This window comes from Pseudomonas sp. KBW05 (genome assembly GCF_003852405.1).
GTDB lineage: Bacteria > Pseudomonadota > Gammaproteobacteria > Pseudomonadales > Pseudomonadaceae > Aquipseudomonas.
In genome coordinates, this window is the sequence record NZ_QAJM01000019.1 from 1 (window position 1) to 114,725 (window position 114,725).

Annotated in this window: 109 protein-coding genes and 1 pseudogene (1 of these 110 running past the window's edge); 56 read left to right on the forward strand and 54 right to left on the reverse strand. The window is 61.5% G+C overall.

Annotated elements, in window-relative coordinates; all coding sequences use genetic code 11:
- Positions 1–87: 87 nt before the first annotated feature.
- From DBR46_RS18400 to DBR46_RS18425, 6 genes are all read right to left on the reverse strand, one after another.
- Complete coding sequence (locus DBR46_RS18400; protein WP_124527323.1) at positions 88–381, reverse strand: hypothetical protein; 294 nt, start codon at positions 379–381, stop codon at positions 88–90.
- A 13-nt stretch (positions 382–394) separates the two neighbouring features.
- The gene (locus DBR46_RS18405; protein ID WP_124527324.1) at positions 395–1,144 is read right to left on the reverse strand and encodes an SDR family NAD(P)-dependent oxidoreductase; all 750 of its coding nucleotides are present in this window, start codon (positions 1,142–1,144) and stop codon (positions 395–397) included.
- A gap of 136 nt (positions 1,145–1,280) precedes the next feature.
- On the reverse strand, positions 1,281–2,042 hold the full coding sequence (locus DBR46_RS18410; protein ID WP_124527325.1) for an SDR family NAD(P)-dependent oxidoreductase: 762 nt from the start codon (positions 2,040–2,042) through the stop codon (positions 1,281–1,283).
- A 10-nt stretch (positions 2,043–2,052) separates the two neighbouring features.
- Positions 2,053–3,393, reverse strand: coding sequence for an MFS transporter (locus DBR46_RS18415; protein ID WP_017735346.1), 1,341 nt, complete (start codon positions 3,391–3,393; stop codon positions 2,053–2,055).
- A gap of 37 nt (positions 3,394–3,430) precedes the next feature.
- A complete protein-coding gene (locus tag DBR46_RS18420; RefSeq protein ID WP_003234086.1) occupies positions 3,431–4,309 on the reverse strand; it encodes a polysaccharide deacetylase in 879 nt (292 codons plus the stop codon).
- 11 nt (positions 4,310–4,320) lie between these two features.
- A complete protein-coding gene (locus DBR46_RS18425; protein ID WP_124527326.1) occupies positions 4,321–5,643 on the reverse strand; it encodes an amidase in 1,323 nt (440 codons plus the stop codon).
- Positions 5,644–5,980: 337 nt separating this feature from the next.
- Between DBR46_RS18425 and DBR46_RS18430 the strand changes: the two genes are divergently transcribed.
- The 6 genes from DBR46_RS18430 (at position 5,981) to cmoB (ending at position 12,614) form a co-directional block, all read left to right on the forward strand.
- Positions 5,981–6,970 (forward strand): GntR family transcriptional regulator, encoded by a 990-nt coding sequence (locus DBR46_RS18430; RefSeq protein ID WP_124527327.1) that lies wholly within the window; start codon positions 5,981–5,983, stop codon positions 6,968–6,970.
- Between the two features lie 239 nt (positions 6,971–7,209).
- A complete protein-coding gene (gene lon, locus DBR46_RS18435; protein ID WP_017735973.1) occupies positions 7,210–9,630 on the forward strand; it encodes an endopeptidase La in 2,421 nt (806 codons plus the stop codon).
- A gap of 202 nt (positions 9,631–9,832) precedes the next feature.
- Positions 9,833–10,222 carry a protease inhibitor I42 family protein gene (locus DBR46_RS18440; RefSeq protein WP_124527328.1) on the forward strand — a complete coding sequence of 130 codons (390 nt, stop codon included), beginning with the start codon at positions 9,833–9,835 and terminating at the stop codon, positions 10,220–10,222.
- Position 10,223: 1 nt separating this feature from the next.
- A complete protein-coding gene (locus DBR46_RS18445) occupies positions 10,224–10,880 on the forward strand; it encodes a lysoplasmalogenase (RefSeq protein ID WP_124527329.1) in 657 nt (218 codons plus the stop codon).
- 1 nt (position 10,881) lies between these two features.
- Complete coding sequence (gene cmoA / locus DBR46_RS18450; protein ID WP_177414098.1) at positions 10,882–11,661, forward strand: carboxy-S-adenosyl-L-methionine synthase CmoA; 780 nt, start codon at positions 10,882–10,884, stop codon at positions 11,659–11,661.
- The gene (gene cmoB / locus DBR46_RS18455) at positions 11,658–12,614 is read left to right on the forward strand and encodes a tRNA 5-methoxyuridine(34)/uridine 5-oxyacetic acid(34) synthase CmoB (RefSeq protein WP_124527331.1); all 957 of its coding nucleotides are present in this window, start codon (positions 11,658–11,660) and stop codon (positions 12,612–12,614) included. The genes cmoA and cmoB overlap by 4 nt, the downstream gene beginning before the upstream one ends.
- 141 nt (positions 12,615–12,755) lie before the next feature.
- Here cmoB and tadA read toward each other — a convergent pair whose 3' ends face one another.
- From tadA to lptF, 10 genes are all read right to left on the reverse strand, one after another.
- Positions 12,756–13,253 (reverse strand): tRNA adenosine(34) deaminase TadA, encoded by a 498-nt coding sequence (gene tadA / locus DBR46_RS18460; RefSeq protein ID WP_124527332.1) that lies wholly within the window; start codon positions 13,251–13,253, stop codon positions 12,756–12,758.
- Positions 13,253–14,629 carry a multicopper oxidase family protein gene (locus DBR46_RS18465; protein WP_124527333.1) on the reverse strand — a complete coding sequence of 459 codons (1,377 nt, stop codon included), beginning with the start codon at positions 14,627–14,629 and terminating at the stop codon, positions 13,253–13,255. Before DBR46_RS18465 ends, tadA begins: the two co-directional genes overlap by 1 nt.
- A gap of 267 nt (positions 14,630–14,896) precedes the next feature.
- Positions 14,897–15,640, reverse strand: coding sequence for a pyridoxine 5'-phosphate synthase (gene pdxJ / locus DBR46_RS18470; protein WP_124527334.1), 744 nt, complete (start codon positions 15,638–15,640; stop codon positions 14,897–14,899).
- Positions 15,641–15,691: 51 nt separating this feature from the next.
- Positions 15,692–16,375 carry a DNA repair protein RecO gene (gene recO / locus DBR46_RS18475; RefSeq protein WP_124527335.1) on the reverse strand — a complete coding sequence of 228 codons (684 nt, stop codon included), beginning with the start codon at positions 16,373–16,375 and terminating at the stop codon, positions 15,692–15,694.
- 155 nt (positions 16,376–16,530) lie between these two features.
- Positions 16,531–17,433 (reverse strand): GTPase Era, encoded by a 903-nt coding sequence (era, locus tag DBR46_RS18480; RefSeq protein WP_017734281.1) that lies wholly within the window; start codon positions 17,431–17,433, stop codon positions 16,531–16,533.
- Entirely contained in the window at positions 17,426–18,115 is a 690-nt protein-coding gene (gene rnc / locus DBR46_RS18485; protein WP_026136456.1) for a ribonuclease III, read from the reverse strand. The genes era and rnc overlap by 8 nt, the downstream gene beginning before the upstream one ends.
- A gap of 147 nt (positions 18,116–18,262) precedes the next feature.
- A complete protein-coding gene (gene lepB, locus DBR46_RS18490; protein ID WP_017734283.1) occupies positions 18,263–19,114 on the reverse strand; it encodes a signal peptidase I in 852 nt (283 codons plus the stop codon).
- 5 nt (positions 19,115–19,119) lie between these two features.
- Complete coding sequence (gene lepA, locus DBR46_RS18495; protein ID WP_003210439.1) at positions 19,120–20,919, reverse strand: translation elongation factor 4; 1,800 nt, start codon at positions 20,917–20,919, stop codon at positions 19,120–19,122.
- A gap of 151 nt (positions 20,920–21,070) precedes the next feature.
- Positions 21,071–22,150, reverse strand: a complete 1,080-nt coding sequence (gene lptG / locus DBR46_RS18500; RefSeq protein WP_124527336.1) for an LPS export ABC transporter permease LptG — start codon at positions 22,148–22,150, stop codon at positions 21,071–21,073.
- Positions 22,143–23,261: an LPS export ABC transporter permease LptF gene (gene lptF / locus DBR46_RS18505; RefSeq protein ID WP_124527337.1), complete on the reverse strand. Its 1,119-nt coding sequence runs from the start codon at positions 23,259–23,261 to the stop codon at positions 22,143–22,145. Before lptF ends, lptG begins: the two co-directional genes overlap by 8 nt.
- Before the next feature lie 284 nt (positions 23,262–23,545).
- Between lptF and DBR46_RS18510 the strand changes: the two genes are divergently transcribed.
- The 6 genes from DBR46_RS18510 to rlmF all read left to right on the forward strand — a co-directional run bounded on the left by DBR46_RS18510 (position 23,546) and on the right by rlmF (position 30,883).
- On the forward strand, positions 23,546–25,036 hold the full coding sequence (locus DBR46_RS18510; protein ID WP_124527338.1) for a leucyl aminopeptidase: 1,491 nt from the start codon (positions 23,546–23,548) through the stop codon (positions 25,034–25,036).
- 56 nt (positions 25,037–25,092) lie between these two features.
- Positions 25,093–25,521: a DNA polymerase III subunit chi gene (locus DBR46_RS18515; protein ID WP_124527339.1), complete on the forward strand. Its 429-nt coding sequence runs from the start codon at positions 25,093–25,095 to the stop codon at positions 25,519–25,521.
- Positions 25,522–25,528: 7 nt separating this feature from the next.
- On the forward strand, positions 25,529–25,906 hold the full coding sequence (locus tag DBR46_RS18520) for a DNA polymerase III subunit chi (protein WP_124527340.1): 378 nt from the start codon (positions 25,529–25,531) through the stop codon (positions 25,904–25,906).
- Between the two features lie 94 nt (positions 25,907–26,000).
- Positions 26,001–26,642, forward strand: a complete 642-nt coding sequence (locus DBR46_RS18525; RefSeq protein WP_124527341.1) for a hypothetical protein — start codon at positions 26,001–26,003, stop codon at positions 26,640–26,642.
- Positions 26,643–26,798: 156 nt separating this feature from the next.
- Positions 26,799–29,645, forward strand: a complete 2,847-nt coding sequence (locus DBR46_RS18530; RefSeq protein WP_124527342.1) for a valine--tRNA ligase — start codon at positions 26,799–26,801, stop codon at positions 29,643–29,645.
- 218 nt (positions 29,646–29,863) lie between these two features.
- Positions 29,864–30,883 carry a 23S rRNA (adenine(1618)-N(6))-methyltransferase RlmF gene (gene rlmF, locus DBR46_RS18535; RefSeq protein WP_124527343.1) on the forward strand — a complete coding sequence of 340 codons (1,020 nt, stop codon included), beginning with the start codon at positions 29,864–29,866 and terminating at the stop codon, positions 30,881–30,883.
- Positions 30,884–30,947: 64 nt separating this feature from the next.
- On the opposite strand, the gene DBR46_RS18540 is transcribed toward rlmF, so the two are convergent.
- The gene (locus DBR46_RS18540) at positions 30,948–31,229 is read right to left on the reverse strand and encodes an HU family DNA-binding protein (protein ID WP_003188840.1); all 282 of its coding nucleotides are present in this window, start codon (positions 31,227–31,229) and stop codon (positions 30,948–30,950) included.
- Positions 31,230–31,624: 395 nt separating this feature from the next.
- Here DBR46_RS18540 and yejK point away from each other — a divergent pair, with 395 nt between their 5' ends.
- Together yejK and DBR46_RS18550 are read left to right on the forward strand one after the other, a co-directional pair.
- Positions 31,625–32,629: a nucleoid-associated protein YejK gene (gene yejK / locus DBR46_RS18545; protein ID WP_003171997.1), complete on the forward strand. Its 1,005-nt coding sequence runs from the start codon at positions 31,625–31,627 to the stop codon at positions 32,627–32,629.
- Positions 32,629–32,979 (forward strand): glutaredoxin family protein, encoded by a 351-nt coding sequence (locus tag DBR46_RS18550; protein ID WP_124527344.1) that lies wholly within the window; start codon positions 32,629–32,631, stop codon positions 32,977–32,979. The genes yejK and DBR46_RS18550 overlap by 1 nt, the downstream gene beginning before the upstream one ends.
- Here the strand turns inward: DBR46_RS18550 and DBR46_RS18555 are convergent, their stop codons facing one another.
- From DBR46_RS18555 to DBR46_RS18575, 5 genes are read right to left on the reverse strand one after another with little or no spacing between them, the layout of a single operon-like run.
- Positions 32,980–33,957, reverse strand: a complete 978-nt coding sequence (locus DBR46_RS18555; protein WP_124527345.1) for a FecR family protein — start codon at positions 33,955–33,957, stop codon at positions 32,980–32,982.
- A complete protein-coding gene (locus tag DBR46_RS18560; RefSeq protein WP_124527346.1) occupies positions 33,954–34,532 on the reverse strand; it encodes an RNA polymerase sigma factor in 579 nt (192 codons plus the stop codon). Before DBR46_RS18560 ends, DBR46_RS18555 begins: the two co-directional genes overlap by 4 nt.
- A 9-nt stretch (positions 34,533–34,541) precedes the next feature.
- Positions 34,542–34,868 (reverse strand): DUF3325 domain-containing protein, encoded by a 327-nt coding sequence (locus DBR46_RS18565; protein WP_124527347.1) that lies wholly within the window; start codon positions 34,866–34,868, stop codon positions 34,542–34,544.
- Complete coding sequence (locus tag DBR46_RS18570) at positions 34,869–36,443, reverse strand: PepSY domain-containing protein (RefSeq protein WP_124527348.1); 1,575 nt, start codon at positions 36,441–36,443, stop codon at positions 34,869–34,871.
- Complete coding sequence (locus tag DBR46_RS18575) at positions 36,440–36,742, reverse strand: DUF3649 domain-containing protein (protein WP_124527349.1); 303 nt, start codon at positions 36,740–36,742, stop codon at positions 36,440–36,442. The genes DBR46_RS18570 and DBR46_RS18575 overlap by 4 nt, the downstream gene beginning before the upstream one ends.
- Positions 36,743–36,913: 171 nt before the next feature.
- Between DBR46_RS18575 and DBR46_RS18580 the strand changes: the two genes are divergently transcribed.
- The 3 genes from DBR46_RS18580 to fecA all read left to right on the forward strand — a co-directional run bounded on the left by DBR46_RS18580 (position 36,914) and on the right by fecA (position 40,767).
- Positions 36,914–37,402 (forward strand): sigma-70 family RNA polymerase sigma factor, encoded by a 489-nt coding sequence (locus DBR46_RS18580; protein ID WP_124527350.1) that lies wholly within the window; start codon positions 36,914–36,916, stop codon positions 37,400–37,402.
- On the forward strand, positions 37,399–38,340 hold the full coding sequence (locus DBR46_RS18585; protein WP_124527351.1) for a FecR domain-containing protein: 942 nt from the start codon (positions 37,399–37,401) through the stop codon (positions 38,338–38,340). The genes DBR46_RS18580 and DBR46_RS18585 overlap by 4 nt, the downstream gene beginning before the upstream one ends.
- A gap of 90 nt (positions 38,341–38,430) precedes the next feature.
- Positions 38,431–40,767 (forward strand): TonB-dependent Fe(3+) dicitrate receptor FecA, encoded by a 2,337-nt coding sequence (gene fecA, locus DBR46_RS18590; RefSeq protein WP_124527352.1) that lies wholly within the window; start codon positions 38,431–38,433, stop codon positions 40,765–40,767.
- 136 nt (positions 40,768–40,903) lie between these two features.
- Here the strand turns inward: fecA and DBR46_RS18595 are convergent, their stop codons facing one another.
- Complete coding sequence (locus tag DBR46_RS18595) at positions 40,904–41,776, reverse strand: LysR family transcriptional regulator (protein WP_124527353.1); 873 nt, start codon at positions 41,774–41,776, stop codon at positions 40,904–40,906.
- 106 nt (positions 41,777–41,882) lie between these two features.
- Between DBR46_RS18595 and DBR46_RS18600 the strand changes: the two genes are divergently transcribed.
- Complete coding sequence (locus DBR46_RS18600) at positions 41,883–43,397, forward strand: MFS transporter (RefSeq protein WP_124527354.1); 1,515 nt, start codon at positions 41,883–41,885, stop codon at positions 43,395–43,397.
- A gap of 53 nt (positions 43,398–43,450) precedes the next feature.
- Here DBR46_RS18600 and DBR46_RS18605 read toward each other — a convergent pair whose 3' ends face one another.
- Positions 43,451–43,861, reverse strand: coding sequence for an HPF/RaiA family ribosome-associated protein (locus DBR46_RS18605; protein WP_017736189.1), 411 nt, complete (start codon positions 43,859–43,861; stop codon positions 43,451–43,453).
- A gap of 212 nt (positions 43,862–44,073) precedes the next feature.
- Positions 44,074–45,021: a LysR substrate-binding domain-containing protein gene (locus DBR46_RS18610; RefSeq protein ID WP_124527355.1), complete on the reverse strand. Its 948-nt coding sequence runs from the start codon at positions 45,019–45,021 to the stop codon at positions 44,074–44,076.
- Between the two features lie 138 nt (positions 45,022–45,159).
- Here DBR46_RS18610 and DBR46_RS18615 point away from each other — a divergent pair, with 138 nt between their 5' ends.
- From DBR46_RS18615 to DBR46_RS18625, 3 genes are all read left to right on the forward strand, one after another.
- A complete protein-coding gene (locus DBR46_RS18615) occupies positions 45,160–46,536 on the forward strand; it encodes an L-serine ammonia-lyase (protein ID WP_124527356.1) in 1,377 nt (458 codons plus the stop codon).
- A gap of 60 nt (positions 46,537–46,596) precedes the next feature.
- On the forward strand, positions 46,597–47,889 hold the full coding sequence (locus DBR46_RS18620; RefSeq protein WP_124527357.1) for a serine/threonine transporter: 1,293 nt from the start codon (positions 46,597–46,599) through the stop codon (positions 47,887–47,889).
- 250 nt (positions 47,890–48,139) lie between these two features.
- Positions 48,140–48,454 carry a DUF3509 domain-containing protein gene (locus tag DBR46_RS18625; RefSeq protein WP_124527358.1) on the forward strand — a complete coding sequence of 105 codons (315 nt, stop codon included), beginning with the start codon at positions 48,140–48,142 and terminating at the stop codon, positions 48,452–48,454.
- Here DBR46_RS18625 and DBR46_RS18630 read toward each other — a convergent pair.
- Complete coding sequence (locus DBR46_RS18630; RefSeq protein ID WP_124527359.1) at positions 48,451–48,939, reverse strand: phosphate-starvation-inducible protein PsiE; 489 nt, start codon at positions 48,937–48,939, stop codon at positions 48,451–48,453. The two genes, DBR46_RS18625 and DBR46_RS18630, sit on opposite strands and share 4 nt — an antisense overlap.
- A 250-nt stretch (positions 48,940–49,189) precedes the next feature.
- Here DBR46_RS18630 and DBR46_RS18635 point away from each other — a divergent pair, with 250 nt between their 5' ends.
- Positions 49,190–49,450 carry a YebG family protein gene (locus DBR46_RS18635; RefSeq protein WP_010564043.1) on the forward strand — a complete coding sequence of 87 codons (261 nt, stop codon included), beginning with the start codon at positions 49,190–49,192 and terminating at the stop codon, positions 49,448–49,450.
- A 55-nt stretch (positions 49,451–49,505) separates the two neighbouring features.
- Here the strand turns inward: DBR46_RS18635 and DBR46_RS18640 are convergent, their stop codons facing one another.
- Positions 49,506–50,525: a Glu/Leu/Phe/Val dehydrogenase dimerization domain-containing protein gene (locus DBR46_RS18640; protein ID WP_124527360.1), complete on the reverse strand. Its 1,020-nt coding sequence runs from the start codon at positions 50,523–50,525 to the stop codon at positions 49,506–49,508.
- A gap of 187 nt (positions 50,526–50,712) precedes the next feature.
- On the opposite strand from DBR46_RS18640, the gene DBR46_RS18645 reads away from it, so the two are divergent.
- Complete coding sequence (locus DBR46_RS18645) at positions 50,713–51,516, forward strand: SirB1 family protein (RefSeq protein ID WP_124527361.1); 804 nt, start codon at positions 50,713–50,715, stop codon at positions 51,514–51,516.
- Positions 51,517–51,631: 115 nt separating this feature from the next.
- Here DBR46_RS18645 and DBR46_RS18650 read toward each other — a convergent pair whose 3' ends face one another.
- The 4 genes from DBR46_RS18650 to hmgA form a co-directional block, all read right to left on the reverse strand.
- Positions 51,632–53,002, reverse strand: coding sequence for an aromatic acid/H+ symport family MFS transporter (locus tag DBR46_RS18650; RefSeq protein ID WP_124527362.1), 1,371 nt, complete (start codon positions 53,000–53,002; stop codon positions 51,632–51,634).
- A gap of 92 nt (positions 53,003–53,094) precedes the next feature.
- Positions 53,095–53,730 (reverse strand): maleylacetoacetate isomerase, encoded by a 636-nt coding sequence (gene maiA / locus DBR46_RS18655; protein ID WP_124527363.1) that lies wholly within the window; start codon positions 53,728–53,730, stop codon positions 53,095–53,097.
- A gap of 13 nt (positions 53,731–53,743) precedes the next feature.
- On the reverse strand, positions 53,744–55,030 hold the full coding sequence (fahA, locus tag DBR46_RS18660) for a fumarylacetoacetase (protein ID WP_124527364.1): 1,287 nt from the start codon (positions 55,028–55,030) through the stop codon (positions 53,744–53,746).
- A gap of 3 nt (positions 55,031–55,033) precedes the next feature.
- Positions 55,034–56,317, reverse strand: coding sequence for a homogentisate 1,2-dioxygenase (gene hmgA / locus DBR46_RS18665; RefSeq protein WP_124527365.1), 1,284 nt, complete (start codon positions 56,315–56,317; stop codon positions 55,034–55,036).
- Between the two features lie 120 nt (positions 56,318–56,437).
- Here hmgA and DBR46_RS18670 point away from each other — a divergent pair, with 120 nt between their 5' ends.
- Positions 56,438–57,217: an IclR family transcriptional regulator gene (locus DBR46_RS18670; RefSeq protein WP_124527366.1), complete on the forward strand. Its 780-nt coding sequence runs from the start codon at positions 56,438–56,440 to the stop codon at positions 57,215–57,217.
- Between the two features lies 1 nt (position 57,218).
- On the opposite strand, the gene dacB is transcribed toward DBR46_RS18670, so the two are convergent.
- The 8 genes from dacB to DBR46_RS18710 form a co-directional block, all read right to left on the reverse strand.
- Positions 57,219–58,649, reverse strand: coding sequence for a D-alanyl-D-alanine carboxypeptidase/D-alanyl-D-alanine-endopeptidase (gene dacB / locus DBR46_RS18675; protein ID WP_124527367.1), 1,431 nt, complete (start codon positions 58,647–58,649; stop codon positions 57,219–57,221).
- Between the two features lie 98 nt (positions 58,650–58,747).
- Positions 58,748–61,168, reverse strand: coding sequence for a TonB-dependent receptor (locus DBR46_RS18680; protein WP_124527368.1), 2,421 nt, complete (start codon positions 61,166–61,168; stop codon positions 58,748–58,750).
- Positions 61,169–61,332: 164 nt separating this feature from the next.
- Entirely contained in the window at positions 61,333–62,268 is a 936-nt protein-coding gene (locus tag DBR46_RS18685) for a glutathione S-transferase family protein (RefSeq protein ID WP_124527369.1), read from the reverse strand.
- Between the two features lie 75 nt (positions 62,269–62,343).
- Entirely contained in the window at positions 62,344–62,616 is a 273-nt protein-coding gene (locus tag DBR46_RS18690) for a GIY-YIG nuclease family protein (protein WP_124527370.1), read from the reverse strand.
- Between the two features lie 36 nt (positions 62,617–62,652).
- Complete coding sequence (locus DBR46_RS18695) at positions 62,653–63,123, reverse strand: nuclear transport factor 2 family protein (RefSeq protein ID WP_124527371.1); 471 nt, start codon at positions 63,121–63,123, stop codon at positions 62,653–62,655.
- A 100-nt stretch (positions 63,124–63,223) separates the two neighbouring features.
- Positions 63,224–63,862, reverse strand: coding sequence for a DUF1120 domain-containing protein (locus DBR46_RS18700; RefSeq protein WP_124527372.1), 639 nt, complete (start codon positions 63,860–63,862; stop codon positions 63,224–63,226).
- Between the two features lie 195 nt (positions 63,863–64,057).
- Entirely contained in the window at positions 64,058–64,696 is a 639-nt protein-coding gene (locus tag DBR46_RS18705; RefSeq protein WP_124527373.1) for a response regulator transcription factor, read from the reverse strand.
- Positions 64,697–64,894: 198 nt separating this feature from the next.
- A complete protein-coding gene (locus tag DBR46_RS18710) occupies positions 64,895–65,638 on the reverse strand; it encodes a response regulator (protein ID WP_305955600.1) in 744 nt (247 codons plus the stop codon).
- A gap of 492 nt (positions 65,639–66,130) precedes the next feature.
- On the opposite strand from DBR46_RS18710, the gene DBR46_RS18715 reads away from it, so the two are divergent.
- The 9 genes from DBR46_RS18715 to DBR46_RS18755 all read left to right on the forward strand — a co-directional run bounded on the left by DBR46_RS18715 (position 66,131) and on the right by DBR46_RS18755 (position 74,501).
- A complete protein-coding gene (locus DBR46_RS18715) occupies positions 66,131–66,772 on the forward strand; it encodes a DUF1120 domain-containing protein (protein ID WP_124527375.1) in 642 nt (213 codons plus the stop codon).
- A 37-nt stretch (positions 66,773–66,809) separates the two neighbouring features.
- Positions 66,810–67,433, forward strand: a complete 624-nt coding sequence (locus DBR46_RS18720) for a DUF1120 domain-containing protein (RefSeq protein WP_124527376.1) — start codon at positions 66,810–66,812, stop codon at positions 67,431–67,433.
- Between the two features lie 33 nt (positions 67,434–67,466).
- On the forward strand, positions 67,467–68,090 hold the full coding sequence (locus DBR46_RS18725) for a DUF1120 domain-containing protein (protein ID WP_124527377.1): 624 nt from the start codon (positions 67,467–67,469) through the stop codon (positions 68,088–68,090).
- An 80-nt stretch (positions 68,091–68,170) separates the two neighbouring features.
- Positions 68,171–68,800: a DUF1120 domain-containing protein gene (locus tag DBR46_RS18730; protein WP_124527378.1), complete on the forward strand. Its 630-nt coding sequence runs from the start codon at positions 68,171–68,173 to the stop codon at positions 68,798–68,800.
- 2 nt (positions 68,801–68,802) lie between these two features.
- Positions 68,803–69,540, forward strand: a complete 738-nt coding sequence (locus tag DBR46_RS18735; RefSeq protein ID WP_124527379.1) for a fimbria/pilus chaperone family protein — start codon at positions 68,803–68,805, stop codon at positions 69,538–69,540.
- 80 nt (positions 69,541–69,620) lie between these two features.
- On the forward strand, positions 69,621–72,083 hold the full coding sequence (locus tag DBR46_RS18740; protein WP_305955601.1) for a fimbria/pilus outer membrane usher protein: 2,463 nt from the start codon (positions 69,621–69,623) through the stop codon (positions 72,081–72,083).
- An 11-nt stretch (positions 72,084–72,094) separates the two neighbouring features.
- Positions 72,095–73,222 carry a DUF1120 domain-containing protein gene (locus DBR46_RS18745; protein ID WP_124527381.1) on the forward strand — a complete coding sequence of 376 codons (1,128 nt, stop codon included), beginning with the start codon at positions 72,095–72,097 and terminating at the stop codon, positions 73,220–73,222.
- A 9-nt stretch (positions 73,223–73,231) separates the two neighbouring features.
- The gene (locus tag DBR46_RS18750; RefSeq protein ID WP_124527382.1) at positions 73,232–73,849 is read left to right on the forward strand and encodes a DUF1120 domain-containing protein; all 618 of its coding nucleotides are present in this window, start codon (positions 73,232–73,234) and stop codon (positions 73,847–73,849) included.
- 10 nt (positions 73,850–73,859) lie between these two features.
- Positions 73,860–74,501: a DUF1120 domain-containing protein gene (locus DBR46_RS18755; RefSeq protein WP_124527383.1), complete on the forward strand. Its 642-nt coding sequence runs from the start codon at positions 73,860–73,862 to the stop codon at positions 74,499–74,501.
- Here DBR46_RS18755 and DBR46_RS18760 read toward each other — a convergent pair whose 3' ends face one another.
- On the reverse strand, positions 74,502–75,755 hold the full coding sequence (locus DBR46_RS18760) for a CynX/NimT family MFS transporter (protein ID WP_124527384.1): 1,254 nt from the start codon (positions 75,753–75,755) through the stop codon (positions 74,502–74,504).
- A gap of 176 nt (positions 75,756–75,931) precedes the next feature.
- Here DBR46_RS18760 and DBR46_RS18765 point away from each other — a divergent pair.
- Positions 75,932–76,242 (forward strand): annotated as a pseudogene (locus tag DBR46_RS18765) (type II toxin-antitoxin system MqsR family toxin).
- Complete coding sequence (locus tag DBR46_RS18770; protein WP_124527385.1) at positions 76,239–76,733, forward strand: type II toxin-antitoxin system MqsA family antitoxin; 495 nt, start codon at positions 76,239–76,241, stop codon at positions 76,731–76,733. Before DBR46_RS18765 ends, DBR46_RS18770 begins: the two are co-directional and overlap by 4 nt.
- 51 nt (positions 76,734–76,784) lie before the next feature.
- Here DBR46_RS18770 and DBR46_RS18775 read toward each other — a convergent pair whose 3' ends face one another.
- The 4 genes from DBR46_RS18775 to DBR46_RS18790 form a co-directional block, all read right to left on the reverse strand.
- The gene (locus DBR46_RS18775) at positions 76,785–77,549 is read right to left on the reverse strand and encodes an amino acid ABC transporter ATP-binding protein (RefSeq protein ID WP_003171943.1); all 765 of its coding nucleotides are present in this window, start codon (positions 77,547–77,549) and stop codon (positions 76,785–76,787) included.
- 11 nt (positions 77,550–77,560) lie between these two features.
- A complete protein-coding gene (locus DBR46_RS18780) occupies positions 77,561–78,658 on the reverse strand; it encodes an amino acid ABC transporter permease (protein ID WP_124527386.1) in 1,098 nt (365 codons plus the stop codon).
- Positions 78,659–78,668: 10 nt separating this feature from the next.
- Positions 78,669–79,850: an amino acid ABC transporter permease gene (locus DBR46_RS18785; protein ID WP_124527387.1), complete on the reverse strand. Its 1,182-nt coding sequence runs from the start codon at positions 79,848–79,850 to the stop codon at positions 78,669–78,671.
- 72 nt (positions 79,851–79,922) lie between these two features.
- Positions 79,923–80,954, reverse strand: coding sequence for an amino acid ABC transporter substrate-binding protein (locus tag DBR46_RS18790; RefSeq protein WP_053254520.1), 1,032 nt, complete (start codon positions 80,952–80,954; stop codon positions 79,923–79,925).
- A gap of 344 nt (positions 80,955–81,298) precedes the next feature.
- Here DBR46_RS18790 and DBR46_RS18795 point away from each other — a divergent pair, with 344 nt between their 5' ends.
- Entirely contained in the window at positions 81,299–81,955 is a 657-nt protein-coding gene (locus DBR46_RS18795; protein ID WP_124527388.1) for an alpha/beta hydrolase, read from the forward strand.
- A 95-nt stretch (positions 81,956–82,050) separates the two neighbouring features.
- Positions 82,051–83,508, forward strand: a complete 1,458-nt coding sequence (rhlB, locus tag DBR46_RS18800; protein ID WP_124527389.1) for an ATP-dependent RNA helicase RhlB — start codon at positions 82,051–82,053, stop codon at positions 83,506–83,508.
- 130 nt (positions 83,509–83,638) lie between these two features.
- On the opposite strand, the gene moaE is transcribed toward rhlB, so the two are convergent.
- The 5 genes from moaE to DBR46_RS18825 all read right to left on the reverse strand — a co-directional run bounded on the left by moaE (position 83,639) and on the right by DBR46_RS18825 (position 87,831).
- Positions 83,639–84,088, reverse strand: coding sequence for a molybdopterin synthase catalytic subunit MoaE (gene moaE / locus DBR46_RS18805; RefSeq protein WP_124527390.1), 450 nt, complete (start codon positions 84,086–84,088; stop codon positions 83,639–83,641).
- A gap of 2 nt (positions 84,089–84,090) precedes the next feature.
- Positions 84,091–84,333 (reverse strand): molybdopterin converting factor subunit 1, encoded by a 243-nt coding sequence (gene moaD, locus DBR46_RS18810; RefSeq protein WP_038849961.1) that lies wholly within the window; start codon positions 84,331–84,333, stop codon positions 84,091–84,093.
- Positions 84,330–84,803, reverse strand: coding sequence for a cyclic pyranopterin monophosphate synthase MoaC (gene moaC / locus DBR46_RS18815; protein WP_017736740.1), 474 nt, complete (start codon positions 84,801–84,803; stop codon positions 84,330–84,332). The genes moaD and moaC overlap by 4 nt, the downstream gene beginning before the upstream one ends.
- A gap of 169 nt (positions 84,804–84,972) precedes the next feature.
- Positions 84,973–86,367, reverse strand: coding sequence for a PhoH family protein (locus tag DBR46_RS18820; RefSeq protein ID WP_124527391.1), 1,395 nt, complete (start codon positions 86,365–86,367; stop codon positions 84,973–84,975).
- Between the two features lie 339 nt (positions 86,368–86,706).
- Positions 86,707–87,831, reverse strand: coding sequence for a polysaccharide deacetylase family protein (locus DBR46_RS18825; protein ID WP_124527392.1), 1,125 nt, complete (start codon positions 87,829–87,831; stop codon positions 86,707–86,709).
- 119 nt (positions 87,832–87,950) lie between these two features.
- On the opposite strand from DBR46_RS18825, the gene yaaA reads away from it, so the two are divergent.
- Positions 87,951–88,730, forward strand: a complete 780-nt coding sequence (gene yaaA / locus DBR46_RS18830; protein WP_124527393.1) for a peroxide stress protein YaaA — start codon at positions 87,951–87,953, stop codon at positions 88,728–88,730.
- A 168-nt stretch (positions 88,731–88,898) separates the two neighbouring features.
- Here the strand turns inward: yaaA and DBR46_RS18835 are convergent, their stop codons facing one another.
- Positions 88,899–89,081 (reverse strand): hypothetical protein, encoded by a 183-nt coding sequence (locus DBR46_RS18835; RefSeq protein WP_124527394.1) that lies wholly within the window; start codon positions 89,079–89,081, stop codon positions 88,899–88,901.
- A gap of 534 nt (positions 89,082–89,615) precedes the next feature.
- Between DBR46_RS18835 and DBR46_RS18840 the strand changes: the two genes are divergently transcribed.
- The 17 genes from DBR46_RS18840 to DBR46_RS18925 all read left to right on the forward strand — a co-directional run bounded on the left by DBR46_RS18840 (position 89,616) and on the right by DBR46_RS18925 (position 109,475).
- On the forward strand, positions 89,616–90,932 hold the full coding sequence (locus tag DBR46_RS18840) for a nucleotide sugar dehydrogenase (protein ID WP_124527395.1): 1,317 nt from the start codon (positions 89,616–89,618) through the stop codon (positions 90,930–90,932).
- A gap of 83 nt (positions 90,933–91,015) precedes the next feature.
- Positions 91,016–92,497: a mannuronan synthase gene (gene alg8, locus DBR46_RS18845; RefSeq protein ID WP_177414092.1), complete on the forward strand. Its 1,482-nt coding sequence runs from the start codon at positions 91,016–91,018 to the stop codon at positions 92,495–92,497.
- Positions 92,498–92,533: 36 nt separating this feature from the next.
- Positions 92,534–93,700: an alginate biosynthesis protein Alg44 gene (locus DBR46_RS18855; protein WP_124527397.1), complete on the forward strand. Its 1,167-nt coding sequence runs from the start codon at positions 92,534–92,536 to the stop codon at positions 93,698–93,700.
- 9 nt (positions 93,701–93,709) lie between these two features.
- Positions 93,710–95,215: an alginate biosynthesis TPR repeat lipoprotein AlgK gene (algK, locus tag DBR46_RS18860; protein ID WP_177414093.1), complete on the forward strand. Its 1,506-nt coding sequence runs from the start codon at positions 93,710–93,712 to the stop codon at positions 95,213–95,215.
- Positions 95,212–96,699: an alginate export family protein gene (locus tag DBR46_RS18865; RefSeq protein WP_124527398.1), complete on the forward strand. Its 1,488-nt coding sequence runs from the start codon at positions 95,212–95,214 to the stop codon at positions 96,697–96,699. Before algK ends, DBR46_RS18865 begins: the two co-directional genes overlap by 4 nt.
- On the forward strand, positions 96,699–98,273 hold the full coding sequence (algG, locus tag DBR46_RS18870) for a mannuronan 5-epimerase AlgG (protein ID WP_124527399.1): 1,575 nt from the start codon (positions 96,699–96,701) through the stop codon (positions 98,271–98,273). Before DBR46_RS18865 ends, algG begins: the two co-directional genes overlap by 1 nt.
- Before the next feature lie 11 nt (positions 98,274–98,284).
- On the forward strand, positions 98,285–99,733 hold the full coding sequence (locus DBR46_RS18875; RefSeq protein WP_124527400.1) for an alginate O-acetyltransferase: 1,449 nt from the start codon (positions 98,285–98,287) through the stop codon (positions 99,731–99,733).
- An 8-nt stretch (positions 99,734–99,741) separates the two neighbouring features.
- Positions 99,742–100,851: a mannuronate-specific alginate lyase gene (locus DBR46_RS18880; protein WP_124527401.1), complete on the forward strand. Its 1,110-nt coding sequence runs from the start codon at positions 99,742–99,744 to the stop codon at positions 100,849–100,851.
- Positions 100,852–101,078: 227 nt separating this feature from the next.
- A complete protein-coding gene (locus tag DBR46_RS18885) occupies positions 101,079–102,503 on the forward strand; it encodes an MBOAT family protein (RefSeq protein WP_017738662.1) in 1,425 nt (474 codons plus the stop codon).
- A 10-nt stretch (positions 102,504–102,513) separates the two neighbouring features.
- Positions 102,514–103,698 (forward strand): alginate O-acetyltransferase, encoded by a 1,185-nt coding sequence (locus DBR46_RS18890; protein ID WP_124527402.1) that lies wholly within the window; start codon positions 102,514–102,516, stop codon positions 103,696–103,698.
- A gap of 16 nt (positions 103,699–103,714) precedes the next feature.
- Positions 103,715–104,368: an alginate O-acetyltransferase AlgF gene (locus DBR46_RS18895; RefSeq protein WP_124527403.1), complete on the forward strand. Its 654-nt coding sequence runs from the start codon at positions 103,715–103,717 to the stop codon at positions 104,366–104,368.
- A gap of 72 nt (positions 104,369–104,440) precedes the next feature.
- The gene (locus tag DBR46_RS18900) at positions 104,441–105,892 is read left to right on the forward strand and encodes a mannose-1-phosphate guanylyltransferase/mannose-6-phosphate isomerase (RefSeq protein WP_124527404.1); all 1,452 of its coding nucleotides are present in this window, start codon (positions 104,441–104,443) and stop codon (positions 105,890–105,892) included.
- A gap of 277 nt (positions 105,893–106,169) precedes the next feature.
- Positions 106,170–106,634, forward strand: a complete 465-nt coding sequence (locus DBR46_RS18905; protein ID WP_124527405.1) for a multidrug transporter — start codon at positions 106,170–106,172, stop codon at positions 106,632–106,634.
- Positions 106,635–106,648: 14 nt separating this feature from the next.
- Entirely contained in the window at positions 106,649–107,461 is an 813-nt protein-coding gene (locus DBR46_RS18910) for an SDR family oxidoreductase (RefSeq protein ID WP_124527406.1), read from the forward strand.
- Positions 107,461–107,862, forward strand: coding sequence for a hypothetical protein (locus DBR46_RS18915; protein WP_017738669.1), 402 nt, complete (start codon positions 107,461–107,463; stop codon positions 107,860–107,862). The genes DBR46_RS18910 and DBR46_RS18915 overlap by 1 nt, the downstream gene beginning before the upstream one ends.
- A gap of 235 nt (positions 107,863–108,097) precedes the next feature.
- The gene (locus DBR46_RS18920) at positions 108,098–109,024 is read left to right on the forward strand and encodes an NAD synthetase (RefSeq protein ID WP_124527407.1); all 927 of its coding nucleotides are present in this window, start codon (positions 108,098–108,100) and stop codon (positions 109,022–109,024) included.
- On the forward strand, positions 109,014–109,475 hold the full coding sequence (locus DBR46_RS18925) for a hypothetical protein (RefSeq protein WP_256659338.1): 462 nt from the start codon (positions 109,014–109,016) through the stop codon (positions 109,473–109,475). The genes DBR46_RS18920 and DBR46_RS18925 overlap by 11 nt, the downstream gene beginning before the upstream one ends.
- A 130-nt stretch (positions 109,476–109,605) precedes the next feature.
- Here DBR46_RS18925 and DBR46_RS18930 read toward each other — a convergent pair whose 3' ends face one another.
- The 4 genes from DBR46_RS18930 to DBR46_RS18945 are packed head-to-tail and all read right to left on the reverse strand — an operon-like array spanning position 109,606 to position 114,366.
- Positions 109,606–110,466: an HlyD family secretion protein gene (locus DBR46_RS18930; protein ID WP_124527408.1), complete on the reverse strand. Its 861-nt coding sequence runs from the start codon at positions 110,464–110,466 to the stop codon at positions 109,606–109,608.
- 10 nt (positions 110,467–110,476) lie between these two features.
- On the reverse strand, positions 110,477–110,677 hold the full coding sequence (locus DBR46_RS18935; protein ID WP_124527409.1) for a DUF1656 domain-containing protein: 201 nt from the start codon (positions 110,675–110,677) through the stop codon (positions 110,477–110,479).
- Positions 110,667–112,844: an FUSC family protein gene (locus DBR46_RS18940; protein WP_124527410.1), complete on the reverse strand. Its 2,178-nt coding sequence runs from the start codon at positions 112,842–112,844 to the stop codon at positions 110,667–110,669. Before DBR46_RS18940 ends, DBR46_RS18935 begins: the two co-directional genes overlap by 11 nt.
- A gap of 10 nt (positions 112,845–112,854) precedes the next feature.
- On the reverse strand, positions 112,855–114,366 hold the full coding sequence (locus tag DBR46_RS18945; protein ID WP_124527411.1) for an efflux transporter outer membrane subunit: 1,512 nt from the start codon (positions 114,364–114,366) through the stop codon (positions 112,855–112,857).
- A gap of 182 nt (positions 114,367–114,548) precedes the next feature.
- Here DBR46_RS18945 and DBR46_RS18950 point away from each other — a divergent pair, with 182 nt between their 5' ends.
- Positions 114,549–114,725, forward strand: the 5' end (the start) of a protein-coding gene (locus tag DBR46_RS18950) for a LysR family transcriptional regulator (RefSeq protein ID WP_124527412.1). The gene runs 792 nt beyond the window's last position; only the first 177 of its 969 coding nucleotides appear in the window; its start codon is at positions 114,549–114,551; its stop codon lies off the right edge, out of view.

The window sequence follows — 114,725 nt, forward strand, 5'->3', positions numbered from 1 at the left end:
GGGAGCTTGCTCCCGCTGGGCTGCGAAGCGGCCCCAAAAGCTTGGGAGCGCTGCGCACTCCAGCGGGAGCAAGCTCCCTCGCCACATTCAGTGTTCAAGGTGGTCGAGCAGTGTGGGGTCGAGCGGGTCCAGCGGGCGGCCGAGCATGCTTTCGGCGGCCAGCCACAATTGGTCCAGGCCACTCGCCAGTTCCTGCTTGCCGGTGGCGCCGAGCAACAGGTACGAGGCGCCCTGGAAGTCTTCGACCTTGAGCCGGAACACCGCCAGCACCTGATTGATCGCCGCGATCCGGCGCAGGCGTTCGCGGCGCCGGGGCAACTCATCGCCCAGGGGGTCGCTCCAGTGCAGGTCTTCGCCAAGCAGCCCGCAGAGTCCGCACATGGCTACACCCCGCTCATGGCATGACGTCGCCGGAGTTCGGGCCGAGGGTCTGGCCGACGAACAAATTACCGCCCGGTTCGCTGGCCAGCAGCACGGCGGTGGGCGCCACTTCATCGGCCAGGCCGAAGCGGCCCAGGGGCAATTCCTTGGCCTTGGCGCGTTTCCAATCGTCGCTGATACCGCCCACCAGCGGCGTTTCAATCGGGCCGGGGGCGATGGCATTGACCAGCACGTTGTCCTTGGCGACCTCCAGCGCGAGGGACTTGGTAAAGCCGATCACCCCAGCCTTGGCGGCGGCGTAGTGGGTCAGCTCGGCGCCGCCTTTGATACCCAGTTGGGAGGCGACGTTGATGATCCGCCCCCAGCGCTGCGCAAGCATGTGGGGTAAGGCGCGCTGGCTGGCGACGAACACGCTGGTGAGGTCGACGCGCAGCATGTCGTTCCACATCTCGATGGACAAGTCGACACACCGCGCCTGGGTGAGCATGCCGGCGTTGTTGACCAGGATATCGATGCCGCCAAACTGCGCGACGCAGGTATCCACACTGGCCTGGGCGCCTTCGACGGTGCCGACATCGGCCAGGCATTCGACGACTTCGGCGCCGAGGTTGCGGCAGGTGATCGCGGTCTCGGCGAGGCTCGCGGCGTTGCGGTCGGCCAGCACCAGGCGTGCGCCTTCAGCGGCGTAGGCGCGAGCGATGGCAGCGCCGATGCCGCTGCCGGCGCCGGTGATGACGGCGCGGCGGTTAATCAGTTGAGGCATATAAATTCTCCTGGATCAAACACAGACCCAATGTGGGAGCGGGCTTGCTCGCCAATACGGTGTGTCAGTCACCATTGATTTATCTGAACCACCGCTTTCGCGAGCAAGCCCGCTCCCACATTTGGACCCAGTACATTCAGTCAGGCCAACGCACGGTCAGCCCGCCGTCGATGATGATGCTTTGGCCGGTGAGGTAACTCGACGCCTCACTGGTCAAGAACTGCACCAGCGACGCCACTTCATCCGCCCGCCCTACCCGTCCCAGCGGGATCGCCCGCGCGGCCTTGGCCAAGCCTTCCGGCCCCAGCGAGTTCTTCGCATCCAGCGACTGCGGCGTCTCGATCAACCCCGGGATCACCGCATTGCAACGAATGCCCAGGGCCGCCAATTCCACCGCCAGCGACCGGCACAACCCCGGCACGCCGGCTTTGGCCGCTGCGTAATGGCTATGTTCCTGCCAGCCATACACGCCGCCGGCAATCGATGAAATCGCCACCAGCGCGCCGCCTTCGCTCATGTGTCGAGTGGCCGCACGGAAGGTGCGCATCACCCCCGTCAGGTCGACATTGAGCATCTCGTCCCACAGCGCGTCGGTCATCTCCAGCAGCGGCGCACGACGCAGCAAACCGGCGTTGGCCACGGCGTAGTCGAGGCGGCCGAAGTGCTGCACGGCTTGCTCGGCCAAGGCGTCCACCGAGGCCGTGCTGCCGACGTCCAACGGCAACATCAGGCATTCGCCGCCGGCTTCTTCCACCAAGGCCACGGTGGTGTGCGGGTCGTGGGGATCGGCCGGGTAATACCCGCCGACCACCGCCACACCGACTCGCGCATAGGCCACGGCGAGGGCTTGGCCGATGCCGCTGGCGGCGCCGGTAATCAAGGCAACTTTACGGCTCATCACACACTCCTTACTGAACGGTTTCCGGGCGCACATGGCGCGCGGCGAACATCAACATGCCGGACAGGAAGCACGGCACGGCACCGAACCACAGCGCGGCGGTCTGCCAGTCGCTGCCGGCGGACAACACCTGGGTCGCGCCAAAACCTGCGACCACCGCACCAATCGGGCCCATGGCGTGGATGATCGCGCCACCGGTGGCACGGATGCTGGTGGGGAAGCTTTCGCTGATAAAGAACAGCGCCGCCGAGTACGGCCCGATCAGGAAGAACAGGCCCAGGCTGTACAGCCCGACCACCATCGCCATATTGCTCGGGCCAAACAGCATGCCGGCGAATGCCAGGCCGCCGAGCATCCAGCCCAGGCCGATCACATTGCGACGGCCGATCTTGTCGCCCATCCAGCCGTGGCTGAGGTAACCGCAGTAGCCCACCAGGTTCGACAGCACGAGGATGATCAGCGAGTTCTCGAACGAGATGTGGTGCACGCTGACGATCACCGACGTACCGAGCACGCTGAACACCTGGATCGCCGCCCAGTTGAGCAACAGCGCGGCGCCGATCACCAGGGTGGCGCGGCGGGCCGGGCCACGGAACGCGGCCTTGAGGCCGGCCTTGCTGTGTTCGTCGTAGTCCACGCCGTAGGTCACGGCGACGTTCTGCGCTTCAGTCACCGCGCCGCTTTTGCGCAGTTGGCTGATGCGTTCGTGGATCTGGAACTGCGGGCTTTCCTTGAGCTTGCGCGCCATGATCGCGATCACAATCGCCGGGATCGCCGCGAAGATGAAGCAGCCCTGCCAGCCGATGATCGGCAGCAACAGCGCGGTCAAACCGGCGGCGATCAACGCACCGACCGGCCAGCCGCCCTGCACCAGGCTGTAGATAAAGCCACGGCGTTTGGTCAGGCGCGGGTCTTCGGAGGCGCCATACAGCTCGGTCAGATAGGTGGCGTTGACGGTTTCTTCGGCGTAACCCAGACCGCCCAGCGAACGGATCAGGATCAGCGGCGACTTGCCCCACGCGCCACCAATGGCGGTCAGCGCCGAGCACAGTGCAGAGCCGGCCACGGTGAAAATAATGCCTTTGCGGCGCCCCAGCTTATCGACGATAGGGCCGATAGCCAGAGCGACCACGGCGGTACCCACCGCCACCCATGTCGCGATCTCGGCTTGCTCCACTTCACCCCAGCCAAAGTGGCGGCCGATTTCCGGCAGCAAGGTGCCGAAGAGGATGAAGTCGTACACCGCAAACACCCAGGCGAAAAACGCGATCCAGGTGGCGAAGCGCACTTCCTTGGAGGTCAGTTGCCGGGGTTTCCAGCCAGTCAGGTCAAGCTTGTTGTAGATGGACATGGGTCGCGCCTCAGGGATGGGGGCTGTTTTTTAAGGGTCAGGTACGCGGTTGACGGCGGATAAAGTCATCGGCGATTTCGTCGAAGGTGACGAAGCGCACGCCGGCATGGCTCTGGATGTGTTCGATCAGGCGCTCCAGCATCAGCAGCACTTGCGGGCGGCCGGACACGTCGGGGTGGATGGTCATGGTGAACACCGCGTGTTCGTGCTCGCGGTAGACCCAGTCGAACTGGTCGCGCCACATTTCTTCGAGGTGACGCGGGTTGACGAAGCCGTGGCTGTTGGGGGCTTTCTTGATGAACATCATCGGCGGCAGGTCGTCGAGGTACCAGTTGGCCGGGATCTCCACCAGGTCGGTTTCTTCGCCGCGCACCAGGGGTTTCATCCAGGTGTCGGGGTGCTGGCTGTAGTCGATCTTGGTCCAGCTGTCGCCCTTGCGTACGTAGTAGGGGTGGAAGTCGTTGTGCATCAGGCTGTGGTCGTACTTGATGCCTTTTTTCAGCAGCAGCTCGTTGGTGACCTTGCTGAATTCCCACCACGGCGCGACGTAGCCGGTCGGGCGTTTGCCGGTGACCTGGGTGATCAGCTCGATGGATTTATCGAGGACGATTTCCTCTTGCTCGGCGGTCATGGCGATGGGGTTTTCGTGGCTGTAGCCATGCACGCCGATTTCGTGGCCGGCGTCGGCCACGGCCTTCATCTGCTCGGGGAAGGTTTCCATCGAGTGGCCGGGGATAAACCAGGTGGTGCGCAGGCCGTAGCGTTCGAACAATTTGAGCAGGCGTGGCGCGCCGATTTCACCGGCGAACAGGCCGCGGGAGATGTCATCGGGCGAGTCTTCGCCGCCGTAGGAACCGAGCCAGCCGGCGACGGCATCAACGTCGACGCCAAATGCACAGAGGATGTCTTTAGCCATGGTGTGTCTCCTTAAATAGTCATTGCAGATTCGACGGACAACGCAGCGCGCAACAGGCGCGCGTCTTCCCCCGTCGGGGCGCTGAGCAGCAGCCCGGTGGGCAGGCCCAGGGCGTCGCGGCCGCTGGGCAGGTTCACGCCGGGCATGTCCAGGAAACTGCCGGGCATGGTCAGGCGCAGGGTGGCGAGGTTGGTGTGGGTGAACAGGTCATCGTCGGCCTCCAGCGGCGCCAGGGGCGGCGCGACGTGGGCGACGGTGGGGGTGATCAGCAGCGCGCCGTCGAGGTCGTCGAGCAGTTGTTGTTGCAGGCGGCGGCGAGCTTCGATGAGGAGCAGCAATTGGCTGGCGGGCAGCGCGCGGGCGGCTTCGAGGCGGCGGCGTACGCGGGGGTCGAGGTGGTCGGCGTCGGGGCTGTCGAGCAGAGCTTCGTGCAGGGCGAAAGCTTCGAAGGAACCGAGCCAGCCGTGGTCGCGGATCAACGTCAGGGAGGCCTGGAATGTTGGGCATTCACGTTCTTCGACGAGCGCGCCGGCGGCTCGGAGTTGCTCCGCAGCGCGCAGCAGGTTGTCGTGCACCGCCGGCTCGACGTCTTGCTGCGCCAATACAAAGCGCTGGCCCTTGAGGCTGCGGGGCGTGTGGACTTGGCGGCGGCCATGGAGCAGATCATCGATGGCCAGCGCGTCGCGCACGCTGCGGGTCAGCGGACCGAGGCTGTCGAGGGTGCGGGACAACGGGAACACACCGTCGCGGCTGTAACGCCGACTGCTGCTGCGGTAACCCACCACGCCATTCAACGCGGCGGGGATGCGGATCGAGCCGGCGGTGTCGGTGCCCATGGCAATCGGGACGATCCCGGCGGCAACGGCGACGGCCGAACCCGATGACGAACCACCGGGGATGCGCGCCTGGTCACTGCTGTGGGGGTTGAACGGCGTGCCGAAATGCGGGTTGAGGCCCAGGCCGGAATAGGCCAGCTCGCTGAGGTTGGCCTTGCCCAGGCTGACCATCCCCGCGCGGCACAACAGGCCCACGCTGGGCGCATCGAGCAAGGCCGCAGGCGCGTTGCGGCGGTAGGCGGCGCCCGCCGTGGTGATGCTGCCGGCCACGTCGAACAGGTCTTTCCAGGCCAGCGGCACGCCATCAAACACGCTCAGCGGCTGGCCAGCCCGCCAGCGCGCGGCCGAGGCTTCGGCCTCGCGACGGGCACGCTCGGCGGTCAGGGAAATAAATACGCTGGGGGCCATACTCGCGTGGAGGAGTGCCTGTTCAAGCACCTGCACCGGGTCGCTGCGACCGCTGGCGAAATCCTCGGCCATTGAAGTGGCGTCTGACATCAAGATGACCCTCACAAAACGTACATATTAATAGAATGTACATTTTACAAAGGCAGCTTTCATGCCAATCTCTGTGTCGCGGGTTTTACCCAACGCAGGTTTTTCGCCTAGATCTACGGGATAGATAGCTTGGATATCGGGAAAAATAGTTTGACGGAAGCCGGCGCAACGCCTTGAATGAAATAATGTATCTTTTATTAATAAGTACATTTTGGTGCAGAAAAGTAACATTCCTACATTCCCAGCCCCAAAAAAGTGCCACCGACGTGGCGCAGGGTGACAGGCACAACTTATGAGAGAATCCCCGGCCACCGTCCTACAAGCCCCTGAGAAAGCGATGAAAGCAGTGTCTGCCCCGGCCTCCCGCTACGCGATGATTCACCAGGTGTTGCGTGACGCGATCGTCAACGGCACGGCCCGCCATGGCCTGGTGTTGCTGGAAGCGCCGCTGGCCGAATTGTTCGGCACCAGCCGCGTGCCGGTGCGCAAGGCCCTGGACCTGCTGCACGACGAAGGCTTGATCTGCCGCTTCAATGGCCGGGGTTACCTGATCAACCCCGAAGGCCTGGCGATGGAGCCGCTGCGCCTGCCCTTGAGTCATGCGCACCTGGGGCTCAATGGTGAAGCCGAGCTGGTGGACACGCGGCCATTGGGCGAGCGCATCGTCGAGGAAATCGGCGCGGCGCTGTCCACCTGCATTGCCTTCGGCCATTACCGCCTGGATGAGCAAGCAGCCGCCGACCACTACGGCGTCAGCCGCGCCGTGGTGCGTGAAGCGCTGATGCGCTTGCGCGACCGTGGCCTGGTGGAAAAGGAGCCCTACTCCCAATGGCTGGCCGGGCCGCTGACCGCGCGGGAAGTCACCGAAGACTACGAACTGCGCGCCTGCCTGGAACCCGAAGCCCTGCGCCTCAGCGCGCCGGGCCTGGATCGCGAGGTGCTGGAAGCGATGTTGCAGCGGGTGCTGGACGCGCAGGACAGCCCGCAGTGCAGCCTGGAAGCCATCGAGCAGATCGAAGAGGATTTGCACCAGCGCTGCCTCGCCGGGTTGCAGAATCGCAAGATCGCCGCGCTGATCCGCCAGGGGCAGAGCCCGATGATTATCAGTCGGATTTTTTACCGGTTGCTGGGGATCGGCGCTGATCCAGCCATGTTGGCCGAGCATCGGTTGATTTTGGAGCTGTTATTGCATGGGGCGGTGGATGCGGCGGCGTTGAATCTGCGCGAGCATTTGCAGCGGGCGCGGCAAAGAATGTTACAGCGCCTGAAAGTGTTGTCGGTGCTACCGGAGCAGCCACTCCCCAGCTACCTGCACAAAATCAGCTGACTGCACTCAATTCAAAATGTGGGAGCGGGCTTGCTCGCGAATGCGGTGGGTCAGTTAATACTTCTTTGACTGATCCACCGCATTCGCGAGCAAGCCCGCTCCCACACAAGCCCGCTCCCACAGTTGGACCTGCGGTGTACTGAAAAAAATTATGCAATATGTTGCTATCTCGCCCCCACCATTGAAACCACCGCTACCCCGCCCCATCTAACCTGCATACTTCCTGATGCAGGTGCCCCATGAGCGACCAGCAAGAATTCCCCGAATACGATCTAAACGACTACGCCGACCCCGAAAACGCTGAATCCCCTTCGTCCAACACTGGCCTGGCGCTGCCTGGGCAAAACCTGCCGGACAAGGTCTATATCATCCCGATCCACAATCGGCCGTTCTTCCCGGCGCAAGTGCTGCCGGTGATCGTCAATGAAGAACCGTGGGCCGAGACCCTGGAGTTGGTGAGCAAATCCGATCACCACAACCTGGCCTTGTTCTTCATGGACACGCCGCCAGAAGACCCACGCCATTTCGACACCTCCAGCCTGCCGCTGTACGGCACGCTGGTGAAGGTGCACCACGCCAGCCGCGAGAACGGCAAGCTGCAATTTGTCGCCCAGGGCCTGACCCGCGTGCGCATCAAGACCTGGCTCAAGCACCACCGCCCACCGTACCTGGTGGAGGTCGAATATCCGCACCAGCCGTCCGAGCCGACCGATGAGGTAAAGGCCTACGGCATGGCGCTGATCAATGCGATCAAGGAGCTGCTGCCGCTCAACCCGCTGTACAGCGAAGAGTTGAAGAACTACCTCAACCGCTTCAGCCCCAACGACCCGTCGCCGCTCACTGACTTCGCCGCCGCGCTGACGTCGGCCACCGGTAACGAGTTGCAGGAAGTGCTGGACTGCGTGCCCATGCTCAAGCGCATGGAAAAAGTGCTGCCGATGCTGCGCAAAGAAGTGGAAGTCGCGCGCCTGCAAAAGGAAATCTCCGCCGAGGTGAACCGCAAGATCGGCGAGCACCAGCGCGAGTTTTTCCTCAAGGAACAACTCAAGGTCATCCAGCAGGAGCTGGGCCTGACCAAGGACGATCGCAGCGCCGACGTCGAGCAGTTCGAACAACGCCTGCAAGGCAAAGTGCTGCCGGCCCAGGCGCAAAAGCGCATCGATGAAGAACTGAACAAACTGTCGATCCTGGAAACCGGCTCGCCGGAATACGCGGTCACACGCAATTACCTGGACTGGGCGACGGCGGTGCCGTGGGGCGTGTATGGCGAAGACAAACTCGACCTGAAACACGCGCGCAAGGTGTTGGATAAACACCATGCGGGCCTGGACGACATCAAGAGCCGCATCCTCGAATTCCTCGCGGTGGGCGCTTATAAAGGCGAAGTCGCCGGTTCCATCGTGCTGCTGGTGGGCCCGCCGGGCGTGGGCAAGACCAGCGTCGGCAAATCCATCGCCGAGTCCCTGGGGCGGCCGTTCTATCGCTTCAGCGTCGGCGGCATGCGCGACGAGGCCGAGATCAAGGGCCATCGCCGCACCTACATCGGCGCCCTGCCGGGCAAGCTGGTGCAGGCACTCAAAGATGTAGAAGTGATGAACCCGGTGATCATGCTCGACGAGATCGACAAAATGGGCCAGAGCTTCCAGGGCGACCCGGCGTCGGCGCTGCTGGAAACCCTCGACCCTGAGCAGAACGTCGAATTCCTCGACCATTACCTGGACCTGCGCCTGGACCTGTCCAAAGTGCTGTTCGTGTGCACCGCCAACACCCTGGATTCGATCCCCGGCCCGTTACTGGACCGGATGGAAGTGATTCGCCTGTCGGGCTATATCACCGAAGAAAAAGTCGCCATCGCCAAGCGCCACCTGTGGCCAAAACAGCTGGAAAAAGCCGGCGTGGCAAAAACCAGCCTGACCATCAGCGACGGCGCCCTGCGTGCATTGATCGACGGTTATGCCCGCGAAGCCGGGGTGCGCCAGTTGGAGAAACAGCTGGGCAAACTGGTGCGCAAGGCGGTGGTCAAGTTGCTGGATGAGCCGGACTCGGTGATCAAGATCGGCAACAAGGACCTGGAAAGCTCCTTGGGCATGCCGGTGTTCCGCAACGAACAGGTGTTGTCCGGTACCGGCGTGATTACCGGCCTGGCCTGGACGAGCATGGGCGGCGCGACCCTGCCGATCGAAGCGACGCGTATCCATACACTCAATCGCGGCTTCAAGCTCACCGGGCAGTTGGGTGAAGTGATGAAGGAGTCCGCTGAAATAGCCTACAGCTACATCAGCTCGAACCTGAAGTCATTTGGCGGTGATCCGAAGTTCTTCGACGAAGCCTTCGTACACCTGCACGTACCGGAAGGCGCCACGCCGAAAGACGGCCCGAGCGCCGGTGTAACCATGGCCAGCGCGTTGCTGTCGCTGGCCCGTAACCAGCCGCCGAAAAAAGGCGTGGCCATGACCGGCGAGCTGACGCTGACCGGGCATGTGCTGCCGATTGGCGGGGTGCGTGAGAAGGTGATCGCGGCGCGGCGCCAGAAGATTCACGAGTTGATCTTGCCGGAACCGAACCGTGGCAGCTTTGAAGAGTTGCCGGAGTACCTCAAGGAAGGCATGACGGTGCACTTTGCCAAGCGGTTTGCGGATGTGGCCAAGGTGCTCTTCTGATGGTTATGTAGTGCCTGGACTGGCCCTTTCGCGAGCAAGCCCGCTCCCACATTTGACTGAGTACATCCTTTGGAATGCGGTCAAGTGTGGGAGCGGGCTTGCTCGCGAAGGGGCCAGCACAATCAACACAAAACCCAGCTCTGTCACACCTTGTCTCATCTTCGGTTATGCTCGCCCTTCGTCGTGAATCAACGGAGCCCCCATGACCGCTGCCCGCCTGCTTATCCCCCTAAGCCTTGCCCTGCTGGCCGGGTGCGCCAGTGCCCCCAAGCAAAATATCAGCGTGGACAAGCAAAGCGCTTGCCCGCTCCAGCTCAAAACCGGGCAAAACCTGATCCTCACCCTGCCCAGCAACCCCACCACCGGCTACCGCTGGGCCATCCAGGATTCCGCCGGCGGCGTGCTCCGCGCGCTGAGCCCCGAGGTCTACAGCAGCAGTGAATCCGGGGTAATCGGCGGCGGCGGGCAATCCACCTGGCGCTTCCAGGCCTTCGCCGCAGGCCAGGGACGTTTGCGCCTGACCTCCCAGCAACCCTGGGAACCCGAAGCCGAACCTGCCGAAACGTTCGATTGCGCCATTACGGTGAACTGATATGCCATGGATGATTCTTGCGTTGATGGGCGCCGGCACCTTTATCTACGGCCTGGCCACCCACGCCACCTTACTGTGCCTGCTGGTCAAACCGCTGCCGGTACTGGCGCTGCTGGGCTGGCTGCATGATGCGCCGCCCACCGACTATCGACGCTGGATCAGCCTGGGGCTGATTTTTTCCCTGGTGGGCGATGTGTTGCTCGCATGGCCGGGCGACTTGTTCATCTTTGGCCTCGGCGCGTTTCTGTTTGCGCACCTGGCCTACCTCAAAGCCTATTTCAGTGACTGCCGGCGGTTGGCGCTGCTGCCATTGCTATTGGCCCTGGGTGTAGGCGCAGTGCTGCTGAGCATCCTGATTTCCCACGGTCTTGGCGACTTGCTGATCCCCGTGGTGGTTTACGCCCTGGTCATCAGCGCCATGCTCTGGCGCGCGCTGGCACGCCTGGGCAGCGAAGTGCCGAAGCGTTCGGCGCAGCTGGCGGCAGCGGGTGCCGCGTCGTTTGTGTTTTCCGACACGCTGATCGGTATCAATCGGTTTGTGCTGGCGTTCGATGCGGCGCCGTATCTGTTGATCGCCACTTACTGGCTGGGGCAGTGGGGTATCACCGCGTCGGCTTTCCATCAGACAACCCGCGCACACGAGGGCCAACTTGGCTAAAATGCCGGCCTTTCCCCTTTTCGTCGCCGGAACAACCGTGAGCAAAGAACCCGATCGCCTATTCGCCCAGCCCCTGCCCCAGGTGCCGGACTTCGCCTTTAACGAGGACGTGGTGCGGGTGTTCCCGGACATGATCAAGCGCTCGGTGCCCGGCTACCCGACCATCGTCGAAAACCTCGGCGTGCTCGCGGCGCAGTTTGCCCAGCCCAACAGCGTGCTGTACGACCTGGGTTCGTCCCTGGGCGCCGTGACCCAGGCCCTGCGTCGCCATGTGCGCACCGATGGCTGCCGGGTGATCGCGGTGGATAACTCGGCAGCGATGGTCGAGCGCTGCCGCGAATACCTCAATGGCCAGGACTCGATGTTCCAGGAGTTGCTGCCGGTGGACGTGATCGAGGGCGATATCCTCGCGTTGCAATTCCAACCGGCCTCGGTGGTGGCGCTGAACTTCACCCTGCAATTTATCGCCCCCGATGAGCGCCTGGCCTTGCTCACACGCATCCGCCAAGCGCTGTTGCCGGGGGGCGCGCTGATCCTTTCGGAAAAGCTGCGCTTCAATGATCCCGAAGAACATGCGTTGCTCACCGACCTGCATATCGCGTTCAAACGCGCCAACGGCTACAGCGAACTGGAAATCGCCCAGAAGCGCAGCGCCATCGAAAACGTCATGAAGCCCGACAGCCTCGAAGAACACCGCGAACGCCTGCTGGCGGCCGGGTTCTCGAAAGTCGTGCCGTGGTTCCAGTGTCTTAACTTTGCCTCGTTGATTGCCTTGCCATGATTGATCTGTCTCCCCTCGCCCGCCACTTGGTCGGTACTCCCTTGGCCGTGTGGGCCCAAGGCCTGCAAGCGCAACTCGATAGCAAGATGGAAAAAGGCCATGGCGACCTGGAGCGCTGGCAGAGCGCGCTGGATGCGCTGCCGAAGATCCAGCCCAGCGACGTGGACTTGCTCAACGGCCTGACCCTCGACACCGATTGCGATGACGAAACCCGCGCGCAAATGCACACCGCGCTGATGGGGCTGAGCCCATGGCGCAAAGGCCCGTTCCACCTGTTCGGCGTGCATGTGGACACCGAATGGCGTTCGGACTGGAAGTGGTCACGGGTGGCACCGCATTTGAACCTGAAGGGCAAACGCATCCTCGATGTGGGCTGCGGCAACGGTTACTACATGTGGCGCATGCTCGGCGCCGGGGCCGACAGCGTGATTGGCGTCGACCCGAACTGGCTGTTTTTCTGCCAGTTCCAGGCGGTGCAGCGTTACCTGTCAGAGCCCAAGGCGTGGCACCTGCCGTTCCCGTTTGAAGACCTGCCGGCGAATCTGGAAGGCTTTGATACGGTGTTTTCCATGGGCGTGTTCTACCACCGCCGCTCGCCCATCGAGCATTTGCTCGCGCTGAAAGACACCCTGGTCAAGGGCGGCGAACTGGTGTTGGAAACCCTGGTGGTGGAAGGCGATCAGCAACAAGTGCTGGTGCCGGAAGACCGCTATGCACAGATGCGTAACGTGTGGTTCCTGCCGTCGGTGCCGGCGTTGATGCTGTGGCTAAGGCGTGCCGGGTTCAGTGATGTGCGCTGTGTGGATGTGAGCGTGACCACGGTGGAAGAACAGCGTGGGACGGAGTGGATGAAGTATCAGTCGTTGAGTGATTTCCTTGATCCTGAAGATCACAGCAAGACCATTGAAGGGCTGCCGGCGCCGATGCGGGCGGTGATCATCGCCAAGAAGTAGCGGTGAGGTCTCCCTGAAGAAACAGAGATCAAAATGTGGGAGCGGGCTTGCTCGCGAATGCGGTGTATCAGAAACACATTCAGTGGCTGACACACCGCATTCGCGAGCAAGCCCGCTCCCACATTTGATCTCCAGTGTTCTTTAGAGGGGTGGCTTGGCCCGGCGGGCTTTGAAGAATTCGCTCAGGACTGTCCCGCATTCTTCTGCCAACACCCCCCCCTCAAACAACACCTTGTGATTAAGAAACCCCTGGGTAAAAAACTGCCCCTGGCTTTGCACAATCCCCGCCTTGGGCTCCAACGCGCCATACACCACCCGCGCCACCCGCGAGTGCACGATCAAACCGGCGCACATGCTGCACGGCTCCAGCGTCACATACAGCGTGCTGCCCACCAGCCGATAGTTGCTGATGGCCTGCGCCGCGTCACGGATGGCGACCATTTCGGCATGAGCGCTGGGGTCGTTGCCGCTGATGGGGCAGTTGAAGCCGCGGCCGATGATTTCACCGTCCTGCACCAACACCGCCCCCACCGGCACTTCACCCAGTGCAGCGCCTTGGGCGGCGAGGGCCAGGGCTTCGCGCATGAAGTCCTGGTCGCGGCTGCGGTCGATGATCGCCACGGGACGAAACTGGCGCATCACGCCACCTCGATGGCGGCCATCAGGCCGGTTTCCATGTGGTCGATGACGTGGCAGTGGAACATCCACACCCCCGGGTTATCCGCCACCAACGCCACGCGGGCGCGCTCGTTCTTGCCCAACAGGTAGGTGTCGGTGAAGTACGGGATCACCTTGTGGCGGTTCGAGGCGATCACCTTGAAGCTCATGCCGTGCAGGTGGATCGGGTGTTGGTACTGGGTCATGTTCTTCAATTCGAAAATGTAGCTCTTGCCCTTCTCCAGCTTGGCGATCGGGCGGTCGGCGCAGGTCTTGTCGGTGATATCCCAGGCCTGCCCGTTGATCTGCCACAGGCTGGGCGGCCGGCCATCGTCGACCGAAACGGTGCCGACCCATTCGAAATTGAAGTTGAGTTTCTCGGCGTTGGCCAGGTCCGGCTCGGCAATCGGGTTGGCGGGCAATGCCGGTGGCCACTCGGTGGGCGCGTCGGCATTGGCCACAGAGCGAAACGTGCCCAGGCGTACCGGGCCATTGCGGATCGACAGCTCTTCGCCCGCCGGCGGTGCCTTGATCGCCAGGCAGATACGCATACCCGGGCCCAGCCAGTATTCCTTGCCCAGCGGACGCGGCTCGATGGGGTTACCGTCCAGCGCGTAGATTTGCGCTTCGACGTCGGGGATGTTGATGCGATAGGTTAGGGTGTTGTCGAGGTTGAGCAAGCGCACACGGGTGATCTGCCCGGCCGGCAAGTCGATCACCGCCTGGGACACGCCGTTGATCGTAGACAAACGTCCGGCCGTGCCGCCGCGCGCGGCTTCACGGGGGATGCTGAACGGTACAAAAGCGCCCTCTTCGTCCACATGCCAGCTCTTCAGGCTGAGGGTGCGTTCGTGTTTGAAACCGGTTGGCTCGCGCTCTTCGATGATCAGCGGGCCGACCAGGCCACGGCCAAGTTCTTCACTGCTATTGACGTGGGGGTGATACCAGTAGCTGCCGGCGTCGGGCACACGGAATTTATAGTCGAAGTACTCGCCGGGCAGCACCGGCAACTGGGAGACGTAGGGCACGCCGTCCATCTCTAACGGCAAGCGGATGCCATGCCAGTGGATGGTGGTGGCGACCGGCAGGTGGTTGATAAAACGCACCCGCAGCCATTCGCCCTGGCGCACACGCAACTCGGTGCCCGGCGCCGACGGGCCAAACGCCCAGGCCTCGGTCGTGTGGCCCGGCACCAGCTCCACGTCCAGCGGTGCGGCGATCAGTTCGTAATCGTGGCCCGCTTCGGCCTCGGCGACTTTCCCCAGCCAGTAGCGATAGGCGCCACCGGCACCGACGCCCACTACGGCCAGGCCGGCAAGGCCACCCAGGATTTGTCGACGGGAAAAGGATCGGGACACAACAACCTCACGTATCTGCCGCAAGCCCAGGGCCTGCAAAGGGCAGATACGATACACCTGCATCGCCTAAACAGTAAGGCTTCGCATTGCCGCATGGCTGAATTCCGGACACATCAAAGATCAAATGTGGGAGCGGGCTTGTGTGGGAGCGGGCTTGCTCGCGAAAGCGGTGGGTCAGTCACAGATGTATCAACTGACAGACCGCTTTCGCGAGCAAGCCCGCTCCCACATTTTTTTGATCTTCAGTGGTTTTTAGACTGTGTTTTCTTAATGCTTGGCCGCAGCCAGGATCAGGGCCTTCATCTCAGCCACAGCACCTTTGAAGCCGACGAACAGCGCATGCGCCACCAGCGCATGGCCAATGTTCAGCTCATTGATGCCCTTGATCGCCGCCACCGCTTCAACGTTGTGGTAGTGCAGGCCATGACCAGCATTGACGATCAAGCCCTCGCGCAGGCCAACCGCGACACCGTCGATGATGCGTTGCAGCTCATCGGCCACTTCGGTCGGGGTGGTGGCATCGGCATAACGCCCGGTGTGCAACTCGATGGCCGGTGCACCGACGCGGCGCGAGGCTTCGATCTGGCGCTCGTCGGCGTCGATGAACAGCGAGACTTCGCTGCCGATCTGCGACAGGCGATCCACCGCGGCCTTGATCCGCGCTTCCTGGCCAGCCACGTCGAGGCCGCCTTCGGTGGTGAGTTCCTGGCGGGTTTCCGGGACCAGGCAGATGTGCGCCGGGCGGATGCGTTCAGCGAACAGCATCATCTCTTCGGTCACGCCCATCTCGAAGTTCATGCGGGTTTGCAGCACATCCTTGAGCACCAGCACATCGCGCTCCTGGATGTGGCGGCGGTCTTCGCGCAGGTGCACGGTGATGCCGTCGGCGCCTGCTTCTTCGGCGTCCAGCGCGGCCTTGACCGGATCAGGGTAACGGGTGCCCCGGGCCTGGCGCAGGGTAGCGACGTGGTCGATATTGACGCCAAGAAGAATGCGATTGCTGCTGGTCACGGAAGCGCTCCTGAATAGGGAAAGAAACGCTGCACAGCATACACGGGGTTGTCAGGGCTTTCGAAACAACTCGCGACTGACCAGCGGCCGTCCGCCCAAGTGCACGGCCAGGGCTTGGCGCATCAGGCGTTTGGCGGCAGATAAAGCACCCGGCGCGCTCCAGTCGGCTTCGCTCATGGCCAGCAGCTCGGTGCCCTGGAACAGGCCCGGTTGCAGCAGGTAGACACGCTCCAGGCCGGCGTCCACTTGCAGGCGGTACATGCCATCGGCGGCGATGGGGTCGCCGTGCAGGTCGTTGACCAGTTCGAAGCCGTAGCCCAGATCGTCGAGCAGGCGCCACTCGAAGGCGCGCAGCAAGGGTTCCAATGGACGGCCTTCGGCGAGGGCAAGCAAGGTGGCGGCGTAGTGATCGAAGACAGCGGGATGGGGATCTTCGGCGGGAAGCAGGCGAATCAGCAATTCGTTGAGGTAGAGGCCGCTGAACAGCGCTTCGCCATTGAGCCAGGCGGAGGTGCCGACGCTCTCCAGGCGGCCGACGTTTTTCAGCTCGCCCTTGCCGCGAAACTCCACGTCCAGCGCCACGAACGGCCTAGCCTGCGTGCCCGCCTTGCCCCGCGCGCTGCGCAACACTGCACGCAGGCGGCCTTGGGGCGTGAGGAAGTCCACCAGGGCGCTGGTCTCGCGGTAGGCGCGGCTGTGCAGGACGTAGGCGGGTTGGCTGGTGGGTTGGGACATGGGCTCTCACTGCTGGAATGCATTGTTGAAAACTACACAAACCGAATGTGGGAGCGGGCTTGCTCGCGAATGCGGTGTGCCAGTCGACTTATCAGAGACTGATCCACCGCATTCGCGAGCAAGCCCGCTCCCACATTTTTAGTCCTGCGGTGTTCTTACAGGTCGCCGTAGCCCAGGGAGCGCAGTGCACGCTCGTCATCGGACCAACCACCCTTAACCTTCACCCACAGGTTAAGCATGATCTTGGAATCGAACAGCAATTCCATGTCCTTGCGCGCCTCGGTGCCGATGCGCTTGATGCGCTCGCCCTTGTCGCCAATGATGATTTTCTTCTGGCCGTCACGTTCGACGAGGATCAGCGCATGGATATGCAAGGTCTTGCCCTGCTGCTTGAACTCTTCGATTTCGACGGTGATCTGGTACGGCAGCTCGGCGCCCATCTGGCGCATGATTTTCTCGCGCACCAGTTCGGCGGCCAGGAAACGGCTGCTGCGGTCGGTGATCTGGTCTTCCGGGAAGAAGTGCTCGTTCTCCGGCAGGTGTCCGGCAATCACGCGCTCCAAAGCTTCCAGGTTGTGACCGTGCTGGGCGGAAATCGGGATGATCTGCGCGTTCGGCAGTTGTTCCTGCAGCCAGCTCAGGTGCGGCATCAGCTCGGCTTTGTCTTCGATGCGGTCGGTCTTGTTCAACGCGACGATCAACGGGCCGGTGACGTACTGCACACGCTCAAGGACCATCTGGTCTTCGTCGGTCCACTTGGTGCGGTCGACCACGAAGATCACCACGTCGACGTCTTTCAACGCCGCCGAAGCGGTCTTGTTCATGTAGCGGTTGAGGGCTTTCTCGCCACCTTTGTGCATGCCCGGGGTATCGACGTAGACCGCTTGCACGTTGCCTTCGGTCTTGATGCCCAGCATGTTGTGGCGGGTGGTCTGCGGCTTGCGCGAGGTGATCGCGAGCTTCTGACCGAGGATGTGGTTCAGCAGCGTGGACTTGCCCACGTTCGGGCGGCCGACGATGGCAACATAGCCACAGCGTGTTGCGGTTGAATCAGTCATGGCCATTCTCCACGCCCAGGGCAATCAGTGCTGCTGCGGCCGCTACCTGTTCGGCAATACGACGGCTCACACCCTGACCTCGGCTTTTTTCGTTCAGTAAGGTGATTTCACATTCCACGAAGAATACGCGGCAATGGGGCTCACCCTGGATATCCACCACTTCGTAGCGTGGCAGTTCGCAACCACGGGACTGCAGGAATTCCTGCAGGCGGGTCTTGGGATCTTTGTTGGTATCGACCAGCGTGAGGCTTTCGATCTCGGAGGTCAGCCACGCGGTCACGCGTTCCTTGGCTGCTTCCATGCCTGCATCGAGGTAGATCGCGCCGATCAGCGCCTCAAGGGCATCGGCAAGGATCGACTCGCGGCGAAAACCACCGCTCTTCAGCTCGCCAGAGCCCAGGCGCAGGTACTCGCCCAGGCCGAAACCACGGGCCAGCACGGCCAGGGTCTCGCCCTTCACCAAGCGGGCGCGCAGGCGCGACAGCTGGCCTTCACGGGCTTGCGGGAAGCGCTCGAACAGCGCCTCACCGGCGACGAAATTGAGGATGGCATCACCGAGGAATTCCAGGCGTTCGTTGTTACGCCCTGCAAAGCTGCGGTGTGTGAGGGCAAGGACCATCAATTCCTGGTCCTTGAAGGTGTAGCCGAGCAGACGCTCGAGACGTGCTAGAGAAACGGTCACGGTTTACCCATATCTGTGTGGTGGCACCGGCGGCCATCGACGATTGACGCAGTGTTCAAATTCAAATCCTGGTTGGTGCAGCATGGGGCCGGAATTTGTCCAAGCCCCAGAAAAGCATTCGGCGCTGTGTTCACAGCGCCGCCTGTATTACTTGATCAGCCCGACTCGCGAGAAATTCGGCAAGTGGCTGAGCTTGGACTCCGGCCAACTCATCCAGACCGCGAAGGCCTTGCCGACGATATTCTCGTCGGGAACCATGCCCAGCATATCCTTGGGAATGTTGGGATCGTTCCAATAGCGGCTGTCATTGGAGTTGTCACGGTTGTCGCCCATCATGAAGTAGTGCCCGGCCGGCACTTTCCACTCGCCATCAGGCTGGCGGTAGCGCGACATTTCCTTGCGGATCTCGTGCTCCACCGCGCCGAGTTTTTCCTGATACAGCTCGGCGCTACCCAGGGAATTCGGCTCGGAACCGATCAGCTTCTCGGCCACCGATTCACCGTTGATGAACAGGCGCTTGTCACCGGTGTAGCGGATCACGTCGCCCGGCAGGCCGATCACACGCTTGATGTAGTTGACGTTCGGGTCGCTCGGAAAGCGGAACACCATCACATCGCCGCGTTGCGGGTCACCGACTTCAATGACCTTCTTGTCGATCACCGGCAGGCGAATGCCGTAGGCAAACTTGTTCACCAGGATGAAGTCGCCCACGTCCAGGGTAGGTTTCATCGACCCCGAAGGGATCTGAAACGGCTCCACCAGGAACGAGCGCAGCACCAGCACGATGAACAACACCGGGAAGAACGACTTGCCGTATTCAACCAGCAAGGGCTCTTTGTTCAGCTTCTCGACCACCACCGCATCGGGCTGGCTGACGCTGCCCTGATAGGACGCGATAGCCGCCCGCCGACGCGGGGCGAAGAACACCAGATCGAGCAACGCCAGGAGACCACAGACGGCAACGGCGATGACCAGCAACAGCGGGAAATTTAGCGACATAGGACCTAACTATCCAACCTGAGCACCGCAAGGAAGGCTTCTTGTGGAATTTCCACGTTGCCCACTTGCTTCATGCGTTTTTTACCGGCCTTTTGCTTCTCAAGCAGCTTGCGCTTACGGCTTACGTCACCGCCGTAGCATTTGGCCAGTACGTTCTTTCTGAGAGCCTTGACGGAGGTCCGTGCAATGATCTGCCCGCCAATGGCGGCCTGGATCGCGACGTCGAACATCTGGCGCGGAATCAGTTCTTTCATCTTCTCGGTCAACTGGCGACCTTTGTAGTGCGCGTTGTCCTTGTGCACGATGAGTGCCAGGGCATCGACCTTGTCGCCGTTGATCAGCACATCCAGTTTCACCAGATTAGCCGATTGGTAACGGTCGAAGTGGTAATCCAGCGAAGCATAGCCGCGACTGGTGGATTTGAGACGGTCGAAGAAGTCCAGGACCACTTCGTTCATCGGCAGATCGTAGGTCACTTGCACCTGGGTACCGAGGAACAGCATGTCGTGCTGCACGCCACGCTTTTCGATACACAGGGTGATCACGTTGCCCAAGTGCTCTTGTGGCACGAGGATGTTGGCCCGCACGATCGGCTCGCGCATGTCTTCGATGGAAGACAGGTCTGGCAGCTTGGACGGGTTGTCGACGTAAATCGTTTCACCGGTTTTCAACGCCAGCTCAAAAATAACCGTTGGCGCGGTGGTGATCAGGTCCAGGTCGTATTCGCGCTCCAGGCGCTCCTGGATGATCTCCATGTGCAGCATGCCGAGGAACCCGCAACGGAAGCCGAAGCCCAGGGCGTCGGAGCTTTCCGGGGTGTACTGCAACGACGAGTCGTTGAGGGTCAGCTTCTGCAGGGCTTCGCGGAAGTCCTCGAAGTCGTCGGAGCTGACCGGGAACAGGCCGGCGTAGACCTGCGGCTGGATGCGTTTGAAGCCTGGCAGCACGTCAACATCAGGAGTGGAGCTCAAGGTCAGGGTGTCACCTACCGGTGCACCGTGGATGTCCTTGATACCGGCAATGATGAAGCCCACTTCACCGGCTTTCAGATCGGTGGTCGCGGTGTGCTTCGGGTTGAATACACCAACGCTGTCCACCAGGTGGATCTTGCCGGTGGATTTGACCAGGATCTTGTCGCCTTTCTTCACACGGCCGTGGCGCACGCGTACCAGGGACACAACGCCCAGGTAGTTGTCGAACCAGGAGTCGATGATCAACGCTTGCAGCGGATCTTCGTAGTTGCCGGTCGGCGCAGGAATGGTCTTGACCAGGCGCTCGAGCACTTCGTCGACGCCCAGGCCGGTCTTGGCGCTGCACTCGACGGCGTCGGTGGCGTCAATGCCGATGATTTTTTCGATTTCTTCTTTGACGCGGTCTGGATCGGCCTGTGGCAGGTCGATCTTGTTCAGCACCGGCATCACTTCCAGGCCTTGCTCGATCGCGGTGTAGCAGTTGGCGACGGACTGGGCTTCAACGCCTTGGCCAGCGTCTACCACCAGCAAGGCGCCTTCACAGGCGGCCAGCGAGCGGCTGACTTCGTAGGTGAAGTCAACGTGGCCGGGGGTGTCGATGAAGTTCAGCTGGTACTTGATACCGTCTTTGGCAGTGTAGTACAGGGTAACGCTGTGGGCCTTGATGGTGATGCCGCGCTCACGCTCGAGGTCCATGGAGTCCAGGACCTGGGCTTCCATTTCACGCTCGGCAAGGCCACCGCACATTTGAATGAACCGGTCGGCCAGCGTCGACTTGCCATGGTCAATGTGGGCGATGATGGAGAAATTGCGGATATGACTCAAATCACTCACGGATCAACACTCAAAAAGGCTGCAGGCAGATTGCCCGCTGAAAAATAGCCGGGAATTGTACCTGATGCTCTGCCCGGGCGTCATCTTTGCTGACCAGAACAAAAATGCCCCGATCTCTCGAACGGGGCATTTTTTGATCATAAGCGTGCTATCAACCGGCTCGGCGCAACAGCCAGAACCCGGCCACGGCACAGATCGCGGTCGGCACCAGCACCGCAAACAGCGGCGAGAACCCGAACACCAGGCTCGACGGACCGAGCAGGTCCTGGGCGATGCGGAAGGTGAAACCTACCAATACGCCGGTAAACACGCGCTGGCCGAGGGTCACGGAGCGCAATGGGCCGAAGATGAACGAAATCGCCATCAGCACCAGAGCCGCGGTCACGACCGGCTGCAACACCTTGACCCAAAACGCCAGCCAGTAACGACCGTTGTTCAGGCCCTGCTCCTTCAAGTAGTGGATATAGCTCCACAGCCCGGAGATCGGCAGGCTTTCGGGGATCATCACCACGGTATTGAGCAGCTCCGGCTTGAGGGCGATGTCCCACGCCTCAGTCGGTGCATTGATCACTTCGGTGCTGGACTTGGTGCCTTGGCCCGCGTTGCGGAAATATGTCGTGGTGATGTCGGTCAGTTCCCACTTCTCGGCGCTGTACTGCGCACGTTTGGCGAAACTGGACGACAGCAGGTGGCGCTCCTTGTCGAACGTGTAGCGCGTCACACCAATCAACAGGCCACCGGGTTGCACGGCGTTGATGTGGATGAACTCGTCACCCTGGCGGTGCCACAGGCCATGCTTGGAGCTTTGCGCATCCCCCGAACCCTGGGCCAGGGCGCGGTTGGCCTGGGCAGTGGTTTCAGCCGGTGGCGCGACGTACTCGCCGATCAGCACGCTGCACAGCATCAGCAGCAGCATCGGTTTCATCACGGCCCAGACGATGCGGCCGATGGAAACCCCGGCGGCACGCATGATGGTCAGTTCGCTGTTGCTGGCCAGGCTGCCCAGGCCAATCAGGCAACCGATCAGCGCGGCCATTGGCATCATGTCGTAGAGGCGGCGCGGCGCGGTGAGCGCCACGTAGCTCAGTACGTCCCACACGGTGTAGGTGTCGCTGACGTTGCCGACTTCATCGATGAAGGCGAACAACGAGGCCAGGCCCAGGATGATGCCCAATACCGCCAGGATGGCGATCAGTACGCTGCTACCAATGTAGCGATCGAGCTTAGCCACGAGCCAACTCCTTCTGGCCACGACGGCTCAACATTTTCAGACGGATAGGTTCCCAGTAGAGCAGCCCGAGGCCGATCACCAGGAAGATCCCGTGAACCCACCACAGGCCCAGGGTTGGCGACAGCTTGCCCTTCTCCAGGGAGCCACGGGCGGAAATCAGGATGGTCAGGTACGCCATGTACAGCAGGATCGCCGGCAACAGCTTGAGGAAACGGCCCTGGCGCGGGTTGACGCGCGACAGCGGCACGGCCATCAGGGTCACGATAAACACCAGCAGCGGCAGGGAAATCCGCCATTGCAGCTCGGCAATGGAACGCAGCTCCTTGCTGCCAAGCAGCTCGCTGGTCGGGATGGCATCACGGTCGGTGACCTCGTCGCTGACGTCCGGGCGAGCCAGCAGCACACCATAGGTGTCGTACTTGATCGCACGGTAATCGGCCATGCCGGGGCTGCCGTCATAGCGGTAGCCGTTTTCCAGGATCAGGTAGCGGCTGCCATCCGGGCGTATTTCCTGGCGACCGGAGTCGGCCACCAGCACGGAGATGCCACGGTCTTTCTTGTCCTGGCCCAGGCGCTTCTCGGAGATGAACACCCCGCCAAGGTTGGCGCGGTCTTCGGTCATGGTTTCGGTGTAGGTGACCCGCGTGCCGTCATTGAGCGCCTGGAAGCGGCCCGGTTCGAGGGTGTCGAACTCGGTCATGGCGTCCTGCTTGTTCAGCACCAACTGGAACTGCATGGCACCTTGCGGCGCCAGGCTCAGGCTCAGCCAGGCGACGATCAGCGCCACACCGGCGGCCGGGATCATGGTCATGCCCAGCAGGCGTTGCTGGCTCATGCCGGTGGCCGAGAGCACGGTCATTTCGCTTTCGAGGTACAGGCGGCCATAAGCCAGCAAGATCCCGAGGAACAGGCCCAGGGGCAGGATCAGCTGCAGGAACCCCGGCAGGCGAAAGCCCATGATCAGGAACAAGGAGCCCGGGTCCAGGGCGCCGGAAGCGGCCTGGGCCAGGTATTTGACGAAACGACCACTCATGATGATGACCAGCAATACCGCACTCACGGCACTCAGGGTCAACAGGACTTCGCGGGACAGATAACGGAAGACGATCAAACCAGACACTCCAGGGTTGTCAGGCTAAGGCGGCCAAACAAGCAAGCATACCGAGTCGACCTGTTTGCACAGGCCGGCTAAAAAGATGGCGCATTATCCTGTGATTGGCCGCGCCTGTCACGGAGCATGCTCATTGAGGGGGGACAAAGCGTACGCCAAGGGTTGTCAGGCTCCGCCGCCGAGGTTCAAACTGCGGCCTTTGTCGCTGGCGGCTTACACAGCTGCCAAGCATTAAAGCCTGCGTACAGACGCAAGGCTCTCAGACCTTAATAAGGGACCCGAAAATGGAATTGGTTGTAAAAAGCGTTAGCCCCGAAACGTTGAAAACCGCCACCCTCGTGGTCGCCATCGGCGAAGGCCGCAAACTCGGCGTTGCCGCCAAGCAACTCGACGAACTGAGCGGCGGCGCCATCAGCGCGATCCTCAAGCGCGGCGACCTGGCCGGCAAAGTCGGCCAGAGCCTGCTGCTGCAAAGCCTGCCAAACCTCAAGGCCGACCGCGTATTGCTGGTGGGCGTGGGCAAGGACGCCGAACTGGGCGACCGCCCGTTCCGCAAGATCATCAGCGGCATCCTCACCACCCTCAAGGGCCTGGGCGGCAGCGATGCCACGCTGGCGCTGGATGAAGTCGTGGTCAAGGGCCGTGACAGCTACGGCAAGACCCGCCTGCTGGCCGAGAGCCTGGTCGACGGCGGCTATATCTTCGACGAGTTCAAGAGCACCAAGGCCGAACCGCGCGCCCTGAAGAAAATCACCCTGCTGACCATCAAGGCCGCCCAGGCTGAAGTGCAGCGCGCCGTGACCCACGCCACTGCCATCGCCAACGGCATGTCGTTTACCCGCGACCTGGGCAACCTGCCACCGAACATCTGCCACCCGACCTTCCTCGGCGAACAGGCCAAGGCGCTGGGTAAAGAGTTCAAGGGCCTGAAAGTCGAAGTCCTCGACGAGAAGAAGATCAAGGAACTGGGCATGGGCTCGTTCTATGCCGTGGGCCAGGGCAGCGACCAGCCGCCACGCCTGATCGTGATGCAATACAACGGCGGCAAGAAAGCCGACAAGCCGTACGCCCTGGTGGGTAAAGGCATCACCTTCGACACCGGCGGCATCAGCCTCAAGCCGGGCGCCGGCATGGATGAAATGAAGTACGACATGGGCGGCGCCGCCAGCGTATTCGGCACCCTGCGTGCCGTGCTGGAGCTCAAGCTGCCGATCAACCTGGTGTGCATCCTGGCCTGTGCCGAGAACATGCCAAGCGGCGGCGCGGCGCGTCCGGGCGACATCGTCACCACCATGAGCGGCCAGACCGTCGAGATCCTCAACACCGACGCCGAAGGCCGCCTGGTGCTGTGCGATGCCCTGACCTACGCCGAGCGCTTCAAGCCGCAAGCCGTGATCGACATCGCCACCCTGACCGGCGCGTGCATCGTCGCCCTGGGTTCCCACACGTCGGGCCTGCTGGGCAACAACGACGAGCTGATCGAGCAACTGCTCAGCGCCGGCAAGGCCGCCGACGACCGCGCCTGGCAACTGCCGCTGTTCGATGAGTACCAGGAACAGCTGGACAGCCCATTCGCCGACATCGCCAACATCGGCGGCCCGAAAGCCGGCACCATCACCGCGGCCTGCTTCCTGTCGCGCTTTGCCAAGAACTTCAACTGGGCGCACCTGGACATCGCCGGCACGGCCTGGACCAGCGGCGGCAAGGACAAGGGCGCCACTGGCCGTCCGGTTCCTCTGCTGACCCAGTACCTGCTGGATCGCGCCAAGGCCTGAAAATGAGAACCCCAGGGCGGCTTTTATAAAGCCGCCCCAGGGTTCCAGGAACCGCAATGACCCAAGTCGACTTCTATATATTGCCCAGCGCCGACCCGCTCGCGCGCCTGGACTTTGCCTGCAAGCTCACCGAAAAAGCCTGGCGCATGGGCCTCCGCATCTACCTGCATTGCAGCGATGCCGCCCAACGCGACGAGCTCGACGCCCGCCTGTGGCGCTTCAAGGGCGAAAGCTTCGTGCCCCACGGCCCCGCCGAATCCGAACCCGAAGGCCTTGTTGTACTGGGTTTGGGCGACAGTTGCGGCGAGCACCATGACCTGCTGGTCAACCTGGACCTGAAAGTGCCGCCGTTCGCCAAGGCGTTTGCCCGCGTGGCAGAGGTGGTGGTGGAAGATCCGGCTATTCGTCAGGCCGCGCGGGAGAGTTTCCGTTTCTATCGCGAACAGGGCTATCCTTTGCAGGATCACCGGCTACAACGACTTTGAGTAAATGATGGACACTCCCAACCCTATAAAAAAAGACGACCACCTGCTGGACGACCTGGAGTCGATCCGCCAGTTGCTCGGTGATGATGACTTGCAACCGCCGCTATTGACCGACTCGGTCGATGCCGAGGTACAGATTCCGCTGTTGTTCGATATGGTGGGCGGCAAGCCTGCTGCGCCAGAGCCGGTTGCCGAGGTGGTTGAACCCGCTCCCGCCGACAAAGGCCCCGACGCCCTGCTGCTGCACCTGGACAACGAGCTGCGCGCCGCCGCGCAACTGATCATGCAAGACGTGATCGACGACTTTGCCCCGCATATCGAGACCGAGATCAAGCGCCGGCTGGATGCGCGGATGGAGCGGTTGTTGAGTCAATACCAGAGCTGATACCGATCATCTAAACTGTCAACTTTGACAGTAGAGGGCGGGAGAAGAACCCAAGAAAGTGACATGGCGTATTAATCTCTTTGGAGCATCCGCCATGTCGACCTACCCCATGCAACCTGGTACTCCCCCGATCTTCGGCAACGCCTTTAACGCAGGTAACGGTTCAATCATTGTCAAAGGCTTCGCTGCGCCTAACGCTATGATCTACATCTATCACGCAGGTGGTAGCCCGTTCTACGGCCAAGGGTTGACCGACTCGTACGGCAATTTCACGGTGACCATAACGACGCCACTTGTGAAAGACGCCTACGGCAATACCCCGATTGCCCTGGCCGAATTCAATCAGGCCGGTCAACAAGCTTCCGGCTGGACAGGGGCCACATTGAACATGGGCACAACCGGTCCCATCACCACCCCGCCTCCCGTTACCCCACCTGCAGGAGGCCCCAATTCTGCGCCCTCAAGCCCCCCAACCGTCACCAGCGCCATGAGTAACGGGGGCGGCCAAGTGCAAATCAGTGGCTCGGCGACGCCCAACTCAATCGTGCTCATTACCGGCCCTTATGGCAGCCCGATTTACGCGAATGTGCCTACCGACCTCTACGGTAACTACTCCGCATTAGTGACAACACCCTTCGCCAGAGAACCTGACGGGACGGTCAAAATTGCCCTGACCCAGCGCAATCTGGCGGGACAGCAGACCTCCCCAATGAGTGTCGTTCCAATATCTATCTGAAACCTTGCTGGCCATTTGCACTGCGTGGACAGTGCAAATAGCCAGAGTGACGCCAAGTTTTTGCATCGCTCTGTCACCTCGCTTTACGCGCAATGGCTTATCCCCGTTATACTTGCCGGCTTTCCTGAATTAATGCCAACTAGGGTCCCGCCGCGCATGGATAAGACCTACCAGCCGCACGCTATCGAAACTTCCTGGTACAACACCTGGGAATCCGAGAATTATTTCGCCCCGCAAGGCGCGGGCGATTCCTACACCATCATGATTCCGCCACCGAACGTCACTGGCAGCCTGCACATGGGCCATGGCTTCAACAATGCGATCATGGATGCGTTGATCCGTTTCCGCCGCATGCAGGGCCGCAACACCCTGTGGCAGCCAGGCACCGACCACGCCGGTATCGCCACACAGATGCTGGTGGAACGCCAACTCGAAGCCACCGGCCAGAGCCGTCACGACCTGGGCCGCGAGAAATTCCTGGAAAAGATCTGGGAATGGAAAGACCAGTCCGGCGGCAATATCAGCCGTCAGATCCGTCGCCTGGGTTCGTCCGTAGACTGGAGCCGCGAGCGTTTCACCATGGACGACGGCCTGTCGGAAGCGGTGAAGGAAGCCTTCGTGCGCCTGCATGAAGACGGCCTGATCTACCGCGGCAAGCGCCTGGTCAACTGGGACACCAAGCTGCACACGGCCATTTCCGACCTCGAAGTGGAAAACCACGACGAGAAAGGTTTCCTGTGGAACCTCAAGTATCCGCTGGCTGACGGCGCCAAGACCGCCGAGGGCAACGACTACCTGATCGTCGCCACCACCCGTCCGGAAACCATGCTCGGCGACGCCGCCGTGGCCGTGAACCCGAACGATGAGCGCTACCAGGCGCTGATCGGCAAGTTCGTCGAGCTGCCGTTGGTTGGCCGTCGCATCCCGATCATCGCGGACGACTACTGCGACCCTGAATTCGGCACCGGCTGCGTGAAAATCACCCCGGCCCACGATTTCAACGACTACGAAGTCGGCAAGCGCCACAACCTGCCGCTGCTGAACATCTTCGACAAAAATGCTGCCGTGCTGCCGGCCTGCCAGGTGTTCAACCTGGACGGCACGCTGAACGAGAGCATCGACGGCAAGATCCCGGCTGAATACGCCGGCCTCGACCGTTTCGAAGCGCGCAAGCAGATCGTTGCGGCCTTCGACGCCGCCGGCTTGCTGGTCAGCGTTGACGACCACGGCCTGAAAGTGCCGAAGGGCGACCGCTCGGGCACCATCATCGAGCCGTGGTTGACCGACCAGTGGTACGTGTCCACCAAGCCGCTGGCCGAGCCTGCGATTGCTGCCGTGGAAGACGGCCGCATCCAGTTCGTGCCAAAACAGTACGAAAACATGTACTTCTCGTGGATGCGCGACATCCAGGATTGGTGCATCAGCCGTCAGCTGTGGTGGGGCCACCGCATTCCGGCCTGGTACGACGAGTCGGGCAAGGTCTATGTGGGCCGCGACGAAGCCGAAGTGCGTGCCAAGCACAACCTCGGTGCCGACATTGCGCTGCAACAAGACAACGACGTACTGGACACCTGGTTCAGTTCGGGCCTGTGGACGTTCTCCACCCTGGGCTGGCCGCAGCAGACCGAATTCCTCAAGAAATTCCACTCCACCGACGTGCTGGTCACCGGTTTCGACATCATTTTCTTCTGGGTTGCCCGGATGATCATGCTGACCATGCACCTGGTGAAGAACGAGGACGGCACCCCGCAGGTACCGTTCAAGACCGTGTACGTGCACGGCCTGGTGCGTGATGGCCAGGGCCAGAAGATGTCCAAGTCCAAGGGCAACGTCCTGGACCCGCTGGACATCATCGACGGCATCGACCTGGAAACCCTGGTGCAAAAACGCACCTCGGGCCTGATGCAGCCGAAACTGGCGAAGAAGATCGAGAAGCAAACCCGCGACGAGTTCGCCGACGGCATCGCCAGCTACGGCACCGACGCCCTGCGCTTCACCTTCTGCTCGCTGGCGTCTACCGGTCGCGACATCAAGTTCGACATGGGCCGCGTCGAAGGCTATCGCAACTTCTGCAACAAGATCTGGAACGCGGCGCGCTACGTGCTGGACAAAGGCGAAGACTGCGGCCAGAACGGCGAAGCCTACGAGCTGTCCCTGGCGGATCGCTGGATCATCTCGCAGTTGCAACGCACCGAAGCCGAAGTGACCCGCCAACTCGACCAGTTCCGCTTCGATCTGGCGGCACAAGCCTTGTACGAGTTCATCTGGAACCAGTACTGCGACTGGTACCTGGAACTGTCCAAGCCTGTGCTGTGGGACGAAAACGCCCCGGTCGAACGCCAGCGCGGTACCCGTCGCACACTGGTGCGCGTGCTGGAAGTGGCCCTGCGCCTGGCGCACCCGTTCATGCCGTTCATCACCGAAGAAATCTGGCAGCGCCTCGCGCCGCTGGCCGGTATCGAAGGCAAGACCATCATGCTGCAACCTTGGCCAGTGGCCAACGAAGCGCGCATCGATGAAGCCGCCGAAAGCGATATCGAATGGCTGAAGACCCTGATGCTTGGCACGCGCAACATCCGCGCCGAGATGAACATCGGTCCGGGCAAGCCACTGGCCGTGTTCGTCAAGAACGCCAGCGCTGAAGACCAGCGTCGCCTTGCTGAGAACGATGCGCTGCTCAAGAAGCTGGCGAAGCTGGAGTCGATCACCGTATTGGCGGCCGACGCCGAAGCACCGCTGTCCGCCACTGCACTGGTCGGCGAGATGGAAGTGCTGGTGCCAATGGCTGGCCTGATCGACAAGGGCGCGGAACTGGCTCGCCTCGATAAGGAAATTGCACGCCTGCAAGGCGAAGTGCAGCGCGTGGGCGGCAAGCTGTCCAACGCAGCGTTCGTCGACAAGGCCCCGGCCGAAGTGATCGACAAGGAACGCGCCAAACTGGCCGAGGCTGAACAAGCCCTGGGCAAGCTGGCGGAGCAACATGCGCGGATTTCCAGCCTGTAAGCTGCAATCTGTGTAGAAAAGAGGCCTTCGGGCCTCTTTTTTTTACCTTGAAAACCCAATCAATGTGGGAGCTGGCTTGCCTGCGAATGCAGTGTGTCAGGCACTGCATCTGTTTCTGATGTACCGCATTCGCGAGCAAGCCCGCTCCCACATTTAACCGAGTTCACCCTGAGAATGTGTGACAATGCCCACCACTTTGAGCCAACACCAGAATCATCATGACCGCCCCCAGCACACCCAAGCCTCCGCGCAAGAAGCCTAAAACCGCCGCCACGGCCAAACCCGTCGCGCCGCGCAAAGAGGCTACGCTGCATCCGCGCAACCGCCACACAGGCCGTTACGACTTCCCGGCGCTGATCAAGACCACGCCGGAACTGGCGAAATTCGTGATCCTCAACCCGTACGGCAAAGAGAGCATCGACTTCGCCAGCCCGGACGCGGTGCGCGTGTTCAACCGGGCGCTGCTCAAGTCCTTCTATGGCATCCAGCACTGGGATATCCCGGCCGACTACCTGTGCCCACCGGTACCGGGGCGTGCGGACTACGTGCACTTCCTCGCCGACCTGCTGGCCAGCGTCAACGACGGCAAGATCCCGCGCGGCTCCATCGTCAAGGTGCTGGACATCGGTATGGGCGCCAACTGCGTCTACCCGCTGATTGGCTACATGGAGTACCGCTGGAACTTCCTCGGCTCCGAGGTCGACCCTATTGCCGTGGCGGCAGCCAAGGCCATCGTGCAGTCCAACGACCTGAGCAAGGTCATCCAGCTGCGCCAGCAGACCAACCCCAAACAGATCCTGCTGGGCCTGTTGGAGCCGGGCGAACGCTTTGACCTGACCATGTGCAACCCGCCCTTCCATGCCTCCATGGACGAAGCCACCAAAGGCAGCGAGCGTAAATGGCGCGCCTTGGGCAAGGCGGATCCCAAGCGCAAATTGCCGGTACTGAACTTCGGTGGCCAATCGGCTGAACTGTGGTGTGAAGGCGGCGAAGCGCGGTTTGTGACGCAGCTTATCGCTGAAAGTGCGCATTTTGCCCACAAGGTGTTGTGGTTCAGCACCCTGGTGTCAAAAGCGTCAAACCTGCCCGTGATCGAGACAGCCCTGAAAAAGGCCGGCGTGCTGGAAAGCCAAGTGGTGGAAATGTCCCAGGGGCAAAAACAAAGCCGCTTTGTCGCCTGGACCTTCCAGACCAAGAACGAACAGCAGATCTGGCGCCAGCGCTGGGTTCGCGACTGACAAATCGCAGGCAACAAAAAACCGTGCCCGGATCGCTCCGAAGCACGGTTTTTTTTGCTGCGTCTTACTTGTTAACAGCGTCGGTCAGGCCTTTGGCCACAACCAGCTTGATAACTTTCTTGGCAGCGATTTCGATGGCAGCGCCAGTCGAAGGGTTACGGCCAGTACGGGCAGGACGCTCGGTCACTTTCAGTTTGCCAACGCCTGGCAGAGTGATTTCGCCGCCGTTTTCCAGCTGATCAGCAACAACTTGGCTCAGTTGGTCCAGCAGAGCGCGCACGGTAGTTTTCGGTGCGTCTACGGCTTCAGCCAAGTCAGCGATCAGTTGGTCTTTAGTAATAGCCATTGTGGTGTTCCTTCCCTATCAAATTCATATGGATTGCAGAGTGCAGTGTCAGCCATCGAGCCCGACCGTCAAGGCCTGGCACCCCTGACCATAACCACGAAGTTCGGGGTTATAGATGCTTGAAACGGGGATTGGTTCGACCTGACAGATGCTGAATGCACGCTTAACGCCGAGACTTGGCGTAAGACGGGGCAAAACTAGCACAGAGACGGGGAAATATCCGCTTCTACCTACCCATTTGGTCAGCTTTATCGCTCTAAACCGTGAAAAAAAGGAATATGCCCCGTCGGAGAGTGCCAAAACGGCCTTCGGAGCACGTCTTGCCCAATGGGTGCGGTACACTGGGCGACTTTTCGGGGAGGCCAACCGCTCCCCTTCAACCAGCCGAGAAGCCTATGCCGATCCGTCATTGCATCGTCCACCTGATCGACAAAAAACCCGACGGCACCCCCGCAGTTCTCCACGCCCGTGATTCGGAACTGTCCGAATCGGCCGCCATCGAGAACATGCTTGCCGACCTCAACGAGAGCTACAACGCCAAGCAAGGCAAGGCCTGGGGTTTCTTCCATGCCGAGTCCGGTGCGCACCCGTTCAGTGGCTGGTTGAAGGAATATTTCGACGGTGGCCAGGATTTCACCACCTTCAGCCGCACCGCCGTCGAGCATCTGCAAAAGCTGATGGAAGAGTCCAACCTCTCCACCGGCGGCCACGTGCTGTTTGCCCACTACCAACAAGGCATGACCGACTACCTGGCCATCGCCCTGCTGCACCACAGCGAAGGCGTGGCGGTGACCGACGAGCTGGACGTGACCCCGTCGCGCCACCTGGACCTCGGCCAATTGCACCTGGCGGCGCGCATCAACGTCTCCGAGTGGCAGAACAACAAGCAGTCCAAGCAGTACATCTCGTTTATCAAAGGCAAGAACGGCAAGAAGGTCTCGGAGTACTTCCGCGACTTTATCGGCTGCCAGGAAGGTGTCGACGGCCCGGGCGAGACCCGCACCCTGCTCAAGGCGTTCAGTGACTTCGTTGAAAGCGAAGACCTGCCGGACGAATCCGCCCGCGAAAAAACCAAGACCCTGGTGGACTACGCCAGCAGCCAGGCCAAGCTCGGCGAACCGATGGGCCTGGAAGAACTGTCGGGGTTGATCGATGAAGATCGGCCTAAGGCGTTCTATGACCACATCCGCAACAAGGACTACGGCCTGTCGCCGGAAATTCCCGCGGATAAACGCACCCTCAACCAGTTCCGCCGCTTCACCGGTCGCGCCGAAGGCTTGTCCATCAGTTTTGAAGCGCACCTGCTGGGCGACAAGATCGAATATGACGAAGCCGCTGGCACCTTGATCATCAAGGGCCTGCCGACCCAACTGACCGACCAGCTCAAGCGCCGCAACTGATGCTCGGCGGGGTCTTTAAAAAAGTCCTGCTGGTGTTGCTGGTCGTGGTGGTGATCCAGAACTGGGGCAAGATCGAGCGGGTGTTCAACCCGTCGCAGGTGGTTTCGGAGCAAACCCGGGCGTCGGCGCGGGTGGTGCTGTATTCCACCGAGTGGTGCGGGTACTGCAAGCAGATCCACCGCTTCCTCGATCAGAAGGGTATTCCGTACCAGGCGTTCGATATCGACAAGGACGCCCAGGCGCGCAAGGCGTATGAGGCGTTGGGCGGTGGCGGGATTCCGTTTGTGGATGTGAACGGCACGCTGATCCGGGAATTCAGCCCGGAAAAAATCACGGCGGCGCTGAAGTAATCAGCGCACCACGATCATTCGCCCCAGCACATGGTGCTGCTCGAAGCCCAGCACCGCCTGCAACGCATTCAGCACTGCCTGCGGGTCTTTGCTCGGGAAGCTGCCACTGACGCGCTTGGCGCCCATGGCGTCGTTGAGCAACAGGATGCGACCCGGGTAGTAACGCTCCAGGTCCTTGACCACATCGGCCAATGGCGCCTTGTAATAGTTGAGCCAACCGTCGCGCCAGGCCAGGCGCGATTCGCTGTCTACCGGGTGCATAGCATCGGCCACACCCTCGGCGTAGGCCACTTGCTGCCCGGCGGTAAGAATCTGCTGCTGGCCCTGTTTGGACGGCGTCACGCCGACCCGACCCGACAACACCGTCACCTGCGCCCCCGCAGGTTGCAGGCGCACTTCGAATTGTGTGCCCAGCACCCGCGCTTCACCGCTGCCGGCCTGCACCACAAAAGACTCACCCGTATGGGTCACGCTGAAAAAACCCGCGCCACGGCGCAGTTGGATCTGGCGCTCGCCATGGCTGAAATCCACGGCAATCGCACTGTCGGCGTCGAGGGTGACTTGGGAATTGTCGGCCAGGGTGACAGTCTTCACCTCCCCCGGCGCGCTCACATAATCGGCGCCAAAGTCATCGACCCAGCGCGAGGGCTGCCAACCCGCGCCCATGCACACCATCAACAGCAGGCACGCCGCCATCGCCAGGGCGCCGGACCAGCGCACCGCCCGTGAACGCCTGGAGGTGTTCATCGCATTCAGGTAACCCTGCAACGCCAACGCCTCTTCGTCCGCGAGTTTTCGCGCAGGCACTTCACTCAATTCCCACAGCACCTGGGCCTTCGAATAGGCCTCGACGTGGGCCGGGTCGGCGCGCAGCCAGTGGCTGAACGTGGCCTGGTCGCCGCTGCTGGGTTGGTCGTGCAACAGGCTCAGCCAGGCCAGCGCGGCGTGTTCCTGGTCGGGCGTGGGGGTGCGGTTCACGGTGCTTTCCCTGGCGTGCGTGGGGGTGATGGCTCACGAAGGCTGGCTTTGCAGGCTTCGAGGGCACGCATCATATGTTTTTCCACGGCACTTTGGGACAGGCCCATGGCCTTGGCGATTTCCGCGTACTTGCGGCCATGGATGCGGTTGAGCAGGAAAATCTGCCGGGTGCGCTCCGGCAAGCTGCGCAACGCAGCTTCGACATGGCGCAAATCATTGCCCGCCTCCAACGCCGCCTGGGGTTCGGACCCCTGATTGTCTTGCTGTTCCGGCAGCCAACCCTCGCTGCTACGCACCCGCGCGCCTTCGCTGCGCAAGTGATCGATGGCGATATTGCCGGCGCAGCGCAGCAGGTAGGTGCTGAGCTCCTCGACCTGCACCAGCGGGCGACGCCAGAAGCGCAGGAACAAATCCTGCACCAGGTCGGCGGCCGTGGCGCGGCAGCCTACGCGCCGATTGACCAGGGCTTCCATCTGCGAACGCTGCGAGAGAAACACCTGTAGGAAATGCGCACGCCCACCCGCTGATTCAGCGCGCTGGCTGTCCTCGGACTCCGGTGGGGTGCTGATCATCATGGGCGCTGCTCAGAGAGTGGCGAAAGCAGCGACGGGGCTGGCCAGTAGGCCGACACCCGCCAGGATCAAGGCCAACCGTGGTCGATAAGGCAACAGCAACACCAGCAGCAACGCGCTGAGCATCAGCACGGCACACCAGTCCACCAGGCCCCGGCTCCAACCGCCGAGCACCACGGCGGGCCAGATCGACAACGTCAGCAGCAACCACCCCGCTACGCGCAACCCCAGGCGCCGACGGGGCGACGGTTTGCTGTGCAGCAGCTCACCGTGGTGACGGTCGGTGGACAGGCACAGCGCGGTAAACCCGGCGTAACACATCAAGAGTGCGAGCAACATTCAGTTCGCCTCCTGCTTGAGGGTCAACGGCCGCGCGCGCTCAGCCTTGGCTTGCGGCGCCACGCGGTGCTGCATCTTCCAGGCTGCCCAGGCGAGGAACACGCCACTCGCCAGGCAGGTCAGGTCGAAGCCAGCCATGGCCCAGTCGCCCGTCGTCAATGAAACGCCCAGGTGGTGCGAGGTGGTCAGCGCATTCAGCAGAGGAATCGCGGCAAACAGCAGTGCGCCCACACTCAATTGCTCGACCCAGCCCTGGCGGCCACGGCGCAGGATCGCGTGCAGCAGGCTCAAGCCCCAGGCGATAAAGAAGGTTTGCACTTCCCAGCCCGAGCGCTCGGCGATGCTCACCGGCAACAGGCGGTTGGCCCAGAAGAACGCAGCAATGGCGATTATCAGCCCGGACATGCTGGCGATGTTCAGCACTTCCACCAGGCGCAGTTCAAACGGCATCACGCCGCTCTTGGCGTGCTTGAGCTGGCGCTTGCCGAGCCAGATCACCAGCCCGGTGCCGATCATCGCCGTGCCCGCCAGGCCGCAGATAAAGTACAGCCAGCGCAGCACCGGGCCGGCGAAATGGCCCATGTGCAGGCCATAGAAACTGCCACCGATAATCGCCGGTAGCGATTGCCCGTCACTGCTGCGCAGCAGTTCGCCGGTGGTGCCGTTGAACGACAGGATGCTGTCGAATTCATGCACCACGTTGTCGGAACTGGCGCGGAACACATTGACCGAGGCATTCACATCGCTGGGGTTGTTCACCCCCAGTCGGCCTACGTGGCCACCGTCCCACTGCGCCCGTGCCTGCTCGTACATTGGCAACAGCGGCAGCAATTGGCCCGGTTGTCCCAGCGCCGGCGCGTTATTAGTGGCAGGGAACACTTCGTTGAAAAAAGCGCGGGTATCGCCGCTGTAGGAGGCGAGGATCGGCGCCGGCATCACCATGCTCATGAAAATCACCAGGCTGCTGTAGGTGATCATCAAATGGAACGGCAACACCAGCACGCCCACCGCGTTATGCCCATCGAGCCAGGAGCGCTGGCCTTTGCGGGGGCGGAAGGTGAAGAAGTCCTTGAAGATTTTCTTGTGGGTGATGATCCCGGTGATCAACGCGACAAACATCACCATCGCGGCGATGGTGGACAGCCAGCGGCCCCAAGGGTGGGGCATTTGCAGTTGGAAGTGGAAGCGATAGAAGAAGTCGCCGCCCATGCTTTCGCGGGCCTGCACGTCCTGGCCGGTGACCGGATCGAGGGTTTTCTGGCTGAAATTGCCGCGCCGGCCGGGGTCGAGCTTGTCTTGCCACATCACCGACAAGGCCGGGTCGCGCTCGTCCGGCAGGTTGATAAACCAACGCGCGGCCTTCGGCGCCGTTTGCTGCAGGTAGGTTTGCGCGACGCTCAGGCTGCGTGCGTTGTCCAGTGGATAGGCCTGCACTTCGGGCTGCATCCAGTGGCTGATTTCTTCCTTGAAATACGCCAAGGTGCCCGTCAGGAAAATCGCAAACAACAGCCAGCCAAAGATCAGCCCGCTCCAGGTGTGCAACCAGGCCATGGCCTGGCGAAAGCCCTCTTTCATGTGCGCACCATCCACAAGCCCACACCCGCCAGGGTGGCAAACGCCGCGCTCGGCAACATCACGCCAAACCAGGCACGCCAGGCCGTACGGCAGGCAAAGCACCAGAGCACCGCCAGCAGATAGAACACAAACGAACTCATCATCCCGGTGATCACCGCGTCGGCGCGGGACGTGGGCAGCCACAGCGCCAGGCAGATAGCGGCCAGGGAGGCCATCAGGTAGCCGCCGACCACAGCCGCGAGCACCCGTGATGTCACGGCGAGACGGTAAGCAACGGGAAGTGAGGTTTTGCTTTTCATGCAGGAGGCGCCAGGTTCATCAGCGCGCAATATTAATGATAAATATTCTCATAAGCAAAACAGAACGGATGAAACACCGCTGCTGGCGGATTGCCGAACCGTATCGGTCCGCCTACAATGCGAACAATTCTTGTTCTCTAAAGCATGCGAAATGCTTGTGGAGTGATTGCGTTGCAGCCGTCCAACACCGTCGAAGTTCTGTACAACGACCATCACCACTGGCTCACCGGCTGGTTGCGACGCAAGCTCGGCTGCCCGGAAAGCGCTGCCGACCTGGCGCAAGACACCTTCATCCGCGTGCTCACCGCCCGTGAAACGCCGACGTTGATCGAACCCCGCGCCTTCCTTACCACCGTGGCCAAGCGCGTGCTGTTCAACTTCTACCGCCGCCAGGACATGGAGCGCGCCTACCTCGACGCCCTCGCGCAGATGCCCGAACACGTGGCGCCCTCGGAAGAAGAACGCGCCATCATCCTGCAAACCCTGGTCGAGCTGGACCAATTGCTCGACGGCTTGCCCACCCAAGTCAAACGCGCCTTCCTGCTGGCCCAGCTCGATGGCCTGACCTACGCGCAAATCGGCGCGGAATTGGGCATCTCCATCGCCACCGTCAAACGCCACCTGAATAAAGCGGCCATGCGCTGCTACTTTGCCCTATGAGTTTCTCCACTCAAGTCGCCGAACAAGCCGTGCATTGGCTGATGGAAATGCAGCAAGGCAGCCTCAACCCGCGCCAGCACGCGGCGTGGCAGCACTGGCTGAATGCCCACAGTGAACACCAGCGCGCCTGGGACCATATGCAACGCGTCAACCAGCGCCTGCGCGGCATGCCCTCGCCCCTGGCCCATGCGGCGTTGAACGCGCCAACCTCCACCAGCCGGCGCCAGGCCCTCAAACTGCTGCTGATTCTCGGCGCCGGTTCGGCCGCGGCCTGGAGCCTGCGCCAGCAACATATCCTGCCGCCGCTGACCGCCGACTACCGCAGCCCGGTGGGCCAACGGCGCAAGGTGCAACTGGCCGACGGCAGCCAGTTGCACCTCAACACCGGCAGCGCGGTGGATGTGCACTTCGACGGCCAGCAACGCCTGATCCGCCTGCTCGAAGGCGAGATCCTGCTGACCGGCGTCAAAGGTCCTGCACCGCTCAAGGTCTTGACCGGCCAAGGTCTGCTCAGCAGCCAGGCTGCACGCCTGAATGTGCGCCAGTTCAACGACCATACCCAGTTGGCGGTCCTCGACGGCCACGTTGACGTGATGCCCAACACCTACAGCGGCCTGCCGCTGACCGTCGACGCCGCGCACCAGGTCAACTTCACCCGCAAAGGCTGGGACACCCCGCGCGCCACCGACGCCAACAGCGGCGCCTGGGCCGATGGCATGTTGGTCGCAGCCCACATGCGCCTGGAAGATTTCCTCAGCGAACTGGGCCGTTATCGCCGTGGCCAGCTCAATTGCGACCCACAAGTCGCCAACCTGTTGATCTCCGGCAGCTACCCACTGGACGACAGCGAGCGCATCCTCGACCTGCTCACCGTGAGCTTGCCGGTCAAGGTGCGGCGCTTTACCCGCTATTGGGTGACCGTCGAGGCCCGCGCCTGAGATTATTTTCAAACCTTGTGAGCCGTTTTCCACACCTCGCGTGACAGAGAAGGAAAGCCACCTTGATCCTTCCTTCTCAGGACGCTCTTCATGCCCCAGCAACCGACGCTTCTTGCCCGCTCCCTGCGCCAGCTCCTACTCGGCGCCAGCTTGAGTCTTACCGTGCTGCCTGCGGTGATGGCGGCTGACGCCAAGCCCTATCACATCGCACCGACCTCGCTGGAAACCGCCCTGAACCAGTTCGGCCGCGAAGCCGGTGTGCTGATTTCCTTCGGCTCGGAAGTCACCGCTGGCATGCAGAGCCATGGCCTGTCCGGCAACTACAGCGCCGCCGAAGGCCTGCAAAAACTGCTGGAAGGCACCGGCCTGCAAGCCCGCGCCGAAGGCGACAATGCCTACAGCCTGCAGTCGGCCAATGCGCCGGCGACCATCGAGTTGGGTACCTCCAGCGTGGTCGGCGACTGGCTCGGCGACGCCGCGCAAACCAACGTCTTCGAACACCCCGGCGCCCGTGACGTGATCCGCCGCGAAGAGTTCGAACGCCAGGGCGCCACCCAGGCCCGCGATGTGCTCAACCGCATCCCCGGCGTCAACGCCCCGGAAAACAACGGCACCGGCAGCCACGACATGGCGCTGAACTTCGGCATTCGCGGTCTCAACCCACGCCTGGCGTCGCGCTCCACCGTGCTGATGGACGGCATCCCGGTGCCCTTCGCACCCTATGGCCAGCCGCAGTTGTCATTCGCGCCAATCAGCATGGGCAACATGGACGCGGTGGACGTGGTGCGCGGCGGCGGCGCCGTGCGTTATGGCCCGCAAAACGTCGGCGGCGTGGTCAACTTCGTGACCCGCGCGATCCCGGATGCGCCCACGGTCAAAGGCGGCTTCCAGACCGAAACCAGCCCGTCGTCCAGCCATGATGGCTTCAAGACTACCGGCAACCTGCTGGCCGGCGGCACTGCCGACAACGGCCTGGGCGGCGCGATCCTGTACTCCGGCACCCGTGGCGGCGACTGGCGCGAAAACAGCAACACGCGCATCGACGACCTGATCCTCAAGGGTAAATACCAGCTGGACGAGGCCAACAGCTTCAACGCCATGGCGCAGTACTACGAAGGCCAGGCGGATATGCCCGGTGGTTTGAACGTCAAAGACTACAAGGCTGATCCGTATCAGTCCACCCGTCCCTACGACAAATTCTGGGGCCGCCGTACGATGTTCAACGCCGGTTACCGCTACCAGGAAGACCGCCGCGAATTCACCGTGAACACCTTCTTCACCACCACCCTGCGTAACGGCTACCTGGACCAGACCCGCTTCCTGTCCCTGTCGCCCCGCGAATACTGGGTGCGTGGCCTGGAAACCCGCTTTGCCCAGGGCTTCGACCTCGGCAACACCAGCCACGAAGTCGGCGTGGGCTATCGCTATATCAACGAAGCCGGCCACGAGTTGCGCTACACCACGCCGATCTCGGCCAACCAGCAGATCCCCACCACCAACAGCAAGAACGACCGCGACACCCGTGGCAGCACCGAAGCCAATGCGTTCTTCATCGACGACCGTATTGATATCGGCAAGTGGACCATCACACCGGGCGTGCGCTACGAGATGATCAAGTCCGAGCAGACCGACCACATAAACAACCTCAACTACAAAGGCAACTACAACACCGCGTTGCCGGCGTTGAACGTGCTCTACCACCTCACCGACAACTGGAACCTCTACGCCAACACCGAAGGTTCGTTCGGCAGCGTGCAGTACAGCCAGATGGCCAAACGCGTGCCCAAAGGCCAGGTCAAACCGGAAAAAGCGCGCACCTGGGAAATCGGCACACGCTACGACGACGGCACCTTGCGTGCAGAAATCGGCGCGTTCCTGATCAACTTCGACAACCAGTACGAAAGCAACCAGACCGATGACTCGGTGATCGCCCGTGGCGAAACCCGCCACCAGGGCATCGAGAGCAGCATCAACTATGCCCTCGACGGCTTGAGCCCGGCCCTCGCCGGTTTTGATGTGTACGCCAGCTACGCCTACGTCGATGCGACCATCCGCGAAGACGGCCCGAACAAAGGCAACCGCGTGCCCTTCTCGTCCAAGCACAAAGGCACCCTGGGCGTGGGTTACACCGAAGGGCGCTGGAAACTCAATGTGGACAGCAGCTACCAGAGCAGCCAGTTCGCCGACAACGCCAATACCGAGCAGGAAAATGCTGACGGCAATACCGGACGTATCCCTGGCTACATGCTGTTCAGCAGCCGTGCGGCGTATGACTTTGGCCCGCAGTTGTCGGATTTGAACGTCGCCGTGGGCGTGAAAAACATCTTCAACAAGCAGTACTTCACCCGCTCGTTCGACGATAACAACAAGGGCAAGTACGTCGGCGAGCCGCGCACGGTGTACGTGCAGACCTCCATCGCGTTCTAACCACATAAACCCCTGTGGCAGGGGAACTTGTTGTGGCGAGGGAGCTTGCTCCCGCTGGACTGCGCAGCAGTCCCATTCGTTTAAACAATGAGTGGGGCCGCTTCGCGACCCAGCGGGAGCAAGCTCCCTCGCCACATTAGCTACCCGCCAGGCAACTGGGGGTCGCGGCGACCAATGCGTCGATGGCGCAGCGGGTCTTGGCCGGCATATGCGGTGCGGTCGGCCAGATCACGTGGATCGGCGAAGGCTGTTCACGGTAGCCCGGCAGCACCGCTTCCAGTTGCCCACGCAGGACGTAATGGGCAATCAACCAACTCGGCAACCAGGCCAGTCCGACGCCCGCGATGGCGGCATCGGCCACGGCCTGGAGGTCGTCCAGTACCAGCGGTGCTATCAGCCGTGAGCGATGCGGGCTGTTGGTTCTGTAGGCAATCTCCCGACGGCCCGCCAGATCATCGATAGATTCGATGTGCCCCACACGTTGCAGGTACGCCGGCGATGCGGCGAGGCCCATGGCTTGCTCCCCCAGGCGGCGAGCGCTGAGACGATCGGTGTCGGGCAACGGGCCGATACGCACGGCAATATCGAAGCCTTCCTGCGTCAAGTCGATCGTACGGTCAGAGAAGCACACCTCGATCTCCAGTTCCGCATAACGATCCAGCAAGCCCCATAACGCAGGCGCCGCATAGTGATGCCCGAACGCCAGCGGCACGCTTGCCCTTAACCGTCCGCGCGGTTGTTGCCGCCCGCTTTCCAGCACCGATTCGGCCGCCTCCAATTCCGCCAAGGCGCGCAGGCAATGCTCGTAGTACGCCTGCCCGTCTTCTGTCAGATGCTGACGACGGGTAGAACGCTGCAACAGGCGCGTGCCCAGGCGTGCTTCCAACCGCGCCAAACCTTTGCCCACCGCCGAACGGGTGAGGTTCAGGCGCTCGGCGGCTTCCGTCAGGTTGCCGCTTTCCACCACTTGCAGAAACAGTTCAACGCCATCAAAACGTGGGGTGCCCATGAGTCAATTGTCGCCCTTGATTCCCTTATCAACGGAAAACTTATCACGAATAAAGAAATGTATTCCCCTGAAAATAGCCCGACTTCACTATGACCAGGAGAATCCCATGCCACCCGCCGCCACCTTATCCGCCGCCAACCCACCGCGCGCCGCAAGAGACCGCCTCGCCCTCACTGCCGTGTGCCTGGTGGCGCTGATGTTCGGGCTGGAAGTCTCCAGCGTGCCGGTCATCCTGCCCACCCTCGAACAGCAACTGGGCACCGGTTTCCAGGACGCCCAATGGATCATGAATGCCTACACCCTGGCCTGCACCAGCGTACTGATGGCGGCGGGCACCTTGGCGGATCGTTTCGGCCGGCGGCGCATGCTGGTGTTGTGCCTGTGGCTGTTTGGCCTGGCCTCGCTGGCGTGTGGCTTGGCCAACGATGCTTCCACGCTGATTGCCGCACGTTTCGTACAAGGTATCGGCGCTGGGGCGATGATGATCTGTCAGTTTGCGATTCTGTCGCACCAGTTCCGCGAACCGGCGACGCGCGCACGCGCCTTTGCGGTGTGGGGTGTGATCGCAGGCGTCGGGCTGGGCTTCGGGCCGATGGTCGGTGCGTTGATCCTGGCGGTGGCGGACTGGCGCTGGGTGTTTCTCGTGCATGTACCGCTGACGCTTCTTACATTGGGATTGCTGCACGTCAGCGTGCAGGAATCCCGCGACCCGGCCGGTCATCGCCTGGATATCGCCGGCATGCTGACCTTGACGCTGGCGGTGTTCGCCTTGGTGTACTTCATCACCCAGGGCAGCGAACACGGCTTCGGCACCCCGGCCATGCTGGGTTGGGCGGGCCTGTCACTGCTCGGCCTGGTGCTGTTCATGATTATCGAGAAGCGCAGCGCACATCCGATGTTTGATTTCTCGGTGTTCCGCATCCAGCGTTTCAACGGAGCCCTGATGGGTTCCATCGGCATGAACTTCAGCTTCTGGCCGTTCATGATCTACCTGCCGCTGTACTTCCAGGCCGGCCTGGGCTACGACACCCTCACCACCGGCGTCGCCTTGCTCGCCTACACCTTGCCGACCTTGCTGGTGCCGCCGCTGGCCGAACGCCTGGCCCTGCGTTATGGCGCCGAGCGCATCATTCCCCTGGGGCTGGGCTTGATGGGTGCGGGGTTCTTGAGCATGGCTGCCGTCAACACTGCGGCGCAGCCGAGCATCGTGCTGGTGCTGGTCAGCTGCGTGATAGCCGGCGTGGGCTTGGCGTTGACCAACTCGCCAACCACCAACACCACCACCGGCTCGGTCTCTGCCGACCGCGCGGGCATGGCTTCGGGCATCGATCTCAGTGCGCGGTTGATCACGCTGGCGCTCAGCATCGCGTTGATGGGGCTGGTGCTGTTGCTGGGCATCGGCCATCAACTGGCTATTGTGTTGCCCGCAAGCACGGCATTGGATTGGCCCGTCATCAGCCAGGACATTGCGGCGGGCAAGCTGACGGCGTCCATGGGACTGTCGTTGGCCGACGCCCAGGCCGCACTGCGTCACGGCGCAGGTTGGGCGATGCTGTTCGCGGGGATCGGTGCAGGCGGGTTGGCGTTGTTGAGCGGGTACTTCTTCCGACGGAACCACTAAACGCAAACGGGCCTGCAAATGCAGGCCCGTTCTCAGTGGGATGGAAAAAACTGTCAGCTATTGAGTGCAGCGTTTTCGTTTTCCAGGAATTCCTCTTCAAGCGCGTCATCATTCACGCTTTTCGCTGGCTGGGGTTTCGCGGCAGCGCGGGGCTTGCCTTGCAGTTTGCCAAACAGATGCTCCAGCGCATGGTCCAGCTTGGTGGCAGCACCGTCGATCGCCTGTTCCAGGGTATCGGCCTTGTGCAGTACCGAGAGCGGCTGATGGCCTTTTGGCCGTGCTTCCAGGCGGCAGCTCAAATCGTGGGGACCGGGCTTGTCGCCGTTCTCATCCCGCAGGTAGACCTCAACGCGGGTCAGGTCCTCTTCGTAACGTTCGAGCGTGCTTTCAATGGTAGTACGTACCCACTCCTCCAGTCGGATGCTGCTTTCAATATGGTTATCGCTATTGACTTGGATTTGCATAGTTTTTCCCTTATTTCAGCTAGCTCGCGAGAGGTCACAACTGCAACACCGATGCGGTGAAACCATGACCTCTTGACTACACAATTGAGCAGTCAGCCGAACAATTCAACCCCTTTTCAAAGATAAATCCCACATTACAAATTAACCCTGACTACGATCAAAAACGCTGTTAGGGTGGGGAGTTAGTTACAACTTCCTACGCCCAGCAATCCTCACAATTGCCCGTCGCCCAACGGGTGCAATCCGCGAAAAATCGCCGCTTCTTCCACCAGCCAATCATGCACCGCACGCACGCCCGGGTGGCTCAGCGCGCCTGGCGCATACAGCAGCACATAACGTTTATGGTTGGGCACAGCCACGCCGAACGGCACGATCAAGGTGCCGCGTTCCAGTTCGTCGTTGAGCAAGGTGCGTCGCGCAATGGCCACGCCCATGCCGGCGATGGCGGCTTCGATGGTCAGGTGATTGCGGTTGAAGGTGTGCCCACGGCGCACGTCGGCTTCGTGATAGCCGATGGCATTCAGGTAGAACTCCCACTCCGCGTATTCATAACTCCCACGCCAGGCGGTGATGTCGTGCAGCAGCGGAAAATGCGCCAGATCCGCCGGCCCATGCAACGGCGGTCGCCCACGCAGCAGGCTCGGCGCACACACCGGAAAAATCTGCTCGTCCAGCAAGGCTGTGGATAACAGGCCGGGGTAGCTGCCGTCGTTCAAGTCGATGGCCAGGTCGAAGTCGCCCTCGTGCAGGGCGATGCTGCTGTCTTCGGCGACCATGCGCAGTTGAATGTCCGGAAAACGTTGCTGCAAACGCGGTAAACGCGGGGTCAACCATTTGCCGAGAAACGACGGGATCGAGCGCAGGCGCAAGGTGCCGCTGATCATCCCCGCGTCCAGCCGCTGCAACTCGGCATCGATGCTGCCGTAGGCCTCCCCCACCGTCGCCGCCAACCGCTGCCCTTCGGCGCTGAGTTCCACCCCCCGTGCGCGGCGATGGAACAAGCGAAAACCCAGGCGCTCCTCCAACTGGCGAATCTGCTGGCTCACCGCCCCCGGCGTGATGTGCAGTTCTTCGGCGCAGCGGGTGAACGACAAATGCCGCGCAGCGCAGGAGAAAACGTGCAACCAGACGTAGGTCTGGCCATGGAGGGGACGGGTCATAAGGGTTTAGTCCTGCTAAAGGGTGTCTTAGGATAATTCGTTGGTCAGTGCCGATCCAGAGGCTCAGTATCGCGCCAATTGCGCTCGTCCTACAAAACATGGCAGCGATTCCTACTCCATTGCTTGTAAGGCTTTAGCATGGCTATCAGTGTTTTTGATCTATTCAAGGTGGGCATCGGCCCGTCCAGCTCCCACACCGTCGGCCCGATGCGGGCGGCGGCGACCTTTGCCCAAGCCCTGATCGACCAACAACTGCTGAGCGACACCCGCCGCGTTGAAGTGCGCCTGTACGGCTCGCTGTCCGCCACCGGGGTCGGCCATGCCACTGACCGTGCCTGCGTCATGGGGCTGATGGGCGAGTGGCCGGACCAAGTCGATCCCACCTCGATCAATACCCGTATCCAGCACCTGCGCGAATCCGGCCGGCTGTTGCTCGCCGGCCTTCAGGACATTGCCTTCAACTGGCAAAGCGACCTGCTGCTGCTGGATGAAAGCCTGCCCTACCACCCCAACGCCATGTCCCTGCACGCCTACGGCGACAGCGGCCTGTTGAGCGAACAAACCTATTACTCGGTGGGCGGCGGTTTCATCATCGAAGCGGCTGAGGCTGAATCGGGTATTGCGCCGACCAGCGACGTGCAATTGCCCTACGACTTTTCCAGCGCCGTGGAACTGCTGGCCCTGTGCAACAAGCATGGCCTGCGGGTTTCCGAACTGATGATGGCCAACGAGCGCGCCTGGCGCAGCGACGAACAGATCCGCAGCGGCCTGCTGCATATCTGGTCGGTGATGCGCGAGTGCGTGGAACAAGGCCTGCGCGATGAAGGCATCTTGCCGGGCGGCCTGGATGTGCCGCGCCGCGCCGCGAAATTGCACCGCAGCCTGTTGGAAATCGGTAAACCGAACGTCATCACGTCGACCTTGTCGGCAATGGAATGGGTCAACCTGTTCGCCCTCGCCGTCAACGAAGAAAACGCCGCGGGCGGGCGCATGGTTACCGCACCGACCAACGGCGCGGCGGGGATTATCCCGGCGGTGCTGCATTACTACATGAAGTTCAACCCCGAAGCGTCGGATGACGACGTGGTCAATTTCTTCCTGGCCGCTGCCGCCGTCGGCATCCTGTGCAAGAAAAACGCCTCAATCTCCGGCGCCGAAGTTGGCTGCCAGGGCGAAGTCGGCTCGGCCTGCGCCATGGCCGCCGCCGGTTTGGCCGATGTGCTCGGCGCCACCCCGGAGCAACTGGAAAACGCCGCCGAAATCGGCCTGGAGCACAACCTCGGTCTGACCTGCGACCCGGTCGGCGGCCTGGTCCAGGTGCCGTGCATCGAGCGCAACGCCATCGCCGCCGTCAAGGCGATCAACGCCACGCAAATGGCCCTGCGCGGTGACGGCAAACACTTCATCTCCCTCGACCGGGTGATCCGCACCATGCGCGATACCGGTGCCGACATGCATGACAAATACAAAGAAACTTCACGGGGCGGCCTGGCCGTGAGCTGGGTGGAATGCTGAGGAGCATTCCCTGACCGTCCCAACGTGAGCCCGCGCAAAAATAATAACGAGGCAATAACGATGACCGATGTACGTACACCTGCTGCCGAAAATCCTGCTGAAACCGCAACAACGACCGTGAGCAAAGGCTGGACCAAACACGACACCACCTGGATGCTCGGCCTTTACGGCACTGCCATCGGGGCGGGCACCCTGTTCTTGCCGATCAACGCCGGTGTCGGCGGTTTCTGGCCGCTGATCGTGCTGGCGCTGCTGGCCTTCCCGATGACCTTCTTCGCCCACCGTGGGCTGACGCGCTTTGTGCTGTCGGGCAAATCCGGCGACATCACCGAAGTGGTCGAAGAACACTTCGGCGTCGGTGCGGGCAAACTGATCACCCTGCTGTATTTCTTTGCCATCTTCCCGATCCTGCTGGTGTACAGCGTGGCGCTGACCAACACGCTGAGCAGTTTCATGGAACACCAACTGCACATCGCCCCGCCGCCCCGGGCGATCCTGTCGCTGGTGCTGATCCTCGGCCTGATGGCGATTGTGCGTTGCGGCCAGGGCGTGATCGTCAAGGCCATGAGCGTGCTGGTATACCCGTTTGTCGCCGCCCTGCTGTTGCTGGCATTCAGCCTGATCCCCAACTGGAACGGCGCGTTCTTCGCCTCGGCCGGTGATGGCATGCCCATGCCGCTGTTCTTCAAGACCCTATGGCTGGCGATCCCGGTGATGGTGTTTTCCTTCAACCACTCGCCGATTATCTCGGCGTTCGCCGTCGATCAAAAACGCGTGTACGGCGCGCAGGCCGAGCGCAAGAGCAGCGGCATCCTTGCCACCGCCCACGGCATGATGGTGCTGACGGTGATGTTCTTCTGCTTCAGCTGCGTGCTGGCCCTGTCGCCGGCTGACCTCGCGGCCGCCAAGGCGCAGAACATTTCGATCCTGTCGTACCTGGCCAACCACTTCCAAACGCCAGTGATTGCCTACGCCGCACCGTTGATCGCGCTGGTGGCCATTACCAAATCCTTCCTTGGCCACTACATCGGCGCCAGCGAAGGTTTCCAAGGCTTGATCGTCAAATCCCTGCGCGGGCGCAACCGCTCGATGTCGGCCAAATGGCTGGAGCGTTCCACCGCGATCTTCATGGTGTTGACCTGCTGGGCCGTGGCCACTTTCAACCCAAGCATCCTCGGCATGATCGAGACCATGGGCGGGCCGATCATCGCGTGCCTGTTGTTCCTGATGCCGATGTACGCGATTCGCCGCGTGCCATCGCTGCGCCAATATTCGGGCCAGGTGTCGAATGTGTTTGTGGTGGTGATTGGGCTGATTGCGCTGTCTGCGATCGTTTTTTCGGTATTGCCCTGAAACAACGCACAAACCTGAAGAACAACACTGAATGAATGTGGGAGCGGGCTTGCTCGCGAATGCGGTACATCAGCCAAGTATTCATTGACTGATCCACCGCATTCGCGAGCAAGCCCGCTCCCACAGGGGTGCTGTACGGCACGGCCCTTGCTGTACAGGGAATGAGGGAAATGGCCGGTGGTCAGTCAATGCGAACTAATCCCGACACCGGCCGTCAATGACTGCATGTTCTTATCAGGCGGTACGCACCATGGACAATCCTTTTCAGATCATCACTGACACCTTCACACCCGACTACCGCGTCAACCTCAGCATCCAACGGCTGGATGGCAGCATCATGCTCACCCTCTCCAACGAAGCGGGCGTGGTGGCCAAGCGCATGATCAGCGCCGAACAACGCAACGACCCGCAACGGCTCAAACGCCTGGTGCAAAGCATCCAATTCGGCATCGCCATCGAGCAGGGCCACAGCGCCATGGAGATCCTGGCGGTGATGACCGACGGCGATCACAAACTGTTGCAGCGCCCGCCGGCGCGAGCGCTGCCCTTCAGCGTCGGGCTTTAAAGCTCGCCCTTCTCGGTTTCCAGGTTCGCTTCGCCTTTGCGACGCGGACCATCGACCTTCACCGAGGGGAACGCCGACGAGGCGTAACGCACCACCAGGATCGAGAACGCCAACAGCAGAATCCCACCGCACAGGTAGATGATGCCTACGTCTGGCGGGTTGTGGTGGGACACGTTGGAGATCAGCAGACGCGTCAACGCGGTGATTGCCACGTAGATCAGGAAGCGCACGGGCATGTGGTTGGTCTTGAAATAAATCCCGACCATCGCGCCCAATTCCAGGTAGATGAACAGCAGCAAGATGTCATCGATCTTGATATGCCCGTTCTCCAGCATCCCCAAAAATTCCATCACCGCCGCCCAGGCCGTCACCGCACCAATGGCGAACAGCGCCAGGTAGTGGAACGACTCGACAAACAGGTTACCCAGGGACTCGGCCAGTTCATGCACGTTCTGGCGCAGCCTTTCGGCCCAGTTGATTTTCACGATGATGCTTCCTTAGGTCGGCTCGACCGGATAATGCGGGTTGGACGTGACGGTTGTTCTGCATGCAGAAAAAAGGCCAGACACTGTTAGGTGAGATGATGGCGGGGTGACATGAGACACTTCAAACCTGTATTTACGGGCTACAGTAAAAAACTGCTACCCAAACCCCACGGTTTGGCTTACCCTTTTAGCTGTATATAAATACAGTAGTCGCAAAAGACAACTATCGTGAAGGCATGTGAGGTGGTGAATGGCCGTCGAAGTGGTATACCGCAGCAGCCGAGATCTGGAGCGTTTGTTCATGGATAAAGCCGAAGCTGACCGTCATGACAAGATGCTTGAACTCGCTGAGTTGCTCGCAGAAGTGTTGCAAAAAGCCGTGCCGTCGTTGAGCGAGCAGCAGGTGGAGGAAGCCGGGATCTACATGGCGAAGAACCGCGATGTGTTTGCCAAGGCGTTCAAGAGCCAACCGGACGCGCTGTCCGAGTTGCTGAACCCGCCGGCGGAATAAAGCCCGAATTGAACAGGCCCTGAATCATGGATTCAGGGCCTTTTTAATGCGTGGGTTATTTGTAGAGCAGGCGCTCAGCCAGTTCGTCCGCCACCCGCGCAGGGCTGCGTTTTTCGGCTTGGGCGTGGGCGAAGATTTCCGTCAGGCGCGTGCCGATTTTCGACAGGTGCGCGGTGATATCGGGCAGGTCTGCGCCGTTGTGCTTGAGGGCGACGTAGATCAGACCGCCGGAATTGATCACGTAGTCGGGGGCGTAGAGGATGCCGCGTCCTTCCAGTTGGTCGGCAATGTCCAGGTTGGTCAGCTGCGCGCTGGCCGAGCCGGCGACGGCGGCGCAGCGCAGTTGGCCGACGCTCTGGCGGTTGAATACGGCGCCGAGGCCACAGGGCGCGAGGATGTCGCAGGGGGTGCTGAGCAAAGCGTCGTTGGCGATGGGATGCGCGCCAAGCTGTTCCATGGCCAGTTGCACCTTGCCGTGGTCGATATCGCTCACCAGCAACTCGGCACCGGCCGCGTGCAGTTGTTCGGCGAGGGCGAAACCGACGTTGCCCAGGCCCTGGACCGCCACACGCAAGCCTTCGAGGTTGTCACTGCCCAGGCGCGCCATGGCGGTGGTGCGGATGCCGGTGAACACGCCCATCGCAGTATGGGAGGAAGGATCGCCGGCGGCGGTGGTGCTGGTGACGAAACGCGTGTGCTGGGCGATGCAGTCCATGTCGGCCACTGAGGTGCCGCTGTCGATGGCGGTGATGAAGCGACCGTCGAGGTTTTCGACACAGCGGCCGAATGCTTCAAACAATGCGGCGCGGCTTTCCACGTGCACCGGGCGAAGGATCACTGCCGTGCCACCGCCCACCGGCAAACCGGCCAGGGCGGCTTTGTAGCTCATGCCTTGGGCCAGGCGCGCGGCATCGGCCACGGCGCTTTGGTCGTCGGGGTAAGCGAGGTAGCGACAGCCGCCCAAGGCGGGCCCGAGGCGGCTGTTATGGATGGCGATGACCGCCTTCAGCCCGGTGACCGGATCGACGCTCAGGTGCAGCGATTCAAGGCGGGTGCTGTGCATGAGCGCAAACATCGTCAAGCTCCCGAATCACTTCTGGTAGTGGCCCAAGTATAGGCTTGCGGTAGAAATCCGACGGACTACGCTGGAATAAGCCGTGCGTTTTTGTAGGTCACGCGACATAAGCAAGCAGGATATTTTCCAAGCTACTGGACGAAAATTCCCAGCAAGGCTAAAACGGGAGCATCCGCCGGAGAATGCAATGAATCCCCGCACCGCCTTTTTCGCCTGCCTGGAACGTTCGCCCCCTGCGCTGTTTGAAGCAGCCCTGTGGATTGCCGCCGAGCACGACCCCACTGTGCAGCCGTTGCTGATCCTGCAGGAACTGGCGGTGCTGCAACAGCAAGTCAGCGTGGCAATGCCCATGCTGCCGGCGGATGAACTGGGCCAGCCGTTGCTGCGGCGCCTGAATGACCTGGGGTTTGCCCAGGACGACTTCACCCCGCTGCGCCCCGCCGCTGCCCTGTTGGATAAAGTGCTGATACGCAAGCGCGGGCAACCCCTGGTGATGGGGCTGATCGCACTGGAACTGGCGCGACGCCTGCACATCCCGATGGTCGGCGTGAATTTCCCCGGGCACTTCCTGCTGCGGGTGCCCGGCGCCGATCACCTGCTGGACCCCTGCGGCGGCCGGCGCCTGTACCCCAACGATTGCCGCGAACTGCTGCAACGCCAATACGGCCCCAACCTCAAGCTGCAGGCCGAGCACCTGCACAGCGCCGACCCGCGGTCGATCCTGCAACGGCTGTCGCGCAACCTGCGCCAACTGCACCTGGCCAATGACGCGCCGCTGGAAGCCTTGGTGGATGCCGAACGCGTGCTGGAGCTGGGCAATGCCAGCGCCGCCGACTATCTGGCGCGGGCCAGCCTGTACCAGCGGCTGGATTGTCCCAATGCCGAGCGTTTTGATCTTGAACATGCATTGATGCTCAGTGAAGACCCGATCCAGCGCCTGCGTTTGACCGAGCGATTGGGCCATTTGCCACCCAACTCAGTGGTGCACTGAAAATAAACAGTGTGGGAGCTGGCTTGCCTGCGATAGCGGTGGGTCAGCCACTACATTGTTGACTGTTGCACCGCTTTCGCAGGCAAGCCAGCTCCCACATTTGATCTGCGGCGAATCAGTGATTGATAGGCGCTTTGAGAATGTCGCCATGCAACGGACTCCCAGGCTCACTTGGGCCCGGTGATCTCACTTGAATAATCAACAACGCCGCCATCACCGCTGGAATCGCGCAAAAGAAAAAAATCTGCTGCACCGGAATATGCATCGCCAATAACAGGCTGCCAAACAGCGGCCCCAGAATCGAGCCAAACCGCCCCACTCCCAGCGCCCAGCCTGTTCCGGTGGCGCGTACGTGCGCCGGATAGAAGTTGCTGGCGAAGGCATTCAGGGTCAGTTGCCCGCCAATGATGCAGAACCCGGCGGCAAACACGCAGGCCACCAGATAACGCGGATTATCGTGATTCAAGCCGAGCAGGACGGTGCACAACGCAGCGGTCGCCAACACACCAGACAGCAAGCGCACTTTGCTTTTCAAACGATCGGCAAACCAGGCCATGCCGATGGCGCCCACGGTGCCGGCAAACAGGAACATCGAGGTCACCAGGTTGGCTTCCTTGAGCGCCAGGCCACTTTCCAATAGCAGCGACGGCAACCAGCTGATCATGAAGTACAGCAGGATCAGGCTGACAAAAAACGTCGCCCAAATCAGCAAGGTCGGGCGTGCATAGCCATTGCGGAACAGCTCCACCACCGTCAGTTTGCTGCCCTGCTCCTGTAGGTTTTCTGCCGTGCTGGCCAGCGGTGCCTGCCAACCGGGCAACATGCGCGTGGTGACCTGGTGCAAGCGTGCATAGGGCGGCGCATCCCGCAGCAAGCGTGGCAATGACTCCGGCAGCAGCCACAGCAGAAACGGGAACAGCAGCAACGGCGTCACGCCACCGGCGAGGAACACCGCCTGCCAGCCGAAGCTGTCGATAAACCCTGCGGCCACAAACCCGCCTGCCGCGCCGCCAAACGAGAAGCCACACGCGGCCAGTGTCACCATCAAGGTGCGCAGGCGCGGCGGTGAGTAATCCGACATCAGCGCCATGGCGCTGGGCATGGCGCCGCCCATGCCGATGCCGCAGATAAAACGCGCGGCCATCAGGCTGGTCAGTGAGTTGGCGAACACCATCAATAGGGTGAGGCTGGCGTAGATCAGCACGCAGCCCAACAGGATGCGCCGCACGCCAAAGCGGTCAGCCAGCGGTGTCACCAGCAGCGAACCGAGGGTCAGCCCCAGCAGGTTGGCGCTGAAGACCGGGCCGAACGCGGCTTTTTCCAGGCCCCAATCCTTGGCCAGGGCCGGCACCACATAACCCAGCACCTGGGCGTCATAGCCATCGGTCACTAGCAACAGCGCCAGCAACAGGAGGATCAACCACTGATAGCGCGACACCGGACGGGCGTCGAGTGCCGCGCGAAAGCTGGCAATCTGATTGTGCATCGCAAGGTACCTGTCTTATTTTTATTGGAACAACGCGGATCACAATGTGGGAGAGGGCCCGCTCCCACACAAGCCCGCTCCCACATTTGTATTTAGGGGGTGTCAGGTTGATTGGCGGGGTGGGCCTGGATAAAGGCTGGATGTTGAGCGGCCAATGCGGCCACCCTTCCTATGCGCGGATACGCCACCAACGGCACCTTGAAGCGCTCCGCCGCATACAACTGCGGAATCAGAAACGCATCGGCCATGCCCGGCTGCTCACCAAAGCAATAACCCTTGTCGCCAATCAACTGCTCCACCGCGCCCAGGCCCTGGCTGATCCAATGGCCGATCCACGCCAGCACCTGCGCCTCGTCATGCCCCCACTGGCGCAGCAGGTTCTGTGTGCTGGAGTTGTGCAGCGGATGAATATCGCAACCAATGATCGACGCCACCGCGCGCTCATGGGCGCGGGTCGCCAGGTCTTTGGACAGCAGCGGCGCCTGTGGATAACGTTCGTCGAGGTACTCGATGATCGCCGGCGACTGAATCAACAGCTCGCCGTCCTCGGTGCGCAAGGCCGGCACGCGGCCCTGCGGGTTGATCGCCAGGTACTCGGGCTGGCGGTTGGCGCCACCGGCCGGCACCAGCAGGTTGACCGGCACCGCGGTGAAGTCCACCCCCTTGAGCGCCAGGGCGATACGTACCCGGTACGACGCGGTAGAACGGTAGTAGGTATAGAGTTCCATCACCCGAGCCCTCTTAACGCGCGGCGACGACCGTGCCACGGCACTCGCCAAAGCCGATGGAGGCAAAACCCTCGCGGCGGCAACGAGCGCGCAGGATGATTTCGTCACCGTCTTCAAGGAACTTGCGCACTTCGCCGGACGGCAACTCGACCACTTTCTTACCGCCTTCGGTCATTTCCAACAGGCTGCCAAACTGCCCTTCCTGCGGGCCAGACAACGTGCCGGAACCAAACAGATCACCGGCCTGCAACTGGCAGCCGTTGACGCTGTGATGCGCAACCAACTGCGCAACCGTCCAGTACATGTGCAGGCTATTGCTCAGGGCCAGGCGATGGGCCGGCAGGTTTTGTTCGCGCATCGCAGCGGTGGTCAGCAGCACTTCCAGTTCGATATCCAGGGCGCCAGCGGCCTGGTCACGTTTATCCAGCAGGTACGGCAGCGGTTGTGGATCGCCTTCGGGGCGGGCCGGCTGGGCCTTGCGGAACGGTTCCAGGGCTTCGGTGGTGACCACCCATGGCGAGATGGTGGTGATGAAGCTTTTCGACAGGAACGGGCCCAGCGGCTGGTATTCCCAGGCCTGGATGTCCCGCGCCGACCAGTCGTTGAGCAGGCAGAAACCGGCGATATGCTCGGCCGCGTCGCCAATGGCAATCGAGTCGCCCATGGCATTGCCCTGGCCGATCCAGATGCCCAGTTCCAGTTCGTAGTCCAGGCGGGCGCACGGGCCGAACGTCGGCTCAGTGTGGCCAGCAGGCAAGGTCTGGCCTTTAGGGCGGCGTACTTCTGTACCCGAAGGGCGAATGGTCGAGGCACGACCGTGGTAGCCAATCGGCACGTACTTGTAGTTCGGCAGCAACGGGTTGTCCGGACGGAACAGTTTGCCGACGTTCTGCGCATGTTCGATGCCGACGTAAAAGTCGGTGTAGTCGTTGATGCGCGCCGGCACATGCATCTGGCAATCGGCGGCGCGGTGCAGCACCTGGGCTTCACGGGATTGCAGCGGGCTGCCTTCGGCGAGCAGTTCCAACAGGCGCTCGCGCAACGCCACGCGCGGGCCACGGCCCAGTTCGAAAAACGCGTTCAGTTGGCCACCGGCAGTGGCTTCGACAGCGCGACGCGCCTCGCCTTCGAACGCGTCGATGGCCGCGTGCAGGTCAAGGATCGAATCACCGATCGCCACGCCGCTGCGCGGCGCAGAACCGTTGACGCTGAACACGCCCAGCGGCAGGTTTTGCAGGGGGAAATCGGCGTGACCGTTAGCAGAAGATACCCAACTGCGGGTAGTGGTTGGCTGAGTCATGGGTTATCTCCGGTTCGGGTTGAAAGTGGCGGGCAGCGAGGCCCAGCACGCGTCGTAAGCGGGTTGCAGTTGCGGGCAGTCCAGGGCGAACTGGGTCGGGCGCAGCACTTGGCTGGTCTCGAACATGAAGGCCATGGTGTTGTCGATCTTGTGCGGCGCCAGCTCGACGTTGATCGCCTTGGTGCAGGTTTCGCCGTCCGGGCCATGGGCGCTCATGCAGCTGTGCAGCGACGCGCCACCGGGCAGGAAGCCTTCGGCCTTGGCGTCGTAGGCGCCCTGGATCAGGCCCATGTATTCGTTCATCAGGTTGCGGTGGAACCACGGCGGCCTGAAGGTGTTCTCGGCCACCATCCAGCGCGGCGGGAAGATCACGAAGTCGAGGTTGGCCAGGCCGTGCACGCTGGTGGGCGAGGTCAACACGGTGAAGATCGACGGGTCCGGGTGATCGAAACTCACCGTGCCGATGGTGTTGAAGCGGCGCAGGTCGTATTTGTACGGCACGTTGTTGCCGTGCCAGGCCACCACGTTGAGCGGCGAATGATCGAGCTCGCAGGCCCACAGTTCGCCGAGGAATTTCTGCACCAGGGTTGTAGGCTGTTTCAGGTCTTCGTAGTGCGCCACCGGCGTAAGGAAATCCCGCGGGTTGGCCAGGCCGTTGCTGCCGATGGGGCCGAGGTCCGGCAGGCGCAGCGGCGCACCGTGGTTTTCGGCGACGTAGCCGCGCGCCTGGGCGTCCAGCAGTTCGACACGGAATTTGAGGCCACGGGGCAGCACGACAATCTCAAGCGGCTCGACGTCGAGTACTCCCAGCTCGGTGGCGATGCGCAGGCGGCCTTGCTCGGGGACGATCAACAGTTCGCCATCAGCGTTGAAGAACACCCGCTCCATCGAACGGTTGGCGCGATAGTGGTGGATGCTGATGCCTGAGGGTTTTTCCGACCCGGAATTGGCAACCATGCCGACCAGGCCGTCGATAAAGTCCGTCGGCTCAGCGGGAATCTCCAACGGGTTCCAGCGCAAGCGGTTCGGTGTCACCGCGTCCAGCGGTCCACCGGCCAGTTGCCGCTCAAGCTTGACGAACGCCGGGTGATTGGCCGACGGCTGGATGCGGTACAGCCAGGTGCGCCGGGCTTCACTGCGCACCATGGTGAAGGCCGTGCCGGAGAAGAGTTCGGTGTACAGCCCGTAGGGCGCTTTTTGCGGGGAGTTCTGGCCGACCGGCAATGCGCCAGGCAGGGCTTCGCTGGCGAATTCATTGCCGAAGCCCGACAGGTATTCGAGGTTCATGGATCATCCTCTGTGCGGAAGTTGTTTTTATCGTAATCCAGTTACGCATAACGTAATTTGATCACTATCGACCGTCAAGCTATAAAGACGCCCATTCATCTCTCGGATTCTCGCCCCTCCATGGAAAAGCCCCGCGACACCGGTAAACAGAAAGTCCGCTCGGCCGAAGTGGGCACCGATATCCTCAAGGCCTTGGCCGAACTGTCGCCGGCCACTTCGCTGTCGCGCCTGGCCGAGCATGTGCAGATGCCCGCGAGCAAGGTGCATCGCTATTTGCAGGCGTTGATCGCCTCGGGGTTTGCCGAACAGAACACCGCCACCAACCATTACGGCCTCGGCCGCGAAGCGTTGCGCGTGGGCCTGGCGGCGCTGGGCAGCATGGACGTGTTGAAGGTCGGCGCCCTGCCCCTGGCCGAGCTGCGCGATGAGCTGAATGAAACCTGCTTCCTGGCGGTATGGGGCAATCAGGGCGCAACCGTAGTGCATATCGAGCCCGCCGTACGTGCGATCACCGTGGTGACGCAACTGGGTTCGGTGTTGCCGCTGCTCAGTTCGTCCACTGGATTGGTGTTCAGCGCCTTCCTGCCGTCGCGGGAGACGGTGGATTTAAGGGCGCGCGAGATCGAGGCCGGGATCGCCCATGCCCTGGCCGACGATCAGGCCTACGCCACTACGTGCGAACAGATCCGCAACCGTGGCCTGCACTTTGTGCATGGCTTGCTGATGCCGGGTGTGGATGCGTTGTCGGCGCCGGTGTTCAACGCCGTCGGGCAAGTGGCGGCGGTGATGACCGTAGTCGGCCCCACCTCACTGTTCCACGCCGATGAAGACGGCCCGGCGGCGCAGCACTTGCTGGCGGCGACCCGGGCCGTGAGTTGGCGCATGGGTTATCAGCCCTGAGTCACCAGTTGGCCAGGGTCAGCGCGACGCGGTTTTCCAGGGCCTTGATCTGCGCGCCACTGGCCAGGTAATTGTTGCTGATCATCGAGAACACCAAGCGGCGCCCGTGGGCGTCGGTGATGTAGCCCCCCAATGAGGAGACGCCGGCCATGGAGCCGGTCTTGGCGTGCAGGTTATTCGCCGCCGGGGTTTCGCGCAGGCGAAAGCGCAGGCTGCCACCGGTCATGCGCTCGCGGTTGCCGGCAATCGGCAGCGCGTTGTACCAGGCGTCGAACCAGGGCTGTTTGCTCGCGGCCAACATCAGGTCGGTGAGCGCTTGCGAAGACACCAGGTTCATCCGCGACAGGCCCGAGCCGTCCACCTGCCTCAACATCGTCGTATCCAGCCCCTGGCGCTGCATGAAGCCCGCCACCGCCGCCACGCCTGCCGACGCTGTCCCGCTATTCGACGCTTTGCGGCCCATGGCCTTGAGCAAGGCTTCGGACATATTGTTGTTCGACAGCTTGAGCAGCGGCGAAATCAGTTCCTGTAACGGCGCCGACTGGTGCTCGGCCAGCACACTCGCCGTGGCCGGGCTTGCGCCGCCCATCACGCGACGACCGAGCACGGTGATGCCCTGCTGCGCCAGCGCCTGCTCGAACAGGTTGGCGACCAACTGCGTCGGTTCCCACACACTCACCAGTTGCCGGCTCTGCTTGCCCGGTGCCACGGCACCGCTGAGTTGCAACAGGTTGGTGCCGTGGCGACGGTTGATCCCATAGGTGTTGCCCGGCCCGCTGATGGCGCGGTTGCTCAGTTGCAGGTAGTCGGTGGGCGGAAAGATCGTCACCGCCACCGGCTGGCCAGTCCGCACCGGCGCCTTGGCCGTGACCAGCACGGTGCCTGCATCAAAATCCGCATTGGGTGACACGGTCAGCGCCGAAATCTGCGCGCCGTAGTAGGTGCTTTCGTCATCGTGGGACCAATCGACGCCCAGTCGCTCAGCGTCAAACCAAGTGTCATCGAACACCAGGTCGCCCTGCACCTGGCGGATGCCTGTGCTCGCCAGTTGTGCGGCCAGGGCCTGGTAGTCGGCGAATTGCAGGGTCGGGTCACCCAGGCCGCGCAGGTAGAGGTTGCCGCTGAGGCGCTCGCCCTGCTGCACACCGCTGCTCAACAGTTGGGTGGCAAATCGGTACTGCGGGCCGAGCACATCCATCGCCGCCGCGGTGGTCAGCAACTTGAGGTTGGAGGCCGGCACCAGCCGCGTGCGCGGATTGTGCTGATAGAGCGTGGTGCCACTGCGGGCATCGCGCACCGTCAGCGAAACCGTGGCGCCGTGCAGCGCCGGGTCGGCCAGCAGTTGGTCGAGGGACGTGGTTTGCGAAACGCTGGCGCAGCCATTCAGCAGCAACAGCAGTGCGCTGGTGTAGATCAACTTTGCAAATTGCATCGGTGCTTTGTTTCCGCGAGAAATCAGTGCGGCAACGCTACCAGCTCACTCCCCCTGTGGCGAGGGAGCTTGTCGAATCGTCGCCACAGGGGTCAGGCTTAGAACTCCAGCGTGCTGGACACCGAGAACTGCCGCGCATCCCCAATCGACACAAACAGGCGGCTGGCCGCCGAGGTGTAGTAGGTGCGGTCGAACATGTTCTTCACGTTGAGCTGGAACTTGACCTTTTGCCCGTCAATCTTGGTGTCGTAGGTGGCAAACGCGTCCGCCACGGTGTAGCCCGGCAGGGTGAAGTCGTTGGCCGCGTCACCTGCGCGCTCGCCGACGTAGCGTGCACCAGTGCCCACACGCAACTGGTCGCCGCCGAAAATGCTGCCGAAGTCATAGGCCACCGACAGCGAGCCGGTGTGCTTGGCGACGTTTTGCAGGCGGTTGCCTTCCAGGGTCGGGTCCTTGTCCTTGACGTCTTCGGCGTCGGTGTAGGCGTAGCTGCCGATCAGGCTCCACTGGTCGGTCAACTGGCCGCTGGCGTCCAGTTCCAGGCCACGGGAGCGGACTTGGCCGGCAATGCTGTAGATGGTGTTCGCGCCGGAACCGACGGAGACCAGCACATTGCGCTTGTCGATATTGAACAGCGCCGCACTGGCGGTGATGCGCCCAGGAATATCGAGCTTGGCCCCCAGTTCCCAGGACTTGGATTTCTCCGGCGTCAGGTCGCCAGTCAAGGTGCTGCCATCGGCCAGGGCGGCGATGGTGGAGTTGGGCTTGAACGATTCGGTGTAGCTGCCGTAGAACGACAGCTCGTCGGTATAGCGATACACCAGGCCCGCACGCGGCACCCAGGCCTGGCCGTTGCCGTTGGTGTTGGCTTTGAATGGCACGCCCTTGCCGGCGTACTGGTCATACATCTGGTAGCGCGCACCGGCGACGAAGATCCATTGGTCGGTGAGGTGGATCGCATCCTGGAAGAACAGCGAGTCGCTGCGCAGCAGGTCAGTCTGGGCACTGTCGGCGGCGCTGACGGTGGTACCGGCGACTTCGTTGCCGTAGACCGGGTTGTAGTAGTTGAAGCTGCTGCGCGAGTTCTGCCGGATCAGGTCGGCGCGGTAGATCTTGCGGTATTCGTCGTCCATGCCGAACACCAGGTCGTTCTGCAGGCCAAACACATTGATCTTGCCTTCGAGGCTGGCGGTGGTGAAGCGGTCGGTGGTGATCGCGCCCTTGGTGCCGTCCATCTTGCGGGTCAGGGTGCCGTCGGCCGCCACCGCGCTGACACGCACTTGGCTGGCGTCGTAGGTCTCGCGGTTCCAGCTGTAGCCGAAGTGGGCTTTCCAGTCGTCGTTGAGGTCGTGGTCGGCTTCGAAGCGGTACAGGTCGGAGCGGCCTTCCATATTGTTGAAGGGCTCATCCAGACGGCGGGTGGACGGGATGTCCAGCGGGTGGTTGGACTTGTCGATGGCGGTGCCACGGTCGAACGGCGAGAGAAACTCGCGGTGCTCGTAGGCAAACAGCAACTTGGTATTGTCGCCGTACCAGGCCAGGGACGGCGCCACCAGCGTTTCGCGGTGGGTGCCGAAGTTGCGCCAGTAGTCTTCGTCTTCATGGTCGACGATCAGTCGATAGGCCAGGCCGCTGTCACCGATCGGGCCGGTGGTGTCGAGGCTGCCGCCGCTGCCGTTCTTGCCGTCGCCAAAGGTCGAGCCGCGCACGGTCAGGGCGGTGGACTGCACCAGTTCCGGCTTTTTGCTGACGATATTGACCACGCCGCCCGGGTCCTGGATGCCGTACAGCAACGACGACGGGCCCTTGAGCACTTCGACGCGCTCGGCGGTGGCGTTCAACGCACGGCCCTGCACCACGGGCATGCCGTCGCGCATGATCGAGCCGTTACGGTTATCGCCAAAGCCGCGCAGCATCACCGCGTCCTGGGTGCTGGCGAGGGTGTTGGCCTGGGTGATGCCGCTGATATTGCCGAGGGCGTCATCCAGGTTGCGCGGGGTCTGGTCGCGCAGCACTTGGGCCGGGACGACGTTGACGGTTTGCGGGGTTTCCAGCAGCAGCGCCTTGGAGCGCATCACCGAGCTGGTGGGCGGCGGCTGGTAGCTGGTGCTGTCCTGGGTCTGCTGGCCGACACCGCTAATGGTGGTGGCGCCGAGGTTGACCGCGCCTTCAGTGGGCGCAGGTTCCAGTGCGAGGGTGCGTGCGTCGATCTGGCGGAAAGTAAAGCCGGAGTTGCCGAGCAGACGTTGCAGAGCCTGGGTAGCGCTCATCTGCCCGCTGACGGCTGGAGCCTTGAGGCCGTACGGCGCTTCATCGGTGTAGATCACGCTGATCCCGGTGACCCGGCTGAAATCGCTCAGGGCCTGGGGCAGCGGTTTGGCTGCCAGGGCGAAGTTGAACTGGGCGCTTTGTTGCTCTTGCGCCTGCGCCACGCAGAGGGGCAGCAATGCCAACCCCGAGACTGCCAATACCGAGGCTCCCAGCCACTGTTTAACCAAACCGCCCGCCGTCGACTTCATGCTGTGAGAACCCGTGTAGAAAACGCTGTTAATGCGAATTGATCGCAGTTTCAAGCACTACACGGATGGGCCGCAGGTTTACCTCACATAAAATTCAAAATATTTCCGAGAACAATACGCGGAGCGTCGGGGGATGCGTTCCCACGCGGAGCGTGGGGACGATCTTATTGCGCCTGAATGCGGAAGCCCATGCGTGGGAAATGCACATGCACGGTGCCAGCGCGTTCATCGCTACGGCGCAGGATCAGCTCTTCGCGCCCAGCAAACAGCAGTTCCCCAGCAACCGGGTCAGTGCCGTAGTCGGTGGCGCTGATGGTCACTTGCTGGCCCCGGGTGAAGCCATTCAAGTCTTCGAACACTTCGTCCGGCAGATTGGCCGGCGTGGCGTTGCGCGAAATTTCCAGGGCCTGCTCGGCGCTCATCTGGGTGGAGGTGCCATGGCCGAAGCCCAACACGCGGTCCAGCCAGGCGGCAACAGTCGGGTAAGCGTCCACCAGCGGCGATGTCACCGAGGAGCCCTTGAGGAACCACAACGGGTGAGCCAGGGAGAAGTCGGCAATGGAAGGCTCACCGAACAGGAAATCCCCGGCCTGGTGCTTCAATTGTTGATCGATACGGCTGACGATCGCCGGCCATTGGTGCAGGGCCTGGTCCAATTGCACGCGCGCCGCCGTGCCGCCACTGAACAGCTTGCCGCGATCAGCCACCAGCACCTGGAGCATTTGCGGCGGTACCTTGGCAAACTTGACCGCCAGGGATTCGGGTTGGAACACCAGCGCCACCGCATGGGAAAACACCACCGAGTCGGCCCAGGCGGCGAAGCCTTGGCTGACCAGTTCCAGGCCTTGGGGAAACAGCGCCGGGGCAGATTTTTCCTGCTCCAGGCGGCGGGCGATCAAGGCGGTGTCGCAATAGATGTCTGCGCCGACTTGCAGCACCGGGGTCTTGCGATAGCCACCGCTGAGGGCAGTCAGGTCAGGCTTGGGCATCACTGGCGGGATCAACACCGAATGCCAGGACAAACCCTTGAAGCCCAGCAACAGGCGGGCTTTTTCAGCAAAGGGGGATTGCGGGTAATGGTGAAGAATAAGCTCAGACATGCCGGACTCCGCTCTAGAAGTGAGCCGCTAGCTTAGCCTGCAACATCCCGTTTGGGGGCGATGGGAACCCATCAGTCAAATCAATGAACCACTGGCCGCCAGGCATTCCTTGGCGCTTTTCTTCAATTTCTTGATCAGCCGTTCCTGGCGCAACGCCTCGCCCTTGCTCGCGCATTGCTCGGTGTACACCAGGGCCACGGCCGGGCTGGAAAGGAAAAACCGCGCGCCCTTGCCGCTCTGGTGCATGGCAAAACGGCGCAGCGGGTCATTGCTGATGCCGCAATACAGCGAGCCGTTGGCAGCGCGTACCAGGTAGACAAACCAGGGTTTGAGTTCAGGTGTGTTCACAGATGGATTCGGCAAGGCAAAGAGGCGCCAAGCTTATCAACGACTGGCCTGGAATGCCTTCAAACCGCGCAATGCCTGGGCACGCACTGCGTTTTTCACCAACGGCGTCCAGCCCAGTAACAAGCCCTTGGTGCCCAACGCCTGACGCGACCAGCGCCACAAGTCGAAACTGTCGTGGTGCTCGCTGATCTTGCCGTCACGAAACACAAAGCGCGCCTGAATATCGTTGACCACGGTGTTGCCGGTGGCGCTGAACAGGTAGGTCGCCACCCAATGCGCGCCGCCGCTGTGTTCGTCGCTACGCACGTTGTCGAAGGTCAGGGAAAAGTCCTTGGCGCGGGTGGTGAGCATGCGCCACATATCACCAGCATCGCGCCCGTGCAGTTCGCCGAAGGCCGGGTCGCTGAACACCACGTCGTCGGTGTAGCAAGCGGCCATGGCTTCGGCGTCCAGACGTTGGAATGCCTCATAGAAGCGGGTGATCAGGGCGGTGTGGGCTTCACTCATGGGCAGGCTCCTTGATTATCGGCAGGTGAGCTGCACGATAATCCGCGATGCAGGGGAAAGCCATGGGCATTCGCCAACCGAATGAGTGATGCACGGAGCGTTACAGGTAGACAATGTCCAAGGTGGCGCTGCCATCGATCAGGACTTCTTCGGCAACAGGAAGTTGCCGCTTGTCAGTGATCGTCGTTGCAATCACCACATCCGTCTTGAACACTTGCATAGGCAGGGGAACCGCGCCAACCCCCGCTGCGCCCGTCAGGGAACGCATCCAGTTCGGCTGCCAGATCGTGCCGTCTGGCGCATCCATCCAGGTTTGACCATCGATGGACTCGATGACGGCGCTGGGAATATCGTCAGCGAGTGCGTTCAGCATTTTCAGTCGGTACCAGCCGATTTTCTTGTTGTCGGTGGTCAGTCCCAAGCCGTAGTTGGGCAGCGCGATGTCCTGCTCTGCGGAAGTTCCTGCACGGTTGTCTGTGCCCTTGATAGCAACCAACGTCGCGGCTTCACAATTGATCGCCAATTGCAGCATGGCTTCCGGGAGCGGGGTCGGCGTGTTACCCAGGTCCTGAACCGATATTTTCCCATGGTCCACAACCCCACCCGCCGAGAGCGTTGGGGTACAGGCCGATGGGGTGATGGTCCCGGAGACGCTCAAGTCCACGCTGGACGCGGCATACACAGGGGAAATGGCAGACAGCACGACGGCCGCAGCCATTAGACTCAAAGACTGTTTCATATAAAGTTGCTCACACTAACAACCTGCATAACAGGTTAATTTATTGGACTAGAGGATTAGTGCCATCGCCACATATAACAACAACACCCACCCACTCTAATCCCGACGCGAAACTTCCAAAATACAAGTATTACGAATACGGCAAACTTACAACATACCTGAGCACAACTAACACTTGCGCGATCAAGCACGCGATCAACTCTTTGGCACCATGCCACTCTCTCGAGCATAGGCGTACAAATCCACATCGGTGGAAATGCACAGGCGTAACATCGCCGTACTTTTCTGCTTGCTGATCGTAGATATGCTGCGATTGACTTGCGCGGCAATCTGGCTGACGGTCATGCCACTGGCCAACATGCGTACAACCTCACGCTCTTTGCCGGATAACTGGGGCGGCTGATCACTGCTGACACCCGCCATATCCAATTGGGTACGCAAGCACTCGCTGACAAATGTGCGCCCATGGATCACTGCCTTCAGAGCCAACGGCAGCTCGCTCGCGGAGGCGCTCTTGGCCACAATGGCGCGGGCGCCGTGGCTGAAAGCAGCCCTGAGCGTGGCCACGTTGGCGAACATGGTCACCAGAATGACCGGCAGCGTCGGATGCTGGCGCTGTAGCAGTCCCAACAAGCCAAAACCGTCTGCCTGTTGGTCACCGGGCATGGCAAAGTCGGTCACAATCACATCGCATGGCGTAGTCGCCATCAATGCCAGGAGCTGGTCGGGACCATTGGCTTCCCCAACGACCTTGAACACGCCGCTGGCCTCTATGACCACTTTTTGACCAACACGAACAATGGGGTGATCGTCGGCAATTATTATCCGAAACATCGTGCTATCCATGATGGCAATTTGAGTTTTTTCAAAATACCTCGACACGCTTGTTACAACAACACTTGGAAACGATCCGATTTCCTGTGCGCCCTTTATTTATGCGGCGAAAACTTATGCCTACAGCATAAAAAGAATCGGAGTACAGAAATAACCTACACGACAGAGAGGAAACTTCTCTCTTATTTGTGTAGGACGCTACAGATTGGCCAAGTAAGACAGATACCGTTCGATTTCTTGCTCGAACCGTTCAAGCAGGGGTTTATTGGCCGCGATACCGCTGCGCCGGACCCGCTCGATCAAGCAGATTGCACGTTGTTCCAGCCCGGTATCGCCGAAAAAAGCCACCCCGCCCACCAGCCGGTGCAGATGCTCGACGGTCAACTTGACGTCCAAGTCTTCGCGCGCCTGCTCAAGCGCGGCGAGATCATCGTGCGCTTCCTGGAGCAGGCAGAACAACAAGGGCTCCACCACCTCCCAAAAGCCGAACATGGCAATAAGGCTGGCGCGCGTCGGAAACCGGCCATGCATACGTGCCAAATTGGCCGCATGCCTTGTCGGGTGTACACGGGACTCGGGATCGGGCAACCAATACAGCAGCGCTTCACGCAATTGCTCAAGGGTGACGGGTTTGAGCATCCAGTCATCCATGCCGCAGCCAACACAACGGCGCATCTGCTCGGCATCCAGGCCGGCCGTCATGGCGATCACCGGCAGGCGTGCGGTTCCAGCCCGGTTCTCACGACGACGCAGCTCCCGTGTCAGGGCATAGCCATCCATCCCGGGCATACGGCAGTCACTGATCAGCAGATGAAAAGGTCGTGCGGCCAAGGCATCAAGGGCCGCTTGCCCGTCACCGACGGTTTGGTGCGCCACACCCAGCGTGCTCAAGAAGGAGCCGATCAACAAACGATAGGCCCGGTGATCGTCTGCCAGTAACACCCGCACTTTCTGCCAATGGACAGGCGGGGACACTGACGGGGGTAAGCATTGCGGACTACAGCCAGCAGTCGGATCCTGCATAGCTACCTCGTGCAAAACGATCAGCGCGCCAGCCCAACAACAAGGGACGACGGTTGCCGACCTGTCGGTCGACCTCACTCGATTTTTTCGCGCAAGGGCCTTTATAGCCATTCAAATGAATGAATAGCCATTATTTAAGTGCGCAGAAAATATCCGAATGGGTAAATGATGGCGATACAACAACTACGACAACGCAGAACTTCCTACAGACACAGAGAGCCCTTCCAACGCACCTGCAACACCGGCGAGCACTATCGTAATAGTTGCATTCACCCTCGCAGGCTCCACCGCTAAAGTCGCCGTCGCTCGGGCTCAAGAAGGCGCGAGGGGGCTTAAAACAACCACACTGCCACTCCCTCAGCGCACCGCCTAGAGCTCCCTGTCCCTTAAATACGCTAGGAGCCCCATTCAATGAAAGCCTCATTCGTCACGCTGGTGGCGGTCGCCCTGCTGGGCGGTACGTCTTGCGTACTGGCCGCCAGCAGCGTGGACCTGACCGTCAAGGGAAGTATCACGCCAAGTGCCTGCGTGCCCAACTTGACCCAAGGGGGCACCGTGGATTACGGGAAGATTCCCGCCAGGGACCTCTCGGTCGACACCCCCACCGAATTCGCCCCCGCCACACTTCAACTGAGCATCGACTGTGAGGCCCCGACCCTGTTTGCCCTGAACGCCAAGGACAACCGCTTTGGCTCGTCACTCTTCCCCACACTGACGTGGTACTACGGGCTCGGCTACGCCAGCGGTAACCAGAAGTTGGGCAGCTACTCCCTTGACTTGCTCAACCCTGTCTCCGACTCCGCGGTGTTCCCGATCCACTCCTTCGATCAAGGCCAGAGCTGGTCAAAATTCGCGGGGGGCATGATGAGGCACACCTACTGGAACTCATTCAGTGATACCCCGGGCACCGGCGGGCCTTACTTTCCCAAGGCGCTGCGCACTGTAACGGCCGACCTGCAGATCATCACCTTCGTTGCGCCCGCCAAAGACCTGCCCTTAAGGGAAGAAGTGCCGCTGGACGGCAGTGCTTCGCTGGACTTGCTGTACCTCTGACTCTCCCCCAACCGCCCACTCACAAGGATTTGTGCCCATGGACAGAACCCCCTCGGTCGCCTTCGCCATTCTGCTGGCGGCCTGCTCACCCGGCGTGTTTGCCGCCAGCAGCCAGGACTTGAGCGTCACCGGGATCATCACCCCGGCGTCGTGCACGCCTGTGCTGTCCGGCGGTGGCGTGATCGACCACGGCAAGCTGACGGCCAAGGATCTGCACCCGGACTTTCCCACCAGCCTGCAAGCTGGGGAAATGCAACTGCAGGTGCAGTGTGAGGGGGCAACGTTTTTCACCCTGACCACCGTCGACAATCGCGCCGGCAGCTCGGCGATCAACCCGGCACACCATGGGCTGGGCATCATCAACGATGACCAGAAACTCGGCAGCGTGGCGTTTGGCGTGTTCGACCCGGTGGCCGATAGCGTGCCGGTGCAAACCATCCTGTCCCGCGACAACGGCGCCAGCTGGCGTCCGTCCTCGTACCTGGGGCACGCGGCCCTGACTTCGTTCGCCCCGCCTGCTGGCCCTTACACCCCGATGGCCCTGCAAACCCTCAGCGCACGTTTGCGGGCATTCACCGTGATCGTGCCCGCCAGCGACCTGACCCTGCTCGACGAAGTGCCCATCGATGGTCAGGCCACGCTGCAACTCAAGTACTGGTAACCCCTTCTTTTCATCTCAATCTGGAGCTTCACCATGAACACCGTACTCAAATCCGTCGCCGTCGCCCTGCTGGCCGCCAGCAGCGCCACTGCGGTTGCCGCGTCCAGTGTCGACCTGACGGTCAAGGGCCTGATCACCCCAAGCGCCTGCACGCCGGCACTGTCCAACGGCGGGACCGTGGACTACGGCAAGATCTCGGCCAAGGACCTGAACATCGATCGGGTGACCTTCCTTCCTGTGCAATCCCTGCAGCTCACCGTCACCTGTGACGCGGCGACCCTGATGGCCCTTGACGCCGACGACAATCGCGCCGGGTCGAACCACGGCAACGACATGATGGAATTCGGCCTGGGCTTGATCAATGACACCGAAAAACTCGGCGCCATGACCCTGCGACTGAGCTCGCCTATTGCCGATGGCGTGGCGGTCAAGGCCATCGGTTCCGAAGACGGCGGTGTCACCTGGTTCACTGAGCCCTACCTGATGCCCGAGAACCTGATCTCGGTCGCCAACACCAGCGCCGATGCGCCGATCCCGGTTCAGGTGCTGACATCAGAAATGTATGTCAGCCCCAAGATCGCCCCAGCCAGTGGCTTGACCCTGACCAACGAAGCCGCCATCGACGGCTCGGTGACCATCACCGTGCGCTACCTGTAACCCCAGAAGCGTGCAACGGCAGCCCTTCCTGCTGTTGCCGCGCCTAGACCACTGAACCAGGCAACCGGTGAACCTTTTCCATGAAGCACGTCCCTTCACGCCTTCTTGCCCTGTTTTATCTGCTCAGCGTCGGCTCGTCGGTGCTGGCAGCGTACAGCACTGAACTGAACGTCACGGGCTTGATCACGCCCAGTGCATGTTCCCCCACGCTGTCGGCCAACGGCATCGTCGACCATGGCAGGGTACCGGCACGCAACCTCAATCAATACGAGTACAGCACCCTGCCCGCCCAGGCCCTGGACCTGACGGTGAGTTGCAACGAGCCGGTGCTGTTCGTATTGGTCGGCATGGACAACCGTGCCGACTCTTCGTTGGGCCCGGGTTTTTATTACGGCCTGGGTACCAACATCCATGCACCCACTGAACGTCTGGGCACAGTGTCACTGGCGTTTCGCGAAGTCATGGGCGATGGCGAGCGAGTGCTGGTGCTGGCGTCCAGCAATCAGGGCCTGACCTGGTTTCCGGAATCCAACGCCTACCCGAACAACTACATGGGCTTTGCCCATCCCGGCACGCTGGTGCCGGAGCCGCACCGGCTGCTGACGGCCACATTGCAAGTCAACACGGCCATCAACGCCGCCGCCTATCTGACCCTCAAGCAGGAGGTGCCCCTGGACGGCTCCATCGTGCTTGACCTGAGGTATCTGTAGCCATGACTCCCCTACCCTTATTGACTCGACTGTTCACGTACCTGCGCTACGCCGGCATTTACCTCGCCTCACTCGCTCTGGCATCCGGCGCGCCTGCGCTGGTACTGGCCGATGGCATGGTGCCCGACACCTCGGTGGTAATCGTCAATGAAGCCGAAGGTGAAGCGTCGGTCACCGTCACCAACACCGACGACAAGCTGGCCCTGTTGCACGTCACCCTCGAAGATATCCCCGAAGACAAGGCTTCGCTGCTGTTCGTCACGCCTCCCCTGGCGCGGGTCGAGCCGACCAAGAGCCAACTGATCCGCTTCATCCTGCAATCACCCGAGCCCCTGACCACCCAGCGCTTGAAACGGGTGATTTTCGAAGGCTTGCCCCAGGGGCGTGCCGCAGCACTGGCCGGACATGCGCGGGTGGGTGTCACCGTACGCCAGAACCTGCCAGTCATTCTGCACCCCAAGGGCCTGGCGCCCAATCGCACACCGTGGACCGGCTTGGAATGGCGCTTGAGCAGCGACCAACTGAGCGTCAGTAACCCGACTCCCTACGTGGTACGCCTGGCCCAGGAATTGAAGCTGTTGCCCGGTGGCGGTTCGGCGTTGTTGCCACGCACGTACGTGCTGCCGGGTGAAACCCTGAAGGTGACGGCCAGCGGCAGCGGTGCGAACCGTGTGCAGTTGCAGCCGGCCACGGTCTACGGCTTTGCCGTGGCGCCCTACGAAGCACCCATCACCCTATAAAAAAGAGTGGCCTGCCAACGCCACCATCAGGCCTGACTCACCACAGAGTGAGCGGGCCGCCAACTGTTGAGTACGACCTTGTGAGCACAGCTATGACTGACCGCGACGGCGGCGCCGTGCCTGGCGTTTCACCACGCCCGGCACCTTATATTCTGGCGGGGCTGGCCCTGGCGTTGGGCAGTGCACTGCCCATGGGAGAGGCACGGGCCCATGATGACCTGATCGCCGGCTCCTTCGACCCCCAAACCCTGTCGAGACGCGGCATCGACCCGGAACTGGCCAACCTGCTGCTGGAGGCACCGCGCTTTGCCTCGGGCCGGCACGCCGTCAACCTGAACGTCAACGGCCAGCGCCGTGGCCGGGTGGATGTGACCTTCGAGCCACAGGGTCGCTTGTGTTTCAACCGCACACTGCTGGATGCCGCAAACCTGATCGTGCCCGATGACGACGGCCCCCCGACCTGCCATCGCTTTACCGAACGCTTCCCGCAGACCGTGATCGAGCAAGACCCCGCCAGCCTGAGCCTGGCCCTGGTCGTACCGACCGACGCCTTGCGCCCAGCGCAACAGGACATCTCCGGCTACCAGACCGGCGGCTTTGCCGGCCTGCTCAACTACGACCTGACCGGTCTCTACAACGAGTTCGGCGACAGCACTAGTCGCTTCGGTTCGGCCAATACGGAAGTGGGTTTCAACGCCGGTGATTGGATCGTGCGCAGCCGCCAGGTAAAGACCTGGCAGGACAGCCGCTCGCGCACCACGCACCTGGACGCCTACGCCCAACGCACCTTCGCTGAACAGCGGGCAGTGTTGCAGGCGGGTCAGATCAGCCTCTACAACCCGGTACTGGCCGGCACGCAGATCACCGGTGCCCAGGTGCTGACCGAAACGGCGCTGCAGGACCAGAACCAGGGTGCAACCATTACCGGTATCGCCAACAGCCCGGCCCAGGTGGAGGTACGCCAGAACGGCGCACTGATCCACTCAACCGTGGTACCCGCCGGCCCATTCGCCCTGACCGATGTGCGACGCTTGAACAGCCGCGCCGACGTGGAAGTCACGGTCAAGGAAACCACCGGCGAGGAGCGCCGCTTCACCGTGCCCGCCGGCATGCTCGGCCTGGGATTGCCGGCGCCAGGCTATTCGATGGCCGCCGGCCGCGTGCGCCAGATTGGCAACAGCGACGGCAAGGAGCCTTGGGTAGTCAGCGCCGGCTGGAGCGGCACGGTGCACCCGCAAGTCAGCGTGGGCGGTGGGGTGCTGATGGCCGATGCGTATCGTGCCATTGGCGTGAACCTGGGTTGGCTGCCCTGGCAGGACAGCCAGTTGCAGTTCACCACCCAGGCCGCCGAGGCCAGCCGCGAGGGGCGTGATCGCGGGGTACAGACCGACCTTTCCTGGTCCCAGCGCCTGAACGACAGCTGGTCGCTGAGTACCAGCGGCTCGTGGCGCTCCCAAGGCTACCGCGACCTGGAAGACTCCACCTACGTCGGCAACAGCCACGACCAGCAGCGTTCGCGTTACCGCGACCAGCAAAGTTTCACCGCGTCGTGGGCACATCCGACACTGGGGGCGTTCAGCGCCGGCGTCTCGCGGACGGCGTCGTACAACGGTGAGAGCAGCAGCCGTGCGCTCGCCTCCTGGGGCAGCAGTTTTGGCCGGGTGACCGTGTCGGCGAGCGCCGAGTGGCAAGTGGGGGGGCGCCAGCAGAACGACAACAGTGTCTACCTGAACCTGAGTGTACCGCTGGGCGAAAGCCGTCGAGGACGTGCCTGGGCTCGCCACACTGGCGGTGAACATCGACTTGGCGCAGGGGTAAGCGAGCAACTCAACGACCAGCTCAGCTACCGGGTGGGGGTGGAACGCGACAGTCGCGACCGCGAGGTGGAGTCGTCGCTCGGCGTATCGGCCTTGCCGTGGTACAGCCAGCTGGACTTCAACTACACCCGCAGCGACGACGAGCGCTCCAGCTACCAGGGCGGAGCTCGTGGCGGCGTGGTGGTGCATGGCGAGGGCGTGACCTTCTCGCCCTACCCGGTGCGCGACACCTTCGCCGTGATGTCGGTGGGCGAGATGTCCGGGGTCAAGGTCAGCACCCCTAGTGGCCCGGTCTGGACCGATTGGCAAGGCCAGGCCGTGGTGCCGCAGGTCAGCGCCTATGGCCGCAGCCCGGTGGAAGTACAAACCCGCTCGCTGCCGCGCAATGCCGATATCCACAACGGCCTGGCGGTGATCTCCGCCGGGCGCGGGGCGGTGGACAAGGTGCAGTTCGGCGTGGCCCTCACCCGCCGTGCGTTGCTCAACATCACCACCGACAGTGGCCAGCCAATCCCAAGGGGCGCCACCGTCAGCACCGCTGAAGGTGAGTTCGTCACCCTGGTGCAGGAAGGCAGCCAAGTGTTCCTGCCCGATGTGCTGGACCCGCGCCCGCTCTGGGTGAAGCCGCCGGGACAGCCCCGCTGCCGCCTGGAGTTCCAATTGCCGGAAAACGCCGACCCCGAGGTGTATTTCGAAACCGCACCGGCCCGGTGCCACCCGTCATGAGGAGTCCAGTCATGGGCCTGAAACACCTGCTGTATCCTTTGGTCCTGGTGATGAGTGCCGGTGCCTGGGGGGCGGACGAATGCCAGCTCAACCTCAGCCAGGCAGAGCTGGACTTCGGCCTGATGAACCGCGCCACGGCCTTGGCCCCGGCGGCGGAGCGATGGCTGGGAGAGCGGCGGATCAGTCTCACGCTGAACTGCCCGCACCCCAGCGATCTGAGCCTGTTCTATCGAGGGCCCGGCGCCGGGCCCGAGCGATTCCGCTTTACCGAGCGCGGCACTTACGGTTTGCGAGTCAGCGATGCGGTGCTGGATGGTCAGGCGGTGGAGCTTGGCCAGATTGCGGGCCCGGGCCAGGCGCCCTCCACGGCCGGCGCGCAACTGCCTTGGCCGCCGGACCATGGCGTCGTGCCGATGCGGGGTGGCGTCGTGGTAACGGGGCGCAACCTGTCATTGCAGATCGACGCCAGCGCCTGGGCCAGCGAGGCGGCCACACAGGTGCGCGACGCCGTGACCTGGGACACCGCCGGGCTGTTCGAGGCCCTCGCCGCCGGGCGTTCGCGGGAACTGCGTCTATTGGCACGCTTTGCTCCTGCAGCCTGTACGCCCACCTTGTCCAATGGCGGCCATGTGGAACTGGGCAAGCTGTCAGTCAGCGACCTGAGCATGGACAAAGACACCGCCCTGGCGCCAAGGGCGCTATCGCTCAGTGTCATCTGCGATGGGCCCACGGCATTCGCCTTACGCATGCAGGACAACCGCCAGGGCTCTGCCACCGGTATCGCCGATGAAAGCGCCTACGGGCTGGGCCTGGACGCCCGACAGCAGAAAATCGGGCGTTACCGGCTGCTGTTCGATCCGACCCGGATCACGGCCGACAGCTCAGGCCCGGTTTTTTCCACCGACTCCGCCAGCGGTGACCTGCCCTGGAGCAGTGCCAGCGCGCGCATCGCGGCAGTCGGTGCCAACCGCTACCTGGGCTTCAGCGCCACCTCCGGCAGTACCAGCGGTCCCAGCGCGATTCAGAACCTCAATGCCACGCTGAGCCTGGAGGCCGTGATCGCCCCCCTGGGCTCGCTGGACCTGGGCCATGAGGTCCGCCTGGACGGCTCAGGCACCCTCGAAATCATCTATCTATAGGTACGCGAAATGAAACCCTTGCTGATCTCCCTCGCTGTCTTTACCTGGGTCAACACAGCCCAGGCAGCTTCCGGTATTGACCTCAATGTCACCGGCCTGGTCACCCCCAGTGCCTGTGAACCGAGCCTGTCCAATGGCGGCCTGTACGACCTGGGCAAAATCGCCGCCAGCGAGCTGAAGCTCGATACACCTACCGCTCTACCGCCCCACAGCCTGCAACTGGCGATCAACTGCGAAGCCTCCACCCTATTGGCCCTGGAACCCCGGGACAATCGTCTGGGTTCCAGTTATGCCGGCGATCAGAGTTTCAAGTTCGGCCTGGGGTTGATCAATGGCGTCACCCGGTTGGGCTCCATGACATTGAGCGTCTACTCAGTGGTGGCCGACGGCGTCCAGATGCACCCCATCGGCTCCAGTGGCCCCGCTTCGTGGGCACCTGTGAGGTTGCTGTCGCCGCACTTTCTGACCGCATTCACCCCCACCCAGACGGTGCCGGTGCCTGCACCGATAAAGCTACTGACAGCATCCCTGTCCATCGAGCCCAGCATCGCGCCGGCCAATACGCTGCCCCTGGCCGAGGAGATTCCCATCGACGGGTCCATGACCCTGACCATGAAGTACCTATAGGAGTTGAACCATGAAAACGTTGCTGATTGCAGTGGCCGGGCTTGCCTATGTCATACCCGCCCATGCCGGCTTTACCGCCGAACTGACCGTCGGCGGCCTGATCACGCCCATGGCCTGCACCCCGGTGCTGTCCGGCGGTGGCTTGATCGACTTCGGCAAGATTTCCCAGCAGGACCTCAACCAGGCCACGGGCACCCGGCTGCCACTCAAGTCCTTGACCCTGACCGTCAGTTGCAATGCCCCCGGCCGCTATGCCCTGCGCATGGCCGACAACCGAGACGGCACGGCCCACGTCAACAGCGAGATCTACTACGGCCTGGGCCTGGACAGCGCAGGCAACCGGATTGGCGTGTACTCGGTCAAATTCGACCCCAAGCAAACCGTGGCCGACGACTTGGCAGTGGCCTATGGCACCGAGTCGACCACCGGCGGCGTGGCCTGGCGTACGTCCAATACCAACCCCATCGACATCGGTTCACGCAGCTTGCTGGGCTTTACCGATGTGGCGGGCAGCACCGCCGGGCCTTCGGCCATCCGGAACCTGACAAGTACCTTGACTCTGGAAGCGGTTATCAATGCCAGGCAGAACCTGGAACTGAGCGTAGAGACACCCATGGACGGCTCCGCGACGCTGGAAGTGGTGTACCTGTAATCAGACCTTTTCGCTGGTGACGCCGACGTACCCGGCGCGACCCGCCCCGCAACCCGTGACAATCGCACCGACGCCGATCACCGCGAAAACCCAACCGGTGGCTCCCCAGCCACCGGTCCAGTCATGCAGGACGCCTACCGCCAGCGGCCCCATGGACGCCAGGGTGTAGCCGAACCCCTGGGCCATGCTCGACAGGTTGGCCGCCACACGGGAGTCCCGTGAGCGCAGCACGATCAAGGTCAGCGCCAGGCTGAAGGTGCCACCCTGGCCCAGGCCAAGCAGAATCGCCCAACCCCACAGCCCTTCGATGGGCGCGTACAGACAACCGAACAAACCGCCGAGGGTCAGCAGCATCACCACCACGATGGCCAGGCGCTGGTCCTTGCCACGGGTGGCCAGCCACGGCGCGGCGAGGGAGCTGATCAACTGCACGATGATCGAACCCGACAGCGCCAACCCCGCCTGCGTGGCACTCAGGCCGCGGCCGATCAGGATGGACGGCAGCCAGCCAAACACGATGTAGGCCAACGACGATTGCAGGCCCATGTACAAAGTGACTTGCCAGGCCAGCGGATCACGCAGCAACCCTTTCACGCGGTAGGCAACCCGGTGAGTACCCTGTTTGTGCCCGACCTGAGGCAGCCAGAACAACGCCGCTACCACGGCAGGCACAATCCAGAATCCCAGGCCGATATTCCAACTGTCATCGAAATACTGGCTCAGGGGCACCGTCGCCCCTGCCGCCACCGCCGCGCCCAGGCACAGGGCCATGGTGTAGACACCGGTCATGGTGCCTGCCTGCTTGGCGAAATCTCGCTTGACGATGCCCGGTAGCAACACGCCGATGATGCCGATGCTGGCGCCTGCGATCAGGCTCCCGGCGAACAACCCTGCCTCGCCAAACGAGCTGCGCAGGATGATGCCTGTGGCCAGCGTGAGCAGAATCCCCAACACCACCCGCTCCGCCCCAAAACGTCGCGCGAGGATTGGCGCCAGCGGCGCGAACAGCCCCAGGCACAGCACCGGCAAGGTGGTCAGCAAACCGGCCTTGGCCGCCGACAGTCCCAGGCTGTCGGACACTTTGCTGAGCAGCGGCGAAAGACTCGACAGCGCCGGACGCAGGTTCATTGCCACCAGGACCAGTCCCACGATCAACAACCACGGGCGGTTCACCACTGGCGGGAGGTGTTCCACCACTTCGTCGTCGGCTTCGGCGTCGATCAACAGTTCTTCAAGCTTGGTTTCAGAGGTCATGGATCAAACGCCGGCAGAGGGATGGGCGCTTGCCCTGATCACTGGTTGAAAAGTCCCACAGCCTATTCGGACGCGCCTACAAGAGCAACGCACTAGGTTTTTTAAGCGGTAAATGGAGCAGTATTTTCGATTGGTAAAATTACCCTTTGAGGGTAATTATTGGATTCAGGTGTCTTATGGAAAAGTACACACCTCATTACGATTTGGCGGTGATAAAGGCGGATGTGAGGCGGCTGGGGAGAAGCGCCTTTACACAGTCAGCACAAAAGTGCGGTTGGGAACTGCGCTTCAGCATCGAGCAAATGCAAGACGTCATTTATGAGTTACAAAACTGGATGCTGTACAAATCGATGACCACTTATGGGGACCATCGAGTCTGGCAGGCGTGTACCACACCCACTCGAAAGGCCGGGAGATTTACATCAAGGTGACTTACCGCGCAGACGGTAGGCCACCGGTGATCTCCTTCAAGGAGAAAAGCCAATGAAAGAACCAGAGCTTTGCTATATCTGCGGCGCACCCGACGCACTGCACTACTTCGAGGGTCGCAGTGAAACCATTAGTGTCAAAGGCATGGAGCGTCGGGTGGATAATCTTTCCGGCTGGGAATGTCATGTATGTGGAGACGGCTTTTGGGATCCGGATACAGATAGCGCCGACCGTTTTGGAGAAGCGGGCGATGAACTCGTCGTTGCAGCCCGAAAAATGATCGGCACAGAGATGAAGCGCATCCGCCGCAAACTGCACCTTACTCAGAAAGAGGCCGTGGAGATGCTCTCCGGTGGCGGTCACAACGCCTTCTCACGTTACGAACGCGGTGAACTGCCTGCCCCCAAAACCTTGGTGTTACTGATGCGCTTGCTGGATCGTCACCCGCATTTGCTGGCGGACGCAAAAGCCTTGGCAGAAGGCGCCGATTTGCGCGGCGCCTTTACCTACACAGTGAACAGCGACGCTGAGGCACTCAAAGCATCCTAGCCCCAAAAAATAAACCCGGCGCCAGGCCGGGTTTATTTGTTCACACATCGATCAATGCAGAATCTGGCTCAAGAACAATTTGGTCCGGTCATTCTGCGGGTTGTCGAAGAAGTCATTCGGCGCCGCCTGCTCCACGATCTCGCCCTTGTCCATGAAAATCACACGGTTGGCCACGGTGCGCGCAAAGCCCATTTCGTGGGTCACGCACAACATGGTCATGCCGTCTTCGGCCAGGCCGATCATGGTGTCGAGTACTTCCTTCACCATTTCTGGGTCGAGTGCCGAGGTCGGCTCATCGAACAGCATGATTTTCGGCTTCATGCACAGCGCCCGGGCAATCGCCACACGCTGTTGCTGACCGCCAGAGAGCTGGCCCGGAAACTTGTGAGCCTGCTCCGGGATGCGCACGCGCTCCAGGTAGTGCATGGCGATTTCCTCGGCCTTGCGCTTGGGCATCTTGCGCACCCACATCGGCGCCAACGTGCAGTTCTGCAGGATGGTCAGGTGCGGGAACAGGTTGAAGTGCTGGAACACCATGCCGACTTCGCGGCGGATCGCTTCGATCTGCTTGAGGTCGTTGGTCAGCTCCACACCGTCCACCACGATGCGGCCCTGCTGGTGTTCTTCCAGGCGGTTGAGGCAGCGGATGGTGGTGGACTTGCCCGAACCGGACGGTCCGCACAGCACGATACGCTCGCCCTGCTTGACGTTGAGGTTGATGTCTTTCAACACGTGGAACTGGCCGTACCACTTGTTGACGCCCTGCATCTGGATAATGCCTTCAGGGCTCACAGGCTGTTTGATTGCTTCGCTCATAACAACAACTCCTAACGCTTGTGGCCTGTGTCGAGCTTATGTTCCAAATGAATGGAATAGCGCGACATACCAAAACAGAAAATCCAGAACACCAGGGCGGCGAACACGTAGCCTTCAGTGGCCATGCCCAACCATTTCGGGTCGGCGGCGGCTTGCTTGACGCTGTTGAGCAGGTCGAACAGGCCGATGATGATCACAAGGCTCGTGTCCTTGAACAGCGCGATAAACGTGTTGACGATGCCGGGGATTACCATCTTCAGGGCTTGCGGCAGAATCACCAGGCCCATCGAACGCCAGTAACCCAGGCCCATCGCTGCGGCCGCTTCGTACTGACCTTTGGGAATCGCCTGCAAGCCACCGCGCACCACCTCGGCCACGTAGGCCGACTGGAACAGGATCACACCGATCAGCGCCCGTAGCAGCTTGTCGATGCCCATGCCTTCGGGCAGGAACAACGGCAACATCACCGAAGACATGAACAGCACAGTGATCAACGGCACGCCTCGCCAGAATTCGATGAAGGTCACGCAGACCACACGAATCGCCGGCATGTTCGAACGCCGCCCAAGTGCCAGCACAATGCCCAACGGCAACGCGCCAGCGATACCCACGGTGGCGATCACCAGGGTCAGCATCAGGCCGCCCCATTGGCTGGTCGCCACGTTGGTCAGGCCAAAGATGCCGCCGTGCAACAGGAAGAACGCGATGATCGGGTACAGCACCAGGAAGCCCAGGCCGTAGATCGCCTTGCGCGGGAAGCGCGAGATGAACAACGGCGCCACGCCGACGATGGCCAGCCACACGGTCAGGTCCACGCGCCAGCGCAGGTCGCCGGGGTAGTAGCCGTACATGAACTGCCCGAAGCGCTGTTGGATAAACACCCAGCAGGCGCCTTCCTTGGTGCAATCGGCGCGTGTGGTGCCGACCCAGTTGGCGTCCAGGATCGCCCAATGCAGGATCGGCGGCACCACCAGGTAGACCAGGTAGAACGCCAGCAACGTCAGCAGGGTGTTGAGCCAACTGGAAAACAGGTTGGCGCGCATCCATGCCACCGGGCCGAACACTTTGCTCGGCGGCGGCATATCAGGTTTGAAAGTATGCGTACTCATGCAGGTTTCCTCACCGCTCGATCAGCGCAATGCGCTTGTTGTACCAGTTCATCAGCAGGGAAATGCTGATGCTGATCGCCAGGTACACGCTCATGGTGATGGCAATAACCTCGATGGCCTGGCCGGTCTGGTTGAGCACCGTGCCGGCAAACAGCGAAACCATTTCCGGGTAACCGATACCGGCGGCCAGCGACGAGTTCTTCGCCAGGTTCAAGTATTGGCTGGTCAGCGGCGGAATGATCACCCGCAGGGCCTGCGGGATGATGACCTTGCGCAGCGTCGGCCCAGGGCGCAGGCCCAGGGAGCGCGCGGCTTCGGTCTGGCCGTGGCTGACGGACTTGATGCCCGACCGCACGATCTCGGCGATAAACGCGGCGGTGTAGACGGTCAGTGCCAGGGTCAGTGCCAGCAGTTCGGGGATGAGTACCCAGCCGCCGACAAAGTTGAAGCCTTGCAGCTTGGGCATTTCCCAGTGCAGCGGTGCACCGAAGATCAAGGCGCACAACGCCGGGATCACGATGAACAGTGCCAGGCCGGCCCAGAACTTGTGGAACGGTACGCCGGTCGCCTCAAAACGCTTGTTGGCCCACCGCGCCATCAGCACGATTGCCACGATGGCCACCACGACGCTGACCACAAACGGCCAGAAACCGTCGGCGGCAAGCGCAGCCGGCATGTTCAGGCCACGGCTGCTGACAAAGAAGGTATCGCCGAAGTTATGGCTGTTACGCGGCCCCGGCATCGTCAGGAACACCGCGAAATACCAGAACAGGATTTGCAGCAGCGGCGGAATGTTGCGGAACACTTCCACATACACCGTTGCCAGCTTGTTGATCATCCAGTTCGGTGACAGCCGCGCCACGCCGATGATGAATCCCAGCAGGGTCGCGAGGATCACGCCGATCACGGTAACCAGCAGGGTGTTGAGCAAGCCGATCACAAACACCCGGGCATAGCTGTCCGATTCGGTGTAGTCGATCAAATGCTGCGCGATGCCGAAGCCGGCACTGCGTTCAAGAAAGTCGAAACCCGAGGTAATGCCCCGGTGCTGAAGGTTGGTCTGGGTATTGTTGAAGAGGTACCAGCCCAGCGAGACCACCGCCACAATCGTGATGATCTGGAAGAGCCACGCACGCACTTTGGGATCGCTGAAGCTGAGCTTCTGCTTGGGTGCGCCGATTTGATTTTGCATGAAGTGCCCCGGAAATAATGGAACAGAACATCACCCGGCGGTTGGCCCACCGGGTGATAGAACCATCAGCGATCAGCGCACAGGTGGTGCGTATTGAATGCCGCCGTTGTTCCACAGCGCGTTCAGGCCACGGTCGATTTCCAGCGGGGTGCTCTTGCCGAGGTTGCGCTCGAACACTTCGCCGTAGTTACCGACTTGCTTGACGATCTGTACGACCCAGTCTTTCTTCACTTTCAGGTCTTTGCCGTATTCGCCATCAGCACCCAGCAGACGGGCTACGTCAGGGTTCTTGGTGGACTTGGCTTCAGCTTCAACGTTTTTCGACGTGATACCGGCTTCTTCCGCGTTGAGCATGGCGTAGCCAACCCAGCGCACGATGGCCAGCCACTCGTCGTCGCCGTTACGCACGACCGGGCCCAGCGGCTCCTTGGAGATGGTTTCCGGCAGGACCACGTAGTCCTTCGGCGACGCCAACTTGCTGCGCTGGGCGAACAGCTGGGACTTGTCGGAGGTCAGCACGTCGCAACGCCCGGATTCCAGCGACTTGGCGCTTTCATCGGAAGTGTCGAAGGTGATCGGGGTGTATTTCAGGTTGTTGCCGCGGAAGTAGTCGGAAACGTTCAGCTCGGTGGTGGTACCGGCCTGGATGCAGATGGTTGCACCGTCCAGTTCCTTGGCACTTTTCACGCCCAGCTTGTTGTTAACCAGGAAGCCGATACCGTCGTAGTAGGTAATGAAGCCTGGGAATTTCAGGCCCATGCCGGCATCGCGGGAGCTGGTCATGGTGGTGTTGCGGGACAGGATGTCGACTTCGCCCGACTGAAGCGCGGTGAAACGCTCCTTGGCGTTCAACTGGCTGAATTTGACCTTGGTCGCGTCGCCGAATACGGCAGCGGCAACAGCACGGCACACGTCAGCGTCGATCCCGAGGATCTTGCCGCTGGCATCCGGCACCGAGAAACCCGGCAGGCCGTCACTCACGCCACATTGCACAAAGCCTTTCTTCTGCACGGCATCCAGGGTGGCGCCGGCTTGGGCGAAACCACTGACACCCAATACAGCCGCCGCAGTCACGATGGCCAGGGTGGATTTCAATACCTTCATTCAAACCTCCAGTTGCTCTTGTTGTGTCGGAGCTAAAACCTCTGCGCACCCTTATGAGGCGATATCGACCCGTGTTGGCTTTTTTTAGGGTCAAGCAGCATGAGGCTTTCGCGGTAATTCCAGCGGCTATCCCACAACGGCAGTCACTGATAGTGTTACCGGCCTGGGATAGTTCTGACATCGACCTACACATAGCAAGGCGCGTACCAGAGTGATGGCTGAGTCGTTTCAGCCCACTATCAAGAGCAAAAGATTCAACCTTGCGACATTCTCTTAACAGATCAACCTGTCGCGCACCGTTCCGTCGCACCCAATCGGAGCGCGCGCACATATATGGAGCAGACATGACCGAACCCTTGATTCTTCAGCCCGCCAAGCCCGCAGACGCCTGCGTAATCTGGTTGCATGGCCTGGGTGCCGATCGCTACGACTTCCTGCCGGTGGCCGAAGCCCTGCAGGAAAGCTTGCTGAGCACCCGTTTCGTTTTGCCCCAGGCGCCGACCCGTCCGGTGACTATTAATGGCGGCTACGAGATGCCCAGCTGGTACGACATCAAGGCCATGAGCCCGGCCCGTTCCATCAGCCTGGAAGAGTTGGAAGAATCGGCAAAAATGGTTACCGATTTGATCAAGGAACAAAAAAGCAGCGGGATAGACGCTTCGCGGATTTTTCTCGCCGGTTTTTCCCAGGGTGGCGCGGTGGTTTTCCACACGGCGTTTACCAAATGGCAAGGTGCCTTGGGTGGCGTGATTGCGCTCTCCACCTATGCGCCGACCTTCAGCGATGAGCTGGAGTTATCCGCCAGCCAACAGCGTATTCCGACCCTGTGCCTGCACGGCCAGTACGACGACGTGGTGCAAAACGCCATGGGCCGCAGCGCCTATGAGCATTTGAAGAGCCGTGGTGTCACCGTGACATGGCAGGAATACCCAATGGGCCACGAAGTGTTACCCGAGGAAATCCGCGATATCAGCACTTGGTTGACCGCACGCCTGGGCTGAAACCTAAGTTTATGTAGCCGTATGACAGACGCACTACGCCGCGCCCGTTTCTTGCATTACACTGGCCGGCGTACATTCCTTAACCAATTAATGAGATCACCGTGCTCGAAGCACTCAAGAAGATGTTCGGCAAAAGCGAGGCCGAGCCGCTCGCGCCTGTTCCCAGTGCTCCTGCCCCGACTGCCGGCAGCCGCCATGACGGCCAACAGCCCGCACGGACTGCGCCTGTCGCCCAGCCGACGACGCCTACGGTGACCGCGCCTGAACCGGCAAAAGAAGCAGCGCCGGCCCCCAAGCCACGCCGCGAACGTGCGCCAAAACCGCCGGTAATCCCGTGGAAACTCGAAGACTTCGTCGTCGAGCCCCAGGCAGGCAAGACCCGCTTCCACGACTTCAAACTCGCCCCGGAACTGATGCACGCCATCCAGGACCTGGGTTTCCCGTACTGCACGCCGATCCAGGCGCAGGTGCTGGGCTTCACCCTGGCCGGCAAAGACGCCATCGGCCGCGCCCAGACCGGCACCGGCAAGACCGCCGCGTTCCTGATCTCGATCATCACCCAGCTGCTGCAAACGCCGCCGCCAAAAGAGCGCTACATGGGTGAACCGCGCGCGCTGATCATCGCCCCGACCCGCGAGCTGGTGGTGCAGATCGCCAAGGACGCCGCCGACCTGACCAAGTACACCGGCCTCAACGTCATGACGTTCGTCGGCGGCATGGACTTCGACAAGCAGCTCAAGCACCTCGAAGCCCGCCACTGCGACATCCTGGTGGCCACCCCGGGCCGCCTGCTGGACTTCAACCAGCGCGGCGACGTGCATTTGGACATGGTCGAAGTGATGGTGCTGGACGAAGCCGACCGCATGCTCGACATGGGCTTTGTCCCACAAGTACGCCAGATCATTCGCCAGACCCCGCCGAAAAACGAGCGCCAGACCCTGCTGTTCTCCGCGACCTTCACCGAAGACGTGATGAACCTCGCCAAGCAGTGGACCACCGACCCGTCCATCGTCGAGATCGAAGCGGAAAACGTCGCCAGCGAAAACGTCGAGCAACACATCTACGCCGTGGCCGGTGCCGACAAGTACAAGCTGCTCTACAACCTGGTCAACGACAATGGTTGGGAGCGCGTTATGGTGTTCGCCAACCGCAAGGACGAAGTGCGCCGCATCGAAGAGCGCCTGGTGCGTGATGGCGTCAACGCCGCGCAATTGTCGGGTGACGTGCCGCAGCACAAGCGCATCAAGACGCTGGAAGGCTTCCGCGAAGGCAAGATTCGTGTGTTGGTGGCTACCGATGTGGCGGGTCGTGGGATTCACATTGATGGCATCAGCCACGTGATCAACTTCACCCTGCCGGAAGTGCCGGATGACTACGTGCACCGTATTGGCCGTACTGGCCGTGCCGGAGCTGCGGGTGTGTCGATCAGTTTTGCCGGGGAAGATGACTCGTACCAGTTGCCGTCGATCGAGACGTTGCTGGGGCGCAAGATCAGCTGCGAGACGCCGCCGACGCACTTGCTGCGCGCAGTAGAACGCAAACGCCCTGCTTAAAGCTGAAATGCGGTAAAAAATGTGGGAGCGGGCTTGCTCGCGAATGCGGTGTATCAGTGATGAATGTATCAACTGACACTCCGCATTCGCGAGCAAGCCCGCTCCCACATTTGGTTTTGTGTTCGACCCGCTATTTCCAGCGGTCAGCCGCGGTGTGGTCGCTGCTACGCCCTTCCACCCAACGCGGACCTTCACTGGTGTGCTCTTTCTTCCAGAACGGCGCCCGCGTCTTCAGGTAGTCCATCACAAATGCACAGGCATCAAACGCTGCCTGGCGATGGGCACTGGCGGCGCCTACAAACACAATCGGCTCCCCCGGTTCCAGCGCGCCAATGCGATGCAACACTTCCAGTTTGAGCAACGGCCAGCGTTGCTCTGCCTCGACCGCAATCTTGGCCAAGGCCTTTTCGGTCATGCCCGGATAGTGCTCCAGGAACATCCCCGCCACATCCAGTCCATCGTTGAAGTCGCGCACATAGCCGACAAAACTCACTACCGCGCCCACACCCACATTGGCCGCATGCATCGCATTCACTTCTGCACCCGGATCAAACGCCTGGGCCTGCACTCGAATGGCCATGCTCAGCCTCCGGTCACCGGTGGGAAGAACGCCACTTCGTCACCCGCTTGCACCGGCTCATCAAGGCTGCACAACTCTTCGTTGCGCGCGCACATCAGGCTGGTTTCATTGAGTACGGCAAACTCCGGATCACTGGCCAGCGCGAGGCGCACGGCATCGACGGTGGCGAAATCACCTTCCACCTCCAGCGAGTCAAAACCCACCGCTTCGGCGTAGCGTGCGAAAAACAATACGTTGATGCTCATGCCTGGTCCGCCTTGAAGTGCCCGCTCTTGCCGCCCAGCTTTTCCAGCAGGCGGATGCTTTCGATGGTCATGCCGCGGTCCACGGCCTTGCACATGTCGTAGATCGTCAATGCTGCGACACTGGCGGCGGTGAGCGCTTCCATTTCCACGCCGGTCTGCCCGGAGAGTTTGCAGCGCGCCAGGATGTGCACCGAGTCTGCGCCATCGGCGCTCAGTTCGACCTTGACGCCCGTCAACATCAACGGGTGGCACAGCGGGATCAGATCACTGGTTTTTTTCGCCGCCTGGATCCCGGCGATGCGGGCCACGGCGAACACGTCACCCTTGGGATGGGCGCCGTCGACAATCATTTGCAGGGTCTCGGGCAGCATGCGCACCCGGGCTTCGGCCACCGCTTCACGGAACGTCACGGACTTGTCGGTGACGTCGACCATGTGGGCGCGACCTTGGGAATCGAGATGAGTCAGCACAGGGATACTCCTGATCAGGAGCATCGATTGTAAACCCAACACTGATCAATATGTGGAGAGAGCTTGTGTGGAAGCGGGCTTGCTCGCGAATGCGGTGTGTCAGCCAATACATCCAGCGACTGACACCCTGCATTCGCGAGCAAGCCCGCTCCCACATTTTTGACCGCGTTTACAAATGGGACTCGGCGTATTCGGCCAAGATCGAACGAGGCACACCCTGCAGCGCAATATGCACGCCGTTCGGGAAGTCCTTGAAGCGTTCCGTCAGGTACGTCAGCCCGGAGCTGGTCGCGGACAGGTAAGGGGTGTCGATCTGTGCCAGGTTGCCCAGGCACACCACTTTGGAACCGGCGCCGGCACGGGTGATGATGGTTTTCATCTGGTGCGGCGTGAGGTTCTGGCATTCATCGATCAAGATCAGGCTTTGCTGGAAGCTGCGACCCCGGATGTAGTTGAGGGATTTGAACTGCAACGGCACTTTGCTGAGGATGTAGTCGACGCTGCCATGGGTGTTTTCGTCATCCATGTGCAAGGCTTCGAGGTTGTCGGTGATCGCCCCCAGCCACGGCTCCATTTTTTCTGCCTCGGTGCCGGGCAGGAAGCCGATTTCCTGGTCCAGGCCCTGCACGCTGCGGGTGGCAATGATACGGCGATAGCGTTTGGTCACCATGGTCTGCTCGATGGCGGCAGCCAGAGCGAGGATGGTTTTGCCGGAACCGGCGGCGCCCGTCAGGTTGACCAGGTGGATGTCCGGGTCGAGCAGCGCGTACAGCGCCAGGCTCTGGTAGATGTCACGCGGTTTCAGGCCCCAGGCTTCCTGGTGCAACAGGGGTTCCTGATGCAGGTCGAGGATCAGCAGCTTGTCGACCTGGATCTCTTTGATCCAGCCCACGAAGCCCTGTTCATCGACGATGAATTCATTGATATGCACGGCGGGCAGGTTTTCGATCAGCTGCACCTGGTGCCAGGTACGGCCATGGTCCTGCCGGGTTTCAACCTTGCTGACGCGGTCCCAGAACGAACCCGTAATCATGTGATAACCACGGGACAGCATCGACACGTCATCGACCAGTTGGTCGGTGCTGTAATCCTCGGCCGCGATCCCACACGCACGGGCCTTGAGGCGCATATTGATGTCTTTGGTCACCAGCACCACGCGCAGGTCCTTGTCACGCGCATGCAGGTCGATCAATTGGTTGATGATCTTGTTGTCGTTGAGGTTTTCCGGCAGCAGGCTGTTGGGCTCGCGGCCCTTGCTCATCAGGATCGACAGCAAGCCCTTGGGCCCGCTTTTGCCACGCTGGATCGGTACGCCGACTTCAACGTCCTCCGGCGATGCTTCGCCCAGGGTCTTGTCGATCAGGCGGATCGCCTGGCGGCATTCGGCGGCAACGCTGTGGTGCCCGCTTTTGAGTTTGTCGAGTTCCTCAAGCACGATCATCGGGATGGCGACGTGGTGTTCTTCAAAATTGAGCAGTGCGTTTGGATCGTGGATCAATACGTTGGTATCAAGCACATAAAGGATTGGCTGGTCGGAAGAAGGGGTGCGTCCATGATCATCCATACTCGGTCACCTTTTGTGGGAGCCAGTCGACGCAATACCTGGGCGGTGCTGCGCCTCGATTCGACCACCGAATGCACCTGAGGGACGTCAAGTGCATGCCCACATGAGGAGTCTTGAAAGACGCCACCTGTGTTGCAGGTTTCGGCGATCTGACTTCGTAATACCGCAAAACATGTGACAGGAAAAAGCACTTTGACGCTTTTTTGAAGTTTATTTTTCAGGATGACGAATAGCACTAGCCGAGTGCCATGCACCCCGTTAAAGTCGGAAGTCCGCCTGCATCGATTTGTCGCACAAAATCACCCCAAAAATGCCCCGCACCCAACAGGGCCGGGCACTTCAGCGAAACGCCTCGCGGCAGTCCTGCCAACCCAAGCCACTCTGTGCCGTCGCCTGCATCAACTGCGGCAATGCGACCCGCGCCTTGTCCTGGGTGTCGTGAAACACAATCACGCCTTTGCGCCACAGCAACATCAGCGTCAGCACCCGCTGCGCCGACTCATCGGCCTTGAGCTTGCCCGGTTCGTCCTGGGAATCGATGTCCCACAACGCCACCTGCAAGCCCTGGGACTGGAAGAAACCCTGGCTGTCGGCGCGGCGCTGGCCGTACGGCGGGCGGAACAGCGGTACATAGTTTTCCGGCATCAGGTTCTGCGCCAGCGAGGCGCTGCGGGTGATCGAGCTTTGCCAATCGACCCAGTGGCTGTGTGAGCGGTACTGCCAACCCTGGGTGCCCACGCACTGGCCCTGGTACAACGCCTGCACATCGGCGGCGGAACTGCGCTCTACCCGCGTTTGCAGGCTACTGCCGAGGACAAAGAAGGTGGCGTTCATCTTTTGCTTGCGCAGGTAGTCGGCGAGCCAGTCGGTATAGCCACTGACCGGCGCGGGGCCACCATCAAATGTCAGCAGGAACAGGCGGTCGTTGAATTCATCGCCATTGCGCTCGTGGTCGCCGAAACGCGCGATTTCACTGCTGATCTGCGGAAACAGCGCGGCCTTGCGCAGCAGTTCATCCAGATAGCGTTCATGAAAGGCATGGCTGGGGGCCGCCCAACCTATATAGAAAGAATTTTCGCTGACCTCGAACTTGCCGGCCTGCTCGCGCAAGTCGTCCATGTTCTCCACCAGGTAGCAGAACGAGGCGTCCTCCTCGCAGCTCTGCTGGGCGAAGGTGTAGTTCTCCAACAGGCGCTGCCAGAGTTGGCGGCGCAAGTCATCGATGGCCGCCAGGTTGACGATCTTCAACCCCAGGCGCTGCTTGAGGGCGGTTTCATCCTGGGCTTCGCTGGCCAGCAGACTGTGGGCGAACATGAGGATTTCTGCGCGCGAGGCCACGTCGAACAGCGCTGGGCTGCTGAGTTTTTCGGGCCAGGTGCCACGGTCCAGGCTGGCCACATCTGCCGGGGCGGCCTGGACATTCAGGCATAGCAGGCATGCCGATAATAAAAGCGCTATTCGCACGCAGGATCTTCCTCTCCAGAGTTACCGGCCATCATAACGGATCGTGCCTATCGCCATCATAGGTGGAGTCAAAACGCCCAACCCCCTAGAATCCCCGCACGATTTAAGGAGACGACTTCATGCTGACGGTGATTTCCCCCGCCAAGACCCTCGATTTCGAGACCGCGCCTGCAACCGAACGCTTTACCCAGCCGCAGTACCTGGATCATTCCCAGGCACTGATCGAGCAACTGCGCGAACTCAGCCCGGCGCAAATCAGCGAGCTGATGCATGTCTCCGACAAGATCGGCGGCCTCAACGCCGCCCGCTTCGGCAGCTGGACCCCTGCGTTCACCCCGGCCAACGCCAAGCAGGCGCTGCTGGCGTTCAAGGGCGACGTGTACACCGGCTTGAATGCCCAGACCTTCAGCGACGCCGACTTCAGCTACGCCCAGGACCACCTGCGCATGCTCTCGGGCCTCTACGGCCTGCTGCGTCCCCTGGACCTGATGATGCCGTACCGCCTGGAGATGGGCACCAAGCTGGCCAACGCCCGTGGCAAGGACCTCTACGCCTTCTGGGGCACGCGCATCAGCGAATGGCTGAACGAAGCGCTGGCCGAGCAAGGTGACGACGTGCTGCTGAACCTGGCGTCCAACGAGTACTTCTCGGCGGTCAAGCGCACGGCCCTGAACGCGCGGATCATCAACACCGAGTTCAAGGACTTGAAGAACGGCCAATACAAGATCATCAGCTTCTACGCCAAAAAGGCCCGGGGCATGATGAGCCGCTTTGTGATTGAAGAACGCATCAACGACCCGGCCAAGCTGAAAGAATTCGACGTACAGGGTTATCGCTTCAATGCGGAGCAGTCCAAGCCGGACAAGCTGGTGTTTTTGCGCGATCACGCACCGGAATAAAGCCAAACCCGCCGGCTTCAGACAATGAGATCCAAATGTGGGAGCGGGCTTGCTCGCGAATGCGGCGTGTCAGTCGATAGATTCTTGGCTGACACACCGCATTCGCGAGCAAGCCCGCTCCCACAGTTTTGATCGCATTTCAGCCTCTGGATCGCCATTAATTTGGCGTCAAAAAACATTTTGACGTACTCCTAACAATTCTTTCACTCGACATTCGTCATTTTTTTTCGTAGTGGCACCACTTTTTTCAAACACTAGTGGCACAAAACTATCCCCGCGCACCAACTCCCCATAACTACAGGCCCAAATAGCAAGTGCTATCAATATAGTACCAGTGCCATCTTTACTCATATTTCAAGAAATTTCTGGAAACAGGATGAGCGGGCTGGAACTTCGTCAAAATGGGCGGCTCATACCACCGGTAACGAAATTCTCTGTTTCTGTAGGAGATAACTTACACAGCGACCCAAGGAAGTAGCGAAGTTGCCCCAGCAACTTTGACTCATGGGTCACATCATCAACTGATATGAGTTGAGGGCAGCGATAAGGATTAATTGCTATCCCCTATAGGCCAAGGCAGCGCTTACCCAAATGTGTCAGTGATGACACCCAAGGTATTGATATTTAAGGGCTTAAAGCCTCTATCAAGACCCTGCGGCACTGGCGCCGGGCCCTTCCCCCAGGAAGGCCGGCTGCATTTGAGGGCAAGCCCCAATAACAAGGCCAAGTTGCGCACAACTTGAGTGCAATAGTTAGTCACTCGTTATTCAACATGCCTGCACACGGTAAGTCGGCGTTTATTCGCCCAACTTTCGTGGCATCAGTGACGCTTGCAAACATGAACTCCGGCCAATTATTGGCATGAATATTAAAGAGGTAAATGCGATGCGCATCAGCATATTTGGTCTCGGTTACGTTGGCGCAGTGTGTGCCGGTTGCCTGTCTGCCCGTGGCCACGAAGTGGTCGGCGTAGACATCTCCAAGGACAAGATCGACCTGATCAATGCAGGCAAATCGCCGATCGTTGAACCAGGTCTGGGTGAACTGTTGAGCCAGGGTATTGCAACCGGCCGACTGCGCGGCACCACCAACTTCGCCGACGCCATTCGCGATACCGACCTGTCGATGATCTGCGTCGGTACGCCGAGCAAGAAAAACGGCGACCTGGAACTCGACTACATCGAAGCCGTGTGCCGCGAAATCGGGTTTGTCCTGCGTGACAAGTCCACCCGCCACACCGTCGTGGTGCGCAGCACCGTGCTGCCCGGCACCGTGGCCAACGTGGTGATCCCGATCCTCGAAGACTGCTCCGGCAAGAAAGCCGGCGTCGACTTCGGTGTGGCGGTCAACCCGGAATTCCTGCGCGAATCCACCGCCATCGCCGACTACGACCTGCCACCGATGACTGTCATCGGCGAATTCGACAAAGCCTCCGGCGATGTCCTGCAGTCGCTGTACGAAGAACTCGACGCGCCGATCATCCGCAAGGACATCGCCGTCGCCGAAATGATCAAGTACACCTGCAACGTGTGGCACGCCACCAAGGTCACCTTTGCCAACGAGATCGGCAACATCGCCAAGGCCGTCGGCGTCGATGGCCGTGAAGTGATGGAAGTGGTGTGCCAGGACAAGACCCTCAACCTGTCCCAGTACTACATGCGCCCAGGCTTCGCCTTCGGCGGTTCGTGCCTGCCCAAAGACGTGCGCGCCCTCACCTACCGCGCCAGCTCCCTGGACGTGGAAGCGCCGCTGCTCAACTCGTTGATGCGCAGCAACGAGTCCCAGGTGCAAAACGCCTTTGACATCGTCAACAGCCACGACAAGCGCAAAGTCGCCCTGCTGGGCCTGAGCTTCAAGGCCGGCACCGACGACCTGCGTGAAAGCCCGCTGGTGGAACTGGCCGAGATGCTGATCGGCAAGGGTTTCGACCTGAGCATCTACGACAGCAACGTCGAGTACGCCCGTGTCCACGGCGCGAACAAGGACTACATCGAAGGCAAGATCCCCCATGTGTCGTCCCTGCTCAACTCGGACTTCGATGATGTGATCAACAACTCCGACGTGATCATCCTCGGCAACCGTGACGAGAAATTCCGCGCCCTGGCGCAGAACGCCCCGCACGGCAAGCAAGTGATCGACCTGGTGGGCTTCATGTCCAAGGCCACCTGCACGACCGGTCGCACCGAAGGCATTTGCTGGTAACAGCAACGGCAAGTTCCCGGCGGCGCGCGTTTCCATCCCCAGCGCGCGCCGCCTGGAGCCTTCATCACCTTCGGATGACGCTTATGTCCAAGTTAAAACATGTACTGCTGCAATCCGCCGGCTGGCTGTTCTTTCTCAGCCTGCTGATGGGACTCGCCCTGTTGTTGCCGGCGAGTACGTTCGACTCGGAGTCGAAGAATTTTATTTTCCTGATTGGCGCCGTCGGCATCTGGCGCTACTCGATGGGTGCTACGCATTTCTTTCGCGGCATGCTGTTCCTGTACGTGGTCTACCCGCACCTGCGCCGTAAAGTGCGCAAGCTGGGCAAGGCCGCCGACCCGTCCCACGTGTTCCTGATGGTCACCAGTTTCCGTATCGACGCGCTGACCACCGCGCAGGTCTACAGCTCGGTGATCCGCGAAGCCATCGAATGCGGCTTCCCCACCACCGTGGTCTGCTCGCTGGTGGAAATGTCCGATGAGCTGCTGGTGAAAAGCCTCTGGGAACGCATGAACCCGCCTGAGCACGTCAAGCTCGACTTCGTGCGCATCGCCGGTACCGGCAAGCGCGACGGCCTGGCCTTCGGCTTCCGTGCGATCTCCCGCCACTTGCCGGATGACCGCGCCGTGGTGGCCGTGATCGATGGCGACACCGTGCTCGCCGAAGGCGTCGTGCGCAAGACCGTGCCGTGGTTCCAGCTGTTCGGCAACGTCGGTGGCCTGACCACCAACGAATTCTGTGAAGTACGCGGTGGCTACATCATGAGCGAGTGGCACAAGCTGCGCTTCGCCCAACGCCATATCAACATGTGCTCCATGGCCCTGTCCAAGCGCGTGCTGACCATGACCGGGCGCATGTCGGTGTTCCGCGCCAGCGTGGTCACCGACCCGGACTTCATCGCCGACGTCGAAAGCGACTCGCTGCAACACTGGCGCCTGGGCCGCTTCAAGTTCCTTACCGGCGACGACAAGTCCAGCTGGTTCAGCCTGATGCGCCTGGGCTACGACACCTTCTACGTGCCCGACGCCGCGATCAATACCGTGGAACACCCGCCGGAAAAGAGCTTTATCAAGGCCAGCCGCAAGCTGATGTTCCGCTGGTACGGCAACAACCTGCGCCAGAACTCCCGCGCCCTCGGCCTGGGTGTACGTCGCCTGGGTTTGTTCACCAGCGTGGTGCTGTTCGACCAGCGCGTGTCGATGTGGACCTCCCTGCTCGGCCTGACAGTGGCGATCATCGCCACCTTCAAATACGGCGGCGCCTTCATCCTCGCGTACCTGCTGTGGATCGGCATCACCCGCCTGATCCTCACCCTGTTGCTGTCGTGCTCCGGCCACAAGATCGGCCCGGCGTACCCGGTGATTCTCTATTACAACCAGATCATGGGCGCGCTGGTGAAGATCTACGTGTTCTTCCGCCTTGATCAACAGTCCTGGACCCGCCAGGACACCAAACTGACCCGCGATTTGGCCAGCTTTCAACGTTGGTTCAACACCTGGTCGTCTCGGACCATGACCTTCTCCGCCGGCAGCATTTTCGTCGCCGTGTTGCTGATGATGGTCTGACCCTGCCAAGCCTGAATTAACTAGGAACTACACACCATGAATAGCCAAGCAAACGTCAACGTTGTCCACGAATCCGAAGCCCAGCGCCAACATGCGCGGGTCAAAATCCCGGCCAAGCTGCGCTTCTTCGGCAATGACGGCAAACCCACCGAAGCGCGGGTGATCGACCTGTCTGCCGGCGGCCTGGCGTTCACCGCCACCCAGCCGCTGAACGTCGGCGAAGTGCACAAGGGCCGCCTGCAATTCGTGATCGATAACCTTGGCCTGGCGATGGACGTGGAGCTGCAAATCCGCTCCCACGACCGCCAGAGCGGCCGCACCGGTTGCCAGTTCCAGAACCTGGAGCAGCAGGATATTTCCACCCTGCGCCACCTGATCACTTCGCACTTGTCCGGTGACATCGTGTCCATGGGCGAAGTATTGGCGACCCTGCAACGCGACAACTTCACCAAGGCGCGCAAGGTCAAGGACAGCGGCAGCGGCATGACCGCCTTCGGCCGCCTGCGTGCCGTGGTGTTCAGCGCGGGCATCTTCATTGTCGGCCTCGCCGCGTTCGGTTTCGTCTTCAAGTCGGTGTACGGCATGTACTTCGTCAGCCACGCCCAGGCCGGCCTGGTCAGCGTGCCCGGCATGAACGTGACCATGCCCCGCGACGGCACCGTGCAGAGCCTGCTCAAAGGTGACGCGATTGCCGCCAAAGGCGCACCGCTGGCGACCTTCAGCACCAGCATGCTGGATGTGCTCAAGGGCCACCTGGACGAAGACCAACTGCAACCGGCCAAGGTTGAAGAACTGTTCGGCAAGCAAATGACCGGCACCCTGACTTCGCCATGCGACTGCGTGGTCGCCCAGCAAATGGTCGCCGACGGCCAATACGCCAACAAAGGCGACGTGATCTTCCAACTGGTGCCACGTGGCAGCCAAGCCAATGTGGAAGCGCGCTTCACCTATCGCCAGTTCGCCGACGTGCGTCCAGGCACTCAGGTGAGCTTCCAGGTAGCCGACGAAGAACAGACCCGCACCGGCACCATCGTCAGCAGCACCAGCCTGAACAGCGCCGACCTGTCTTCCGACATCCGCGTGCAGATCAAGCCTGACGCGCCGCTGGACAGCACCTACGCCGGCCGCCCGGTGGAAGTGACCAGCGACCGCGGCCCATCGCTGAACTGGCTGATCGACAAAGCCATGGCCCACGGTCTGTAAGCAGAGGACATGCCTGTGATGACTCTCTCAAAAACACCGCAATCCCTGTGGGAGCGGGCTTGCTCGCGAAAGCAGTGTGTCAGCCAGCACATGCATCAGCTGACAGGGCCCCTTCGCGAGCAAGCCCGCTCCCACATAGGATCTCTGTGCACATTGGCATTGGCGGTGAGTCTCGCCGGATGTGCGGGTTTGCCAGACCAGCGTTTAGCCAACGAAGCCCTGAAACGCGGTGACACCGTCACCGCCCAGCAGAATTACCAGCAACTCGCAGACCTGGGCTACAGCGAGGCCCAAGTCGGCCTGGCCGATATCCAGGTGGGCACCCGCGACCCGGCGCAGATCAAACAAGCCGAAGCCACCTACCGCGCAGCGGCCGATACCTCGCCGCGCGCCCAGGCCCGTCTCGGTCGCCTGTTGGTGGCCAAGCCCGGCAGCACCGAAGCCGAGCACCGCGAAGCCGAAGGTCTGTTGAAAAAAGCCTTTGCCAATGGCGAAGGCAACACCCTGATCCCGCTGGCGATGCTGTACCTGCAATACCCCCACAGTTTCCCGGACGTGAATGCCCAGCAGCAGATCAGCCAATGGCAAGCCTCGGGCTACCCCGAAGCCGGTCTGGCGCAAGTGCTGCTGTATCGCACCCAAGGCACCTACGACCAGCATCTGGCTGATGTAGAGCGCATCTGCAAAGCCGCGCTGAACACCACCGACATCTGCTACGTCGAGCTGGCCACGGTCTACCAGAAACAAGCCCAGCCCGAAAAACAGGCTGAACTGCTCAAGCAACTGGAAGCCGGCTACAGCCGTGGCACCGTCACCGCCCAACGTGTCGACAGCGTCGCCCGTGTACTCGGCGATGCCAGCCTCGGCACCCCGGACGAAAAAACCGCCCAGGCCCTGCTGGAAAAAATCGCCCCCGGCCACCCGGCGTCCTGGGTCAGCCTGGCGCAACTGCTCTACGACTTCCCCGAACTGGGCGATGTGGACCAGATGATGAAGTACCTGGAAAACGGCCGCGCCGCCGACCAGCCGCGCGCCGAGCTGTTGCTGGGCAAGCTCTACTACGAAGGCAAGTGGGTGCCGGCCGACGCCAAGGCTGCCGAAGCACATTTCCAGAAAGCCCAGGGCAAGGAAGTCGCCGCCGATTACTACCTCGGCCAGATCTACCGCCGTGGCTACCTCGGCCAGGTCTACTCGCAAAAAGCCCTGGACCACCTGCTGACCGCTGCGCGCAACGGCCAGAACAGCGCCGACTTCGCCATCGCCCAATTGTTTTCCCAAGGCAAGGGCACCAAGCCCGACCCATTGAACGCCTATGTCTTCAGCCAGTTGGCCAAAGCCCAGGACACCCCGGAAGCCAACGACCTGGCCACGCAACTTGAGGCCCCGCTGACAGCGGAGCAACGCGCCCAAGGCCAACGCCTGGTGCAACAAGAACTGGCCACCCGCGGCACCCTGGCCCAGAGCACGTTGCAACTGCACGCCCTGGAAGAAGACGACGGCGAGGAATCCCTATGAAGCTCAACCCATTCGTCAAGGCCGGCATCGGCCTGACCTTCGCCCTGCTGTGGTCATGCCCGACCCTGGCCGCACTCACCGAAGCGAAGAACTTCGGCCTCGAAGTGAAAATCACCGGCCAGTCCGAAGACGACCGTGACCTCGGCACGCAGAAAGGCGGCGACGTCAACGGTATCGGCCTCGACGTGCGCCCGTGGGTCTACGGCGAAAGCGGCGCGTGGAGCGCCTACGCCATGGGCCAGGCCGTGGCCTCCAGCGACATCATCGAGACCGACACCCTGCAACAGTCCGCCGATGACGAGAACCAGCAGACCAGCAACAACGACCGCAAGACCAAGAAAAACTACTTGGCCCTGCGCGAGTTCTGGGTCGGCTACAGCGGCTTCACGCCCTACCCTGGCGAGATCCTCAAGCTCGGCCGCCAACGCCTGCGCAATGACGACGGCCAGTGGCGCGACACCAATATCGAAGCGCTGAACTGGACCTTCGACACCACCTTGCTCAAGGCCAATGTGGGCGTCGCCGAACGCTTCAGCGAATACCGCACCGACCTCAAGGAACTGGCGCCGGTGGACAAAGACCGCCAGCACCTCTACGCCGATGCCGCCTACCAGTGGACGCCGGGCCAGTGGATCGGCCTGCGCGGTCACCACACCCATGACAACGGCAAGCTCGACTACCCGCAACCGGGCGTGGCCACCGACTCGCTGGACAAGCGCGAGAACGGCGACCTGACCTGGCTCGGCATCGAAGCCAACAGCGACGCCTATAACTGGCGCAACACCAACACCGTCAACTACTGGGCCAGCATCACCGGCATGCGCGGCGACCGCGACAAGGTCAACGCCTTGCAGGCCGACGGTTCCAGCCCCGCCCAAGCCAAGCGCAGCGACGACTTGAGCGGCTGGGCCACCGACATCGGTATCCGCCTGCGCCTCGACCCGCAGTGGCAAGTCGGTGCCGCCTACTCCCGCGCGAGCGCCGAGTACGAGCAGAACGGCCTGCAAAGCAACCGCTCGAACTGGACCGGCACCCAGTCCCGCGTGCATCGCTTCGGCGAAGCGTTTCGCGGCGAGATGAACAACATGCAGTCCATGAGCCTGTTTGGTTCGTGGCAGTTGCGTGAGGACTACGACGCCAGCCTGGTCTATCACAAGTTCTGGCGCGTGGACGGCAATAAGCCGGTGGGCAGCAACGGCATCGATGCGGTGCAGAACAACACCGACGACGTCACCGGCGCAATCGTCTCCAGCACCTCCCTGCCCCTGGCAGACGGCAAGAAAGACCTCGGCCAAGAGATGGACCTGGTGGTCACCAAGTACTTCAAGAAGGGCCTGCTGCCCGCCGCCCTCAGCCAGTCCATCGACGAGCCTTCGGCCCTGGTGCGCTTCCGTGCCGGCGTGTTCAAGCCGGGCGACGCCTACGGCAGCCAAGTCGATTCCTACATGCACCGCGCGTTTGTTGATGTGGTGTGGAGATTCTGATGGGAGCCTGCGCGATGAAACCTCATACGTTGCTGGTCGCCGCGATGCTGATGGCCAACGCCGCAGCCTTCGCCGACACCTCGCAGCCGGTCAAGGCGCCGACCATCGCCAAAGGGCTGCAACAGGCCAAGACCTACACCATTTCCAGCCCGCCGACGGCGCCGCTGGAAATGGCCAAGCCGGCCTTGCCTGACCTGTCGGGCTACACCGCGGCGGCGATGGAAAAGAAGATCGTACGCAGCAAACAGGGCAAGACCAGCATCCGCCGCATGATGCAGGAAGACGCCCTCAAGGACTTTATCGGCGGTGACAACAAGATGGCCGAATGGGTGGTGCGCCAACACGGCATTCCCCAGGCAATCTTTGTCGACGACGGCTACATGAACCTCAAGGACTTGCTGGGCAAAGTGCCCAAGCAGTACTTCAGCGAAACGTCGCCCGGCGTGTTCCTCGCCAAGCTGCCGATTGTGGTCGGGCGCAAGGGCATCCTCGACATCGACGGCAAGACCCAGGAGTTGCGCCTGTCCCAGGAAGCCGGCTCGTTCCTGATCAACGACGGCCAACTGTTTGTACGTGACACCAAAGTCACCGGCTGGAGCGAGAAGGCCAACGGCCCGGCGCTGTTCAAGTCGCCCAAGGAGTTCCGCCCGTTCCTGCTGGCCTGGGGCGGCACCGAGACCTATATCTCCAAGACCAAGATGGCCAGCTTTGGCTACGCCAACAGTAAGTCGTACGGGGTGAGTATTTCCCAGTACACGCCGAACATGGCCAAGGTGCTCAAGCGTTCCGAGCCGACCGGCTGGATCATCGACTCCGAGTTCTCGGACATGTGGTACGGCTTCTACTGCTACGAGACCGAAGGCTTTGTGATCAAGGGCAACACCTACAAAGACAACATCGTCTACGGCATCGACCCCCACGACCGTTCCCACGGCCTGATCATCGCCGACAACACCGTCTACGGCACGAAGAAGAAGCACGGCATCATCATTTCCCGGGAAGTGAACGACAGCTTCATCTTCAACAACCGCAGCTACGACAACAAGCTCTCGGGCCTGGTGCTCGACCGCAACAGCGTCAACAACTTCGTGGCCGACAACGAGTTCTACCGCAACCACACCGACGGCATCACCCTCTATGAGAGCGGCGACAACCTGCTGTGGGGCAACAAGGTGATCGCCAACCGTCGCCACGGCATTCGTGTGCGCAACAGCGTGAACATCAAGCTGTACGAAAACACTTCGATGGCCAACGGCCTGACCGGCCTCTACGGCCACATCAAGGATTTGACCGACACCGACCGCGACATCGCCCTCGACCCGTTTGACGCGAAAGTCTCGCTGATCGTGGTCGGCGGCGAACTCGCCGGCAACGGCAGCGGGCCGCTGTCCATTGACTCACCGTTGAGCGTAGAGCTGTACCGCGTGTCGATGCTGGCGCCGACCAAATCCAGCGGCATCAGCTTCAACGGTGTGCTGGGTGATCGCCAGGAAGAGATTCTCGACCTGCTGGTGCGCCAGCAGAAAGCCGTGCTGATCGACCCTGTCGAACGCCAGACCGAAATGCAGGACTGAGGATGACCCTTATGCACCCACACATGATCAAACTGCTGAGCCTCTCGGGTCTGACCCTCGGCCTGCTCGCGGCCAGCCAGGGCGTGCGCGCCGATGAAGTACAAGCGCCAAGCTTCAGCGCCGAACCGTGCTGCAGCCTGTGCCCGGCCGCCCATGACGCGAAGAACTACACCACGCGCTACCAGCAGAACTTCACCACCCTGGTGCAAGCCCAGGGCGACTGGCTGTTCCGCACCCAGGAAGACCTGCGCACCGAATTCGACACCACCCCCGCCGGCTACAAACGCATGCAACAACTGCACGATGCGTTCAAGGCCAAGGGCGTGGAACTGGTGGTGGTCTACCAGCCGACCCGTGGCCTGGTGAACCGCAACAAGCTCAACCCAGAAGAGAAAGCCAAGTTCGATTTCGACAAGGCCCTGGGCAACTACAAGACCATGCTCGGCCGTTTCGCCAAGATGGGCTACGTGGTGCCGGACCTGTCGCCGTTGACCAACGAGCAACTGCCGGATGAACTGCCGGCCCACGACTTCTACTTCCGTGGCGACCAGCACTGGACCCCATACGGCGCCCAGCGCACGGCAAAAATCGTCGGCGCGAAAGTGCGCGCCATGCCCGAGTTTGCCGATATTCCCAAGCGTGAATTCGAAACCACGCGCTCCGGGCGCATGGGCAAGACCGGCACCCTGCACAACATGGCCGGGCAACTGTGCGGCACCAGCTACGCGATCCAGTACATGGACCAGTTCACCACCGAGCCCAAGGGCGAAGCGGGCGACGGCGACCTGTTCGGCGATTCGGGCAACCCGCAGATCACCCTGGTGGGCACCAGCCACAGCGGCAAGAACTACAACTTCGCCGGCTTCCTCGAACAGGAAATCGGTGCGGACATCCTCAACGTCGCCTTCCCCGGCGGTGGCCTGGAAGGCTCGATGATCCAGTACCTGGGCAGCGATGAATTCCAGAAGAGCCCGCCGAAGATTCTGATCTGGGAATTCTCGCCGCTGTACCGCCTGGACCAGGAGACCATCTACCGCCAGATGATGTCGCTGCTGGACAACGGCTGCGAAGGCAAGACGGCACAGATGAGCGCCAGCACTTCTTTGAAGCCGGGCAAGAACGAATTGATGGTCAACAGTTCGAACAAAGACCTGCGTAACGCCAATCACCAGGTTGATATCCGCTTCGCCGACCCGTCGGTGAAAACCCTGCAAGCCACCCTCTGGTACATGAACGGGCGCCACGAGGACATCAAGATCGACAAACCCGAGACATCCGACACAGACGGGCGTTTCGCCTTCGAACTGCGCACCGACGAAGACTGGGCCTCGCAGAACTTGCTGGCCGTGGAAGTGCAGGGCCCTGAAGCGGGCCAGGCCGCGCAGAAGGTTGAAGCGAAAATTTGCACACGCAACGTGTTCTCCGGCGGCGGTCAAAAAACCGCGTCACTGGGGCAATGAGGTTACCTATGCAGAAGTTATTGATTCCCACGTTACTGGGCCTGGCGATGTTCGCCGGCGCAGTCAACGCCGCCGCGCCACTGCGTCCGCCCCAGGGTTATTTCGCCCCGGTGGAAGCGTTCAAGACCGGCGACTTCAAGAATGACTGCGACGCCATGCCGGCGCCGTACACCGGCTCGCTGCAATTTCGCAGCAAGTACGAAGGCTCGGACAAGGCCCGTTCCACGCTGAACGTGCAATCGGAAAAAGCCTTCCGCGACAGCACCGCCGACATCACCAAGCTGGAAAAAGACACCAGCAAGCGCGTGATGCAATTCATGCGCGACGGGCGCCCGGAGCAGCTGGAATGCACCTTGAACTGGCTCACCAGCTGGGCCAAGGCCGACGCGTTGATGTCCAAGGACTTCAACCATACCGGCAAGTCCATGCGCAAATGGGCGCTGGGCAGCATGGCGTCGGCCTATGTGCGCTTGAAGTTTTCCGACTCGCACCCGCTGGCCAACCACCAGCAGGAATCCCAGTTGATCGAGGCGTGGTTCAACAAACTCGCCGATCAAGTGGTCAGCGACTGGGACAACCTGCCGCTGGAAAAAACCAACAACCATTCCTACTGGGCTGCGTGGTCGGTGATGGCAACGTCCATCGCCACCAACCGTCGCGACCTGTTTGATTGGGCCGTGAAGGAATACAAGGTCGGCGTGAACCAGGTCGATGACCAGGGCTTTTTGCCGAATGAGTTGAAGCGTCAGCAACGCGCCCTGTCGTACCACAACTACGCCTTGCCACCGCTGTCGATGATCGCCAGTTTCGCGCTGGTCAACGGTGTCGATCTGCGCCAGGAAAACAACAGCGCGCTCAAACGCCTGGGTGACAAAGTGCTGGCCGGGGTGAAAGACCCGGACATCTTCGAGAAGAAGAACGGCAAAGAGCAAGACATGAAGGACCTCAAGGAAGACATGAAATATGCCTGGCTTGAACCCTTCTGCAACCTCTACACCTGCGCCCCGGATGTGCTCGAGCGCAAGCACGGCATGCAGCCGTTCAAGACGTTCCGCCTGGGGGGTGACCTGACCAAGGTCTACGACCCGGCGCATGAAAAAGGCAACAAAGGTTCCTGAGTAGCTAACTGAAGGAACAGGGTCCCCATGTGGGAGCGGGCTTGCTCGCGAATGCGGTGTGTCAGTCGACACATCTGTAACTGAACCACCGCATTCGCGAGCAAGCCCGCTCCCACAGTTGAACCGGTTTCGGCAGTTGGAATGTTGTACCGCCCTCCCCCGAATTTTCGTGGGGGGGTTTGGGGGGGCTCTGCCCTTGACTGTTGGTTAAACATGGAGAGATCGGGATGGTTTTCTCGTCCAATGTGTTCCTGTTTCTGTTCTTGCCGATCTTCCTCGGCTTGTACTACTTGAGCGGGCAACGCTATCGCAACCTGCTGCTGCTGATTGCCAGCTATGTGTTCTACGCCTGGTGGCGAGTGGACTTCCTGGCGCTGTTCGCCGCCGTCACGCTGTGGAACTACTGGATCGGCCTCAAAGTCGGTGCAGCGGGTGTGCGTACCAAGCCGGCCCAGCGCTGGCTGCTGCTCGGCGTGGCCGTCGACCTGTGCATCCTCGGCTACTTCAAGTACGCCAACTTCGGCGTCGACAGCATCAACCTGATGATGAAGTCAGCGGGCCTGGAGCCGTTCATTCTCACCCACGTGCTGTTGCCGATCGGGATCTCGTTCTACATCTTCGAGTCCATCAGCTACATCATCGACGTGTATCGCGGGGACACCCCGGCCACGCGCAACCTCATCGACTTTGCGGCGTTCGTGGCGATCTTCCCGCACCTGATCGCCGGCCCGGTCCTGCGTTTTCGCGACCTGGCCGACCAGTTCAACAACCGCACCCACACCCTCGACAAGTTCTCCGAGGGCTGTACGCGGTTCATGCAGGGTTTCATCAAGAAGGTCTTTATCGCCGACACCCTGGCGGTGGTGGCCGACCATTGCTTCGCCCTGCAAAACCCGACCACGGGCGATGCCTGGCTCGGCGCGCTGGCCTACACCGCGCAGTTGTACTTCGACTTCTCCGGCTACAGCGACATGGCCATCGGCCTGGGCTTGATGATGGGTTTCCGCTTCATGGAAAACTTCAAGCAGCCGTACATCAGCCAGTCGATCACCGAGTTCTGGCGGCGCTGGCACATCAGCCTGTCCACCTGGCTGCGTGACTACCTGTACATCACATTGGGCGGCAACCGCAAAGGCACGCTGACCACCTACCGCAACCTGTTCCTGACCATGCTGCTCGGTGGCCTGTGGCACGGCGCGAACATCACTTACATCCTGTGGGGTGCCTGGCACGGCATGTGGCTGGCGATTGAAAAAGCCATCGGCCTGAACACCTCGCCGCGCAGCTTCAACCCCGTGCGTTGGGCCTTCACCTTCCTGCTGGTGGTGGTCGGCTGGGTGATCTTCCGCGCCGAGAACCTGCACGTCGCCGGCCGCATGTATGGCGCGATGTTCAGCTTCAACGAGTGGTCGCTGTCGGAACTCAACCGCGCCAGCCTCACCGGCCTGCAAGTGGCAACCCTGGTGGTGGCATACGCAACCCTGGCGTTCTTCGGCCTGCGCGATTTCTACCGTGATCATCCAGCGACGCCAAACCCGGCGCGCACCGTACCGGGCTACGCCATGCGGGCCTGTGTGCTGCTGCTGTTCGCGGCGTCGATCCTGAAACTGTCGGCGCAGAGTTTCTCGCCGTTCCTTTACTTCCAATTCTGAGGGAGCCGACATGACCCGTTCATTCCGCGTGCTCTACATCACTGTGTTCCTGGCCATGCTGCTGGTGCTGGGGCTGTGGTCGACGCGCAGCTTCCTGGGCTTCAGCACCAACGCCGACGCGACGGTGCTTAACGGTCGCTGGACCAAGGCCGTCGAGACTCACTACGACGACGAGTTCCCGATCAAGCGCATCGGCACCAACCTCTGGGCGGCGCTGGACTACAAGCTGTTCAACGAAGGCCGCCCTGGCGTGGTGCTGGGTCGCGATCACTGGTTGTACAGCGACGAGGAATTCAACCCCATCGTCAACGAAGACCAGAACCTGCAAGGCAACTACGCGCTGGTCGAGGGCGTACGCCAGAAGCTCAAGGCCCAAGGTATCCAGTTGGTCATGGCGATTGTGCCGGCCAAGGTGCGCCTGTACCCGGAACACGTCGGTGACGTGAAGCCGGCGAGCATCCACGCCAACCTGTACCAGGACTTCCACGCCCGTGTCGCCGCCGACAAGATCCCGGCGCCCGACCTGTTGGGCCCGCTGCAACAGGCCAAGCTGGGCGGCACCCAGGTGTTCCTGCGCACCGACACCCACTGGACCCCGGACGGTGCCGAGATCGCGGCCAAGCAACTGGCCAAGACCATCACCGAGAAAACCCCTCTGAGCGGCGAGCCGCAGCGCTTTGTCACCGAGGCCGAGAACACCGCACCGCATAAAGGCGATCTGCGTCTGTTCCTGCCCCTGGACCCGCTGTTCGAAAACCTGATGCCACCGAAAGAACCGCTGGAAAAACGCGTGACCCACCTGGCCGAAACCGGTGGCGACGACGCGCTGTTCAGCAACAGCGAAACCCCGGTGGCACTGGTCGGCACCAGCTACAGCGCCAACCCCAACTGGAACTTCGTCGGTGCGCTCAAGCAAGCCCTGCACAGCGATGTCATCAACTATTCGGAAGACGGTCACGGCCCAATCCTGCCGATGCTCAGCTACCTGAAAAGCGATGACTTCAAGAACAACCCACCGCAAGTGCTGATCTGGGAATTTCCTGAACGTTATCTGCCCGTGAACAACGAAATCGGTGATGCCGACCCGTCGTGGGTTGCGCAGCTTAAACAAGCCGGTTCGCGCCAACAGAACATGGCTTTGAACTCCCCAGTTAAAAACCAAAAATCCGAGACGCCCGACCGGGCGCAAAACTGAAAGAGAGGTAACTCACATGACTTTCACTACAACTCCTCGTCGTCTCGCTAAAACCCTGGCTCTCGCAGCCGGCCTGAGCGTGGTTTCCCTGTCGGCCTTCGCCGGTGATGCGGCCTTGTACGGTCCTGTCGCCCCTAAAGGCTCCAGCTTCGTGCGGGTCTACAACGCCTCGAACCAGGAAGTCAGCGCAACGGTAGGCGCCACCAACTTGAGCGATGTGGCCCCCCTGGCCAGCAGCGACTTCAGCTTTATGCCCGGCGGTGACTACAGCGCCAAGATCGGCAGCCAGACCGTGCCGGTCAAACTCGCCGCCGACCACTACTACACCCTGGTCAACAACGGCAGCGGCCAGCCGCAACTGATCGAAGAGCCGCCGTTCAAGAACAAGCAGAAATCCCTGGTTCGCGTGCAGAACCTGAGTGACAAGGCGCTGACCCTGAAGACCGCCGACGGCAAGACCGATGTGGTCAAGGCCGTGGCAGCCAAGGGTCGTGGCGAGCGTGAGATCAACCCGGTGAAAGTGAGCCTGGCGTTGTATGACGGTGACAAGAAAGTCGGTGATGTGAAGCCGGTTGCGTTGGAACGTGGTGAAGCGGCGGTGCTGTATGTCACAGGCACAGGTTCGAGCCTGTCGCCAGTCTGGGTGAAACGCCCGGTGTCGACCCGCTGATTAGCTTTTCAACTTGAGGCCCGCCCCTTTGGGGGTGGGCTCTGACCCCAATCGATTCAAGGAGAAACACCCATGATCCCAGTAATCCTTTCCGGTGGTAGCGGCTCACGTCTTTGGCCGCTTTCCCGCAAACAGTTTCCAAAACAATTCCTGGCCCTGACCGGCGAGCACACGCTGTTCCAGCAAACCCTGGAGCGCCTGGTGTTCGAAGGCATGGACGCGCCGATTGTGGTCTGCAACAAGGACCACCGCTTCATCGTCAACGAGCAACTGAGCAACCGCAAACTCGACTGCCAGCGCATCCTGATGGAACCGTTCGGCCGCAACACTGCGCCAGCCGTGGCCCTGACCGCGATGATGCTGGTCAACGAAGGCCGCGACGAGCTGATGCTGGTGCTGCCCGCCGACCACGTGATCGACGACCAGAAAGCCCTGCAACGCGCGCTGGCCCTGGCCACCGTCGCCGCCGAGCGCGGCGAGATGGTGCTGTTCGGTGTGCCGGCGACTCGCCCGGAAACCGGCTACGGCTATATCAAGTCCACCGCCGATTCGCTGTTGCCCGAGGGCGTGAGCCGCGTCGAGCAGTTCGTGGAAAAACCCAATGAAAAACGCGCGGTCGAGTTCGTCAAAAGCGGCGGTTATTTCTGGAACAGCGGCATGTTCCTGTTCCGCGCCAGCCGCTTCCTCGAAGAGCTGAAAAAGCACGACCCGGACATCTACGACACCTGCCTGCTGACCCTTGAACGCAGCGAACAGGACGCCGACACCGTGTCCTTCGACGAGGCGACGTTCGCCTGCTGCCCGGACAATTCCATCGACTACGCCGTGATGGAAAAAACCCAGCGCGCCTGCGTGGTGCCGCTGAGCGCCGGCTGGAGCGACGTAGGTTGCTGGGCCTCGCTGTGGGCGGTCAACGATAAAGACGCCAACGGCAACGTGACCAAGGGCGACGTGGTGATCCAGGACAGCAAGAACTGCATGATCCACGGCAACGGCAAGCTGGTGTCGGTGATCGGCCTGGAAAACATCGTCGTGGTGGAAACCAAGGACGCGATGATGATCGCCCACAAGGACAAGGTCCAGGGCGTCAAGCAGATGGTCAACACCCTCAACGAACAGGGGCGCAGCGAGACCCAGAACCACTGCGAAGTCTATCGTCCGTGGGGCTCCTACGACTCGGTGGACATGGGTGGGCGGTTCCAGGTCAAGCACATCTCGGTCAAACCGGGTGCGTGCCTGTCGCTGCAAATGCACCACCACCGCGCCGAACACTGGATCGTGGTCAGCGGCACGGCCGAAGTGACCTGCGACGAGAATGTGTTCCTGCTGTGTGAGAACCAGTCCACCTACATCCCGATTGCGTCGGTGCACCGCCTGCGCAACCCGGGCAAGATCCCGTTGGAGATCATCGAAGTGCAATCGGGCAGCTACTTGGGCGAGGACGATATCGAGCGCTTTGAAGATATCTACGGGCGTTCGACGCCGGTGGAGCGTGGCGTGTCGGTGAAAACCATCGCGCAGTAAAACAGTCGTAAAAAGAAGCCCTCGTCCAGCCGACTGCGTCCCCTATCCGCAGCCGGTTGGGCGGGGGCTTTTTCTGTGGGTTTGGGGGTGACTGTGAGGGCCTCTTCGCGAGCAAGCCCGCTCCCACAGGTTGACCGCGTATAACCTTTGGAATGCAATCAACCTGTGGGAGCGGGCTTGCTCGCGAAGGCGTCAGCCGCATCAACCTACCTCTCAAGCCGCCCAATCCCACCTACGCTTAAGTTAGGATGCTCGTTCCCCATTCGAGGTGGTCTCCATGTTTTTCGGCGTTCTCCTGATCATCACCTGGCTGATCCTGCTGCTGCGCTACCCGGCCAAGGCCCTGCCGGTATCCCTGGCCGCCGCCGTGGGCCTGGGTTTCGTCGCCATCTGGGTGGTCTGGCTGGACAACCGCGAAGCCTCGCAACTGGCACGCCTGGAGCTGCGTATCACCTACGCGCCCGAGGAATGCCCGGCCGACCGCCCACTGAAACTGGTCCTCAACAACGGCAACGACGTGCCCCTTACCGAACTGCGCTGGCGCGTCGCCGCCTATGCCCCGGGCGACACCGTCAACCTGGCCGATAACGTCTACGCCGCCCCACGCTATCGCGGGCCCGGCGAGTTGCAGGCCGGCGCCACCTGGGACGACTGCCTGCCCGCCCCACCGCTGCGCCCCGGCTATCGCCCGCAAACCCTGGAATTTCGTGCCGAGCACCTGCAAGGCAGTTTCTCGGACTGACAAAGGACTGATCCATGCCCAACGTACTTATCACCGGCTGCTCCAGCGGCATCGGCCGCGCCCTGGCTGACGCCTTCAAGGCCGCCGGCTACAGCGTGTGGGCCAGCGCCCGCCGCCCGGAGGATGTCGCCGGTTTGGCCGCCGCCGGCTTCAACGCCGTGCAACTGGACGTCAACGATAGCGCCGCCTTGCAACACCTGGCTGAACAGCTGGGTGAGCTGGATGTGCTGGTCAACAACGCCGGTTACGGCGCCATGGGCCCGTTGCTCGACGGCGGCACCGAGGCCCTGCAGCGCCAGTTCGAGACCAATGTGTTCTCCATCGTCGGCGTGACCCAGGCGCTGTTCCCGGCGCTGCGCCGCAGCAAAGGCTTGGTGGTGAACATCGGCAGTGTTTCCGGCGTGCTGGTGACGCCATTTGCCGGTGCCTACTGCGCTTCCAAAGCCGCCGTGCACGCGCTGAGTGATGCCCTGCGCATGGAACTGGCGCCGTTTGGCATTCGCGTGATGGAAGTACAGCCGGGGGCAATCGATACAAGCTTTGCGAAAAACGCCGGGGCCCAGGCTGAGTTGCTGATCAGCGAAAAATCCCCATGGTGGCCGTTGCGCGAAGGCATCCGCGCGCGCTCCCAGGCGTCGCAGGACAACCCGACGCCGGCGACCAGATTTGCCGCGCTGGTGCTCAAAGGCGTGCAACAACCGACGCCACCGCGCCTGTTGCGCGCGGGGAATGGCAGCCGGGCACTGCCGTTGATGGCGGCGTTGTTGCCCAAAGGTTTATTGGAAAGTGTCTTGAAGAAGCGCTTTGGCTTGGAACGGAGTTTGTAATGATCGACTACAGCGATTTTTTTGAAGAAGTGATCCAGACCCACGTCGAGATCGAGCAATGGTTCGCGGGCGTCGCGCCGGAAGGCACCTTGCAAAGCCTGCTCGCGCGCTTCTCCCCGGAGTTCAGCATGGTCGCCCCCGCCACCGGCACACGGGTGAATGCGGCCGGGGTCAATGCGCTGTTCACGCGCCTGGGCGGGATGCGGCCGGGGTTGAAGATCACCTTGAGTGAAATGGCCGGGATTGACCGGCATGCGCGTGGGGCGACGGTGACTTACCGTGAGCACCAGGTGGATGACAGCGGCACCCAGACTGATCGTCGCGCCACCGTGGTGTTCGAGAAACAGGCCAGCGGCGCGTTGCTGTGGCGCCATCTGCACGAGACCTTCATCAAGGCCTGACACGGTCAACAATGTGGGAGCTGGCTTGTCGGGTCGCCGCATCGCTGCGATAGCGGTGGATCAGGTGCAAATGCTTCAACTGATAGTCCGCTATCGCAGGCAAGCCAGCTCCCACAGTTTAGATTTGTGTTTGGCTTGTCGGGCCAGGTACTACAAGAAACAGCGAACGGACTGACATCATTTCAAGGAACCAATCCTCAGGCTCTTTCACCTCTGTCTACCCACAGGTGAAAGGATGCCAAGGGATTTCCTGCAAAGCGGCGTGCCAACCGCGCACACCACCACGCGCCAGCGACTGACCAGCCTGCTGGACCTGCCAAAACTCTATCAAACCATTGACGCCGACCCGGCCATCGTCGGGGCTGGGGTAGTGCATATCAGCAGTGATTATCAGGTGACGGTGCTGAGGGAGTTTGTGCCGCTGTGCAGTGTCAGGCCCAAGCGCGTGATTTTGCGGGAGGTGGCGGGGCAGGCAATCACTGCTGATGAGTACGCAAAGCTGGCGGCAAACTCGCCGCGTGAGTCGCAACTGTGGAAGGAGGCATCGGGGCTGGCGTTTTCGTGCGCCGGAGCTGCGATTGGAATCTTCGTTGCCAGGGCAGGCATCGCAACGGCGCCCTTAAGTGCAGGCGTTAGTCTTGCCGTCACTTACATTGCTTATACAGCTTCCGCCGCCAGTGCCGTGCAATGTGCCAACGGCTTATGGCGAACCTACAAAGAGCTAACCAACCCAGCCGAAAACGATTTTTACGACAGCCTGAGTTGGTATCAGGCGATGACTCTAGCCTTGGACGGCATTTCGCTGGTGGGCGCGGGTAGCTCGACGTTTGCCACGGTAAAGACAGTCATGACTATCAAAGCCACGACGGGCCGCGATCTGAATGACATTTTGAGGCGCATGAGCCGCCAGGAACGCGCAAAACTGACAAGTGAAGTTCTGCGTCTACAGAACATTCGCCGCCCCCGCGAAATGATCCGGTTAATGCAGTTGGCCGGAAAACTCCCCAAACGCTTCAGCAATGCCCAAATACGCCGGGACATTTTCATTCAACTGGCCGATCAAGTGGGCGCCGCGTTTGCGGTAGCGGGCAGCGGCATTTCAGGAAATATCAATCACGTTGTCATCGCTATTTACGAGGAGTTCGGCAGCCATGAGCAATAACATCGACACCGTGCAAGCACCACGAACATTGCGTCGTTACACCCAACGTTTTGCATTCACTGTGGGAAGTGCGGTGTCCATGAATATGGTCGCCATTTCAGGCAACCTCTCACATAGCCTGACGTATTACGCACGAATAAATTATCTCCCCAGCGAATACGCAGTAGCGGCCAGTTTGGTATTGCTACTCGCAATGTGCATTGGGCTAGCCCTGGTAGCGGCTGGGTTTCGACTAGGGCCGCCATTGCTCGTATGCGTCGCCGTCTTGAACGCTTTGCTGTCGGCGGACTATCTTGGGAATCACCCCGTGACGATGTTTGCAGTATTCCCTCTGTTCCAATCCCTGGCCTGCCTAGTGATGCTCCATACAAGAAACCACCGCCGTTTCGTCAGCATGCTGCGGGTCAAGCGCCGACGTAAAACCAGAGCCGCCAAGTCACTCATTCACTGAAATGACTGACTCAGACCGTGCTACCAACAAAGACCAACTGTGGGAGCGGGCTTGCTCGCGAAAGCGGTGTGACAGTCACCTACTTTATTGGCTGACCCACTGCCTTCGCGAGCAAGCCCGCTCCCACATTTTAGTTGTGTGTTTGGTTAACGATAACGGTGCAGGTAATACCAGCAGCCAACAGCACCCCTTCCGGCACTTCATCAATATGAATCCGCACCGGCACCCGTTGCGCCAACCGCACCCAGTTGAACGTCGGGTTCACATCGGCCACCAACTCGCGGCTCTCGGGGTTGTCGCGGTCGTAGATACCGCGCGAGATACTTTCCACATGGCCCTTCAAGGTCTCGCCGCTCATGAGCTGCATGTCAGCTTTGTCGCCCACCTTCACATGGGGCAACTTGGTTTCTTCAAAGAAGCCGTACACCCAGAAGGAATTCATATCCACCACGGCCATCTTCGCCTCGCCGATGCGCGCGTAGTCGCCGCGATGCACGTTGAGGTTGGTGACATAACCGTCCACCGCCGCCAGCACCTGGGTGCGCTTGAGGTTCAGTTCAGCCGCTTCCAGTTGGGCCAGCGCGTGTTGGTAATCGGCCAGGGCGGAGTCGGCGATGTTGCTGGCGTCGTCGCGGTTTTCCTTGGAGATCACCAGGGCGTCGAGGTCTGCGCGGCGGTGGGCGTTGACCTTGCGCATTTCCCAGGTGGCTTTGCGTGACGCCACCAGCGATTGCGCCTGTTTGACCGCGATGCGGTAGTGCTCGGGGTCGATCTGCATCAGCAGGTCGCCTTTTTTGACAAGCTGGTTATCACGCACCGGCACATCCACCACTTCGCCCGTGACGTCGGCGGCGACGTTGATGATGTCGGCGCGCACGCGGCCGTCGCGGGTCCATGGGGTTTGCATGTAGTGCACCCACAACGTGCGGCCAATCCACATCGCCAAAGCCAATACCAGCAAGGTCGCAAGCAGGCTGAAAAACTTTTTCATCAGGGCATTCTCAACGGTAGACGGTCAGCGCCAGGGCGCCGAACAAGCAAACGAACAGGCTCAGGCGCAGCAACGCCGGGTGCCAGAAAAAACGGTACAGGTCGAGCCCGGCCAGGAAGCGGTCCAGGGCCCAGGCCACGACGGCCGCGATCAGGAACATCAGGGTCATGGTCGGCATGTAGATGCCGTGGAACGCGATTTCACGGGGCATGCGCGGCTCCTTTCAAGGCAGCGAGTGGCGATTGCGGGTCCAGCAGCGAAGTGCGGATAAAGTGCAGGTAGCTCTTCACGCGGCGCAGGGCCGAGGTGTCGAAATGCGGGGCGAACGGTTCGTCGGTGGCCTGCACGCGGCTGATTGCATGGTCCACGGCGATCAGGCCGCGCTCCAGGTTGCTCGCGCTGGGTTGCAGAAACAGCCGCACCAGCGAGCGGCCCATCACGCGGATCGCCTGGCGCCACGGCTGGGATTCGGCGTAGGCCGGGTGCACCGGCAAAATCGCCTGCTCCTTGCGCAACTCGATGATCGCGTGGCCGACTTCCAGCACCACAAACATCCAGCGCAGCAGGTCGCGCTGCACTTGCGGCTGGCCGACGGCGAGGCCATAGGCCTGGTGCAGCAGGTCACGGGTGCGGCTTTCGAAACTCGACGCCAGGCCCTTGAGCTTGCCGCTGATGGCATACACCACTTGCTCGCGCAGGTCCTGCTCCAGGCGGCGCCACAACCAGCGGCTGTTGGGCGGCAGGATGATCGCCCCCGCCGCCGCGCAGACGAGCATGCCGATGATCATGGCGATGTAGTCGTTGATAAAGGTGTAGGGGTTGTAGACCGTGAGGTTGTCCGGCACCGAGCCGGTGCTGAAGAAGATCAGCAGGCCGACACCCACCCCGGCGTACTGCGGGCGTGAGGCGAGGAACGCGCCGAGGATGATCACCGGTGCGAGCATCACGCACAGCAGCGGGAAGCCGTCGATCCACGGGAACACAAAGAACATTTCTACAAAGCCCACCAGCGCGCCGATCAAGGTGCCGCAGGCCATCTGGAACGCCATGCGCTTGGGGTTGGGCGTGGCCGCCGACAGGCCGACGGTGGCCGCAGCGATCAGGGTCATGGTGGCGCCGCTGGGCCAGGCGGTGGCGACCCAATAACTGCCGAGCACGATAAGGATGAACGACGCACGAATCCCCGAGGCGGCGCAGGCCAGCAAGTTGGTTTTCGGCGTGTAGGGCTCGTCCCAGTCTTCGCGGGCGTGGCTGTGGTCGGCCAGGGACGCGTGGGTGAGCGCGTAGTTGTGCAGGTCGTCGACGAAGCGGTAGAGCAGCTCGTAGGCCGTATGGAAATCCAGCTGCTCGGCCTCGGTGGGCTCACCTTCCTGGAATGCCGCCCGCAGGCTGCGCACCTTGGCGGGCAAGTCGTCCTTGTAGGCGGCGAGTTGCGCCACCAGCCGGGCAGCGTCCGGGCTGGTGAGGGCACGACCAGAGAACCCGTCGAGCACTTCGGCAAGGTCGTGCAGGCCCGGCTTGATCGCCGCGACGACGTGATCGGCCGCATCGGTGCGCAACCGTTCAAGCAACTGGTGCAAGGCATTGAAGCGCGTGGTGATGCTCATGAATTCGCTGTTGAGCCGACTGAGCCGGCCGTTGCGCCGACGCATGTGCGGGTCTTCGAACACGGTGAGGCTGCGCAGCCCTTCCAGGCCTACGGCTTCGGCGATGAAGCGCACGTTGCTGGCCTCGAACCCTTCACGCTGGCTGCGCCCACGCAAACCGTCGGTGACGAACAGCGCAAACACGCCGAAGCGCTGGTACAGGGCGTTGCGCATGGCGGCGCTGGAGGTCTGCGGCAGGATCGCGGCGCTGACCAGGGTGGAGCACAGAATGCCCAGGGAGATTTCCAGTACGCGCCACACCGCTGCCATGAAGGCGCCGTCCGGGTGTGCCAGGGCGGGTAACCCCACCATCGCTGCGGTGTAGCCGGCCAATACAAAACCATAGGCGCGGAAGTTGCGATTACGGGTCGCACCCGCCGTGCAGACGCCCACCCAGATCGCCAATGCGCCGAGGAACAATTCAGTGTTCTGCGCAAACAAAGCGATCAGCAACACCATCACCGCCGACCCCGCCAAGGTGCCGAGGAAACGGTAGAAACTCTTGGCAAACACCTGGCCGCTCTGCGGCTGCATCACGATAAACACGGTGATCATCGCGGTACGCGGTTGCGGCAGTTCCAGGCGCATGGCCAGCCACAGCGTGAGGAACGCGGCGATCAGCACCTTGAAGATATACACCCAGGTCACGCCGTCGCTGCGCGCCCAGTCGAAGAAACCGCGACGCCACTCAAGGGAGTGCAGCCAGCGCAGCGGTGCAGGCAAGGGAGTCATCAAATCCTACTCAGTGATCAAACACGGCGAGGGCCGCCGGGGTCTTGCTCGGGAGGGTCTTGGTGTCTTGCGGCACGTCGTCGCCTGCCTGGAGGCCGCCGCCCAAGGCGGTGACCAGTTCGGCATGAGCCGTCAGGCGCGCGGCCTGGACCTGTTGCTCGATCTGCTGCTGGTGAAACAGCAAGGTCTGCGCGTTGAGCACATTGAGGTAATCGGTGAGGCCGCGCTGGTAGGCGATCATCGCGATGTCGTAGGTTTTCTGCGCCGAGGCCACCGATTGCGCGGCGAATGACGATTGCTTATCCATGGACTCACGGCGGATCAATTGGTCGCTGATGCCCTTGAGTGCATTGACCAGAGTCTGGTTGTACTTGGCCACGGCGATGTCATAGCCCGCAGTGGCTTCGCCCAACTCGGCACGCAGACGCCCGCCATCGAAGATCGGCAAGGTGATCGCCGGGCCCACGTTGTAGTTGAATTTCTTGCCGGCGAGAAACTCCAGCATGCCGCCGCCGGTGGCCATGTAGCCGAGGCTGCCAACCAGATCGACGTTGGGATAGAAGCCGGCGTGGGCCACATCGATGCCACGGGCCTGGGCCGCGACCTGCCAGCGACTGGCGACCACATCCGGGCGCTGGCCGAGCAATTGGGCGGGCAGGCTCGACGGCAATTTCAGCGGCGCGGCCAGGGCCAGGCTCGGCCGTTGCAGTTGCGCGCCCTCCCCCGGGCCTTTGCCAGCCAAGGCCGCGAGCTGGTTGCGGCTCAGGGCGATTTCTTCGTCGAGGGCGTCCAGTTGGCGATGGGTTTCCGGCAACGGCGTTTCGGCCTGGCTGACATCGAAGTGCGTGCCGATCCCTGCATCCAGGCGCTTGTTCGCCAAGTCGAGGATCTGCTGTTGCTGGGCCAGGGTCGCGGCAACGATGTCGTGGTTGGCGTAGTGCAACGACAGCTGGATATAGGCGCGGACCACGTTGTTTTGCAGTTCGAGCTGGGCCTGGCGGGCTTCGGCGGCGCTCATGTGGGCCATGTCCACCGCACGCTCTGTGGTATTGCTTTCGCGGCCCCACAGGTCGAGGGCATAGCTCAGGCCCAGGGATGAATTGTTGTCCCAGGTGTTGGCACCGCTCAACTCGCCGGGCCCGTAGAACTGATCCTTCGGCCAGTTGTGGCGCTTGAGGGTGGTGTTGCTGTTGATCTGCAACGACTCGGCCGACTCGGCAATCCCGGCCATGGCTCGTGCTTCGCGAACGCGCGCGGCGGCCATGGCCATGCTCGGGCTGTCGTGCGTGGCGAGGGCCACCCAACGGTTGAGTTGCGGGTCGCCGTAGGCTTGCCACCATTGGGCGGTGGGCCAATGGGCATCCCGGGCGGCGCTCTGGATTGCTTCGTCGGTGGCCAGGGTATTGGCGCTGAGGGCCTGGCCTTGGGGGGCGATTCCTCCGGTTCCGATGCAGCCGCTGATTGCTAACGATAAGGCCCAAACACTGAGAGTCTTGAGCTCTCTGCTGATGCGACGCGGCACGGCGAACGAATTCCTGAGGTGGTGTAACGCGAGAGGTACGGCAATTCTAGGCGGCGGCACAGAGGACGATAAGCTGGCATTCCTGTGAATCTTTGTTACCGTTCAAGCGATAATCCGTTGGTAGGGATCACTGGACGGCGTAACTTTCTGTCACAATTTGCTATCTCCCTTGAGAACACCCCATGGACACTTTGCAAAACATGCGCGCTTTCAGTTGCGTGGCCGAAGCCGGCAGCTTCACCGCCGCCGCCGTGCAACTGGACACCACCACAGCCAACGTCTCGCGCGCGGTCTCCAACCTTGAGGCCCACCTGCAAACCCGCTTGCTCAACCGCACCACCCGCCGCATCGCGCTGACC

Bases quoted from the DNA above. Each gene is read 5' to 3' on its own strand.
- DBR46_RS18400 (WP_124527323.1), bottom strand. From the start codon at position 381: ATGTGCGGACTCTGCGGGCTGCTTGGCGAAGACCTGCACTGGAGCGAC.
- DBR46_RS18405 (WP_124527324.1), bottom strand. From the start codon at position 1,144: ATGCCTCAACTGATTAACCGCCGCGCCGTCATCACCGGCGCCGGCAGC.
- DBR46_RS18410 (WP_124527325.1), bottom strand. From the start codon at position 2,042: ATGAGCCGTAAAGTTGCCTTGATTACCGGCGCCGCCAGCGGCATCGGC.
- DBR46_RS18415 (WP_017735346.1), bottom strand. From the start codon at position 3,393: ATGTCCATCTACAACAAGCTTGACCTGACTGGCTGGAAACCCCGGCAA.
- DBR46_RS18420 (WP_003234086.1), bottom strand. From the start codon at position 4,309: ATGGCTAAAGACATCCTCTGTGCATTTGGCGTCGACGTTGATGCCGTC.
- DBR46_RS18425 (WP_124527326.1), bottom strand. From the start codon at position 5,643: ATGTCAGACGCCACTTCAATGGCCGAGGATTTCGCCAGCGGTCGCAGC.
- DBR46_RS18430 (WP_124527327.1), top strand. From the start codon at position 5,981: ATGAAAGCAGTGTCTGCCCCGGCCTCCCGCTACGCGATGATTCACCAG.
- lon (WP_017735973.1), top strand. From the start codon at position 7,210: ATGAGCGACCAGCAAGAATTCCCCGAATACGATCTAAACGACTACGCC.
- DBR46_RS18440 (WP_124527328.1), top strand. From the start codon at position 9,833: ATGACCGCTGCCCGCCTGCTTATCCCCCTAAGCCTTGCCCTGCTGGCC.
- DBR46_RS18445 (WP_124527329.1), top strand. From the start codon at position 10,224: ATGCCATGGATGATTCTTGCGTTGATGGGCGCCGGCACCTTTATCTAC.
- cmoA (WP_177414098.1), top strand. From the start codon at position 10,882: ATGCCGGCCTTTCCCCTTTTCGTCGCCGGAACAACCGTGAGCAAAGAA.
- cmoB (WP_124527331.1), top strand. From the start codon at position 11,658: ATGATTGATCTGTCTCCCCTCGCCCGCCACTTGGTCGGTACTCCCTTG.
- tadA (WP_124527332.1), bottom strand. From the start codon at position 13,253: ATGCGCCAGTTTCGTCCCGTGGCGATCATCGACCGCAGCCGCGACCAG.
- recO (WP_124527335.1), bottom strand. From the start codon at position 16,375: ATGTCCCAACCCACCAGCCAACCCGCCTACGTCCTGCACAGCCGCGCC.
- era (WP_017734281.1), bottom strand. From the start codon at position 17,433: ATGACTGATTCAACCGCAACACGCTGTGGCTATGTTGCCATCGTCGGC.
- lepB (WP_017734283.1), bottom strand. From the start codon at position 19,114: ATGTCGCTAAATTTCCCGCTGTTGCTGGTCATCGCCGTTGCCGTCTGT.
- DBR46_RS18510 (WP_124527338.1), top strand. From the start codon at position 23,546: ATGGAATTGGTTGTAAAAAGCGTTAGCCCCGAAACGTTGAAAACCGCC.
- DBR46_RS18515 (WP_124527339.1), top strand. From the start codon at position 25,093: ATGACCCAAGTCGACTTCTATATATTGCCCAGCGCCGACCCGCTCGCG.
- DBR46_RS18520 (WP_124527340.1), top strand. From the start codon at position 25,529: ATGGACACTCCCAACCCTATAAAAAAAGACGACCACCTGCTGGACGAC.
- DBR46_RS18525 (WP_124527341.1), top strand. From the start codon at position 26,001: ATGTCGACCTACCCCATGCAACCTGGTACTCCCCCGATCTTCGGCAAC.
- DBR46_RS18530 (WP_124527342.1), top strand. From the start codon at position 26,799: ATGGATAAGACCTACCAGCCGCACGCTATCGAAACTTCCTGGTACAAC.
- rlmF (WP_124527343.1), top strand. From the start codon at position 29,864: ATGACCGCCCCCAGCACACCCAAGCCTCCGCGCAAGAAGCCTAAAACC.
- DBR46_RS18540 (WP_003188840.1), bottom strand. From the start codon at position 31,229: ATGGCTATTACTAAAGACCAACTGATCGCTGACTTGGCTGAAGCCGTA.
- yejK (WP_003171997.1), top strand. From the start codon at position 31,625: ATGCCGATCCGTCATTGCATCGTCCACCTGATCGACAAAAAACCCGAC.
- DBR46_RS18550 (WP_124527344.1), top strand. From the start codon at position 32,629: ATGCTCGGCGGGGTCTTTAAAAAAGTCCTGCTGGTGTTGCTGGTCGTG.
- DBR46_RS18560 (WP_124527346.1), bottom strand. From the start codon at position 34,532: ATGATGATCAGCACCCCACCGGAGTCCGAGGACAGCCAGCGCGCTGAA.
- DBR46_RS18565 (WP_124527347.1), bottom strand. From the start codon at position 34,868: ATGTTGCTCGCACTCTTGATGTGTTACGCCGGGTTTACCGCGCTGTGC.
- DBR46_RS18570 (WP_124527348.1), bottom strand. From the start codon at position 36,443: ATGAAAGAGGGCTTTCGCCAGGCCATGGCCTGGTTGCACACCTGGAGC.
- DBR46_RS18575 (WP_124527349.1), bottom strand. From the start codon at position 36,742: ATGAAAAGCAAAACCTCACTTCCCGTTGCTTACCGTCTCGCCGTGACA.
- DBR46_RS18585 (WP_124527351.1), top strand. From the start codon at position 37,399: ATGAGTTTCTCCACTCAAGTCGCCGAACAAGCCGTGCATTGGCTGATG.
- fecA (WP_124527352.1), top strand. From the start codon at position 38,431: ATGCCCCAGCAACCGACGCTTCTTGCCCGCTCCCTGCGCCAGCTCCTA.
- DBR46_RS18595 (WP_124527353.1), bottom strand. From the start codon at position 41,776: ATGGGCACCCCACGTTTTGATGGCGTTGAACTGTTTCTGCAAGTGGTG.
- DBR46_RS18600 (WP_124527354.1), top strand. From the start codon at position 41,883: ATGCCACCCGCCGCCACCTTATCCGCCGCCAACCCACCGCGCGCCGCA.
- DBR46_RS18605 (WP_017736189.1), bottom strand. From the start codon at position 43,861: ATGCAAATCCAAGTCAATAGCGATAACCATATTGAAAGCAGCATCCGA.
- DBR46_RS18610 (WP_124527355.1), bottom strand. From the start codon at position 45,021: ATGACCCGTCCCCTCCATGGCCAGACCTACGTCTGGTTGCACGTTTTC.
- DBR46_RS18615 (WP_124527356.1), top strand. From the start codon at position 45,160: ATGGCTATCAGTGTTTTTGATCTATTCAAGGTGGGCATCGGCCCGTCC.
- DBR46_RS18620 (WP_124527357.1), top strand. From the start codon at position 46,597: ATGACCGATGTACGTACACCTGCTGCCGAAAATCCTGCTGAAACCGCA.
- DBR46_RS18625 (WP_124527358.1), top strand. From the start codon at position 48,140: ATGGACAATCCTTTTCAGATCATCACTGACACCTTCACACCCGACTAC.
- DBR46_RS18635 (WP_010564043.1), top strand. From the start codon at position 49,190: ATGGCCGTCGAAGTGGTATACCGCAGCAGCCGAGATCTGGAGCGTTTG.
- DBR46_RS18640 (WP_124527360.1), bottom strand. From the start codon at position 50,525: ATGTTTGCGCTCATGCACAGCACCCGCCTTGAATCGCTGCACCTGAGC.
- DBR46_RS18645 (WP_124527361.1), top strand. From the start codon at position 50,713: ATGAATCCCCGCACCGCCTTTTTCGCCTGCCTGGAACGTTCGCCCCCT.
- DBR46_RS18650 (WP_124527362.1), bottom strand. From the start codon at position 53,002: ATGCACAATCAGATTGCCAGCTTTCGCGCGGCACTCGACGCCCGTCCG.
- maiA (WP_124527363.1), bottom strand. From the start codon at position 53,730: ATGGAACTCTATACCTACTACCGTTCTACCGCGTCGTACCGGGTACGT.
- fahA (WP_124527364.1), bottom strand. From the start codon at position 55,030: ATGACTCAGCCAACCACTACCCGCAGTTGGGTATCTTCTGCTAACGGT.
- hmgA (WP_124527365.1), bottom strand. From the start codon at position 56,317: ATGAACCTCGAATACCTGTCGGGCTTCGGCAATGAATTCGCCAGCGAA.
- DBR46_RS18670 (WP_124527366.1), top strand. From the start codon at position 56,438: ATGGAAAAGCCCCGCGACACCGGTAAACAGAAAGTCCGCTCGGCCGAA.
- dacB (WP_124527367.1), bottom strand. From the start codon at position 58,649: ATGCAATTTGCAAAGTTGATCTACACCAGCGCACTGCTGTTGCTGCTG.
- DBR46_RS18680 (WP_124527368.1), bottom strand. From the start codon at position 61,168: ATGAAGTCGACGGCGGGCGGTTTGGTTAAACAGTGGCTGGGAGCCTCG.
- DBR46_RS18685 (WP_124527369.1), bottom strand. From the start codon at position 62,268: ATGTCTGAGCTTATTCTTCACCATTACCCGCAATCCCCCTTTGCTGAA.
- DBR46_RS18695 (WP_124527371.1), bottom strand. From the start codon at position 63,123: ATGAGTGAAGCCCACACCGCCCTGATCACCCGCTTCTATGAGGCATTC.
- DBR46_RS18700 (WP_124527372.1), bottom strand. From the start codon at position 63,862: ATGAAACAGTCTTTGAGTCTAATGGCTGCGGCCGTCGTGCTGTCTGCC.
- DBR46_RS18705 (WP_124527373.1), bottom strand. From the start codon at position 64,696: ATGTTTCGGATAATAATTGCCGACGATCACCCCATTGTTCGTGTTGGT.
- DBR46_RS18715 (WP_124527375.1), top strand. From the start codon at position 66,131: ATGAAAGCCTCATTCGTCACGCTGGTGGCGGTCGCCCTGCTGGGCGGT.
- DBR46_RS18720 (WP_124527376.1), top strand. From the start codon at position 66,810: ATGGACAGAACCCCCTCGGTCGCCTTCGCCATTCTGCTGGCGGCCTGC.
- DBR46_RS18725 (WP_124527377.1), top strand. From the start codon at position 67,467: ATGAACACCGTACTCAAATCCGTCGCCGTCGCCCTGCTGGCCGCCAGC.
- DBR46_RS18730 (WP_124527378.1), top strand. From the start codon at position 68,171: ATGAAGCACGTCCCTTCACGCCTTCTTGCCCTGTTTTATCTGCTCAGC.
- DBR46_RS18735 (WP_124527379.1), top strand. From the start codon at position 68,803: ATGACTCCCCTACCCTTATTGACTCGACTGTTCACGTACCTGCGCTAC.
- DBR46_RS18745 (WP_124527381.1), top strand. From the start codon at position 72,095: ATGGGCCTGAAACACCTGCTGTATCCTTTGGTCCTGGTGATGAGTGCC.
- DBR46_RS18750 (WP_124527382.1), top strand. From the start codon at position 73,232: ATGAAACCCTTGCTGATCTCCCTCGCTGTCTTTACCTGGGTCAACACA.
- DBR46_RS18755 (WP_124527383.1), top strand. From the start codon at position 73,860: ATGAAAACGTTGCTGATTGCAGTGGCCGGGCTTGCCTATGTCATACCC.
- DBR46_RS18760 (WP_124527384.1), bottom strand. From the start codon at position 75,755: ATGACCTCTGAAACCAAGCTTGAAGAACTGTTGATCGACGCCGAAGCC.
- DBR46_RS18770 (WP_124527385.1), top strand. From the start codon at position 76,239: ATGAAAGAACCAGAGCTTTGCTATATCTGCGGCGCACCCGACGCACTG.
- DBR46_RS18775 (WP_003171943.1), bottom strand. From the start codon at position 77,549: ATGAGCGAAGCAATCAAACAGCCTGTGAGCCCTGAAGGCATTATCCAG.
- DBR46_RS18780 (WP_124527386.1), bottom strand. From the start codon at position 78,658: ATGAGTACGCATACTTTCAAACCTGATATGCCGCCGCCGAGCAAAGTG.
- DBR46_RS18785 (WP_124527387.1), bottom strand. From the start codon at position 79,850: ATGCAAAATCAAATCGGCGCACCCAAGCAGAAGCTCAGCTTCAGCGAT.
- DBR46_RS18790 (WP_053254520.1), bottom strand. From the start codon at position 80,954: ATGAAGGTATTGAAATCCACCCTGGCCATCGTGACTGCGGCGGCTGTA.
- DBR46_RS18795 (WP_124527388.1), top strand. From the start codon at position 81,299: ATGACCGAACCCTTGATTCTTCAGCCCGCCAAGCCCGCAGACGCCTGC.
- moaE (WP_124527390.1), bottom strand. From the start codon at position 84,088: ATGGCCATTCGAGTGCAGGCCCAGGCGTTTGATCCGGGTGCAGAAGTG.
- moaD (WP_038849961.1), bottom strand. From the start codon at position 84,333: ATGAGCATCAACGTATTGTTTTTCGCACGCTACGCCGAAGCGGTGGGT.
- DBR46_RS18820 (WP_124527391.1), bottom strand. From the start codon at position 86,367: ATGGATGATCATGGACGCACCCCTTCTTCCGACCAGCCAATCCTTTAT.
- yaaA (WP_124527393.1), top strand. From the start codon at position 87,951: ATGCTGACGGTGATTTCCCCCGCCAAGACCCTCGATTTCGAGACCGCG.
- DBR46_RS18835 (WP_124527394.1), bottom strand. From the start codon at position 89,081: ATGAGTAAAGATGGCACTGGTACTATATTGATAGCACTTGCTATTTGG.
- DBR46_RS18840 (WP_124527395.1), top strand. From the start codon at position 89,616: ATGCGCATCAGCATATTTGGTCTCGGTTACGTTGGCGCAGTGTGTGCC.
- alg8 (WP_177414092.1), top strand. From the start codon at position 91,016: ATGTCCAAGTTAAAACATGTACTGCTGCAATCCGCCGGCTGGCTGTTC.
- DBR46_RS18855 (WP_124527397.1), top strand. From the start codon at position 92,534: ATGAATAGCCAAGCAAACGTCAACGTTGTCCACGAATCCGAAGCCCAG.
- algK (WP_177414093.1), top strand. From the start codon at position 93,710: ATGCCTGTGATGACTCTCTCAAAAACACCGCAATCCCTGTGGGAGCGG.
- DBR46_RS18865 (WP_124527398.1), top strand. From the start codon at position 95,212: ATGAAGCTCAACCCATTCGTCAAGGCCGGCATCGGCCTGACCTTCGCC.
- algG (WP_124527399.1), top strand. From the start codon at position 96,699: ATGGGAGCCTGCGCGATGAAACCTCATACGTTGCTGGTCGCCGCGATG.
- DBR46_RS18875 (WP_124527400.1), top strand. From the start codon at position 98,285: ATGCACCCACACATGATCAAACTGCTGAGCCTCTCGGGTCTGACCCTC.
- DBR46_RS18880 (WP_124527401.1), top strand. From the start codon at position 99,742: ATGCAGAAGTTATTGATTCCCACGTTACTGGGCCTGGCGATGTTCGCC.
- DBR46_RS18885 (WP_017738662.1), top strand. From the start codon at position 101,079: ATGGTTTTCTCGTCCAATGTGTTCCTGTTTCTGTTCTTGCCGATCTTC.
- DBR46_RS18890 (WP_124527402.1), top strand. From the start codon at position 102,514: ATGACCCGTTCATTCCGCGTGCTCTACATCACTGTGTTCCTGGCCATG.
- DBR46_RS18895 (WP_124527403.1), top strand. From the start codon at position 103,715: ATGACTTTCACTACAACTCCTCGTCGTCTCGCTAAAACCCTGGCTCTC.
- DBR46_RS18900 (WP_124527404.1), top strand. From the start codon at position 104,441: ATGATCCCAGTAATCCTTTCCGGTGGTAGCGGCTCACGTCTTTGGCCG.
- DBR46_RS18905 (WP_124527405.1), top strand. From the start codon at position 106,170: ATGTTTTTCGGCGTTCTCCTGATCATCACCTGGCTGATCCTGCTGCTG.
- DBR46_RS18910 (WP_124527406.1), top strand. From the start codon at position 106,649: ATGCCCAACGTACTTATCACCGGCTGCTCCAGCGGCATCGGCCGCGCC.
- DBR46_RS18915 (WP_017738669.1), top strand. From the start codon at position 107,461: ATGATCGACTACAGCGATTTTTTTGAAGAAGTGATCCAGACCCACGTC.
- DBR46_RS18920 (WP_124527407.1), top strand. From the start codon at position 108,098: ATGCCAAGGGATTTCCTGCAAAGCGGCGTGCCAACCGCGCACACCACC.
- DBR46_RS18925 (WP_256659338.1), top strand. From the start codon at position 109,014: ATGAGCAATAACATCGACACCGTGCAAGCACCACGAACATTGCGTCGT.
- DBR46_RS18930 (WP_124527408.1), bottom strand. From the start codon at position 110,466: ATGAAAAAGTTTTTCAGCCTGCTTGCGACCTTGCTGGTATTGGCTTTG.
- DBR46_RS18935 (WP_124527409.1), bottom strand. From the start codon at position 110,677: ATGCCCCGTGAAATCGCGTTCCACGGCATCTACATGCCGACCATGACC.
- DBR46_RS18940 (WP_124527410.1), bottom strand. From the start codon at position 112,844: ATGACTCCCTTGCCTGCACCGCTGCGCTGGCTGCACTCCCTTGAGTGG.